Annotated in this window: 94 protein-coding genes, 1 tRNA gene, 2 pseudogenes and 1 riboswitch (1 of these 98 only partly in view); of the genes and pseudogenes, 32 read left to right on the top strand and 65 right to left on the bottom strand. The window is 50.9% G+C overall.

Translation table 11 applies throughout. The annotated features are described in order from the left end of the window. From clpP to METMA_RS0116630, 4 genes are all read right to left on the bottom strand, one after another. Positions 1 to 279 carry the beginning of an ATP-dependent Clp endopeptidase proteolytic subunit ClpP gene (gene clpP, locus METMA_RS0116650; RefSeq protein ID WP_020160246.1) on the bottom strand. It extends 360 nt beyond the left edge of the window, so only the first 279 of its 639 coding nucleotides appear in the window; the start codon lies at positions 277 to 279; its stop codon lies beyond the left edge, outside the window. Between the two features lie 8 nt (positions 280 to 287). Continuing rightward, entirely contained in the window at positions 288 to 1589 is a 1302-nt protein-coding gene (gene tig, locus METMA_RS0116645; RefSeq protein WP_020160245.1) for a trigger factor, read from the bottom strand. 118 nt (positions 1590 to 1707) lie between these two features. Further along, positions 1708 to 1791 (bottom strand) — tRNA-Leu (locus tag METMA_RS0116640). A gap of 370 nt (positions 1792 to 2161) precedes the next feature. Then, positions 2162 to 3013, bottom strand: coding sequence for a radical SAM protein (locus METMA_RS0116630; protein WP_027147402.1), 852 nt, complete (start codon positions 3011 to 3013; stop codon positions 2162 to 2164). Between the two features lie 79 nt (positions 3014 to 3092). Here METMA_RS0116630 and fae point away from each other — a divergent pair, with 79 nt between their 5' ends. Further along, on the top strand, positions 3093 to 3641 hold the full coding sequence (fae, locus tag METMA_RS0116625) for a formaldehyde-activating enzyme (protein WP_020160242.1): 549 nt from the start codon (positions 3093 to 3095) through the stop codon (positions 3639 to 3641). A 69-nt stretch (positions 3642 to 3710) separates the two neighbouring features. Here the strand turns inward: fae and METMA_RS0116620 are convergent, their stop codons facing one another. From METMA_RS0116620 to METMA_RS0116600, 5 genes are all read right to left on the bottom strand, one after another. Beyond that, a complete protein-coding gene (locus METMA_RS0116620; RefSeq protein WP_232216446.1) occupies positions 3711 to 5300 on the bottom strand; it encodes a GGDEF domain-containing protein in 1590 nt (529 codons plus the stop codon). Between the two features lie 177 nt (positions 5301 to 5477). Further along, entirely contained in the window at positions 5478 to 6293 is an 816-nt protein-coding gene (locus METMA_RS0116615) for a formylmethanofuran dehydrogenase subunit C (protein ID WP_020160240.1), read from the bottom strand. Continuing rightward, positions 6290 to 7186, bottom strand: coding sequence for a formylmethanofuran--tetrahydromethanopterin N-formyltransferase (gene fhcD, locus METMA_RS0116610; RefSeq protein WP_020160239.1), 897 nt, complete (start codon positions 7184 to 7186; stop codon positions 6290 to 6292). Before fhcD ends, METMA_RS0116615 begins: the two co-directional genes overlap by 4 nt. Continuing rightward, positions 7183 to 8850: a formylmethanofuran dehydrogenase subunit A gene (locus METMA_RS0116605; RefSeq protein WP_020160238.1), complete on the bottom strand. Its 1668-nt coding sequence runs from the start codon at positions 8848 to 8850 to the stop codon at positions 7183 to 7185. Before METMA_RS0116605 ends, fhcD begins: the two co-directional genes overlap by 4 nt. A gap of 8 nt (positions 8851 to 8858) precedes the next feature. Then, the gene (locus METMA_RS0116600) at positions 8859 to 10118 is read right to left on the bottom strand and encodes a formylmethanofuran dehydrogenase subunit B (RefSeq protein ID WP_027147400.1); all 1260 of its coding nucleotides are present in this window, start codon (positions 10116 to 10118) and stop codon (positions 8859 to 8861) included. Between the two features lie 511 nt (positions 10119 to 10629). Here METMA_RS0116600 and METMA_RS24880 point away from each other — a divergent pair. From METMA_RS24880 to dapE, 8 genes are all read left to right on the top strand, one after another. Further along, complete coding sequence (locus METMA_RS24880) at positions 10630 to 11688, top strand: sialidase family protein (protein ID WP_051114362.1); 1059 nt, start codon at positions 10630 to 10632, stop codon at positions 11686 to 11688. Between the two features lie 2 nt (positions 11689 to 11690). Next, positions 11691 to 12185, top strand: a complete 495-nt coding sequence (locus METMA_RS0116590; protein WP_040590627.1) for a TlpA family protein disulfide reductase — start codon at positions 11691 to 11693, stop codon at positions 12183 to 12185. 89 nt (positions 12186 to 12274) lie between these two features. After that, entirely contained in the window at positions 12275 to 13051 is a 777-nt protein-coding gene (locus METMA_RS0116585) for a M48 family metallopeptidase (protein ID WP_020160234.1), read from the top strand. 3 nt (positions 13052 to 13054) lie between these two features. Then, on the top strand, positions 13055 to 14293 hold the full coding sequence (gene dapC, locus METMA_RS0116580) for a succinyldiaminopimelate transaminase (RefSeq protein WP_020160233.1): 1239 nt from the start codon (positions 13055 to 13057) through the stop codon (positions 14291 to 14293). Then, on the top strand, positions 14284 to 15099 hold the full coding sequence (gene dapD / locus METMA_RS0116575) for a 2,3,4,5-tetrahydropyridine-2,6-dicarboxylate N-succinyltransferase (protein ID WP_198014698.1): 816 nt from the start codon (positions 14284 to 14286) through the stop codon (positions 15097 to 15099). Before dapC ends, dapD begins: the two co-directional genes overlap by 10 nt. A gap of 108 nt (positions 15100 to 15207) precedes the next feature. Then, entirely contained in the window at positions 15208 to 15450 is a 243-nt protein-coding gene (locus METMA_RS0116570; RefSeq protein ID WP_020160231.1) for a hypothetical protein, read from the top strand. A 7-nt stretch (positions 15451 to 15457) separates the two neighbouring features. Then, the gene (locus METMA_RS0116565) at positions 15458 to 15847 is read left to right on the top strand and encodes an ArsC family reductase (protein ID WP_020160230.1); all 390 of its coding nucleotides are present in this window, start codon (positions 15458 to 15460) and stop codon (positions 15845 to 15847) included. A 183-nt stretch (positions 15848 to 16030) separates the two neighbouring features. Beyond that, entirely contained in the window at positions 16031 to 17158 is a 1128-nt protein-coding gene (dapE, locus tag METMA_RS0116560) for a succinyl-diaminopimelate desuccinylase (RefSeq protein ID WP_020160229.1), read from the top strand. A gap of 26 nt (positions 17159 to 17184) precedes the next feature. Here dapE and METMA_RS25865 read toward each other — a convergent pair whose 3' ends face one another. Both METMA_RS25865 and METMA_RS0116545 read right to left on the bottom strand, forming a co-directional pair. Beyond that, the gene (locus tag METMA_RS25865; protein WP_020160228.1) at positions 17185 to 19260 is read right to left on the bottom strand and encodes a hybrid sensor histidine kinase/response regulator; all 2076 of its coding nucleotides are present in this window, start codon (positions 19258 to 19260) and stop codon (positions 17185 to 17187) included. Between the two features lie 506 nt (positions 19261 to 19766). Continuing rightward, positions 19767 to 21017, bottom strand: a complete 1251-nt coding sequence (locus METMA_RS0116545; protein WP_020160227.1) for a glutaredoxin family protein — start codon at positions 21015 to 21017, stop codon at positions 19767 to 19769. 130 nt (positions 21018 to 21147) lie between these two features. On the opposite strand from METMA_RS0116545, the gene METMA_RS0116540 reads away from it, so the two are divergent. Beyond that, positions 21148 to 21651 carry a YgjP-like metallopeptidase domain-containing protein gene (locus METMA_RS0116540; RefSeq protein WP_020160226.1) on the top strand — a complete coding sequence of 168 codons (504 nt, stop codon included), beginning with the start codon at positions 21148 to 21150 and terminating at the stop codon, positions 21649 to 21651. Positions 21652 to 21807: 156 nt separating this feature from the next. Here the strand turns inward: METMA_RS0116540 and METMA_RS0116535 are convergent, their stop codons facing one another. Then, positions 21808 to 22173 carry a thiol-disulfide oxidoreductase DCC family protein gene (locus METMA_RS0116535; protein WP_020160225.1) on the bottom strand — a complete coding sequence of 122 codons (366 nt, stop codon included), beginning with the start codon at positions 22171 to 22173 and terminating at the stop codon, positions 21808 to 21810. A 173-nt stretch (positions 22174 to 22346) separates the two neighbouring features. Between METMA_RS0116535 and METMA_RS27560 the strand changes: the two genes are divergently transcribed. The 3 genes from METMA_RS27560 (at position 22347) to METMA_RS0116520 (ending at position 25411) form a co-directional block, all read left to right on the top strand. Beyond that, positions 22347 to 22514 (top strand): hypothetical protein, encoded by a 168-nt coding sequence (locus tag METMA_RS27560; RefSeq protein WP_020160224.1) that lies wholly within the window; start codon positions 22347 to 22349, stop codon positions 22512 to 22514. Positions 22515 to 22601: 87 nt separating this feature from the next. Further along, entirely contained in the window at positions 22602 to 24296 is a 1695-nt protein-coding gene (locus METMA_RS0116525; RefSeq protein WP_020160223.1) for an ABC transporter ATP-binding protein/permease, read from the top strand. A gap of 14 nt (positions 24297 to 24310) precedes the next feature. Beyond that, a complete protein-coding gene (locus METMA_RS0116520; RefSeq protein ID WP_020160222.1) occupies positions 24311 to 25411 on the top strand; it encodes a glycoside hydrolase family 5 protein in 1101 nt (366 codons plus the stop codon). An 8-nt stretch (positions 25412 to 25419) separates the two neighbouring features. Here the strand turns inward: METMA_RS0116520 and METMA_RS0116515 are convergent, their stop codons facing one another. After that, positions 25420 to 26343 (bottom strand): glycerophosphodiester phosphodiesterase, encoded by a 924-nt coding sequence (locus METMA_RS0116515; RefSeq protein WP_020160221.1) that lies wholly within the window; start codon positions 26341 to 26343, stop codon positions 25420 to 25422. Positions 26344 to 26947: 604 nt separating this feature from the next. Next, positions 26948 to 29872 (bottom strand): UvrD-helicase domain-containing protein, encoded by a 2925-nt coding sequence (locus tag METMA_RS24870; protein WP_156830531.1) that lies wholly within the window; start codon positions 29870 to 29872, stop codon positions 26948 to 26950. 414 nt (positions 29873 to 30286) lie between these two features. Here METMA_RS24870 and METMA_RS0116505 point away from each other — a divergent pair, with 414 nt between their 5' ends. From METMA_RS0116505 to METMA_RS0116495, 3 genes are all read left to right on the top strand, one after another. After that, positions 30287 to 31501: an aminotransferase class I/II-fold pyridoxal phosphate-dependent enzyme gene (locus METMA_RS0116505; protein WP_020160219.1), complete on the top strand. Its 1215-nt coding sequence runs from the start codon at positions 30287 to 30289 to the stop codon at positions 31499 to 31501. 276 nt (positions 31502 to 31777) lie between these two features. Next, entirely contained in the window at positions 31778 to 33976 is a 2199-nt protein-coding gene (locus tag METMA_RS0116500; protein ID WP_232216370.1) for a TonB-dependent receptor family protein, read from the top strand. A 125-nt stretch (positions 33977 to 34101) separates the two neighbouring features. Continuing rightward, positions 34102 to 34590, top strand: coding sequence for a PepSY domain-containing protein (locus METMA_RS0116495; protein ID WP_020160217.1), 489 nt, complete (start codon positions 34102 to 34104; stop codon positions 34588 to 34590). Positions 34591 to 35017: 427 nt separating this feature from the next. On the opposite strand, the gene METMA_RS0116490 is transcribed toward METMA_RS0116495, so the two are convergent. The 29 genes from METMA_RS0116490 to METMA_RS0116355 form a co-directional block, all read right to left on the bottom strand. After that, complete coding sequence (locus METMA_RS0116490; protein ID WP_027147397.1) at positions 35018 to 35206, bottom strand: DUF6726 family protein; 189 nt, start codon at positions 35204 to 35206, stop codon at positions 35018 to 35020. Positions 35207 to 35301: 95 nt separating this feature from the next. Further along, positions 35302 to 36213: a DHHA1 domain-containing protein gene (locus tag METMA_RS0116485; RefSeq protein WP_020160215.1), complete on the bottom strand. Its 912-nt coding sequence runs from the start codon at positions 36211 to 36213 to the stop codon at positions 35302 to 35304. Positions 36214 to 36468: 255 nt separating this feature from the next. Continuing rightward, positions 36469 to 37932 (bottom strand): GTPase family protein, encoded by a 1464-nt coding sequence (locus tag METMA_RS0116480; RefSeq protein WP_020160214.1) that lies wholly within the window; start codon positions 37930 to 37932, stop codon positions 36469 to 36471. Between the two features lie 2 nt (positions 37933 to 37934). Continuing rightward, entirely contained in the window at positions 37935 to 39173 is a 1239-nt protein-coding gene (locus METMA_RS0116475) for a YcjF family protein (protein ID WP_020160213.1), read from the bottom strand. Positions 39174 to 39755: 582 nt separating this feature from the next. After that, positions 39756 to 42038, bottom strand: coding sequence for a tetratricopeptide repeat protein (locus METMA_RS0116470; protein ID WP_084254150.1), 2283 nt, complete (start codon positions 42036 to 42038; stop codon positions 39756 to 39758). A gap of 24 nt (positions 42039 to 42062) precedes the next feature. Continuing rightward, positions 42063 to 43613 carry a VPLPA-CTERM-specific exosortase XrtD gene (gene xrtD, locus METMA_RS0116465; protein ID WP_020160211.1) on the bottom strand — a complete coding sequence of 517 codons (1551 nt, stop codon included), beginning with the start codon at positions 43611 to 43613 and terminating at the stop codon, positions 42063 to 42065. Between the two features lie 31 nt (positions 43614 to 43644). Continuing rightward, positions 43645 to 44739 carry a WecB/TagA/CpsF family glycosyltransferase gene (locus METMA_RS24865; protein WP_051114361.1) on the bottom strand — a complete coding sequence of 365 codons (1095 nt, stop codon included), beginning with the start codon at positions 44737 to 44739 and terminating at the stop codon, positions 43645 to 43647. Positions 44740 to 44778: 39 nt separating this feature from the next. Further along, entirely contained in the window at positions 44779 to 46017 is a 1239-nt protein-coding gene (locus tag METMA_RS0116455; protein ID WP_020160209.1) for a glycosyltransferase family 4 protein, read from the bottom strand. 21 nt (positions 46018 to 46038) lie between these two features. Further along, positions 46039 to 46968, bottom strand: a complete 930-nt coding sequence (locus METMA_RS0116450) for a glycosyltransferase (protein WP_027147396.1) — start codon at positions 46966 to 46968, stop codon at positions 46039 to 46041. Positions 46969 to 47028: 60 nt separating this feature from the next. Continuing rightward, a complete protein-coding gene (locus METMA_RS0116445; protein ID WP_020160207.1) occupies positions 47029 to 48054 on the bottom strand; it encodes an acyltransferase family protein in 1026 nt (341 codons plus the stop codon). A 32-nt stretch (positions 48055 to 48086) separates the two neighbouring features. Beyond that, positions 48087 to 49358 carry a Vi polysaccharide biosynthesis UDP-N-acetylglucosamine C-6 dehydrogenase TviB gene (gene tviB / locus METMA_RS0116440; RefSeq protein ID WP_020160206.1) on the bottom strand — a complete coding sequence of 424 codons (1272 nt, stop codon included), beginning with the start codon at positions 49356 to 49358 and terminating at the stop codon, positions 48087 to 48089. A gap of 331 nt (positions 49359 to 49689) precedes the next feature. After that, the gene (locus tag METMA_RS26600) at positions 49690 to 50202 is read right to left on the bottom strand and encodes a serine O-acetyltransferase (RefSeq protein WP_084254149.1); all 513 of its coding nucleotides are present in this window, start codon (positions 50200 to 50202) and stop codon (positions 49690 to 49692) included. 140 nt (positions 50203 to 50342) lie between these two features. Next, on the bottom strand, positions 50343 to 51299 hold the full coding sequence (locus tag METMA_RS0116435; protein WP_020160205.1) for a hypothetical protein: 957 nt from the start codon (positions 51297 to 51299) through the stop codon (positions 50343 to 50345). A 21-nt stretch (positions 51300 to 51320) separates the two neighbouring features. Beyond that, complete coding sequence (gene cysC / locus METMA_RS0116430; protein WP_020160204.1) at positions 51321 to 51923, bottom strand: adenylyl-sulfate kinase; 603 nt, start codon at positions 51921 to 51923, stop codon at positions 51321 to 51323. Positions 51924 to 52254: 331 nt separating this feature from the next. Further along, positions 52255 to 53235 carry a glycosyltransferase gene (locus METMA_RS0116425; protein ID WP_027147395.1) on the bottom strand — a complete coding sequence of 327 codons (981 nt, stop codon included), beginning with the start codon at positions 53233 to 53235 and terminating at the stop codon, positions 52255 to 52257. Next, entirely contained in the window at positions 53232 to 54098 is an 867-nt protein-coding gene (locus METMA_RS0116420) for a sulfotransferase family protein (protein ID WP_020160202.1), read from the bottom strand. The genes METMA_RS0116425 and METMA_RS0116420 overlap by 4 nt, the downstream gene beginning before the upstream one ends. Then, a complete protein-coding gene (locus METMA_RS0116415) occupies positions 54085 to 55092 on the bottom strand; it encodes a glycosyltransferase family 2 protein (RefSeq protein WP_198014526.1) in 1008 nt (335 codons plus the stop codon). The genes METMA_RS0116420 and METMA_RS0116415 overlap by 14 nt, the downstream gene beginning before the upstream one ends. Beyond that, on the bottom strand, positions 55080 to 56258 hold the full coding sequence (locus tag METMA_RS24860) for a glycosyltransferase (protein WP_020160200.1): 1179 nt from the start codon (positions 56256 to 56258) through the stop codon (positions 55080 to 55082). The genes METMA_RS0116415 and METMA_RS24860 overlap by 13 nt, the downstream gene beginning before the upstream one ends. Positions 56259 to 56261: 3 nt before the next feature. Next, positions 56262 to 57296: a polysaccharide pyruvyl transferase family protein gene (locus METMA_RS0116405; protein ID WP_020160199.1), complete on the bottom strand. Its 1035-nt coding sequence runs from the start codon at positions 57294 to 57296 to the stop codon at positions 56262 to 56264. Next, positions 57293 to 58405, bottom strand: coding sequence for a glycosyltransferase family 4 protein (locus METMA_RS0116400; protein WP_020160198.1), 1113 nt, complete (start codon positions 58403 to 58405; stop codon positions 57293 to 57295). The genes METMA_RS0116405 and METMA_RS0116400 overlap by 4 nt, the downstream gene beginning before the upstream one ends. 411 nt (positions 58406 to 58816) lie before the next feature. Continuing rightward, on the bottom strand, positions 58817 to 60214 hold the full coding sequence (locus METMA_RS24855) for a hypothetical protein (protein WP_156830529.1): 1398 nt from the start codon (positions 60212 to 60214) through the stop codon (positions 58817 to 58819). A 414-nt stretch (positions 60215 to 60628) separates the two neighbouring features. After that, the gene (locus tag METMA_RS0116385) at positions 60629 to 61987 is read right to left on the bottom strand and encodes an oligosaccharide flippase family protein (protein WP_020160195.1); all 1359 of its coding nucleotides are present in this window, start codon (positions 61985 to 61987) and stop codon (positions 60629 to 60631) included. 540 nt (positions 61988 to 62527) lie between these two features. Continuing rightward, positions 62528 to 63781: a right-handed parallel beta-helix repeat-containing protein gene (locus tag METMA_RS24850; protein ID WP_232216369.1), complete on the bottom strand. Its 1254-nt coding sequence runs from the start codon at positions 63779 to 63781 to the stop codon at positions 62528 to 62530. Positions 63782 to 64771: 990 nt separating this feature from the next. After that, positions 64772 to 65647 carry a CpsD/CapB family tyrosine-protein kinase gene (locus METMA_RS0116375; RefSeq protein ID WP_156830528.1) on the bottom strand — a complete coding sequence of 292 codons (876 nt, stop codon included), beginning with the start codon at positions 65645 to 65647 and terminating at the stop codon, positions 64772 to 64774. 630 nt (positions 65648 to 66277) lie between these two features. After that, complete coding sequence (locus METMA_RS0116370) at positions 66278 to 67996, bottom strand: Wzz/FepE/Etk N-terminal domain-containing protein (protein ID WP_020160192.1); 1719 nt, start codon at positions 67994 to 67996, stop codon at positions 66278 to 66280. Between the two features lie 8 nt (positions 67997 to 68004). Next, entirely contained in the window at positions 68005 to 69273 is a 1269-nt protein-coding gene (locus METMA_RS0116365) for a porin family protein (protein ID WP_156830527.1), read from the bottom strand. A 40-nt stretch (positions 69274 to 69313) separates the two neighbouring features. Then, positions 69314 to 69865 carry a polysaccharide biosynthesis/export family protein gene (locus tag METMA_RS0116360; protein ID WP_020160190.1) on the bottom strand — a complete coding sequence of 184 codons (552 nt, stop codon included), beginning with the start codon at positions 69863 to 69865 and terminating at the stop codon, positions 69314 to 69316. A gap of 76 nt (positions 69866 to 69941) precedes the next feature. Next, positions 69942 to 70466, bottom strand: coding sequence for a hypothetical protein (locus tag METMA_RS27085; protein ID WP_156830526.1), 525 nt, complete (start codon positions 70464 to 70466; stop codon positions 69942 to 69944). Positions 70467 to 70500: 34 nt separating this feature from the next. Then, positions 70501 to 70588, bottom strand: a riboswitch (cyclic di-GMP riboswitch). A 360-nt stretch (positions 70589 to 70948) separates the two neighbouring features. Continuing rightward, positions 70949 to 72364: an undecaprenyl-phosphate glucose phosphotransferase gene (locus METMA_RS0116355; protein WP_027147393.1), complete on the bottom strand. Its 1416-nt coding sequence runs from the start codon at positions 72362 to 72364 to the stop codon at positions 70949 to 70951. A gap of 1178 nt (positions 72365 to 73542) precedes the next feature. On the opposite strand from METMA_RS0116355, the gene METMA_RS0116350 reads away from it, so the two are divergent. Next, positions 73543 to 73773, top strand: coding sequence for a hypothetical protein (locus METMA_RS0116350; protein ID WP_020160188.1), 231 nt, complete (start codon positions 73543 to 73545; stop codon positions 73771 to 73773). Positions 73774 to 73790: 17 nt separating this feature from the next. After that, positions 73791 to 75746 (top strand): acetoacetate--CoA ligase, encoded by a 1956-nt coding sequence (locus METMA_RS0116345; RefSeq protein WP_040591266.1) that lies wholly within the window; start codon positions 73791 to 73793, stop codon positions 75744 to 75746. A gap of 316 nt (positions 75747 to 76062) precedes the next feature. On the opposite strand, the gene METMA_RS0116340 is transcribed toward METMA_RS0116345, so the two are convergent. After that, positions 76063 to 76974 carry an adenine nucleotide alpha hydrolase family protein gene (locus METMA_RS0116340; protein ID WP_020160186.1) on the bottom strand — a complete coding sequence of 304 codons (912 nt, stop codon included), beginning with the start codon at positions 76972 to 76974 and terminating at the stop codon, positions 76063 to 76065. A gap of 224 nt (positions 76975 to 77198) precedes the next feature. Between METMA_RS0116340 and hppD the strand changes: the two genes are divergently transcribed. From hppD to METMA_RS24845, 7 genes are all read left to right on the top strand, one after another. Beyond that, complete coding sequence (gene hppD / locus METMA_RS0116335) at positions 77199 to 78251, top strand: 4-hydroxyphenylpyruvate dioxygenase (RefSeq protein WP_020160185.1); 1053 nt, start codon at positions 77199 to 77201, stop codon at positions 78249 to 78251. Beyond that, positions 78251 to 79366 (top strand): homogentisate 1,2-dioxygenase, encoded by a 1116-nt coding sequence (locus METMA_RS0116330; RefSeq protein ID WP_020160184.1) that lies wholly within the window; start codon positions 78251 to 78253, stop codon positions 79364 to 79366. The genes hppD and METMA_RS0116330 overlap by 1 nt, the downstream gene beginning before the upstream one ends. After that, positions 79363 to 80343: a fumarylacetoacetate hydrolase family protein gene (locus tag METMA_RS0116325; RefSeq protein WP_020160183.1), complete on the top strand. Its 981-nt coding sequence runs from the start codon at positions 79363 to 79365 to the stop codon at positions 80341 to 80343. The genes METMA_RS0116330 and METMA_RS0116325 overlap by 4 nt, the downstream gene beginning before the upstream one ends. Beyond that, the gene (gene maiA / locus METMA_RS0116320; RefSeq protein ID WP_020160182.1) at positions 80334 to 80984 is read left to right on the top strand and encodes a maleylacetoacetate isomerase; all 651 of its coding nucleotides are present in this window, start codon (positions 80334 to 80336) and stop codon (positions 80982 to 80984) included. The genes METMA_RS0116325 and maiA overlap by 10 nt, the downstream gene beginning before the upstream one ends. 582 nt (positions 80985 to 81566) lie before the next feature. Beyond that, positions 81567 to 83384 (top strand): di-heme-cytochrome C peroxidase, encoded by a 1818-nt coding sequence (locus METMA_RS0116315; RefSeq protein ID WP_156830524.1) that lies wholly within the window; start codon positions 81567 to 81569, stop codon positions 83382 to 83384. Between the two features lie 1070 nt (positions 83385 to 84454). Continuing rightward, on the top strand, positions 84455 to 86080 hold the full coding sequence (locus tag METMA_RS0116310; RefSeq protein WP_020160180.1) for a B12-binding domain-containing radical SAM protein: 1626 nt from the start codon (positions 84455 to 84457) through the stop codon (positions 86078 to 86080). Between the two features lie 7 nt (positions 86081 to 86087). After that, on the top strand, positions 86088 to 87323 hold the full coding sequence (locus tag METMA_RS24845; RefSeq protein WP_020160179.1) for a glycosyltransferase family 4 protein: 1236 nt from the start codon (positions 86088 to 86090) through the stop codon (positions 87321 to 87323). A gap of 62 nt (positions 87324 to 87385) precedes the next feature. On the opposite strand, the gene METMA_RS27080 is transcribed toward METMA_RS24845, so the two are convergent. The 4 genes from METMA_RS27080 to METMA_RS0116280 all read right to left on the bottom strand — a co-directional run bounded on the left by METMA_RS27080 (position 87386) and on the right by METMA_RS0116280 (position 90163). Beyond that, positions 87386 to 87535 (bottom strand): hypothetical protein, encoded by a 150-nt coding sequence (locus tag METMA_RS27080; protein WP_156830523.1) that lies wholly within the window; start codon positions 87533 to 87535, stop codon positions 87386 to 87388. A 14-nt stretch (positions 87536 to 87549) separates the two neighbouring features. Continuing rightward, entirely contained in the window at positions 87550 to 88185 is a 636-nt protein-coding gene (gene lexA, locus METMA_RS0116295) for a transcriptional repressor LexA (protein WP_020160177.1), read from the bottom strand. Positions 88186 to 88464: 279 nt separating this feature from the next. Then, positions 88465 to 88890 carry a hypothetical protein gene (locus tag METMA_RS0116285; protein ID WP_020160175.1) on the bottom strand — a complete coding sequence of 142 codons (426 nt, stop codon included), beginning with the start codon at positions 88888 to 88890 and terminating at the stop codon, positions 88465 to 88467. Positions 88891 to 89269: 379 nt separating this feature from the next. Continuing rightward, positions 89270 to 90163: a LysR substrate-binding domain-containing protein gene (locus tag METMA_RS0116280; RefSeq protein WP_020160174.1), complete on the bottom strand. Its 894-nt coding sequence runs from the start codon at positions 90161 to 90163 to the stop codon at positions 89270 to 89272. A gap of 123 nt (positions 90164 to 90286) precedes the next feature. Between METMA_RS0116280 and METMA_RS0116275 the strand changes: the two genes are divergently transcribed. Genes METMA_RS0116275 through METMA_RS0116265 form a run of 3 tightly spaced genes read left to right on the top strand, consistent with a single transcriptional unit; the run spans position 90287 to position 92234 of the window. After that, positions 90287 to 90742: a DoxX family protein gene (locus tag METMA_RS0116275; RefSeq protein WP_020160173.1), complete on the top strand. Its 456-nt coding sequence runs from the start codon at positions 90287 to 90289 to the stop codon at positions 90740 to 90742. After that, the gene (locus METMA_RS0116270) at positions 90735 to 91595 is read left to right on the top strand and encodes a pirin family protein (RefSeq protein ID WP_020160172.1); all 861 of its coding nucleotides are present in this window, start codon (positions 90735 to 90737) and stop codon (positions 91593 to 91595) included. The genes METMA_RS0116275 and METMA_RS0116270 overlap by 8 nt, the downstream gene beginning before the upstream one ends. 36 nt (positions 91596 to 91631) lie before the next feature. Beyond that, a complete protein-coding gene (locus METMA_RS0116265) occupies positions 91632 to 92234 on the top strand; it encodes a nitroreductase family protein (RefSeq protein WP_020160171.1) in 603 nt (200 codons plus the stop codon). A 44-nt stretch (positions 92235 to 92278) separates the two neighbouring features. Here METMA_RS0116265 and ureG read toward each other — a convergent pair whose 3' ends face one another. The 14 genes from ureG to METMA_RS0116195 all read right to left on the bottom strand — a co-directional run bounded on the left by ureG (position 92279) and on the right by METMA_RS0116195 (position 105410). Then, entirely contained in the window at positions 92279 to 92890 is a 612-nt protein-coding gene (ureG, locus tag METMA_RS0116260; protein ID WP_020160170.1) for an urease accessory protein UreG, read from the bottom strand. Between the two features lie 8 nt (positions 92891 to 92898). After that, positions 92899 to 93573 (bottom strand): urease accessory protein UreF, encoded by a 675-nt coding sequence (locus METMA_RS0116255; RefSeq protein ID WP_020160169.1) that lies wholly within the window; start codon positions 93571 to 93573, stop codon positions 92899 to 92901. Next, positions 93563 to 93994, bottom strand: coding sequence for an urease accessory protein UreE (gene ureE / locus METMA_RS0116250; protein WP_027147390.1), 432 nt, complete (start codon positions 93992 to 93994; stop codon positions 93563 to 93565). The genes METMA_RS0116255 and ureE overlap by 11 nt, the downstream gene beginning before the upstream one ends. 2 nt (positions 93995 to 93996) lie before the next feature. After that, positions 93997 to 95700, bottom strand: coding sequence for an urease subunit alpha (ureC, locus tag METMA_RS0116245; RefSeq protein ID WP_020160167.1), 1704 nt, complete (start codon positions 95698 to 95700; stop codon positions 93997 to 93999). Further along, the gene (locus METMA_RS0116240) at positions 95693 to 96004 is read right to left on the bottom strand and encodes an urease subunit beta (protein ID WP_020160166.1); all 312 of its coding nucleotides are present in this window, start codon (positions 96002 to 96004) and stop codon (positions 95693 to 95695) included. The genes ureC and METMA_RS0116240 overlap by 8 nt, the downstream gene beginning before the upstream one ends. A gap of 10 nt (positions 96005 to 96014) precedes the next feature. After that, complete coding sequence (gene ureA, locus METMA_RS0116235) at positions 96015 to 96317, bottom strand: urease subunit gamma (protein WP_020160165.1); 303 nt, start codon at positions 96315 to 96317, stop codon at positions 96015 to 96017. A gap of 257 nt (positions 96318 to 96574) precedes the next feature. Continuing rightward, positions 96575 to 97429 carry an urease accessory protein UreD gene (locus tag METMA_RS0116230; protein WP_020160164.1) on the bottom strand — a complete coding sequence of 285 codons (855 nt, stop codon included), beginning with the start codon at positions 97427 to 97429 and terminating at the stop codon, positions 96575 to 96577. 4 nt (positions 97430 to 97433) lie between these two features. Further along, positions 97434 to 98009, bottom strand: a complete 576-nt coding sequence (locus METMA_RS0116225) for a HupE/UreJ family protein (protein ID WP_020160163.1) — start codon at positions 98007 to 98009, stop codon at positions 97434 to 97436. Positions 98010 to 98389: 380 nt separating this feature from the next. Continuing rightward, positions 98390 to 99166, bottom strand: a complete 777-nt coding sequence (locus METMA_RS0116220) for an ABC transporter ATP-binding protein (protein ID WP_020160162.1) — start codon at positions 99164 to 99166, stop codon at positions 98390 to 98392. Then, the gene (urtD, locus tag METMA_RS0116215) at positions 99166 to 99945 is read right to left on the bottom strand and encodes an urea ABC transporter ATP-binding protein UrtD (protein WP_020160161.1); all 780 of its coding nucleotides are present in this window, start codon (positions 99943 to 99945) and stop codon (positions 99166 to 99168) included. The genes METMA_RS0116220 and urtD overlap by 1 nt, the downstream gene beginning before the upstream one ends. After that, entirely contained in the window at positions 99942 to 101033 is a 1092-nt protein-coding gene (gene urtC, locus METMA_RS0116210) for an urea ABC transporter permease subunit UrtC (protein ID WP_020160160.1), read from the bottom strand. The genes urtD and urtC overlap by 4 nt, the downstream gene beginning before the upstream one ends. Before the next feature lie 3 nt (positions 101034 to 101036). Beyond that, positions 101037 to 102683, bottom strand: a complete 1647-nt coding sequence (gene urtB / locus METMA_RS0116205; RefSeq protein WP_156830522.1) for an urea ABC transporter permease subunit UrtB — start codon at positions 102681 to 102683, stop codon at positions 101037 to 101039. Between the two features lie 166 nt (positions 102684 to 102849). Beyond that, positions 102850 to 104148 carry an urea ABC transporter substrate-binding protein gene (urtA, locus tag METMA_RS0116200; RefSeq protein ID WP_020160158.1) on the bottom strand — a complete coding sequence of 433 codons (1299 nt, stop codon included), beginning with the start codon at positions 104146 to 104148 and terminating at the stop codon, positions 102850 to 102852. A gap of 29 nt (positions 104149 to 104177) precedes the next feature. Continuing rightward, on the bottom strand, positions 104178 to 105410 hold the full coding sequence (locus METMA_RS0116195; RefSeq protein ID WP_027147388.1) for a porin family protein: 1233 nt from the start codon (positions 105408 to 105410) through the stop codon (positions 104178 to 104180). A 210-nt stretch (positions 105411 to 105620) separates the two neighbouring features. Here METMA_RS0116195 and METMA_RS24840 point away from each other — a divergent pair, with 210 nt between their 5' ends. The 3 genes from METMA_RS24840 to METMA_RS0116180 all read left to right on the top strand — a co-directional run bounded on the left by METMA_RS24840 (position 105621) and on the right by METMA_RS0116180 (position 111290). Continuing rightward, positions 105621 to 106397, top strand: a complete 777-nt coding sequence (locus METMA_RS24840; RefSeq protein WP_020160156.1) for a hypothetical protein — start codon at positions 105621 to 105623, stop codon at positions 106395 to 106397. A gap of 560 nt (positions 106398 to 106957) precedes the next feature. Next, on the top strand, positions 106958 to 110359 hold the full coding sequence (locus tag METMA_RS0116185) for a response regulator (RefSeq protein ID WP_020160155.1): 3402 nt from the start codon (positions 106958 to 106960) through the stop codon (positions 110357 to 110359). After that, positions 110349 to 111290: a response regulator transcription factor gene (locus tag METMA_RS0116180; protein WP_020160154.1), complete on the top strand. Its 942-nt coding sequence runs from the start codon at positions 110349 to 110351 to the stop codon at positions 111288 to 111290. Before METMA_RS0116185 ends, METMA_RS0116180 begins: the two co-directional genes overlap by 11 nt. A 1241-nt stretch (positions 111291 to 112531) precedes the next feature. Here METMA_RS0116180 and METMA_RS26590 read toward each other — a convergent pair. Further along, positions 112532 to 112872: pseudogene (locus tag METMA_RS26590) on the bottom strand (transposase). A gap of 214 nt (positions 112873 to 113086) precedes the next feature. On the opposite strand from METMA_RS26590, the gene METMA_RS24835 reads away from it, so the two are divergent. Beyond that, positions 113087 to 114118, top strand: a complete 1032-nt coding sequence (locus tag METMA_RS24835; protein ID WP_020160151.1) for a sigma-54 interaction domain-containing protein — start codon at positions 113087 to 113089, stop codon at positions 114116 to 114118. Between the two features lie 244 nt (positions 114119 to 114362). On the opposite strand, the gene METMA_RS0116160 is transcribed toward METMA_RS24835, so the two are convergent. Then, the gene (locus METMA_RS0116160) at positions 114363 to 114704 is read right to left on the bottom strand and encodes a zinc ribbon domain-containing protein YjdM (RefSeq protein ID WP_020160150.1); all 342 of its coding nucleotides are present in this window, start codon (positions 114702 to 114704) and stop codon (positions 114363 to 114365) included. A 121-nt stretch (positions 114705 to 114825) separates the two neighbouring features. Further along, positions 114826 to 114951 (bottom strand): annotated as a pseudogene (locus METMA_RS28245) (YpsA SLOG family protein); the annotation flags it as partial. Between the last annotated feature and the right edge of the window lie 392 nt (positions 114952 to 115343).

Genomic DNA, 115343 nt, shown 5'->3' with positions numbered 1-115343 from the left:
CGTGTCATAGATCGACATACCCGCAGTCACTGATCCGCCTGGAGAATTAATGTATAAATGAATATCCTTGTCCGGATTTTCCGATTCCAGAAAAAGCAACTGGGCTACAACCAGATTGGCCATATAATCTTCCACCTGACCAACCAAAAATATCACCCGCTCCTTTAATAGCCTTGAATAAATATCAAAAGAGCGCTCGCCTCTAGCGGTTTGCTCAATAACTATGGGAACTAATCCACCCGCGGCCTCAGGAGCCATTGCTTGATTCAATTTATACATTCCAAACCTTACCTTTGTTGTTTACTCATCACATCATCAAATTTCATAATCTCATCAGATACGTTTGCTTGGGCGACCAGCCATTCGACAGTCTGATCTTCCAGCACCATTTGCCTGACATCATCCAAACGACTTTCATCTGAATAATACCATTTAATCACATCCTCAGGATGTTCATAACTTTTTGCCATATCCTCAATGGCGGATCGTACTTTATTCGCGTCAATTTTAATATCGTTTTTCTGAATGATTTCGCCCAGGATCAACCCTAAAGCCACACGACGCCTGGCTTGATCTTCAAATGCATCCCTGGGCAGCTGCAGGTCATCCAACTTCATTTTCTGCCTTTTAGCGGTTTCTATATAAGGCTTCATCATATTTTCGACTTCCTGGTCGACCAGCGTATTCGGCACGGTAATCTGAATTTTTTCGTACAAAGCATCCATGACGGCATTTTTCAGCTTGCCACGCAAAGCCTGCTCGAGCTCCCTTTCCATGTTATTTTTAACATCTTCACGGAAAGCTTCCAAAGTACCTTCTTCAATACCATACGCCTTAATGAAAGCCTCATCGATTTCAGGCAATACAGGCTCTTCGACCGCAATGACCTCAATCTCAAACTCAGCCGCTTTACCCGCCAACTTCTCATTGCCATATTGCTCAGGAAAAGACACTTCAAAGGTCTTGCCAGCGCCCGCCTCAAGACCGATCAGATTGTCTTCAAAGCCGGGAATCATTTGTTTCGCGCCGATTTCGACCTGATAATTTTCCACTTTACCATCAGTAAAGTTTTCACCATCGGCAACGCCAGAGAAATTGATTGTTATGCGATCATTTTCCTGTGATGCGCGCTCTGCCTTGGTCCAGGTTTTCTTTTGCGCTCTCAATTTTTCGATCATGTCGTCAACATCGGCTTCCTCGACAGTGGCAACAGGGCGTTTCACCTCGATTTGATCCACGCCTTCCAGCGATATCTCAGGATAAACTTCAAACTCGGCGGTATATTTAAAGCCTTCCGTGTCGTTTGACGGATGTATATGCGGATGACCGGCAGGCTTTAAATTCTGATCCTGCAACGCTTCAAAATAAGTGGACTGAATCAGATCCCCGGCAACTTCCCCCCGGACTCTATCGCCAAACATCTTTTTAACAACATTCTGAGGCACCTTGCCTGGACGAAAGCCATCGACTTTAACTTCGCGCGCCAACGACTTTAAACGCGCCGCCATTTTCTCCTGGACAACCTCTTCAGGCACGCTAACAGTCATTTTTCTGCTTAATTCTGATGTCTTTTCGACAGAAACTTGCATTTCTTTACCTCAAATAATTTATAGATGAATTTTATATTAGGATACCGGAAACGGCTCAAAGATCTGAATAAGTTAACGACAGGCATCATTAACTTTATATGTAAATATTTGAATTTAGTGGTGCGAATGGAGAGACTCGAACTCTCACAGGAAACCTACTGGAACCTAAATCCAGCGCGTCTACCAGTTCCGCCACATTCGCACGTTGAATGAACGCGGCATTATAGCCTCAATTCCGCAAATACAACAAGCCATAAATTTAAAATATATTCCACATCAATCTTAATACACAGTTTCGCATCCCATTCGGCATAAAATTGCGACATTTAATGACTAACGCATGACGATGCCCGGACAAAATCAACCTAAAAACCGAAAAGCCAAGATTTAAGTATTCCTCAATCCATCAGCGCAATTAGCTTACTTAATAGTGTCGGCATAACGGAATTCAACCCCTGCCAGTAAAATTAAATCCATTCCGGACTAAAAAAACCGCGATACAGGAAGCATACTAGCGGTTGAACCACTTGAAACCGCCCCTTGGAAGCCTTGCCGAATACCTCTCTTAGGAATCAAGCACTGACTGACACATCAAACCCCAGGCATCTTATTTCGTCGGCAAAGGCATTTAACGTTTCCGCGGGCAATTTCTCCAGCATACCCGCTTCCTGCTGCAAGGAAGGCCGGGCTATCGTATATAACATAATGCCTTTCAGGCTTATATGCTCCTTGATTGTCTTCAGCATATCCAGATAGGCCTGCCTTTCTTTTGCCGATAAGCCGTGTTTTTTATAATCCAGCAAGCAGGTCTGTAATTTTGTGGGACATAGCCTTGCCGAAAGCATTAAATTTTCCAGACTGACCCTATAACTCTGCCCGGCATTATTAATCAGCCGCCTTCCTGATTCGGTTGCACTATCAAACTTAAACCAGACCTCCCCGCCATAAGCTTTTAATATCTTCAAGCCATTCTGGACTTTAAGCTGATGCACCAGGCTGCCGTTAGTGATCAATACAAAATTGCTCCGGGGCAAAACCCCTGCCTCAGTCGCAATCTTGCCGATCAGCGCCACCGCCCTGTCAAATTCTTTTAAACTGGTTGGTTCTCCATTGCCGGAAATGGCAATGTCCTTGATAACACGATTGTCGCCCGGTATCTGGAAACGCTCATAAAAATCCCCCTTGAGCACATCCTCAAGAAAAAACCTTAACTCGTCTTCCAGCAACTGAAAATCCATTTCAGGCGCCGCGCCGATCTTCAAGCCGGGAACCTGGCAATAAATACATCGCCAATTACAGGCATTATTGGTATTGAAATTAATTCCGATAGATAACCCTCCCGCACGCCTGGAGAGTACCGGATAGACATACTTTAAACCAGCCACATCTCTGTCGTGGCTGGTCGTTGTTAATACTGGTGCCATCATTCCATTCAAAAACAAAGCTAAATTGTGTTATTCTACGTCGAACTGAAATTTGTATTTTAAGTTTTTGGAGAGATACATGAGCGAAAGAATCGTATTCCGTACCGGTGAAGCCCTTGTTGCAGGCGGTCCTCCCGGCACAGCCGCGGAACCTGAGATCATCATCGGTGAATTAGACGGCCCTGTCGGCACTGCCTTAGCCACACTGACCGGCAACCAGGCTAAAGGCCACTCAAAGGTGTTCGCCATTTTGAATACCGACATTCAGGTTCGCCCCGTTACCTTGATGGTCAGCAAAGTTACAGTCAACAACAACCGTTACACCAATATTCTGATGGGCACGGTGCAGGCGGCGATTGCTAACGGTGTTCTTGACGCGGTTCGCGCCGGCGACATCCCAAAAGAAAAAGCCAATGATCTGGGCATCATCTGTTCAGTCTGGTTAAACCCAAGCGTGTCCACCGATGACAATCTGGACCATCAAATTTTGTTCGACATCCATCGCAAAGCCACGGCACAAGCCATCCATAAGGCAATGACCAATACGCCCGATATAGACTGGTTACTGGAAAATCAGGATAAAATCACCCATAAATATTTTCAGATGGGTCTGGACGGCAAAATCTAAAGCCACACTGTTTTGGCAAAAGCCTCGCGGCAATACCGGGGCTTTTGTCGTATAGTTGGTTTATTAATTCTAAAGTTCCATCGGTCTTTTGCAATCCAGCTTCACGCGATACATTTTCGAATCCGCAAGATCGATCAACGCATCAATATCAGTACCATCATCGGGATAAAAAGCCACGCCCATGCTTGCCGATACATGTAACTGTTTATCCTGATAGTCGACCGGACGACCGATAGCCTGCTGTATCTTCACCAATGTCATCGTGACATCTTCCCTATTTTTGACGTGGTTAAGCAATAAGATAAATTCATCACCGCCGAAGCGGACCGCCACATCCGATTGACGAATAAAATTTCGTAACGTCTGCCCCACATGCACCAACACTTTATCGCCCGCCTTGTGACCTAACGTATCGTTTATATCTTTGAATTGATTCAGATCAATAAAGCAAACGGCAACCTTGTAACAGTCTCTTTGAGCCATTTTTAAAAATTGATCCGCCAGCACAAACAGATGGTGGCGGTTATCGAGACCCGTCAACATATCACGATAGGCGATTTTCCTGATCTCCTCTTCAGCGGCCAGACGCAAGCGAATTTCTCTCCTTGCGGTTCTATAGGAAATGGACAAGGCTATAATAACGAAAACCACCACCGCTGCTATGGCTAAAAAAATTTCCGAATATAACCATAGTTGCTCCCGGTCAACTTTAAAATCAGGATCATACATAAAACCATTCAAGGCCTGGTCATTTTCGACCATACCGGCTTGCATAAAAGTATTCGCCATATGCTGCCAGCGCCAGGGATTCATATGGCCCATCTCAATCAAATCCGGCACGATCAAGGGCCGTATGACCTGGGCTTCAAATTCCAGATGCGCCCTGGATTTGTTCACCTTATATTTGTTCACTAATAAATCAATCACTTCCTGAGGATGATCCATAGCATAACGCCACCCCTCCAGGCTGGCATCGCGCAATGCCTTAACTCTGCCTGGATGTTTTTTTATTTCACTTTCGGTTGTAAAGAGAATATCACTGTAAAAATCCACCCCGTAGTTACGCGGATTAAGGACCGTATAATCGACACCATGCTGCTTCAAATAATAAGGCTCATTGCTCAGATACGAGTTAAAAGCGACAACTTTTCCGTCAACCAGATCCTGAATATTAAAACTGCTCGGAATGACATGGAGATCCGCCATGCTGATGCCTTCATTATGCATCATGGCAAAAAAATCGGCATCAACGACTTTGTCCATCAACATCACCTTCTTGCCGATTAAATCATGCGGGGAAAGAATGCCGGCGTCCTTTCGCGCCAGCAATACGGACGGAGAATGCTGATAAATAGCGGCCAATGCCACCAGCCGCGCACCGCGCAGCCGCTCCAGCAACAGTTCGCTATTGGCTACGCCATATTGGGCACGCCCCTGAAGCACTCGCTGAACCGGCTTTTTATCCGGCGAACCGGCGTCAAGTATTACTTCAAGTCCGGCTTTACGATAAAAACCCTTTTCCAGCGCCACGTAATAACCGGCAAACTGGAATTGATGGTGCCAACGCAATTGTATATGAACAGGTTCGGCGAATGCGTCGGAAAAAGCCCCCGCCAGTAAAACACACAAAACAAACCTCGTTCTGACGACAAAGATCATCAAGCTTGCCATTGCTTCAATAATATTGCCAATACAGCCATCAAGAGGATTTTTCAGCATAGCGCCCTGGGTATTTTGAATATAATCTTACCGTCTAAGAGCTAGGGTTCAGACCAACAAAAAGCCCCGAAAATCGGGGCTTTTTGCATTTATTGCTGAAACAGGATACCGACGGCTTTATCCTATTTTAATTAATACCTCGCCTCTGCCGATTTCCGACATATCGCCGGCATAACGCTGTACGCGATTAAATGCCACGGAAGCATCGGCAAATTTGGAATTGAGTTTCCTAAATGATGTAAACAGTATAGGCAAAAAAGCCAGCGTGTGCGCGCCGCAGTCATTAAAACTTGCCGGTAACACGGGTTGATTCCATAACAGCAAGGTGCCGCGGCGCATGGCGTAGCCCAGATTCCTGCCGGTTTTGCCCATGACGGCAATCGTCCCGGCCGTCATTCTGGACCCGCAATAATCACCGGCATTGCCTTCGATAAGAATATTGCCGCGGCGCATATGGTCTCCCGCCCGCTCGCCGACATTACCCTTAACCAGGACCGTACCGCCTTTCATGCCCATTTTGTTGCCCGGCAAGGCTGCTCCGAGAAAATCGCCGGCATCGCCAGCAATAGTCACGAAACCTTTTTTCATTTCACAAGCCGCATAGATGCCGGCATTACCCATTACGCTAATCTCGCCGGACTTCATGCCCAATCCCAGATAAGCACCGGCATCGCCTTCGACTTTAATGCTGCCGCCGTCGAGTTCCTTGCCGATAAAATCGAGCTTGCCGAAACTGTTTTCGATGACGATCTGCTGAGTGTCGGAACCGGAAACCTTGAACAATTCATCCACCCGGATTTTGCGTTTGCCGCTTTGCAGCTCAATGGCGGCAATTTGCGCAGGCTCCATGTCCTTGAGCAAATGACAGACCAGCGGCGACATATCCACACGCTGATCCGGCCGGTGTATCAGTGAAAATGTTAAAGCACTCACGCCATAATCTCCTGTAAGTGAAAGTGGAACGGTCCGAGCTTGCCGCCGTAGTTACCCGCACTGATGCGCGTGATGCCGTTTTCGGCACCTAAATCGCAGACCGCCTGTATGCCGACGCGCATGGCTTTATCAATATCTTCCTTGGTCAGACCGTCGATTACGATTTCCATAACCGACTCAACCTCGGGCGACAGATCAGTCCGGGTCATGCCTTTCAAGGTCGGGCAGAAGGCGTCATTGGTGGATGCGCCCAACGCCTTGTATTTCGATCCGACTTTGGATCCGGAACGCACGACGCCGCCCGGAAACGGCATGATGACATTGGGAATTTTGCGCATGGCTTCAATCGCGGCCTCACAGGCGGCCAGCGCCTGCGGCTGCGATTTGGCCAGCACCAGAAAGTTGCCGCCGCCTACCGCATCAACCTGCCCGGTTGTGGCTTCAGCCAGAAACTCGCCATCCATGACCGGTATGCGCCAGTAGCGCTTGCCGTCAATCAGTTTCGATACCTGGAAGCCGTCGCCGAAATAACGCAGGTTTTTGCCCAACGGAATCTTTTTATCGCTCTCGATGCCGGCAAACAGCGCCGAGGTAGGCGACGTCAATACGCACTGCCCGGCACGCGTTTCCAGCTGTTTGGCCAGGCCCTTGCCGCCCATGGCGAAGATCATGACCGAAACGCCCGGACGGCCGTCCGGCGTTTCGGAAGGGTCCAGCACCCGCTCGATACCGGCCTCACAGCCACAGGCAATCACCGAGGTGGCGAAGCCGGTCATGGCCTGGGCGGAAATCATGGCCCATTTTTCATTTTGCGCGGTGATGATAGCGCGTGTCGCTTTCATCGGGAACGCTTCGGCAAAGGTCGCATCAATTGCTACACCATTAATAATCATGCCACCTCCCCTTTAAGCGGATGCGCAGTCAAGCTGCCGCGGCCAATGTCCGTGAATTCATCATCGCTGATTTTAAAGTTACCGACTTTCATAGTAAGGAACCGGTCAAAATATTTCTGTAAATCTTTCTCTATCGATGGGTCCCAATCCGGTTTAACGATATGGGTTGTGCCCCACTTGGAATGAACTACCGTGCCGTCCCGGACGACCAATTCGCCGTCCTTGAAGACATAATCCGGCTTGGCGAACATTTTTTCGCGGTCGGCATTATCGGTATAGACGGTAATATCGGCCCAGTTGCCGGCGCTCAGACCGCCGCGATCCTGCAGACCGATCAGTCTGGCCGCGCCGGCGCGCGTCATGATCGCGATTTCCTGCAGGCTGTATTCGCGGTCTATCGACGCCAAGGTGGTCATTTTCTGCGCTTCCGGATGGATCGTCGCCAGCATGTCGTTACGGAAACTCTTATCCATCAGCAAACGGATCAGATGCGGATAGCTGGTAAACGGCGCACCATTAGGATGGTCGGTGGTCAGGAAAATACGCCACGGGTCATCGACCAGCAGGAAGGTTTCCAGACCGATCGCCCACTGCAGGGCATTGACGAAGTTCTGATCCTTGTATTTGAACGGCACAACGCCGCAGCCCGCATCGCATTCGATATCCATGCACACCCATTTGTTCGGGCTGGCATGTTTATGGTTGGCATGCTGACGCATATTGTCGCCCGATGCGGTAACGGTCTGCCCGAACAGAACCTGCCCGACATCGATGGTGATGTTCTTGTTTCTGTTGACCGCCTCGGCAATCTGCGCCGCGCCCGAGGAGAATTTGAAATCCCCTTCCGTGCCATAGCTGTGGAACTGAATGTGCGTCAAGTGCATGGGCAGGCCGCCGATACCCTGGATCGTGTCCAGCGTGGTATTCATGTTGCCGGGCACGCCCAAGTTGCAGCCGTGCACATGCAGCGGATGCGTGATGCCCAGCTGTTTGACCGCCGTGGCCAGCACCTGCAGGATTTCCCGCGGGCTGACGCCGTAGTGGCTGTTTTTCTCGTCCAGGTCCAGTTTGCGCTGATTGAACTTGAAGGCGCTGATGCCGCCTGGATTGACGACCTTGATGCCGATGCCCTTGGCCGCCTGCAGTGTCCAGGCCACATAGTCATTGATCGCTTTCTGGTCCTTCTTGGCGGTCAGCATGCGCAGCAGATAATCATCACTGCCCAGCATGACGTAGCCGCCTTTATCCAGGATAGGAATGTCTGCCATTTCCATGTGCGCCTGACGCGCATTGACCGCCAGCACGGCAGGTTCGAAGCCGGCGGTATAGCCCATCTCGGCATAACGGTAGCCGGTTACAAAGGTGCTGGGCATGGCATGGCCCGTGCCGGAACGCGTCGCATCGGTGCGATGCACGGGATCCATGCGATGGTCTTCAGGCAGCAGGGTTCTGGCGATATTGCCCTTGCCGCCGCCGATATGTGTATGCATATCGATCGCGCCGGACATGACTACCTTGCCGCTCAGGTCATATTCCTTATCAATCTGGACATCCGGGCCCGGCTGATTGACGATACGCCCGTCCTTGATGTAGATGTCCTGTTTCTTGCCATCGATACCGCTGGCAGGATCATAGACAGTTCCACCTGTTAATTTTATCAACATATTCTTACCTACAAAGCTTGTTCAATGGCGTTCAGCACGTCAGACGTACTGGGCAGCCCGGAATCGCGACATTTTTTCAATCGAATCGCGACCACGTTATCCATACGATACGCATGGCCGGCATGATCGATACCGGGAGTGCCGACCGGAATAAACACATCCGGCTCTTTGGCGAAGGTCATGCCGGAACGGCCGATGACTATGGTCGGCAAGTCCGTTGCCGGCGGCACGGCATTAACATTAAACGCCTGCACCCACACCAGCGCATCGGCTTCGCCATTGGCCGTCATCACTTCGATATCGTTCAAATAAGGATCATATTCAGGAAAGCCTTTGGAAAAACGCGTACGCGCCGGATAACCCGTGGTCCAGCCGCACACCTGATTGGCGGTTTGATCGCCCTCCTTGCCGCCCAGCGGCAAGCCGGAACAGCGGGTGTTCAGGTCATTGATGTCCTTGATCATTTCCGACAATGTCTGCACGGTCAGCTCAGCCTGATCGTAAGACAGCGCACTGGCCGCCCAGGTCACGACACTGTAGCCTGCCGCTTTCAGCTTGTCGGCGATGCCCTGTAAATCAGCGACAGCGATGCCGCCTACCGATTCAGCCCGGATAGGCTGACCTTTAACCAGGGCTCTCAATACCGCCACGAGTTCCGGCAAGTCTTCCATCCCGCATTCGAAGACCTGGGCTTTCTGCCCTTTGGGCGAGGTGGAGGCATTACCGGAAGGGGCTTTGCCTAAATAAATAACCTCGCGGTTGCCGGTATCCTCCAGAAACATGGATTCCTGATTCCAGAGGTAGCGCTCGAAAAAGCGTGGAGCGAAGCTTTCAGGATCGGCGCCGACAACCAAAAACAAATCGCAACGGTTTTTCACTTCCGCCAGCGTGGTCGTCATCCAGCCTGAATCCTGAAGGGCCAGCAAATTGCGCCGGGTTGCATTGAAATTCATGTTATCGACCACGGCGCCGCACCGGTCTGCCAATGCCAGCAAGGCCCGCATGCCGTTGACATCGGTCGCGCAGCCGCCGATAACCGGTTGATTCGTGCCTTTTAACAATGCCGCGGCCTTGGCCACGGCGGCATCGAGACTGACATCCTTGCCGTCAACCCGGGGACTGGTATCGGTAATAGCCTGTTCAAAAGCAGGCGTATTGACCGGGCAGCCATTTTCAACCACTTTCAACGATACGCCGTCAACCCTGATTGTCAGGTCATCCGTTCCAATACCGCAAAAAGGACTTGGTACTTCAGTTACTTCAATCACGCGCTATCCTCTTTTTCATACATGTAAATCGTTATTGCCCAGCATTGCTTGCGGCCATGCCCTTCACTATGGCTTTTATGCTCGACCGCGCATGCCGCCGGGAAAATGGCAATTATTCTACCTTATTACTGGGTTAATATACATGGCATTCCTTGTATATATATTGCCAGCCGGTTTAAATTCCGCATACGCCGGCTTTCACGCATTATACCGTGCGGGAGCCTCCGACATCACACCGCCATGGTTCCCGATTAAAGCCGCTGTAACGTTAATCGCTGGCTTTCAACCGCCATTCCCCACTATAATTCATTCCGATTGATTTGTTTTGGCGCGAAAAACGCTCAATTTCAGCCATACTGTTAAAAGCCACGCAAAACGCATGTTGAGACCCTGTTACAAAATAGCCCTGACATTTCTTTTCGGCCTGTTGCTTGCTAGTGGTTGCCATTCAAGCGCAAAGGATGTTAACGCTGACGATCCCGCCAAACGGGCCTTGAACGCGACAGTCTCAGTGAGCTTCGGACCCGACGGCCGTTTGTGGCGATTGATACCGACCGATAACGCCGTATTCGTCGATTCCTCGACCGACAACGGTAAAACTTACGGCAATCCCGTCAAAATCAATTCCAACATCCAAAAAATCAGCACCTGGCCGGAAAACCCTCCCGCCATCACCGTTAGCGCATCCGGCCGGATTCATGTCCTCTACTATGCGGATGAGCAGCAACAATCGACATCGTTTTTCAGCTACTCCGACGATAACGGCCAAACCTTCAGCAAACCGGTCCTCATCAGCGATCATGCCGATTCCGCCATGCATTACATGGACCAAATGCTGGTGGATAACAACAATAACATTTATACGTTCTGGCATGATGCACGCGATGACCGGCATAGCCACCACTCAGCCGCAGGCGCCCTATCGCTTTACTATGCGGTGACTGACGAACCGGCTACCGCCGAATTCAGCAACCGGTTTATCAGCGGCGGCGTATGCTCCTGTTGCCGGACGGCCATTACATTTTCGCCCGGCGGAAAACCGGTTATCCTTGTACGCATGGTGTTTCCGGACGGTACTCGCGACCATGCCTTAATAACCATGACACAGAACGGACAGTGGTCAAAACCGCAACGCACCACGCATGACGACTGGAAAATCGACGCCTGCCCCGAGCACGGCCCGGCCCTGTCCATCGACACCCAGAGCCGGGCTCATTTAGCCTGGTTCACCTTGGGCGATAAGCGCCAGGGCATTTATTACGCGCATACCGACGATCTTGGCAAAACCCTGTCGGAACCCATGTCCCTGGGCAATACCGGGCACCTGCCCGGCCACCCGGATGTAATCGCGCTGGGCTCGCGCGTCGTGCTTGCCTGGGTAGAATTTGACGGCAATGCCACGGATATTGTCATCAAAGAATCAACCGACCGCGGACTCACGTGGAGTAAGGACAGAAAGATCCTTAATTCCAGCGCCAAGTCCGGCCACCCCAAATTGGTCAGTAATGGCGAAAAAATATTCCTGTCATGGACATCGAATGATGTCGGCCACCACTTTATAGAGATTTGATCATGTTCCTAAAAAAACTTTTCCCCTCCCTACCGCTTATCCTGGCAATCGCATTCACCTCGTCCGCGCGCGCCGAACAGCCGCAACTGCAGCCCTTTGCGCCCGGCAGCTATCAACAGATACTGGCCAACAATGCCGATCATCCCTTCATGCTGGTCATCTGGTCGATTACCTGCTCTTCCTGCCTGAAAGACATGGAATTGTTAAGCAGCTTGCATAAAGAAAACCCGGACCTGAAAATGATCATGCTGGCGGCCGATACGGTGGACGACACCGATCAAATTCAGCAGATACTGGGGAAAAACCAATTGACCGGAATCGACAACTGGGTATTCGCGGACGAGAACGCCCAAAAGCTGCGTTTTGAAATTGATCCCAAATGGTACGGCGAATTGCCCAGAACCTATTTCTTCGACGCCTCCCATCAACGCACGGGCATCAGCGGCGTCATGTCCAGGGCGGATTATGAAACCATGTTTGCAAAAATCCTGAAATAGACTCCAGCCCCATCCTGACTGACATTTTTAAACCTCGGATAAAAATTAAGTTAGAATGGTCGACTTTTCAAACTACCGATCATTAGTTTATGAAGAAAAAATTATCTGTTCTGGTCATTGCTTCCTTGTTAGCGGCCTGCGCTGTCAGCCCCACCGGCAGAAAACAGCTTGTTTTCATGCCCGATGCGCAAATCAACCAAATGGGTCTGCAAGCGTTTGATTCGATAAAACAGGAAAAACCCGTCAGCAACAATGCCCGCCATGTACAGATCGCCAATTGCATCACTCAAGCCCTTACGCGTGAAACAGGCGGCGCTTGGGAAGTCGTGGTTTTTGATGATCCGTCTCCCAACGCTTTTGCCCTGCCGGGCAATAAAATCGGCGTGCATACCGGCATGATCCAATTGGTCGATAACCAGGATCAACTGGCCGCCGTGATCGGTCATGAAATCGGCCATGTACTGGCCAAGCACAGCAACGAACGCGTATCGCAGGAGATGGCGGTCAGCCAGGGCATGGCGCTCATCCAGGCCGTCACCGCGCCGCAAACCGCTTTAGGCCAGACCGCGATCGGCCTGTTAGGCGTTGGCGCGCAATACGGTGTATTGATGCCCTATAGTCGCACGCATGAAAGCGAGGCCGATATTATCGGTGTCGACCTGATGGCCAAAGCCGGCTTTGACCCGCGACAGAGCATCAGCCTCTGGCAGAAAATGGATCAGGCCTCGCAAGGCCAATCCATTGAATTTCTGTCGACCCACCCCTCGCACAGCACCCGTATTCAGGACTTGAACCAGCACATGCCTAACGCGATGGGCCTGTTCCAGCAAGCCCGGTCGATGGGCAAACAACCCCGTTGCAACTAATCGATGACTCCGCATTTAAAACACTTGCATCCCTATCCGTTTGAGAAGCTTGCGCAACTCAAACGAGGCATAACTCCGCCCGCTAACAAGGAGCATATCGCCCTGTCTATCGGCGAACCCGCGCATGCCACGCCGCATCTGATTCAGGAAGCCCTGCTGACGCATCTGCATGGTCTGTCCAAATACCCGACCACTAAAGGCCTGCCTGAATTACGGGCGGCCATCGCTGACTGGCTGGGCCGGCGTTTTAACATTCCCTCCGAATGGCTTGACCCTGAAACACAGGTTCTGCCCGTCAGTGGCACGCGCGAGGCGTTATTCTCATTTGCCCAATGTCTGATTGATGCGAGCATTTCCGACACAACAGCTTGTCCGGTCGTGATCATGCCGAATCCGTTCTATCAGATTTATGAAGGTGCGGCCCTGCTGGCCGGTGCCGAACCGTATTACCTGAATACCCTGGAAGATTCCGGCTATTTACCCGACTTTGATGCGGTCCCGGAGGCGATATGGCAACGCTGCCAGTTGATCTATATCTGCTCGCCCGGCAACCCGACCGGCTCGGTCATGGATCGGGCCAGCCATGAAAAACTGCTCCGGCTGGCGGAAAAATACGATTTCGTCATTGCTTCCGACGAGTGCTACAGCGAACTCTACGACGACGAGGCCAACCCGCCGCCAGGGCTGCTGGAAAGCGCTTATGCGATGGGCAATGCCGCTTTCAAGCGCTGTGTGGTTTTCCACAGCCTGTCCAAGCGCTCCAATGCGCCCGGCTTGAGATCGGGCTTTGTCGCGGGCGATGCCGGCATCCTGCAGCAGTATTTTCAGTACCGCACCTATCACGGCAGCGCCATGCCGTTGCCGTCGCAGCAAGCCAGCATTAAAGCCTGGCAGGATGAAAGCCACGTGCAGGAAAACCGGCGCCTGTATCGCGAAAAATTCGCTGCCGTTATCGACATCCTTGCCGACGTTTGCGAAGTCAGCCAGCCGCCGGCCGGTTTTTATATCTGGCTGAAAGTGCCGATTGCCGATACCGAGTTCACGCAACGGCTTTTTGCCCAGGAAAATGTTACCGTACTGCCTGGCAGTTTCCTGTCGCGTGAATTTAATGGCATCAATCCGGGGCAAAACCATGTTCGCATCGCTCTGGTCGCGCCGTTGAACGAATGCGTGGAAGCGGCCCAGCGTATTAAAAGTTTCATTAACACCATAGAAAGTAAAGTAAAAACATGTTGCAACTAGAAAAGATCATTAACGACGCCTTTGAACAACGCGCGGAAATCACACCGACCAATGTCTCTGCCGAGATTCGCGACGCGGTTGAACAAACCATCAACATGCTCGATGCCGGCACCGCCAGAGTCGCGGAAAAAGTTAATGGCGACTGGGTAGTCAACCAATGGTTGAAAAAAGCGGTATTGCTGTCCTTCCGCATCAACGAAAACCGCGTTATGGAAGGCGGCAACACGCGTTACTATGATAAAGTGGAAACCAAATTCGCCGCTTACACGCCCGATGATTTCGCCAAGGCAGGCGTGCGCGTCGTACCGAATGCCGTCGCCCGCCATGGTTCCTATATCGCCCCCGGCGCCGTGTTGATGCCGTCTTACGTCAACATCGGCGCGTATGTCGACAGCGGCACCATGGTTGATACCTGGGTGACAGTCGGTTCCTGCGCGCAAATCGGTAAAAACGTGCATCTGTCCGGCGGTGTCGGCATCGGCGGCGTTCTGGAACCGTTACAGGCCAACCCGACCATTATCGGCGACAACTGCTTTATCGGCGCGCGCTCGGAAATTGTCGAAGGCGTTATCGTCGAAGACGGCTGCGTGATCTCGATGGGCGTTTATATCGGCCAAAGCACGAAAATTTTCAACCGCATGACCGGTGAAATCACGTATGGCCGCATTCCAGCCGGTTCTGTTGTCGTTTCCGGCAACCTGCCCTCCGCGGACGGCAGCTACAGCCTGTACTGCGCGGTCATTATCAAGCAGGTTGACGAAAAAACCCGCAGCAAGACCGGCATCAACGAGTTGTTACGCGATTAAGCAATAATAACAACCAACCAAACAATAATAATAGACCTGGGGGCGATACTGTATCGCCCCTGTTTTTTTACCGACTCTACATTTCACTCCCTAAAGCAGGACATCGCCATGAGCCAGAATCTATCCAGCAACGCCATCATTTATGCCACGCTTGCGCTTAACAGTGAAATAGCACTGCAGAAAGAGTATTTGGATTCTTCCGATGTGCCCGCCGATGAGCGCGCCAACGAGGAAGACATTCTGTCGGATCTTGAGCAGGCGTTCATGGAATTCGTTGACCTGTACAAATCCCGCTGCAAGGCCGACAAAGAACTGCCCACCATCGATGAATTACTGAATAGCCAATTGTAAGCCCCTCATGTACACACTCTACGGCATCAAAAACTGCGATACCGTCAAAAAAGCCCGCAAATGGCTGGATGAAAACGGCATCGCCTACCGGTTCCATGATTTCAGGTCCGACGGACTCACACCCGAGCAGCTCGCGCATTTTGCCGCCCATGCCGACTGGAACAAACTGCTGAACCGCGGCAGCACCAGCTGGCGCCAGCTCAGCGCCGAGCAACAAGCCGATCTGACGCAGGACAAAGCCCTGCAATTGATGCTTGAGACACCGACGCTGATCAAGCGCCCGGTCCTCGATACCGGTGATCAAATTATTATCGGCTATACCGCCAGGGATGGCGGGTATGCCGCAAACCTGTCGGGGACAAAAGCGGCGAAAGAAACCAGTAGTCAGTCAACTTGATTATGACGGTAAATTGTAGGTGCGAATTCATTCGCACTTCGCTAAGCGATTTAACCACGAAGGATACGGAGCGCACGAAGTTTTAATGTACTGATCGATGCAATGATTTTCTTCGTAATCTTCGTGGCTAATAATGCTTATGCAGCCATCCCCGACGCTAAATCCTAACAATCCACAATCAACATGAGCGACACACTAGAACTGCTTAAAGACCTTATCAAACGCGACTCGGTAACGCCCAGGGACGCCGGCTGCCAGGATTTCCTGGCCGCCCGCTTGCAAAAACTCGATTTCACGGAGGAGCGCCTGGACTTTGAAGACACGCAAAACATCTGGCTCAAGCGCGGCGAGACCAAACCGTTGTTCGTGTTCCTCGGTCACACCGATGTCGTGCCGCCCGGACCATTGGCAGCCTGGCTTTCGCCCCCGTTTGAACCGACCATCCGCGACGGCAGGCTTTACGGCCGCGGCGCCGCCGACATGAAAGGCGGCATCGCCTGCTTCGTTACGGCCGTGGAACGCTTTATCGCCCGGCATCCCGATCATCGGGGCGCCATTGCCATCCTGCTGACCAGCGACGAGGAAGGCATCGCCACGAACGGCGTCGTCAAAGTGGTCGAGGTGCTGGAAAAACGCCGCGAGAAAATCGACTGGTGCCTGGTCGGCGAACCGTCCAGCGACAAACAAATCGGCGATGTCATCCGGGTCGGCCGACGCGGCTCTTTATGCGCCAGACTGACCGTGATCGGCGTACAAGGCCATGTCGCCTACCCTGAACTGGCTGAAAACCCCATTCATACCTTTGCGCCGGCGTTAAAAGAGCTGACCGAGGAAGTCTGGGATCGCGGCAACAAATTCTTCCCGCCGACCAGCCTGCAAGTCTCCAACATCAATGCCGGCACCGGCGCTGAGAATATCATTCCCGGCAGCGTGGAAATCCAGTTCAACCTGCGCTTCTGCACGGAACTGGACGAGGAAACCATCAAGCAACGCACCCGCGCCATACTGGACAGACACGGTTTTAAATACGACCTGCAATGGCGCTTGTCGGGCAACCCGTTCCTGACCGAAAAAGGCGCCTTGATCGATGCCGCCCATGCCGCCATCAAAACCGTTACCGGTCTTGAAACGCTTGACGACACGGGCGGCGGCACGTCGGACGGCCGTTTTATCGCGCCGACCGGCGCGCAGGTGATCGAACTCGGACCGCTCAATGAGAGCATTCATAAAATCAATGAAAATGTCGGCCTGGCAGACCTGGAAGTCCTGACCCGGATCTATGAAAACATGCTCGTTAACCTGCTGACATAAAAAAGCGCATACCCCAACGCTGCCGCCTATCGCCGGGTTTCGCCCGCTGATGCCAATAGATCAGCCAGAACATCGGGGTCCACCGGTTTCAGCAGATGATGATCGAAGCCCGCGCGCTTTGAGCGTGCGCGGTCTTCAGGCTGGCCATAACCGGTTAAGGCGACCAGGACAGCCTGCTGTGTTTCCGGCAGTTCACGCAGCCGTTGCGCCACTTCATAACCGTCCAGGTCGGGAAGACCGATATCCAGCAAGACTACTTGCGGACGGAAGGCTTGCGCCCGTTCGACGGCTTTGACGCCGCAGTTGGCCGTATCGACGTCATGCCCTTCCGCCTGGAGCAGCATGGACAGACTTTCCAGGGCGTCCGGATAGTCGTCCACGACCAGAATACGCAGTTTGGCACATAACGGCTGGGATTCTGCCCGGGCAGGCTCGACGGCCTTATATTGCACATCCGAAACCAGCGGCAGGTGCACCGTGAATTCACTGCCCTGGCCAATGCCCGCGCTCGCGGCGCTCGCCGTGCCCCCGTGCATCTCTACCAGTCTGCGCACCAGGGTAAGCCCGACTCCCAAACCGCCCCGGGAGTGCGATAACGAACCGTCGGCCTGGGTAAAAAGATCGAAAATATGCGGCAGCATTTCGGGCGCGATGCCGATACCCGTATCCCGCACCTTGATCACGGCCATGGCTTCCTCCTGGCTCACGCTCAGCGTGATCAGGCCGCCTTCATCGGTATATCTGGAAGCATTATTGAGCAGATTGGAAAGCACCTGCGCCAGGCGCAGGTGATCGCCTTTAACCCATAGAGGGGGTATCGGACGTAAAATCTCCAGCTTCTGTTGACGGTCTTTGATCAAGGGACCACAGGTTTCGACGGCACTATCCACAATCTCAGTCAGATTGAAAGGTTCGATCTTCAGCGAAATCTTGCCCTGCATCGTGCGCGCGACATCGAGCAGGTCATCCAGCAGGCGCGCCATATGACTGGCCTGACGGCCAATCACATTACAAATCCATTCCAGCATGGGATTGGCGCTAAAATCCTGTTCCTTCATCAACTGCACAGCATTACGGATGGGCGCGAGCGGGTTGCGCAACTCATGAGCAAGCATGGCAAGAAATTCATCCTTGCGGCGGTCGGCCTCGCGCAACGCTTCCTCGGGACGCTTGCGTTCGGTAACATCATGAATAAAGCCATACCACAAAATACTGCCATCGGCCTCGACCTCCGGAACCGAGCAACCCTCCAGCCAGATCTCGCCCTTGGACGGATGCCGCAAGCGCCATTGATGATGCCAGGCCGGCAGGGTGTGTACCGACTCAGCGGTCATATCGCGCTTGCCGACGAGCGTGTCGATGAAGGCGAATAAAGTGCCGTCACTATCAGGGCAAGCGTGATCCATCCATAACGTTTTATCCGTATACCATCGGGAGGGTTCGTAGCCTGAAATAGAGGTAATTGAATCGCCGATGAAAGAAACCTGACAAGGCGATTTGGGATTATCGGTCTGTTTGATCGTGAATAGCGCCGCCGGAATAATGTTCACCACCCGTTTGAAGCGCTGCTCGCTGTGTTTGAGAGCCTGATTGACCTCCAGCAGTTCTTTTGTCCTGAGTTCAACCTGATGATCCAGATCCTCGTTTAACTGCTTCAATGTTTTTCGGGTTTCCTTATGAACAAAAATTTCTTGTTCCAGCTCCCGATTCGCTTTCATTAACTGGCTTCGGCTCGGAATGAGAATAGCCTTTGGAATGAGCGGCCACAAGATGATCGCGGTCGCCAGGGACAGCATGGCAGTGATGGCCTTCATTGTCGCGTGCAAGCCATAGATCGGTTTCCAGATAGTGAAGGCCGATAATAAATGCGTCGCGCCGCAGGCAAAAATAAAAAGGCTGAATAATACAAAAACCCATCGATATTCGATGTCTTGCCGCTTGTATAAAAAATACCCCAAGGCCAGTGGAATGGAAAAATACGCCAGCGCAATGGCCACATCGGAAATAACAAAAAGCCAGAGCAACTGCGGTTTCCAGAGAAAGCAGAAACCATGCGGCATAAACTCTTCCACACCAAACAAAAATTGAATCAACGCCTGCATCTAATAACTCCATTTTTTAACGCCGCCACTATCTGATTTACCGAGGAAAAATCCATTACTCATTTTTCATGATATGACGACCTACAAAAGATTTTTGCTCATGGCAATAAGAATAAAATAATGACGGATTAATTTCAGATAATTTAATTTGCTTTCTGTTTTTTTCATGTTTTCCTCTCATTGCGCGAAATTACCCGGAAGGCAGAGCGTGAGCTGGATTGGCGCTTTGCGGAAACCCGGCATGGGCAACTCCGAGATGCCGGGTTTAACAACCCGGCCTACCGTGCTGGCAATTCCTACGGTTTGGTGCCCTGATACCATAAAATGAACAGACACGTGGGGACGAACCTGTGTGTTCGCCCTTGCCCAGCGGTTCCTCTTCGGTCAGCGGTTCTCCGATAGCCTGTTGTGCACCCGAAACAGGGCGGACACGCAGGTCCGCCCCTACAATGCATCCATACGATACAGACGCCCCGTTTGATCTGAACATTTGGAACTCAAGGCCATCAAAACGGCGAAACCAGCAAATACAAGCCCAGCCCCGCCATGACCAGTCCGCTGATCAGTTTCAGCCAGCGCCCTTCCTTTTCCTGCAGCCGTCGCTGGCTGAGCGTGATAATACCGATGCCCAGCACGATCGCGTCATCGAGCATATAAGCGAGATTGTAAAGCAACAGATAGCCGTAATAACTCAGACCTTCCAGTTGCCGCATGGTCAGAATGCGCGTGTAAAGCGCCGGAAACCCCGAGGTGCAGAGAAATTCGACGATCTGCACCAGAATGGCCAGCACCACGGCGCCGATCATGGCGCCGCGCAGATTCTCGGCTTGCAGGATCGCGCGGATTCTGGCGTAGATGCCGGGCCTGGCGGATTCAGGGATCGACAGCGATACGCCCCAGCCGTAAACCCAGAAATCCTTCAGGTTGATCGCGCCGGCCAGCATGGCAATTCCGGCGATGACGATTTCCGAGACGCGCGAGAGACCTATGATCAGAAACAGATTAAGCCAAGCCGCCATAAAAATAAAATAGGCGATACCTTCGACGGCGATGAACGCGCCGGCGACCGCAAACATGCGCATCCGGTCCTGCATGGGCGCCAGCAGCGAGATCATCAGGATCAGAACCCACATGGAGCAGGGATTGAAACCGTCCAGCAGTCCCATCGCGATCGTAAACAGCGGCAGCCCCACCTGTTCCAGGGTTATGCGCCGGCCCAGAAACGTCAAATCAAAAGTGTCCGGTCCGGCTGCGCCAGTCTCCGCCTCGCAGGGCTGCGGCGCTTCCGGTTCGCAGGTTTCGGCCGTTCCCGGCGGGGATTGACGCTTCGGCGGGGGCGACGCCAGGATGTTGCGGATCAGCCTCCCTGTGCTCTCCTGGCCGGCAAAGCCGACGATGGTTTGTCCGCGCACCTGAAATGTCGGCACGCTCAAGCTTGTGCCTGCCGCTTCGGCGATGTCCATCAGGCGTTCGAGCGCGCCCGGGTCGCGGTGGATGTCGCGCACGACAATAAGCAACCGGGGTTGCTCGAAGGCCAACAGTTTCAAGAATTCCTCGGCCTTCTCGCAGTGCGGGCAGCCCTCGCGCACGAAAACCTCAATATCGGCGGCCCGCCGGGGTGCCGCGTCCTGCGAAGATGGCGGAGGCGCCGCGGCCTGCCGGGCATTGACAGCGCCCATAAAGCCCAGAACCGACAACCACAGCAGCAGCGTCAAGGCCGCCTCCCATCGTTTCGTTTTTACCGATTTTTCCGTCATCGCACCCTCGTTGTCGTCTGAATATCCAAGATTACTCCCTGATGGGACTTGTTGACATTGCCGTCGCCGATATCATAACGTAAGCGGGCCGTCATGCGGATCGGCAATGTCTCGTAGCAAAGGTAAACCCATGCAAGAATTACACTATTTGGCCGGCTATCCCGAAAAAATAACCGATCAGATACAGCATCTGATCCATACCAAAAAACTGGGGGAGCTGCTGCTGAAAAAATACCCCACGGCCCATGACATCCGGACGGACAAGGCGCTTTACGCCTATGTCGTGGATATGAAAAACACCTGGCTGCGCAAGTCCCAGCCGCTCAGCAAAGTCATTTATGACGATAAAATCAATGTCCTGCATCATGCCCTGGGCCTCCATACGTTCATATCCAGGGTACAGGGCGGCAAGCTGAAAGCGAAAAACGAAATCCGCATAGGCTCCGTCTTTAAACAGGTGCCGATCGAATTCCTGCGCATGATCGTCGTGCACGAACTGGCGCATTTAAAGGAAAAAGAGCATAACAAGGCATTTTACAAACTGTGTGAATACATGGAACCGGCCTATCATCAATTTGAGTTTGATTTGAGGCTGTATCTGACGCATGTGGATTTGTTCGGCAGGATTTATTGATCGATTCCGCCCGCAGGCGCTTTTTATCCCGTTTGCCGCGCCGGGAACCGGAGCTTTTCACAGCGGGAGGGCGGACTGATAAACCCGGCGTTCGGGGCCGCCCATGCTGGGTTGGCGCTAAAGCGCCAACCCAGCTCGCACGCACTCAACAAGCCCTCAAAGCAATCCTCTTTTCCTCAACCGCCGGTTGACCTGCCGGTGATAAATCCTGGCCAGCAGCGGCCGGATCAAAGGCAAACCGATCAACCAGGCGACAGGTTTCAGCAACGGCACTTTGCTCATCAGCAGAATATAGGCATCCAGTTCCGACACCACCCGCCCCTGCTCATCGCTGACATGCAGTTCCGTCAAGGCTTTCCTGGGATCGATGCCCAACTCGCGCAACCGCTCCTCTTGCCCCGTGATATCGAACCAGCAGACCTGTTCGCCGCCCTTGCCCGCAAGCTTTTCATAATGCCGCCTGTCGCGTCTGCATATCGGGCAGGCACCGTCGTAATAAACCGTAATCTTGTTTTCGTTCATGGTGACCTCAGCAGGACCAGCGCCCTGTCAAAGCCGCTGTTCAGCCGAATGTCAACAACAGCGATCGGGCACGAAACGGCCGAAATCCCGGCCTCGTTTTATTATCTTGACCATCTCTATGAGGCTTGATTTAATGCGGAATTCCTTGAAATTTAACTTAAACGAAGATACTGATGAATAGTTACCAACAGTCCAAGAAGGCCCGCTATATCGCTTCGGTGGTTTATGTGTTGATCATGAGCTTTATTGTCGGCGGGACTTATTTTTCCCAACAGGAAAAAGCCGAACTTGAATCCGCCTCCGAAACATCCGCCGTGACCGCGGCAAAGCAGGCCGACTAACACACTCCGCGCCTTTCCTCAGTGTGATGTTTGATCAAGCAGTCCTGATGTTCATGTAATACCCTCACCTAACGCGGAGAATCACCCATGCAGGGATCCAGCGGATTTTTTATCCAATTCATGCGCTTGGCCGGTCCATACTGGCATTCCGAAGACAAGGCCGCCATTCGCAAGGCGACTTTAGCCCTGATTGTGCTGACTATCGTGCAGATCGCCATTGCCGTTATCATCACGGAATGGAGCGCCGCGCTATTTGATGCCCTGGAACAGCGTTCAATGTCCGGACTGCTCAAGCAGGTCGGGCTTCTGCTGCTGATCTTTGCAGCCAGCATGACGGCCACCGCCTTGCATCTGAACGTCAAGCGATACCTGCAGATCGGCTGGCGGGACTGGCTGACAAAGCGCGTGACCGGCCGGTGGATGATCAAAGGCCGCCATTATCAGGTAACCCACATACAGACCGCCGAGCACGATAACCCGGATGGCCGCATCGCCGAGGATGTCCGTATCGCCACCGAAAACGCCATCGGCTTGTTGCATTCGTTATTTTACAATTTGCTGCTGCTGATCAGTTTCACCAAAATCCTGTGGACGCTATCGGGTGTCGTTAAGCTTGATTTGGGCTTTATCGTAATTCCCATCTATGGCCATCTGGTCTGGATAGCGCTGATTTATGCGGCCGGGGCTTCGGTTTTAGGCTGGTGGATAGGCCAGCCGCTGATCAAGGCGACGGACATCAAGCAAACCACCGAGGCCAATTTTCGCTATGGCCTGGTAAAAGCGCGCGAGAATTCCCAGGCGATTGCCTTGATTCACGGCGAGGCCAGCGAGAAAAAGCATTTCTCGACGCTTTTCCAGGACATAGTCGGCGCCTATAACCGGCAAACCCATGCCTGGACCTATATTTTGATTTTTACCTCCGGCTATTCGGTCCTGTCCATGGCCTTCCCTGTTCTGGTCTCGGCGCCGCGCTATATCTGGGGCACCATTACCCTGGGCGCCTTGATGCAGTCGGTGCAGGCATTCCGGCATATGGCTTCAGCTTTGTCCTGGCCGGTCGACAACATGGCCGGCGTCGCGCAATGGCGCGCCTCGGCCGACCGCGTATTGAGCCTGGTCCAGGCACTGGATGATCTGGAGGACGAGATCGTGCGTCCCGATCCGCATCGCATCGTGTTGGAAAAAACGGACCAGCCGGTCCTGCATTTCGAAAATCTGTGCATCAGCCGACTTGACGGCATTGTCTGCGCGGCGAACGTCAATGACGAGATCAAGGCCGGAGAACGGGTGCTTATCGCCGGCAACGCCTTCACCGGTTCCAAGCTGTTCAAGGCCATAGCGGGGCTATGGCCCTGGGGCACCGGCCGGATCGAACTGCCTGACGACGAATACCTGTTCTTCATGCCGCCGCGCCCGTACTTGCCGACCGGCACCTTGCGCGAGGCCATCTGTTATCCGTCCGCCTGTGAGGACTTCAGCCCTTCCCTGCTCGAGGATACGCTTGAACTCGCAGGCCTGAAGGAATTGGTGGAGCAACTTGATCAGGTCGATAATTGGGAGAAAGCGCTGCCGCGCGAGCAACAGCAGCGTTTGGGCGTGGTCCGGCTGCTGCTGCAGCAGCCCAAGTGGATCTTTATGGAAATGGCGTTCGACTCGCTAGGTTCCGAGGGCGAAGTCGAGATGATGAAACTGATCAGCCAGAAGCTGCCCGACGCCGCCCTGCTGACCATCAGCCATGAACCCAAGGCCGAGATGTTTCATCAGCGCCGGATCGTGTTGTAAACGGAGCGTAGCCTGTGTCTAGCAATAAACTGCGCGGCGTCAACCTCGGCGGCTGGCTGCTGCTGGAAAAATGGATGACGCCCAGCCTCTTCGAGGGCCTGAAAGCCCTTGACGAGACATCTTATTGCGTGGAACTGGGGCCGCGCGCCGAGCGTTTGCTAAAAAGGCATTGGGATACGTTCATCACCTATGCCGATTTTGCCTGGCTGGCCGAAATCGGCATCAATGCGGTCCGGATCCCGGTCGGCCACTGGATAACCGGGCCGGACTATCCCTACCACCGCGCCTACGGCAAGGCGCTGTATCCATATGTCCAGGGCGGCCTGGACGTTCTCGACCGCGCCTTCGACTGGGCCGAAGCGCTCGGCCTGCTGATCGTGCTGGATCTGCATGCCGCGCCCGGCTGCCAGAACGGCTTCGACAACGGCGGCATTCAGAACGTCTGCGAGTGGCACACCGATCAGAACTATATCGACTATTCGCTGCGGGTGCTGGAGCGCCTGGCCGAGCGCTATCAAGGCCGACCCGCCCTGCATGCCATCGAGGTCCTGAACGAGCCGCGCTGGGACATCGACACGGCGCTGTTAAAACGCTACACGGCGGCGGGTTATCAGCGGATACGGCGGCACTGCCAGGCTCGCGATGTCGCCGTGGTCTTCCATGACGGCTTCCGGCCGTACACGGAATATACGGGATTCCTGCAACCGCCCGGATTTTGCAATGTCGTGTTCGACATTCACCGCTATCAGTGTTTTGTCCAGGACGACATCAATACGGACATTTACGGCCATATCCGGAAAGCGGTCGTCGACTGGAAAAACGAAGCCGACGACATTATCGGCAATTTCGGCCTGCCGACTTACGTCGGCGAATGGAGCCTGGGGCTGGATTTGAAACTGCTTTCGCTCTGGGCCGAAGGACCTTTTGACCATGACCGGCAGGCGATGGACGACTTCCAGTTATCGGTCGCCTATCGCGGCTATGCCGCGGCGCAACTGGCGACGTTCGAGAAATACCTGGGCTGGTTCTTCTGGAGCTACAAGACCGAAACCCGGCCGCCCTGGAGTTTTCGCGAATGCGTGAATCGGGGCTGGCTGCCTGACCGCTTTGCCTGATTGCCGAATTATGATTCCAACAACACAGCGCGGACCCGGTTGGGAAAATCCGATATCACGCCGGTCACGTCGGCCGCGATCAGCTGCCGCATCTGATCCTTGTCGTTACAGGTCCAGACATTGACCGCGCGATTTGCCGCCAGCACATCGGCAATTCCGCACGGATCGAGCTTTCGGGCCAGCGAGTTAAGTCCCACCGCATCGGTATTCGGATGATAGGCATCGGCATCGAGCAATTCCAGGTAGGCGGCCGGTTTCGCCAGCCGGTCGCCGGTCAGCACGCCTGTCGCTATGCTGTCCGAGCGGCGGCGCACGCTGACCAGCTGTTCGTGGTCGAATGACGAGATTAACACGTAGCTTTCCATGCCCAGCCATTCGACGAGTTCCACCACCGCCTCGGCCATGCCCGGATACATGCATGGCAACGATTTCAGCTCGATATTGACCATCAGCTCTTCACGCCGGGCGAGTTCCAGCGCCTGCTGCAAGGTGGGCAGGCCGATCTCGCCGGACGCATAGCGTGCCAGATCCCGCGCACTGACAAACTGTTCCCGTTCTTCATCGGTCAAGCCCTGTAAAAACCCCTGCCGTCGACCGGCTGGCAAAGCCAATTGATCAACGTACCAGCTGCCGGCATCCAGCCGGCGCAATTCGTCACCGGTAAAATCGGCAACCGCATAGCGGCCGCGGCCCGGAAATTTCACTCGGACATCGGTGCAGCGCGTGAGCTGATCGTCATGATGCACGATCAGCTCGCCGTCTTTCGACAGATGGACATCGAGCTCAAACATCCGGCAACCGAAGTGCCTGGCCTTTTCGAATGCGGCCAATGTATTCTCGGGCGCAAACGCGCGCGCGCCGCGATGGGCGATATTCAGGACGCCGGCCGGGCGCTTGCCGCCCGCGCGCAGCGGATTCAGTTCCAAAGCCATGTTTATCCTTCTTGTTGTTAGCACGTAGGCCGGTTTGGAGCCTTGCGGAAACCCAGCATACGAGAGTGTGAATGTATTATCCCTGACAAGTTATAGCAATCAGCCGTTACTTGAAAGCAACGGCTGTTGTGAAATTCCCTGGTTCCCACGGTCCTCCGTGGGAACCCATACCGGGCTTTGAGAGCGGCACGTCGTGGCCCGGTATGCGTTCGTGAAAGTATTCAGCATTTTTCTCTTCAATATCTATATGCTGTTATATACAAATATCAAATGCACAACATATTGTGGTGAAAATTTCAAAAAACGAATACTTTCACAGTCTCGTACCTTTTCAATCGGTTCCGGTGAATGTCATCCCAAAAGGTACGCACTGCGTACCCTACTGGATTTATGGACACTTCTGGCGCCCTGTCGGTCAGTGAATGGCTTGTTTTCATGGCGACGCATGCCTAAAGGCAATATTTACGGCTAATAAATAAACGCTCTAATTAATTCAATACATTAAAAACTCTGCGCGCTCTGTGTCCTCTGTGGTTAGTTATGGATTGGGGCTAAAAAATGAATTCTTTCACACTCTCGCACCCTGATTCCGGCCGAAGCGGCATCAGGTGATATAGTCCCGGTCCGACAATCCGCGCCCATCCCCGGACTTTGTAACCTGCTCGGTATGAGCGCAGGAAAATCCGGTATTCGACCGGTAATTGGCGCAGCCCCAAAACTGGCCGTATTTACCCTTGCGCAGGATCATGCTGCCGCCGCATTTCGGACAGACCGGTTCGGCAACCTCACAGTCCCTGTTTTGACAGACCCTGAATTTTCCCTCCGTGATCAAGGCGCTGCCGCACTTCGGGCAGCCTTTTTGCTTATGGTTGCAGAGCGGATATCGATTACAGCCGTAGAATAGGCCGTGTCGGCTTTTCCTGGCGACCATATAGCCGGTTTTGCAGCGCTCGTAGGGCGTATCGGCCAGCTGTTTCTGGAAGCCGCTGCCTTGAAACTCATCGGTCAGGATCGCGTACTTGTCATTGACCAATTCGCGGACAAAGCTTGATGCCTTGTTGCCGTCGGCGATCAGATAGACATGATGTCTGGCCCGCGTCAGCGCGACATAAAACAGCCGCCTTTCCTCGGCGTATCGATAGTCTTCCGCTTGCGGCAACAACATTTCCAGCAGCGCATGCGTGGCTTTTTCCGAAGGAAAACCCTGCTTGCCGTGTTCCAGCCCCAGGACAATCACATAGTCGGCTTCTCGGCCCTTCGAGGCATGAACGGTCATGAACTGCAGCTTCAATTGCGGATACTGGCGTTTCAGGCCGGAAAGCTCGGGTTGCCTGAAATTAAATCGCGCCAGGATCAGCACGCTGGCGCCGGCAGGCTGCTTTTGCGCAATTCTGGCCAGCGCCGCGTTGAGGCCGATTGACTCGGTTGCGGTCCTGATCAGCGACACAGCCGCTTGGTCGACCTGCCGGTGGCTTTGGATGCGCTTTTTGATCTGGGCCGGATTGCGGCTGACAAACCGGGACGCGACCTCGCCTATTTTATTATTGAAGCGAAAAGTCTTGTCGAGCACGCTCGTGGCCGTAAAACCGAAGTGTCGTTCAAAGTCTTTGGTGATCGAGACATCGCTGCCGGTAAAGCGGTAAATCGCCTGCCAGTCGTCGCCAACGCAAAACAGGCTGTTGTCGGGGTGCTGCGCCAGCAGCGCTTTCACCAGCCGGGCGCGGCTCGCCGAGATGTCCTGAAACTCATCGACCAGCACATACCGGTAGGCCGAACGGTACCGGCCGGATTCGACATAACTGATGGCCTTGCCGATCATGTCGTCAAAATCGATCGTTCCGGCATCATGCAGGTGCCGCTGGTACGCCTGATAGACCGGTTCGAACAGCTGAACCGCCGCCAGCATGCGCTCCTTGTCCTCATGCTGGTGCGCCAGGCTGCTCAGGTCTTTTACCGACAGGAAAGCGGCCTTGAACAAGGCCAGGACTTTCGCGATCAGTTCGCTGAATCTGGAAACCTCACCGAATTCGCGCAACCGGCTTAGCAGTTGATCATCCGGCACCGGGCGAAATTGAACGCCGGCCGCCAGCAATTGCTCCCGGAGCGCATCGATCAGCACGCCCTGGTGCTTTTGATGGCTGAAAGTCTCGATCAGCCGCGTTTTATGCGTTTCATGCAGCGCGCGCTTCCAGGCCATGCCCTCAAGGTATTTCCGACTATCGATGAACGGCGGCGTTTCACCGTTTTCATTGACGACGAAATGCTCGATATAAAGCCCGTGCTCGGGCAGATAAAAATCGGGCTGATAGGCCTTGAAATCGGGCCCGGCCGTATTGACCTGATAACGCGCCTCATATTCGTAAACAATGCCCTGCCGATACAGGTAATTGGCGATTTCGCCTTCTTCATAGCTCTTGACCAGTTCGCCCTGCAGCGTGCGGATTTCATTTTCCAGAATATAGGCATGATAGGCGCCTTCGGTTTTAAAGGCGAAGCGGCTTTTATACGGATACAGGAAGCGCGTGAAGTAGGTGACCAGGCGGGATTTATAGCGGTCGTCGAGCAACAAGCGTTTGATCCGGTCGTCGACGAACCGGGCTCTCAATGTCTCGTCTTCGGCCATTTTATCAATGGTCGGCACCGCGCCTTCGACCTCGGTGATGATCTGTTTGCCGAGACTATGGAACGTCTTGACCGTCAGCGTGCTGATGCCCAGCCTGGACTGAATGCGTTCCTGCATTTCCCCGGCGGCCTTGTTGGCATAGGCCAGCATCAGGATTTGCCCGGGGGCCGCGAGCCCTGATTTCAGAAGATAGCCGGCCCGGCCTATCATGGTGCTGGTCTTGCCGGTGCCGGCGCCCGCCAGCACCAGGTTGTACTGCTCATCTATCACGCAGGCTTTGCGTTGCCTGTCGGTCAGGGGATTGCTTTCAACCCGGTCGAAATAGTCCCGGTATTTCTTGAGCTGAAATTGAACGTAGGCGTCATTGACCGCCGCGAAATGTTCGATGCCTTTTTCCAGGAAGGGCCGGACCAGCTCAAGCAGCTGATTTTCTTCCCTAGACAGATAATGTGCGATATCCCGGCGCGAGACGCCGTGGCGCAAATGCCCGTGGTTATTCAGCCACTGCCTGGCAGCGGCATGGCGGATATAGCGCTGCTGACTGAATAATGCCTGCGCTTGCTGATAGGCCTGCCTCAGATCGGGAATAAGAGTCTGATAAAAACCTTTAATGTGATTCCGGGCTTGCCGGTTTAATTCGGCCTGAAGACTATCCGCCTTTTTCTTAGACACGCCGCCGAAGCGAATCACCCGGCCGTCTTCCAGATGAATCGCCAGCGCATCCCAGACATATCCCGGCTCAATGGCGATGCTGGTGGCAATCCGCAGGAATGGGACGGTATGGGCTTCATGGCCCGATAACACGATGCCTTGTCTGCCAACCGTCAATAAACGGTAAGTCGAGGCGTGCGATGCGAACGTCCTGGCTAAAAAGCTGATTTGATAAGGTATGAGGTGATTATCCAAGCTTAATTTAGATAGTAGTCAGATTACTTAAATCGCTATTATTTCATTGAGTAACCCTTATGTAATAGCAATAGATTATTTTTTATATGATAATTCGCATTGCTTCTAAACAGAGTTATTTCTGACCAATATCTTATTGTTAAGCTTGAGTTAAGTTTCATGACTTAACCTCTCCGCTGTCGCAGTCCCTTCCCGGCTGGCTATCACACTCCTAATATTTAATAGTCCGGCCGAAGGTGACTGTGGCGTACTTTTAATGATTTCACCGTTTTCAGAAAGATCTGATGCTACGGACCGGCAGAATATCTTCATGGCCCAGCAAATACTTGACCTTGGTCACAAAAAACACATTTACCGATACACATCGGACCGCAGGATCAGTAAAAATAACGCCAATTCAGTCAGGATTAGTTAATGAATATTAAATCAAGCTGGGTCACCGCTTTTGATGAAATAATAAGCGCCGGGGTCAATCATGGCCTGGCGCAGCACACGACTGAGGACGCGTTTTACAATGGCCGGACTATCTGCCTGAACGACAGGCATCTAATCAATTTCGCGCTCTGCAGTTACTTGGGGCTGGAACTGGACAAGCGGCTCAGGCAAGGCACTATTGATGCCGTGACGCGATTCGGTACGCAATTCGCGATTTCCAGAACCTATCTTTCCGCCACGCCATATGGCGACCTGGAATCCATGCTGGAGGAACTGTTTGGCGGCCATGTACTGGTCACGCCTACGACAACACTGGGCCATATCGCGGCCCTGCCTGTCCTTATTCAAAAAGGAGATGTGATTCTTCTCGACCAGATGGTGCACAACAGCGTGCAAACGGCCGCCAAGCTCGCGCAGGCGCAAGGCGTTCCGGTCGAAGTCCTGCCCCATGGCAATCTGGAGATCCTGGAAGAACGCATCAATGAGCTGAGTTCCGAATATCACCATATCTGGTACCTGACCGACGGTGTCTATAGCATGTTTGGCGACCTGGCCCCCGTCAACGCGTTAGGCAAGCTGCTGCAACGCTACGAACAATTGTATCTGTATTTTGACGACGCGCACGGCATGAGCTGGACCGGCAAGCATGGCCGGGGCTATGTCCTCGACCAGATGCCTGTTCGGGAACGCATGGTGGTTGCCACCTCGCTGTGCAAGGCTTTCTCGGCCGCGGGCGGCGTGCTGATTTTCTCCTCGGCTCAAATGCATCGCCAGGTTAAAAACTGCGGCGGCCCGATGATTTTCTCGGGCCCTATCCAGCCCCCCATGCTGGGCGCCGCGCTCGCCTCGGCCCGCATTCATCTGTCGCCCGAGATCGAACGCCTGCAGAAGGAAATCAAGGATCGCATTACGCTGTGCAATCTTCTGTTCAAGGAATATAACCTGCCTTTGGCGATTTCCTCGCTGTCGCCCATTTTTTACATCAAGTTCGGACACCCTCACATTGCAGCGCACATGGTCAAACGCCTGCAGGACGAAGGTTTTTATACCAATCATGCTGTTTACCCCGCCGTCTCGCTACGTAAATCAGGCATCCGATTCACCTTGACCCGGCATCTCTCCGCCGAGGATATCCACCATTTCGTCAAGGCGGTCGCGCGCAATCTTCCGCAAGTGCTGGAAAAGAAATTATAAAAAATAGCCGTTAAAAATTTGCTTAGCTGAAAGTTTTATATATTTTCGATTACAAACCTAAAACCCAGGCTGACAGGATTTACGCAAGCATGTGAGGGTGATTTCGCCTACTTTTGTTGCCCTACTGCTTCCTTTCTTGTAGACATCCCGGCGGGAGAAAAACCAATGCGTAAGCCTTGACTGAATTAAATTCGGGATTTTTTCCTATAGGGATTAAGAAAAGCATTTACTAGAATGGCTCGCTTTATTGATAAAGCAGCTTATGAGTGCAGATTGATGCCCCAATTTTTTATACCTTCTCCCAACAACAAAAATAATTCTTTTAACAGCTCGAATAAACTATTTCGTCTGAGCGCGATAACAGCCGCTGTATTAACCGCGATCAATGTCAATGCGGTCAAAGCCGATACGGTCGACGACAAACCGCCTTCCATGGCACTGCCCAGCCTTGAAATTATCGGACAATCTCCTTCGCAATTGGAACACATTCCAGGCTCCGGCTTTGTCATCGACAAAACCACGCTTGACCGCCAAGGCCCATTATCGACCAAAGACGCGATGCGCACCGTGCCGGGCGTTCATATCGTCGACGAGGATGTGCTGGGGCGACGCTATAACCTTGGCATTCGCGGCCTGGACCCCAGACGTTCCGCGCGCACGCAGTTACTGGAAGACGGTGCGCCAATTCAATTGGCGCCTTACGGCGATCCCAGCAACCATTATATTCCGACCAATAAACGTATCGACCGCATCGAGGTTTTAAAGGGTTCCGGGCAAATCATGTACGGGCCGCAAACTGTCGGCGGCGCGGTCAACTTTGTCAGCCCGGCGATTCCCGAAGAGTTCGGCGGCTCGATTTCGGCCACCGGCGGCAACAACGGTTATTACGATACGCATCTGAGGCTGGGCGGCACGCTCGATAACGTCGGCTTGTCCCTGGATTATATCCGCCAGGAATCGGATGGCATCCGCAATGGCGAGCATCAGGAAGTGGACGATCTGGCACTGAAAGCCTTGATTAAAATCGATGATCGTCAACGCCTGATGCTGAAAGGGATATTGACCCATGAAGACGCGCAAATGGGCGAGGCCGGCATGACCAGCGAGATGTATCGCCTCAACCGACGCACGAATTATTTGCGCAACGATAGCTTCGAAGTTCGCCGCTACGCAGGCCAGGCGCTCTATGAATTCGATATATCCGATACGATGCATTTCAGCACGAACATTTACGGCAATCACATGTTCCGCGAGTCGATACGTCAGGCTAACGATTCCTCGGAAATGAACAACTGCGCGACCCGGGGCGAGCCGATTTCAGCCGAGGTAGCCCCTACCTGCGGTAATGAACAGCGACCCAGAACCTACAGTGTGTTCGGCATCGAACCGAAACTGGTCTTTACGCATGACGCATTCGGCGTGCAAAGTGAAACCACGTTGGGGATTCGCGGACATTTCGAATGGGCCGACCGGGAGCGCTATGTGGGCAATGCCGGACCAAGAGACACAACGCAAGGCACCGGTTTAAATAATCACGGACGCAATCGTTACCAAAACAATTCCCTTAATACGCAGGCATTGTCATTTTTCGGGCAAAATCGCTTCTTCATCGGCGATTTCACCGTGACGCCGGGAATTCGTATCGAGCATTACGTGCAAGACAATATTAATCATATCGATAACAGATCTGAAGAAATCACGCGTACCGAAGCGTTGCCCGGCATCGGCGCAACCTATAACGGCATCGACAACGTCACCTTGTTTGCCGGCGTGCATCGCGGATTCGCTCCGGCGCGGATTGACGACGTCATGGACCCGGAGTCTGGCGTGCTCAGACAAGTAAATCCTGAAATGAGCTTGAACTATGAAGCGGGCGTTCGTACTTCACCGATCCCCGGCATCAACGCCGAATTGACTTATTTCAGAATCGATTTCGAGGATCAAATCGTCAATGAAATTCTGGTCGACGACGATATGTGGATCAATGCAGGCGAGAGTGTGCATCAAGGCGTGGAAACCGGTTTCCGTTTGGATTCCGACCAACTGTTCGGCACCGAGTACAACTATTATCTCACCACTTCTTATACGTATACCGATACTTATTTCGACAGCGATGTACCGAGCGCGGAAATTGTTGCAGGCAACCGTTTGCCTTACGCGCCCGAGCATTTGATCAACGCCAATATCGGTGTCGAGACGCCTTGGGGACTGGATATCCGCTTTGGCGTACAAAGCGTCAGCCAGCAGTTTAGCGACAAGGAAAACACGGTTGCCGAAACCGCGGATGGTCAGCATGGCATCATAGCCGGCTATACGACTTACAATGTCTCGGCCAATTACAAAGCCACCAAGGACATCAATATCTATATGAACGGCTACAATCTGAGCGATAAAAAATACGTCGCCAGCCGTATCGACGGCATTCATCCGGGCATGGGATTCCAAATGATGGGAGGAGTTAAGTGGAGTTTCTGATTTGCACGACGCGAGTATGATTTATGTAATATCAGTTTTTCCCAAATCTGTGTAACATGGCTACGGGCTAAGAAAGCCTGGCTAATAATTGTAATTCAGGTTTATTTTTCAGCGAGGTATATACAATGAATATCAAATACTATGCATTCTACCTGGGCGGATTAATGGCGATCATGAGTGCGACGGCAATAGCCGGAGAAAATGCGGCAATGGACGCCTGCCGAAAAGCCGCCAGCGAGCAGGCAAAAGGCGAAATCGTTGAAATCGAGTTGGAAAAGGAAGAAGGCGTCGAGATGTATGAGATCGACCTGCAGGCAGCCGACGGGAGCAAGTGGGAGTTTAAATGCGATAAAACTGGCAAAATAGTTGAGAAGGAACAGGAGTTTCCGAATGCCGATCATCCCGCTTTCGCTGCCGTGAAAAAAATCGATGAAGATGAAGCCCGTAAAACCGCCTTGGCAACTTATCCCGGCATTGTTGAAAAGGTTGAGTATGAGATTGAATCCGACGGCACCGCGGTTTACGAGATTGACATCAAAACAGGGGACGGGCGCGAAATGGAAGTCGAAATCGATGCGGCAACTGGCAAAATCATAAAATCCGAGGAAGACTGAACTCAACGGCCCGGCCGGGCAGGCAATAGCCATAACCCGGCTCAGGGGGGCGTCTATATCATATGGATGCATTGTAGGGGCGGACCTACGTGTCCGCCCTGCTGTTTCGGGTGCACAACAGGCTATCGGAGAACCGCTAGCCAAAGGCGAACCGCTGGGCAAGGGCGAACACACAGGTTCGCCCCTACGCGTCTGTTCATTTTACGGTATGGCATCAATCCGTGGGAATTGCCAGCCAGATAGGGTACGCATCGCGTACCATTTTTTAAAATATTCAGATGAATTAAATCCAAAAGGTACGCAGTGCGTACCCTACCAGATTATAAGCACGGTAGGCTGGATTGATAAACCCGGCAATTCGAAGCCGCCCATGCCCGGTTTCCGCTAAAGCTCCAACCCAGCCTATCCGCTATTTTCCGGTAATCGACTATATCGGAATATCGTCGACACTTTCGGCCGCGCCATCAATCGCATCATGCGCGGTGTTGCCAACGCCCGGTACTATCGAAACCACGGCCCCGCCCAATCGCATTGGAACCGAAACCACCTTGGTCAGGACACAGCCTTGCAACATGCTGGAAATAACCAGCAACAGTACGATGTTCTTGATACTCATTTTAATCTCCATCGATTATATCGGAGGCAGCCTGTTAAAGCTGCCCGCTCTTGTTTTCAAAAAATATCCGCTGCCGATACCCGGATTTGGTCCGGTTAGAATGATTTGCGCGTGATAAACGGATTATCGTCCAATACAAACCCGGCGGCATTTTTATGTCCGCCTCCACCGAAAGCCTGGGCCAAATGGCCGACATCGTAATCGCCGATAGAGCGAAGCGAAAACTGCCATTTCTGCTTTCTGCCATCATACTGGTAGGTCAGGCCGAATGTCCCCGATTTCTCGGCCAATACGTGCCCAAGTTCGCTTGAGAAAGAGGATGGCGCATTGACGGCCAGGCCTTTTTTTCCCTTCAACGTGACCCGGTGCGCGGTTTTCGCCAGCCTGTTGACTATTTTATGATGGATATCGAGGTATATCCGGCCTATCTCCCGCAACTCATCCGGATCGATCGCGCTCATTTCCGGCAGCGTTATCGGCATTTTTTCATAAAGCGCGCTGGTTATTTCGCGTGTGCCGTCCAGCTTGAACCGCCAGAGATCGCGGTCTTCGATGTACAGCAGAATTTTAGGAGGCTGGCGCTCGGGAAAAAAATATTGCCAGGCCAATACGCAACCGCTTCGGTTCATATCGAAATGGAGAAACAGATTGTCCGGCATCGGCTCTGTCCCTATTTTAACGGCTGGAGACGGTGCCTGATCGGGCGTCGGTTCGGAAGGCGCCAGGCGTTGAAAAAAAGCCTCGCATTGCTCCATGGCGGTAATATGGTGATCGATCAAAATGATTTGGCCGGCTTGCTTCGAGGCGGCGAGCAAGTGTTCCGGCGGATAGGAAAAGTCCAGGATGTAAATTGTCGCTCCCGGTTCGAACGCCGGAAACTCATCGCCATGACGGGCGGAGATATAGCGCGCTCGCTCGCCCAGCTTGCAAAAGGCGCTCCAGGCGGCGCCCAGCCCATCCAGGCAATCGGCGTGATAAATGACCAGCGTTTCGTGTTTTTCCATCATTATTATTTATACCGCGTAAAAAACTTATGAAGCCCGTTCAGCGGCCTCATTCTGCTGTTGCGCAACATCCCGCCCGCGCGGCTTACCATGCCGGCAATTCAATTTCGGCAACCGTGTGCCTGCTGCTCAAGGAAGTGCGTGAAATAACCTGAATTGGTTGACAACCGCCATGAGCGGGGAAATCGCTCCTGCATAAAGCTTGGCCCCACCTGCAAATCGAAAAGTTATTTTTAACCCAATCCTGAAACCTGCTGATTATACCCTGATCAGGTTTACCATTTGCGCCCATATCATGCGCAGTTTCTCTTTGCCCCGGCCCTCGGGCAGACAGCGCAGATACCGGGCACGTTTGCTTTCAGGCCATTTGCCCGCCAATGCCGTCCAGATGGCGTCAATATTATAGTCGGCGCCCGTTTGCAAGCTGACCGGAATGCAATCGGCCGCAGGAATGTGCAGGGTTTCGGCGACTGTCTCCACAACCTCCCGAATGTTGCGCGCTTTTTCGCTTTGCGGCTCCTGTATGTCATAAGGCGGCTGCCATTCCCGCAAAGGGCGCAATTGGTCGATATGGGTGACAATAACCAGAACCGGCGGCAGGCTTCGGTGCAGCCGCTGGTCAAACCAGTTGCGCAAATCGGTCAAAAACAAAGCATCAGCCTCGCGTCCCGCCTGTGTCGCCGAGCAGACCAGCAAGACCAGGTCAAAGCCGCCCAGGGCGCGCTCGGGCTCTTTCTCGAACCACTGGCTGTCCTCGCCATAGCCGGGGCTGTCGAAAATCAGCACTTCGCCGCTGTCATCCTGCGCCAGTTTATAGATCGTCAAGTCGTCGGTAAGCGGCAGGACATGCGTCGCGGCGCGCATTTCACCCAGCAGTGCATTGATCAGGCTGGATTTTCCCGCTTTCAATTGTCCGGCCACCAGGATGCGCAGAGGCTGCTTCAGTTCGGGCGCCGGTTCCGGTTGCCCGGGTTCGAATAACTTCGGCGGCGCCAGTTGGCCGCTATACAGGGCAATGGCGTAATAACCGATTTTCTTGACCAGCGTCCGCAGCAACCACTGCTCCAGGAGTCCCTTGGGATATTGCTTGACCTTGCCCTGAAAAAACACCGAGAGTTCAGCCGGTATGGCGGTGGCAGGACTGAACACCATTCTGCCTATGCGATAGATGAAATGCCCTCTTTCCAGCTTTTGTTTCCATTTCCAGAGCTTCAGGCCTTCATCAATGGTCAGCAAATGGCTGAACGGGATTCTTTCATCCAATAACTGGCGCATATCGCGACTGACCTGCTCGCTGATGAACAGAATATTGCGCAGCGGGATATCGAGTTCGGCCTGGCCCGCTTTCGGGCGAAAATGCCTGGCCACCCTGCGGATAACCTGCTGAGCCAGCTGCAGCAAACGCGTGCTGTCGGTCAGCGGGTAATCGGCCGGGTTGAGTTCTTCCGCCAGTTTGTCCAGCTCAGCCCAGATCGCTTCCGCCGCCGGCGACCAACGCTCATCCGCCTGCACGGCCGGTAACTGAAACGGCTCTATCTGCCGATGCTTCAGCCAGAGGTTTAGCAAGGTGGCGGCGCCGTAAAATGAAGCCAGAGCCAAGAACCCCTCGATCAGATACTGGTTCTGCCACAGCCAGAAACCGCCCAACCCCGCCAGGGCAAGCCACGGCAAGATCACCAGCAGAAGTACAATAGTCCATGGCCAGTTTGCAGGAAGACGCATCGTTAAACCTGTTTTTTTATCGAATCGCGCAACAATTCGCTGCCGCGCGCGAATTCTTCCTTAAACACGCCGCGCAGCATATCGGCCTGTAACGCTTTCCCTTGTTGGGTTCTGTTGAAATAAAAACACAGCGTTTTACCTAACGCATAGGTGACAGCCGCCGTGTAAACGCCGGAGACGCCAAGCGCGACCGTCTGCCCGTACGCAGGAATCAGCTTGAGCAGTTCGCGACCGCCCATGCCCGCCAAAACGCCCATGCCGACAGCGCTGATGATTTCCCTGATGCTTTGCCGGGTCAGCGGCAGGCCATAGACATGGGCAATGCTGTGAAACAATTTACCCTGAATCGCAACCACAGTGCCCAGGCTCGCCGCCGGCACCGGGATCGCGGCTGCCAGTCCGGCTGAAATCGAATAGCCGATGACATGCGGGTGCGCGGCCTGCCAGTACACGTCATTGATATCGCCGATATGGTTTTCCAGCATGCCCCGAAGACCTAGCGGCAAGGCCTGCTCGATAGCATCCCACAAGGCATCCAATCCATAATCCGCCGGCGCATATCCGTCCTCCGGCAAGGTAAAATCAAGCGGAACAAAGGCAGCATTCATGCCGGCAAAGTCTTCGCGCTGCTTTAACAATGAACAGCGCAAGTCGGCGGGCACCGATTCGGCGATGCGACCGCCAGCATACGGATAAGGCTGGATATGGCCCATGGTCCGGTTGGGATAACCTTCATGCAACGCGGTCTGGGCAATGATGATGGGCCATTTCGGATGGGCTTTGCGAACCTGCTTTAGCGCGGAAATAACCGCTTCCTGCTGGTGATCCATGGCCTTGATCACGACGATCACGAGATGCGACTTCTGCTCGCACCATTTCATATCCTCGCTGGCATCATAGCCTTGCTCGGACAGTCCTCGGGTATCGAGAAAACGCAGAAATGCCGTTTCGGCGTCGGGAAAGTCGAACAGCATGGCCGTGCGTGTACACGGTTTGAAACCATTGCCGACCTCGGCGGCGGATGAACCGGTCAATGCCTTGATGATTGAACTTTTGCCGCTCTGCGTCTTGCCCAATAACCAGAATACCGGCACCGGCAAGCGTTCCCTGATGGCTTGTATTTTGTCTTCCTGGGCTTGATCGATCTGCGGCTTGGTGATCTTGTCGATATAATCGGAAGCATTCGAAAGCGGGTTGTTGATTTTCCCTGACCAGGCTTTCCAGTTGCTGAATTTGGACATAAACCTCTAAATTAACTTGAGTTTGTATGGGAAGACGAATGTGAGCGCCCATCTTTCGCACCCTTTTTATTATTCTTCCGGCAAACTCAATGGGAATCGTTCATAAACAGTCTAACTGATTACTCTCTGATCGATGATCAGACCTGCAGGTTCCATAGATCCATTAAAAGCATGTTACGGCTGGATCGTAGCGCATACGGGTTAGCGCAGCGTAACCCGACCTGCATTTTTGCAAAATAAACCATCTTTTACGCGAAGCTAGCACATAGTCATTTAATCATGACGGTTGAACTGTAGGTGCGAATTCATTCGCACTATTCGTACTATTCGCACGCTATGAATACTCTGCAAATTTTACTCGTCATAACAAGGCTGACTGATTAACAGCAGTCGGGTTACGCTACGCTAACCCGACCTACGATTTGTATTCATGCAACACGGTGTGTGGTGCCTATAATTAGCTGAATTACGCAGCTGTAGGGGCGAATTCATTCGACCCGTGACATCCGCAATATACAGGCAGTGCGAATAAATTCGCACCTACAACAACATCAGCTAATAAGCTGCAATAGCAATTTTCAGCTACGCCGGCTGTTCGGCTTTGATCTCCTTCAGCAGGTTCTCCACGGCCTCTTTCTCAATAAAATTCCCTTGTTTCTCGCCTATCGCCAGCGCCTGCTCCAGTTCGGCGATAGCGGCGGCGCTGTTATTTTTCTTATGATAAGCAAGGCCTAAATGATATTTAAAAACAGCAACTTCAGGCATTTTTGCAACCACATCCTTAAACACCTTCAAGGCTTCGTCGTTGCGCTCGCTGTTTAAAAGCGCCCATCCGTAGGTATCGTGAAAATAAGGCTGTTCGGATTTTTCAAAACGTGCGGCCAGTTTTACGGCGCGTTCAATATTCTCCTTGGTTTTATAATGATCGAGCAGCACTCTCAGGCTGACATTGTCCGGGTCGTTTTCCAGACCTTTTTTACATATTGCGATGGCTTTGTCGCGATCCTGATTGGCGGTGTGAATGCCCGCCATAACCTGATAAAACTCGGCCACTTTAGGCCATTTATCAATCGCTCCCGACAGCACGCCAAGCGCTTCGTCCCGGCGTTTATCGAGCACAAGCAACTGGCTTTTCAAGATCAGAGGGTAGGTATTGTCGGGATTGGCTTTGATGAACTTATCCAGATACGCAAACATTTCTTTACGCTGTTTGAGCGCCTCATGACTGCGCATCAATCCCATCAAGGCATCGGACAATCCCGGAGAAACAGCCAGGGCATCTTTGTACTTGGCAATTGCGTCTTCATACAGGCCCTGCCCTTCCGAGACCTTGCCGCCCAGATATTTTGAGAAGCCCTCGCCTTGGGGTTTTGTGGAAATCAAGTCGGCGACTTTCTGGGTGCCCAGCCAGTCCTTCTTTAACAGCCTGACTTGCGCCAGGGCTTGTAAAGCCCCTGCATGATCAGGCTGTACCGCCAATGCTTTCTGCAAAATCTCATCAGCTCTCATGATGTCCTTGCTTTTGATCATTTGAGCGACCACAGGCATAACCGCGGCAAAATTTGCGGGATTAATTTCCAGCGCCTTACGAAAGTTTTCATTGGCGAGCGCATGCGCATCTTGTTTCGCATAAGCGTTAGCCAATAAAACCAGCGCTTCATCGGATTTCGGATAATCGCGCAACACGCCGCGCAGATCGGAAACAGCCTGATCGTTCGAGCCGTTAAGCAACTTGATTCTGGCCCGCAGCAATAATGCCTCATAATCGCCCGCATTAACCGCAAGCACCTCGTCAACCATCTTCAGCGCCGCATCGTTGTCCTTATCATTAACGGCTATTTTTGCCAGCAAAACCTTGGCCGCCTGGCTTTCCTTGTCTTCCGGCCTGTTATCGATCAGCCAGTTAAGCGATTCTTTTGCTTCCGACCATTTATTCTGACTGATTAACAATTTCGCAAACGGCAAATAATATCCGGCATTATCGGGTTGTTGCGCGATATAACCCTGCAATAATGTTACCGCTTCATCGGGCGATTTTTTGTTTAAAAAATCCACCATAACCAGCTTTGGTTTCACATCGTCAGAATGTTCATCAATCACTCGTTGTAAAATCGATCTGGCATCGGCCTCGTTTCCCGTTTCATCATAGTACTTCGCCAATGCATACTGGAAATCCAGATTATCGGGATAGCTCTTGATCAGAGTCTGATAATCCGCCACCACCGCTTCCGGTTTATTGAGTCTCGTGTCAATCTGCAGTTTCAGCAGATTAAGCGCCAAGTCATCAGCCTTGTTTTTAAGCGCATCCTCGACCATGGCCAGTGCCTTGGCAAAATCCTCGCTTTCCATGTAGGTGACCGCTTTTAAGCTGATGGCATCGGTATTGCCCGGAGCCAGAGCCAGTGCCTTGTCAGCCGCTTCCAAAGCCGCCTTCCGGTCGCCTTGTCTTAATAAAACAGTGGCTTTCAATACAAAAGCATCGGCATTGTCGGGGGCTAATTTCAGCAGGGTTTCCGCTTCGGCCGCTGCCTTATCGGTTTGACCGGACAACAATAGTAACTGTCCAAGCTTTCTGTGGCCTTCGGCATGATCGGGCGACAATTTGACTACTTGCGACAAATTATCGAACATGCCTTTCCAATTCTGTTTTTTTTCATCCATTAACGCCAGATGAAAATAGGCATCTGAGAGTTTATTATTAATTTGCAATGCATTTTTAAACTCAACTTTGGCCTTATCGTAATTTCCCTTACTATAAAACTCCTTGCCACTGTCCAAATAATGCTGCGCTTTTTCGGTAGCATCGCCACAAGCCTGAAAACTCAAGGCCACTCCTGTCAATAACAGAGTTCTAACTATTTGCATCACTTATCCTTTATTTAAAAAAATTTACTCAGGAATATATTGCGGCAGAACCGGCAAAACTTCTTTGGCAAAAACCTGCAGGCGCTGATCGGCAAGATCGAGATTTTCACCGGGATTAACCATCGTAGTCAGGCGTACCAGCGCCCCGTCGGTTCTATTTAACAATAGCGCATCTTTAAACAAGTACCATTTCATTAGATACTCATTCGCCAATGACCGCCCTCTTTGTTGAAACCAGTAATAAACCAGTTGTGTCATTTCGCCTTTCTTGATCACAATCCGGTTCACCGCCAGATGGCCCAGATCTTTCCGCTCAATATCAGCAATCTGCCAGCCGCCGCCCGGAATACAAACGCGCGGCGAATGCGGAGAAATGCCTTTTCTCTGGGAAGCGTAATAAGCCGCGTATAAATTCACCGGCGCGCCCTGATCCTGCTTGAAATCGGCCAGAATATAGTCCGACAGGCCCAGCTTGTTGATCACCCTGTCTTCCATGCTGGCATGCCGGCCCTGCCAGGACGACAACTGCATCGGAAACAATGGGAAATTTTTGCGCTCGGGGAAGACCTCATCGCGTTTATCGATAGAAAACACCGTCACGGTAGCCACCGCCAGAACGGCAACGATGGCGGAAAAAGGAAGCGATAGCGGTCTGATTTTTACCTCGGCCGCAGCGCTGGCAGGCTGATCGGCAGTCAACCCGAAGATTTCGGCAAAAGGCCGCCTGTCTTCGCCAATCCTGGCCAACACAAGCATTTCCACTATTAAAATCCCCAGACAAGCCATGAAAACGACCCAGCCTTCAAAATCATGCAGAAAGCCTTCCGCCATGGCATTACCCCAGTTATCCACCAGCACGCCAATCATGGCTATACGGAAACTGTTCATGAACAAGGTGATCGGAATCGTCGATAAAACGACCAGCGCACGTTTCCAGAATGTCGTGTCGTACAGATAGGCGCAAATAAACCCCAGGCTCATCAGCGGAAAAAGATAACGCAAGCCGCTGCATGCTTCCACCACCTGCAATTTGTAACTGCCCAGGTCAATAATATTGCCTTCCAGATAAACAGGAATTTGGCACCAGCGAATAAAGTACACGCCCATTTTGGACGATAACAGCTGCAAATTGGCGGAAAGGCTGGCTTCAAGAAAATAGGGCAACGGAATAGTAAAAATCAGCAGCAGAATCGGCACGATAACCGGCTTGACCGCGGGCCATCCCATAATCGCCAAGGCAATGCCCATCAATACCGCAATAAAGGCGTAATGAATCAATATATAAAGCGCGCTGATCTCGCCCACCAGAAATACAATCAGCGCCAAAAAAACAATGCCGAACCCCATCCAGGAAGGTGAAAAGCCAGACCGTTGAATAAGGTTCTTCCGCTGCCAGATAAAGTACAGCGTGATAAACGGAAGAATATAGCCATGACTGTATTCTTCCTGCTTGTCCCACCGGACAACCAATTCCTGCAACCCGCCGGCAAACGCAAATAACAACAGCAACAAACCAAAGCTGATTAACGCCAGATATCGATAATCGAATTTCCAGAGGACTGGATTCTTATTCATTATTATTCCCTTGCTAGAACAGCGCTAAAAGTTATGGAATTAGAAAATGGACCAGGTTCCATCTAAAAATTCTCTTATTTTGCTGATTGATATTTTGAAAGCTTAATTGACAGCCCTGCTCGTTCAAATGCTTATAAAGTAACAAGCAAAGTCCTAAAAATGCCCCATCAATTACCGGCACAGCCTGTAAATCAATCAGAATGTTTTTCTTTTTTGCCACACACTCTTTAAAAACCGGCCTTAGCTCAGCAATTGTCTTATCTATACACGCGCCGATCAAATAAATTTTAATATTATGATCATCTTCTTCAGTATTAATCACGACCGGCCTGGTTTCATTTAATTTTTTCTGATTAAACCTTATCCAAACGGCATAAGGAATTACATTAACCACTAACAATTTTACAAATCGTAGGCCATCGAAAAAATAGCGTTTCCACAATGAGGGCTCTTCCAGAATACGCCATAACCACTCCAGCCCGATACGCTGCATCCAGACCGGCGCACGCTTCACCGTTCCGGCAAAGAAGTTAATCACCGCGCCCAAATGGCTGATTACCGGCGCTTTTAACCGATGCCTGTTTTTCTCAATCCAGGCCTGCCCTTTCCGGGCGCCTAAGGCAACAATCAAAAAATCAATCTCATGCCGATTGATTTCATCAATGATGTCATCGATACTCATTGCTTCAATAGTGCCAAAGCCGGGACAAAAATGCCCCACGGCACGTATTCCCGCATTAGCCTGGTTGATGACCTGGCAAGCCCGCTCGCCGGCGCCCGGCTCGCCGCCAAAAAAATACACCCGTATGGGCGTACCATTTTTTTCCGCAAATAAGGCTTCCATCAGATTGGAACCCGCCACGCGTTCCGGCAAAGGGATTTTTAATAATCTGGCCATCCAGATCAACGGCATGCCATCGGCCACCGATAAGTCGCTGTTAATAACCGATTCCCGAAAAGCTTTATCCGTTTGCGCCGCAATCAGAAAATTAAGATTGGGGGTCGATATGAAAAACGGCCTTTCTTCCTTTATTGCCCGCTTAAGAGCTGAAATTGCAGAAGACGTGTCCACCACATCGAAAGGTAAACCGCAAAGACACCAGGATTGACTATAGAAGGCTTCCATTGAATGATTTTTATAATTAGTTAATGGAAAATCAAAAGCTTAAGCTGAAACCACGTATTTTTCAAAGAGTCTGGAAAGCTGGCCGGCATTGTCCTTTAAATTGAATTCCTTTTTAACTTTCGAAATCGCATTAAGGTTTAATTGTTTTGATAAGGTTTTATCCTCAATTAAAGTACGGATTGCATTTGCAAGCTGTATCTTATTCCCCGGTTCAACCAATAAACCCGTTTCACGGTCTATAACCAGTTCCGGGATGCCCGATAAGTGGGTGGAGATGACAGAAACCCCAGTCAACATGGCTTCCATCAGCACTACCGGAATGCCATCCATATCCCCAGCGGTGCCTTTCTTACAGGGCAAGACAAAAACATCCAGCTCACTAAGAAAATCGGGGATATCAGAGTGGGCGATCGCTCCGGTAAAAGAGACGCAGTCGTCAGACAGGCCTAACTCCCTGGTTAATTCCGTCAATTGGCCCTGCAAGGGGCCTGATCCGGCAATGACCAATTGAAATCTTACGCCCTGCTTTTTTAATTCACTGGCGGCAAGCAACAGATCATCGGCGCCTTTCTTTTCCACCAATCTGCCAATAAATCCGATTTTAGGTATGCCGGGCGAGTCCGCTTTTTTCCTGCCGAGAAACTGTTCGGCATCCACTCCGCAGCGGACAACCACGATCTGATCAGTATTACACCCTTGCTGGCGAAGAAACTCCCGATTGAATTCAGAAATGGTTGCAAAAAACTTTGCTCTTTTGACTTTTTCAGCCAATAACCACGCCCTTTCGAACAGGTCATTGGCATGAGCCGTCACACTGAAAGAGATATCCGACAAGGAAGCCGCATACATGGCAATATCGGCAGGCACATGAGCAAAATGCACATGGATATGCTGAACGCCATGTCCTAAAAGCTGTCTGGCAAGCACAACCGAATAAAAAAAGCGAAAAGCTAGGCCACTTGCCGTTCGGGATAAAATACCCACCTTGAACATATCCGATAACAGCATCTTCAGCGTAATCAAATACCGAAGCGGATGCTTCAACAAAAACAAAACATTCTCTTTTAGTACAACGTGTTTTTTTTGCGCATACAAATTGAAAACGCTCGCTTCCAAATCAGTCAGTTTTTTGTCGGACACAGGAACGCCAGGTCGATGAACTGAAAACGGCACGACGGAGTAACCTAACTGCTCCAACTGAAAAATTTCGTTATAAACAAAAGTTGCCGATAACGCAGGAATCTCAGGGGCAAGATAGGCTAGCTTGTTTTTCTTCATAGTTTTAATTAAATTATTAAATCAGCCTTTCCAAGCCGCAGCCTGCTGCTCATTTAACTCGGCAGTAGCTCGCTCCTTGCCTCTCAGCAAACAAGCCCATTGATATTTCCTTATAAACTTGGCTAACTCTTCATCCTCAAATTTCGGCACACCTTTTAACAAGCTGTTTAAATATCCCCAGAACATGGCCAGCCCGCCTATCACATAAGGAGGACGCGTCATGCGATATAAGGCAGAGGCCAGCATATAGATCATTCCGGTGCCCATGAAATACTGGCCAAACCCATGTCGCATCCTCCCCACAAAAATATTCTGCTGACTCGATCCCATCGGACGTAAATGAGTAAACCTTAAATCTGGCTCATCCCAGCTAATGGCAATCCATCCCAACTGCCGACAACGATGGCCATCGATCCCATCCCACATGACTTGCCGGACAAAGCCGCCAATCTGCTCGAAGCATTGTCGCCGATAAAATTTTGAAGCCCCGATTGAATTCTCATCGCCACAACCTTCACTAATTAAATTGCCGCTGTTTTTATCCACATAATAAGGCTTACCACTACAAGTACCTATCCTGGGGTTTTCATTCATTCGCTGAATTAAAATCTCAAAATACCGGGGCGGCATGATTAGATCCAAGTCCAGCTTACAAATAAAATCGAACTGGTTTGAATCAACTGAATCATAACCTTCGTAAAAAGCCTCGATCACGCCCGGCCCCACGCTACGATGGCCGCGATTTGTGCGCGTTACAATCTTGATGAATGGATAACGGCTCGCATAATCAGCCAAAATAGCCGGCGTTTCATCTGTAGATCCATCATCGACTATCACCCATAACTTTGGTTGAATTGATTGCGCAATAACACTGTCCAGTGTTTTTTTCATGAAGTCTGCTTCATTGCGACATGGCGATACTATTAGATAATTAGAAATGTTATTAGTCATATATACCCTAATCTGAATTTGTATTACAAAAAACTTTATTCAGCTATCTTATAGCCGATATCAATTTGCCATTATTTTGCGCTGAGATTTCTTTTGTATTTTTAAAGAAAGTGCCTTGCCGAATGAAATAAATTTTTTCTCGTAATAAAAAGTTGACATATGAGCGAGAGCAAAAAGAACAGCAAATAACAACGGACGCTTTATATATCTTTCAATTATTTCGCCTTCGCCAAGCCATGTATAGCGTAATCCTCCATGAATAACATAAAGCGCGTATGAAACTGAGGCTAGATAGAAAAGAATCTTACTATTCATTAATCGGGATATATGATTAGATGAACACCTGAATAATGTTGAACCGACTAACATAGCCGCTAAATAAGGCCTAAAGTAATTCATAAATCCACTTTCAGGATGGCAAGATAATAAAAGAAGAGCAATTAATATCCATTGATTTATCCATCCTAGGAACTTCTTTGGATATTCTCCCAATTTATCGTTAAAAGAAAGCGCTAAAACTCCTCCCGCAAGAATCTCATCAACCCTGTACCAAGTATTTATGGCCACATGCACACCATCGTGAGCCCGATATAATGTCACAATTAAACAAAGCACAGGAATAAGCAATAATCCGCGCCCTTTCAAAAGAAGCACAAGAAAAGCAATTCCTATATAAAATTGCATTTCAACGCATAAACTCCAGAGATGGCTCGTCACTGAAGTTAATTGCATAGGCGGCCAGTTGGCATAAAAGAAAAGATGCGCCAGATACTGGTTTATACCCGACTCAGCTAAAAACAATACGATAACGATATATAACCAGGCTAATGGAACAATACGAAATAGTCTTCTAATTAGAAAATCCAAAACATTTTGTTTTTTCAACAAAAAATTTGTTATCAGGAACCCGGACAAGGTAAAGAACAGACTCATTCCCAATGGGCCGGCTGTTTGATTTAATTGCCAGGTTTTTGGTCCTAGAGGCAACAAGTGGGCAAATAGTACAATTAATATACTCAGACCGCGCCATCCATCCAAAACCTGATAGCGATCCGCTCCTGCTTGCGCTATTGCCACTTTTGCCATGTAGTTTTTCTCTTGGCTTGAAACTCAATTGGTTACAATCGACCATCCACCTGATCAGATGGCAATAGGTATTTAATATCATAAATAACATGATTTTCCTTACCTAAAGCCCTTATTCCATGCGCTCCCATCTTTTTAAACTGATCATGTGAAACAGCAATAATAATGGCATCATAGGTTTCAGCTTCCGGCTTATCTATCACATCGATGCCGTACTCATGCTTAGCTTCTTCCTTACTCACCCAAGGATCATAAATATCGACATTGGCATGGTAAATATTCAATTCATTGACCATTTCCACAACTCGGGTATTTCTTAAATCAGGGCAATTTTCCTTAAATGTCAGGCCCAGCATTAATATTTTTGAATTAACAATACTAATACCTTTCATTGCCATGAGTTTTACGACTTCACCGACGACAAACAGTCCCATATCATTATTAATGCGCCGGGCGGCGGAAATTAATTGTGGATGATAGCCTAATGCCTCAGCCTTATGCGTTAAGTAATAAGGATCGACACCGATGCAATGCCCGCCGACCAAACCAGGGCGAAAAGGCAAAAAATTCCATTTGGTGCCCGCAGCCTCTAAAACCTCTTGAGTATCAATGCCGACACGATTGAATATAAGAGCCAACTCATTCACTAAGGCAATATTGATATCACGCTGGGTATTTTCAATGACCTTTGCCGCCTCGGCCACTTTAATACTGCTCGCCTTATGCGTTCCGGCGGTAATAATTGAATTATATAAATCATCAACAACGGTTGCGATTTCGGGCGTGGAACCTGAGGTAATTTTAAGGATATTAGTCAGCCGTCGTTCTTTATCGCCGGGATTAATTCTTTCAGGACTGTAGCCACAATAGAAATGCTGATTAAAAATCAACCCGGAAATCTTCTCAAGAATCGGCACGCATACTTCTTCCGTGGCTCCTGGATAAACCGTCGACTCATAAATGACAATATCGCCTTCCTTGAGATATTTGGCTATCAGACTTGTAGCAGATTTGACCGGCGAAAGATCCGGATTTTTACTTCCATCGATAGGTGTGGGAACGGTTACAATATAAACGTTGTATGAAGCCAATAAAGCGTCGTCCGATGTGCATGTGAGCATAGTTGCCTGCGCCAACTCTTCCCTGGATGTTTCTAACGTAGAATCTACCCCCGCTAATAATTCGTTCACACGGGCTTGATTAATATCAAATCCCAATGTGGGAATTTTTTTACCGAATTCAACCGCTAAAGGCAACCCTACATAGCCCAAGCCAATTATTGCAATTTTCAAATTTTTATTCATATCCGTTATTTAAATTTTTTATTAATTATTTGGCCAGGACTACCATAAATAGCTTTTCAAGTGAGAAAAATCTTAAAAATACCATTCATTGTACTGATCTGGATATTCTTGCTGCTTCACATTACCAGTATCCGAACATAAGATCCCAAATGAATACTATCAGATATTTATTGGACTGAATTATTACTCCGTATTAAGCATACCATTATGTATTAATTTAGCCCTTAGTGGAAAGTCAGATTGCATTAAAAAACAAACCATCCGGGGCGGCCAAAATAAAGATTTATAAACGTAAACTTATAAAATCAAATGCTATTTTTTAGCGTTGACGCTAAATAATTTTGGCTGGTATACCTACCGCCGTTTCACCCGCCGGAACATCTTGTAAAACCACAGCATTCGCACCGATACAGGCATGATCACCTATCGTAACTGCACCCAAAATTTTTGCACCTGCACCAATGTCAACGTGACCACCGATATTTGGCGGCCCTTCTCCATTTCGAGTACCGAGAGTTACCTGTTGGAAAATAAGACAATTTGGACCAATCCTCGAGTCTGGGTGAATCACGACCCCATTAGGATGAGGCAACAGTAATCCACCTCCAATTTGGCTATTAATAGGAATATCGGCTCCGGTTAGCACACTCCAGAAACGGTGACGTATTACTGCGACTTTTTTCAACAATACCCGCCAAGGATTTCGCGATTTAGAGTTCCGCTGGTAATCTCGTATACTTGCCAGAAGGGAGCGAGACGGGTTCCACGAAAAAGTTTTTTTATATTCGCGCGACCAATTTGGTACTTCGGCGGAAACCCCTACTGATTTTTGATTATTTGCCATCGTGCAGTTATTCTAAGTTTACAAATCTACTGATAAACCGTTTACTCAAGTCAATCCATTTTTATTTAAAGTCAAAGGTCGATAAATGCGCCAGAGAAAGCAGACTCTAAAATAGGATCGCCAACCTTAAAAACAAAATCCTACTTATACTTTTCCTTAAATGCTTCGATAAAAACAGATAATTGGTCTTCATCAAGATTATTAATACCGGCTGCGGCTTTTCGACCACCGCCACTAGGAAAATTTGAACAGAGTTCGTCGGCACCGGCTTTATTATTCAACGGCGCTCTAACGCTGACTTGATAACCGCCATGCACATTGTGCGTCAGAACAGCATGTGCTATATCAGGATTCTGGTTGGCAAGCTCATTCCCCCAAACACCGCTCACTCTTCTCGCCCATTTCTCATCGGGCAGAATATAAAGCCCGACAGCATTCGATTGGTATTCGGCTTTAACGCTTCGGGCACGGTTCATGTCATCCTCATATCCCGACAATAACTGATCATAAACAAGCCGACTGTCAGCAATAAAATCAAGCGGTGAAGCATAAAGCACAAGCTGTCGGTATAAGGAATCCGGTAAAAAATGCAAATCATCAAGACTTGCCCCATAGCCGTTGTAATTTAAGCAAATGCCTAACATTTCCAACTGCTTTAACTGCTTATCCAATAAATTAAGCCGACTGGCCGCCCGGATTGCGCTATCGCTCAAATTATCGCCGAAGGCGGCAACCACAGCCCAGGCGGTAAATTGCCCCTCAAGATACTGATCGACAAGCAGACTAGTACAAGTGTTCGCGTTCGTGTCAATCAAGCTTTTCAGCCGGCAATGCACAGGCACTTCCCCCGGATAATGATGATCGACATAAAAAACATCCACATCCTGTTCGAGCAACTTGTTTAAACGGTCTCGATTCTTATCCATGGAGATATCCAGCACCACCACCTGATCGCCCGCTTTGGCATCAACTCTTTGCAATAGCTGGATATCACGTTTAAGACCCGTGACTAAAGTGGATTCCAACGGTCTAGCGAGACGTAACTGAACAAGCGCGCAAATGCCATCCGCATCCCCATTAAACACATCAAAATTCATTTGTTTTCGCCTTCATAGCAATCAAATAACATTCCTGTTTTTCAGCAAAACCAAAACCTGTTCCACGCATTCATCCAGGGACATTGAACCAGTATCAATAGTTAACTCAGGGTTTTCAGGCCTTTCGTAGGGAGATGAAATCCCTGTGAAATTAGCGATTTCACCTTGACGGGCTTTTTTATACAACCCTTTCACATCCCTTTTTTCACAAACATCGAGGCTGCAGGCGCAATGAATTTCAATAAAATCGTCGGAAGTCAGCAGGTTTCTGGCTAGATCCCTTTCCGCTCTGAAAGGTGAGATAAAAGCCGTCAATGTAATAACGCCCGCTTCAAGCATCAACTTGGCAAGTTCGGCGACTCTGCGGATATTTTCGCGACGGTCTTGATCGCTAAAGCCTAAATCGCCACACAAACCATGCCTGACATTATCGCCATCCAATACGAAAGTACGGCAATTAAGTTGGTGCAACCTGTCTTCGACCGCATGGGCCAATGTGGACTTGCCTGCCCCGGATAAGCCGGTAAACCAAAGTACAATGGAACGGTGCTGGTTCAACTGTTCTCTTTTGGCGCGAGTGATCGTGGCATTATGCCATACTATGTTTTTATCTAATTTTTCCATGGAGTTTTTATTATGTGGGTTAAACTTCCAAGCTAACAGGTTATCTGAACCAATAACCTCATAGTAAATATCAAATAGCGAATCTGTTTTTTTTATTTCCCGAATGAATTTTTCATTAACATTAAATTTTCTCCCTATACGTTTTCCTAAGACGTAACCTTTAATTTCGAGCGTCGAGTTACGCTATAGCTAACCCGACCTACACTCATCCATACCGGTTGGCCTTAAGGCATCTTAAGCCGTCGGTTGAGCCCAAACCCTGTCTGACTCGGCTATTCCATTTCGGGAAATAATATCAGCCCCCCTAACGAAACCATTAAGCACCACCTTCTCATTTATACTCAATCAACCGACCTTTTCTACCCGCCAACCGATTCCATATAAACTGAAGTTGCCCCAACAACTCTGGAAATTTACCTAATACCAGAAAAAATGCCCGCAACCAGTTATTCCTGGGCACCTGCTCACCCCGCAAAGCCAGGCGCCCAACCTGTAACGGATAGACTAACAGAAGGCTCCATCCCGCCATCCCTTTAAAAAACGCTACGCTTATCGCCACAACCGGAATAAAACAGCCCCACAACCAAGGGCTACGCGATTCCTTGACCCTAAAGCGTTCCCGTGTTGCACCATGTAAAAAAAAACCTTCGGCAAAGGCATAACCACCGCGCTGCGCACGTTTCCACCACTGACTAAACCGAGTTATCGCCGCATCGTGCAGGGTCATTTCTTCTGCCAACCGCCTTATTCGCCAACCGGCGGCTCGCAAGCGCACACATAATTCAGGTTCTTCACCAGCAATCAAATCGTCCCGATAACCCTCTACAGCAGCCAGTGCGGCTACTCGCATCAATGCATCCCCGCCACAGGCTTTAGCATCTCCGACAGGCGTATTCCATTCCATGTCGCACAATAGATTATAAATCGATTTTTCCGGATAACGTTCCCGCCGCCGCCCAAAAGCAACAGCATAAGCACTCTGCTCGTCTAAAAATTTTTTTGCTGTTGTTAACCAGCTGGAATTAATTTCACAATCACCATCCACAAACTGTACATAATTGATATCAGGGTAATTATTCAATAACCATTGAAAGCCTGTATTTCTTGCGCGGGCAGCAGTAAACGGAATAGTCAAATCCAGTTCGACGACATTGATCCCCATCCCTTTCGCCATTTGTACGCTATTATCCTGAGACCCTGAATCGACATATACAATTTTGCTGGCAGCTTTTAGCAGCGATTGCAGACAGATTTTCAATCGCTCACCTTCATTTCTGCCTATGACAACAACACCAATATCGCTTGTACTCATAAACGCTTCCATTCCGGTGCTATTGAAGCTGTGACCTGTTTAAAATTACGGCAGTTTAAATCAATCCCCAATTGATCACCCAATAAACGCAAATCCTCATCAAAAATGCTTTCTAATTTCTGGCGGGCTGAATCGGAGAGGGTTGGGCGCTGCTTCAGCGTAAATAATGCTTTAACCTTATTACGCATGGATTGCGGTATAAAATTCCGCCTCAGCGTAGTCGCCAATTCTGAATCGACTAACAAATCATAAAAAGGAAACTTACGGATTCTCTCGTTAGAAATGTTTTCAGCAGGAATTTCCTTCCATACAGGCTTTTGACTGTAACCAATAAATTGACAAATTCGTTCTAAATCGGCTTGCGGATTAATTCTAAGGTTATCAAAAAAAACCGGCAAAACGGCATCAACACCAAATTCGTCGAAATAAGGTTTCAGTTGCCGATGATAACAACTGTATTCAATCAATTCGGGATAGAGCTCTATAGCCTCTTCTATGTCGCAGGAAATCACCTTTTGCGACCATTCGTGCATATAGTGCGATACTAAACGATCGATCGGATGGCGCATTACATAAATAAATTTCGTGTTCTCAAGAGCCTGTCCAATCCTGGGCACAGTATGCGGATACGTTGGCAACTTGGTGTAATGTGTGCTGGACTCGCCGCAGATATCATTCGGACCGGCGCTTTCAAAAAGTGACGCATACCACTCCAATCCACGAGCAAATTGATCATCATCACTGAAAAAATTGGGTTCCTTCGGTATTGACATAAATATACCCGGCTGCAGAGCCAATTGGGAGTGCAAGGTACTGGTAGCGCATTTCATGCCGCCGATAATAATAAAATCAGGCTTTATCATAATTATCCGGGTGAACGTATTGTTTTAGGGGATTTGTAAAATTCGTCCATATGTCTCGCCATTGGCGTTCCGAGATATCAGGCGTATAGGCCGATGACAATAAGCGGCGCAATGATGAAATTAGCCAGCCTGAAGTCCATAACAAATTGGCGGCTAACAAGCCTGATCTACCATAAGCCTGATAAAAATAGCGCGTTCTTGATTCATAAAAATAGCGCGGCAACCGTTTGCGCAATCTAGCTTGAGATTTAAGCGGCGAAGTACCGCCCCGAAGATGCACAACATGGGCAGCAGGCTGATGAAGTACTCGCCAGCCGGCTTTTGCAGCGCGCTGGCAAAACTCCACATCTTCAAAATACATGAAATAGCCTTCATCCATCAGGCTTATCTCTTCAAATACCTCCGCCCGTACCAAGACGCAGGCAAAGCTTGTCCAGTCATAAAAAGATGGTGTATCGGATACAGGTTGCGGAACGACAAATTTTTTGAAAGCTCTTGTAATTAAGCCTGTTTTCGCCGAAGAGATGAGTTGACTGACTGGCGAGTGATAGCGAAAACAGCTTTCTTGTGGTGTCGCATCTGGCCATTCAAGCCGTGGGCTCACCAAACCCGCCTGCTTATTTTTACAAGCTGTATCGAGCAATAAAGCAATCGCTCCTTTTCGTACTAACGTGTCACTGTTTAGTAATAAATAATAATCAGCTTCGACATAACAAATGCCACGATTATTTCCACCTGAAAACCCTGAATTCTCAATTGAAGCAACTAAGTCGACCTGTCGCAAAACATCTTTTTGATCTATCCAGCCTTGTATACGCTCACAAGAATCATCCTGTGAATTATTGTCGACAATAACTACTTTAACAGATAAATCACTTAATTCCGGGAGTAAAGATTCGAGACAGTCGATTGTTAATTGAGGAGTTTTGTAGTTAATGATAACAATAACCAATAAGAATTTATTTTTGGTATTCACATTGCTCATTGCCGACATAATACTTTCAAATGATTAATTCTTTTTTTGAAGTTGCTATCGAATAAGTTATTATTAGCAAAACTCACAGCATTATAGGAATAATTTACCAGTTTATCCCTATTTTTTGACAAGAAAATAATAATATTTGAAAGTGCAGAATAGTCATTCATCTTAACAGAATGACCAATATCTGTTAACTGTAAAATCCCATCAAATGCTTCATTACTATATCCAACAATGGGAACACCACAAGCTAAAGTTTCTATATAAGTGCACGACGGATCACCTTGCCGATGACAACATACGAATAAATCTACATTATTTTGAATTGTCGGTAAAAGCTCTGATTCAAAATCAAGTACACCACGCATAAATACAACATCATCTAGTCCGTACTTAATTATATTTTTTTTTATATCAGATTCTAAAACACCAGAGCCGAAGATAGAAAAATTAAACTGAAAATTATTTTCCTTCAACTCACGTGCTACTTTAATTAGATGGTCTGCACCTTTCATTTCAATGAGTCTGCCAGAAAAAGCCAATCTAATAGGCTTATTTTTTTCTAAATATTCTAAGCGATGTTCTAATGAATCATGGCTAATGACTTGTTCGGGCTTAACTCTGTTATCGAAATAGAGCAAGGCATTATTGTTGATTATTTTATATTTATTATAAGTGGGAGTGCCATTACATTGAACTCCAGATGCTATTTTTATTGATTTTTTTTGTTTATAGTTTTGCAGAATTGCCCAAGTTATCCTTCTAATTTTTAATAAAAAATTAACTCTGCTCGTTTCAATAATTTGTATTTGGGTATTCAATGAATACTCAGTAATATATACACAAGGAACTTTTAAAGATTGACATAAACTACTTATACTTACATTCTTATAAGACATTCCAGCCAAAACAATCGAAGCATCTTCAATATCTTCTTCACGAATATTAAAATCAATAATCCTTATCTCAAATGGGAGATCTAGCGTTTCAATTACTACTTCATCCATATTTGTGCTAGGTTTTTTTGTTACACGCAAAAGCGCTTTAACATCCCCATTCCAATACTTGCAATATTCTATGACGCCATCAATAAATTTTTTTGTTAAACATAGCTGCTGTTTTGAATTTAAAGTACATTCTAGTACTGGAATTATAATCAGGCTACCCATAATAGACTTCATTATTTATAGGTTAGAAATAATTTGCTTGGCTTTATATTCTTGAATATCTTTATAAAACACAAGTCGGCTCAAAATATCATTAGACAAACCCGTAGTATCAGTTAATAGATCATCAAAGGCTCGCTCTAATTTTTCAATAGTTAATTCACTAATAAAAATATTAAATTTTTCCATACCGATTGACTCCATAAAATCATATGATTTGCTAGCATAGCCAAGCATAATAGATGGAACACCGGCGCACGATGCCAAAATAACTGAGTGTAATCTGGTACCAATAAAACAATGTGTTTCACGTACTCTGTGAAGGTATTTTTCTGTATCATTATAAACAGAAATTATTACTGGATGATCAATACCACATTGATGTATGAAATTTTTTGTCAAAGCGTAGTCGGCAGGATTTATTACATAAAACTCAACCTGCCACCCGGCATCATATTTGCTGCCAATAAACTCAGCGTAAGTAGCAACTCCTTCCTTTGGAAGTAAATCTGTTCGAGCACCGACATTGACACCTATAACTTTTTTTTGCACAGGATTTCTATGTGGTAGTGCCAATGCACATGCAGAATCACCAATGACCTCAGATTCGATTCCTATTGTTTGTAATACCTTTTTAGACTGTTCACCTCTGACACCGATATATTCACAATCCGATAACAATGACTTCCAATCCAGCAGCCAACTTGGTGTATTACCATTTATATCAATTGCACCAACTCCCGTTCCGAACACTATCTTGTGGCCTGCCGTTTTACTCAGCCAAACAAATTGTTCTCTAAATGGATTTGTACCATCGCTTTTATTGTCACCAATTAAAGTCCCCCCTCCCAGTACAGTCAAATGTTTATCTTTATTTCCAAGTAAGGAATTTATAAGGTTAAATCTTGTCTGCTTAATTGCATGTAGATTTATCTCTTTAAACAGTATCCTTGTTGCATGCCATATTGCTTCATCACCTAAATTATTACGGCCTATAAACCCATAATAAACACATGGATTACGTTGCAGCAAACACATTAATTCAGATTTCATCTTTTAACCCTTCTGCTACCTACGGAAACCTGCCCGGATTTTGCTAAAAGTAATGCACTTTCGAACATCTCAACAGCTTCTGTCCATTTATATTTTATTGAAGTTAAATAAGCAGACTCAGAGTAAAGTTTCCATTCGTTATTGCTCATTTCTGAAATAGTAATCATTGATTTAGCTAGAGCAGATGCATCATTAATATCTACTAAAAAACCATTCATTTCATTTATTAGCATCGGTGCGGCACCGCTTTTTGTCCCTATTACTGGAGTGCGACATGCCATAGCTTCTAGAATTGGTAAACCAAAACCCTCTGATATGCTAGAAAACAACCACGCATCACACTTACTATAGATATTTTTTAATTCATTCTGTTTAGGTAAACGATAATACTCAGTACTCGTTGGTAATGAAAAAATCTGCTCCGGTTCTGTTGAACCAAAAGCAATTAACCTCATATCTGGATTACTTCTTTTTGCAATAGCAAATGCTTCAAAGGCAATATTACACCCTTTATAAGAACGAGGAGAGTACATTACCCCAAAAGTAGGATTAGATTGCTTATTGCGTACAGGGGAATAAAATTGCTTAGAATCAACACCATTAGGAACAATCTGTATATCAACAACATTATGCAACACCGATAAAGCGTCCGCAATCCATTGAGAAACCACAATTTTTTTATATGGGAGATTATAAGTTGCTTTTACTCTCTCTATAGGTAACCAAGGGTGCACTTCATAATGTTGAATAAAATATATCTTTTCACCTTTATTGCTGGGATAACCAGATATCCATTCCGCTGTATTCCAAAATGTTGCAATAATAACATCGGCATCAGGGACATCGTTGCTGGTTACTGGTCGATGTGTATCTAACAGCTTCAAATCATAGTCTGCATTATCAAAAAATGAACGATTAAACCCAGATTTAAACGTATATCCTTTCCACTTTATTGTTTCTTTTATTTTTTCTTTTAACGTTGGCAGCTTTTCACCTGGCGAGACAACGGTAACAATATGCCCCCGTTCAGCAAGAAGCTTTGCATAAATAGATACAACACGTATTCCACCGGTAAAGTTTAATGAGGGCACAACAAATGTAATTTTCATACTTTTTATTCGTTTATTTCATATAAAGATGTTAGATTTTAATATATTAACTTTGAGTGTTTAAAATATAAGAAATCACTATCTGAAACCACCCTGTCAGTATTGGATAATAATGAGATTACCATCTTTAACCGATAACACTAAAAACTCCTAGGAGACTGTCGGATTATGATTCATCTGGATTAGCAAGGCATTGAAATAATTTGAAAAATACTTTCCTAACAAAAAGCAGTTAAAAAATTTATTATTAAAAATCAATGTCTTATGTTTTTTGTTGATTTTCATCCGACAGCCTCCTAGTCAAACTATTATCATCTAAATTGAATTTACTTATGAATGTGCATGAAATAACTTGAACGTCTGTTGGGACAATTTCGCTTATTATCATATTTTTAAATCAATCCTTACTAGTTAGACCTGCGCTATAAGAACCTGCCGCCCTTCCCCTTGTGTCTTGCTTTCATCAAAAATAGCTTCAGTACGGCCGAGCAGCACACCAGCCACCAACCATAACCAAGGTGCCAACGAAGCATTAGGTAACTGGTCTAGCATAACTATCCCGATAAGAAGTGCGTGTGCCGATAGAAATGTCTTTTCTTGTTGCGTTTTAGCCCACTTAAAAACCGATACGGCACGAAACACCGGCAACGCCAAAAGTCCGAATTCAGCGATAAAACCCAGCCAGCCGAATACTCCGAAAGTGATAATCCATTTTCCATCCGTTACAGAGATATCATCGCCAGTCTCTTCATTATGAACACGATTACGTCCCCAACCACCCCAACCAAAAAATAAGCGTTGCCGCGCATGATTCAGCAACATATCTTCGTTTTTAAAACGGAAACCCAATGATTCCGCGCGTTCAGCACTCACTGATTCAGCCCATCCCATCAGGGTCTGGTGAGGAAAAACATTCATGATACTCATGCTCGGATAAAGCAGTGCTATTAATACCAACATTCTGGCTGCTCGAAGCTGAGTTTTAAATGAAGTCATTTTAATCAAAAGAAATGCAGCATAACCATACATAACGGAAGCTACACTTTTACACAACAATAGCACTAACAATAAATAATAAGAAACGCCTGCCGGTGAAAATCTAAGCACTTTGATTTTTAACTGCCAAAATACTGTTGCCGCTATAACTGTAATGGCTGCAAAAAAAGCTACCCAAAGCCCATGCCCCATAAAAACAACTGGGCGAAAACCGTCAAATCTTCTTTGCTGAGCGAAACTATGCGGGAAATAACCATACAACCAGCTATGTAACTGAGGACTCATGCGCACCTCGAATAACATCAACAATGAATAAAATAATCCTGCCAAAATAAGAATCCGAAACAGAAGGGCATGATCCTCCTCGGTCCGAAACAGCTGCCGTCCAAGAAAAAATGGCATAATAATAATTATCTGATTGATTACTGCGGATAGCGCGTCATAGTGTTCCATCGGAGGCAATCGGTAACCACCGACAAAAATAGCATCACCATTCAATTCCGCGGTAATAAAAGGTTCTAATATAAACAGTAGCAATAACCAGAACACCCAGTCACGGCGCTGACTAAAAAAAGAAATTCTCCGACCTGCTATAAATCTGCAACCTAAAAAAGCTGCGAGAGCAGGAATGGATTCCTTGCCAAGAGGAGGGATCATCGGTAAGTCAACCATTGTTCTGACCGGCAGAAACATATGCCCGCCAAGAATAGTCCATAAAGTCGCTTCCGTTACTGATTTAGATCGATATAGCCATACAGCAACCAATGGCCATAAGGCTAAAATGACGTAGGCAAACCAACTAGAATTGTACATCTTCCATTAGGATCATAAATACATAAGAAAATTAAATTTTATGAGAAATATTTTTTAATCTATTTAAAATACAGATAACTCAATTCTATCGAGCAATTATTACCTGTTGTTATTCGATAGCTAAACTTCTAGACTGAAGAACGGAACTCAGCCCATCCTGTTTAGCTATTATAAAAAGCATCAGGTACAATCAAGGCTTGTAATTAGTCGCTTTGGTTCCAGGTAAGTGACGCTAACGGCTAATAAATCGAAATGATTTTTTAATCGTCCGTATTAATTGTTATTTGAAAGTTAATAGTTTTGCCTTTGGCACAATGACATTGACATGATACCTCCGCTCAATCAATTTTTTACATAAATTGCACAGACTCTGTCACTCCAGGTATTGGAGAGTCTGCCATTATTAAGTTTACATCATACTACTAGTATTTTCCTTATTGTGCTTCCAACCAGCCAACCTATAGCAATAAATGGCAACCCATAAAACTCAGACTTAATACGGATAAATAAATATTTTTTCATCAGAACGAGAGAGCAAATTAATCGTATGAGCGAGGTCAAAGCTATCACCCAGACAGCCCCTCTCATACCATAAAAATAAAAACTTATCGGCAATAATAAATACAGACTTAATAATTGAACAGCTATTTGCACCATTTCGAGTTTTGGTTTACCAGTAGCTAAAAAACATTGGCTTGCAAGCATATAACCAACACTTATTAAAGTTATGGATAAAGTCTGTAACATCCAGCCAGCTTCGCTGTATCTGCTGTCATACAAGGTAGCGACAATATAACTACCCATTGAGTATAAAATGCCAGCTGCAAACATTGTTATCGCATCGATTTTGTACCTGACTTTGTAATAGATACTTTCCAGTTCTGATGGGTTATTTCTGTTTGTTTCACTCAATACAGGAAAAAATACTGAGCTAACTAATTTCATCAGTAAATCTTTGACTGCTGTTGCAAGAAAAAAAGCCACTGAATAAACACCCAACATTTCGGCACTTATTAGCCCACCGAGAAGCAATCTATCACCCTGATTTAACAAAAAGCCTAAAATAGAGGATGCAAATATCCATTTGCCAAAATGAATGATTTCACTAACTGTCTCACTATCCCAGCAAAATTGGCAACGTTCACCTATGTTTTCAGTATGGGATAAAATCATTTTTGTACTACTCGAAATAACAGTGCCGAATACCAGCGCCCATATATCATGAGTTTTCCATGCCCATAAAATCATAAAGACAAGGCCAACTAATTGGCTGATAATTTCTATCATCACTAGTTTCCCCATCATCAGTTTTCTATTTAACAGTGATAATTGGATAGAATTAAACCCAGCAATAGCTGCCGTTATCGACATAACAGCCAATATCAAGGGTAAGTCAGTGTTACCATAAGCAGTATCAGGTGATAAATAGCCAAATTGATTAAGATAATATAGGCTTGCACTTATAACTAAAGTGATGGAAAAAATCAAAAAACCTCTGATTATCTGAATTGTCCAGGCCGTATTTAGGTAATCGCGTTCTTCTCCACGCTTGCTCTGCACAATATTCTGAAGCAAGCCGACATCGGAAAACATCGCCAAGCCCGCTAAAATCACATTCACAATGGCCATTACCCCGAACATTTCTGGCACTAGCAAACGGGTCAAAATCAGATTACCACCAAAGCGCAAGAACTGCGAAAACAAGTGTCCGGTTAGTACCCAACTTCCTGCTTTGAATGTCCGTTTCTTCAAACTGATAGCTTGTGAATTCATTTTTTAATTACCTGCTGAGGAGCTAGTTATTTCTATTACCACCACTGGATATTTACCAAACTACGATTAGTTTAATTTTCATATTATCTACGTTGCCTGTTAATGCGTAACTTCTCATTGATCTCAAATTCCAGACGTTCATAATAACGTCAGAAATCTTTCCTATATAACGTTTAATGTTTCTAGCCTCGAGATAAATACGGACTTTGGTCTTATTAATGCCGCTGTTACCGATTACAGATTGTTGTCGTACCTTTTTGCCAATGCGGAAATAAATGTTGGCTAATCCAGATAATTATTTATAAACTGAAAAGGGCGGAGAAAACGGCGACTTTTGGATAAGAGACTGGTGATTATTGAAATGATTTCAAAATCTACTATATGCCCTAAATACTGTTTATAATGATTATCGAAACAAAAACAATTGCACATAAAGACGCTAATCCGATGTCATTAAGTTAACAGTATTATTGACGGCATAGCTACCGATAAAACCGATAATAAAGATTAAACCATCCATAAGCGCATATATTAATTTATTTACCTTGACACATAAACCTCATTTGCTTCTATATTGATATTTCCTGTATCGGGAATAACTATACCCTGTTTACCTCTGTTATTAGCATCCAGCAAATCAATATAATTGCCTGTAATTTCTATACGATCGGATTTAACGGTATCCTCAGGCCTATCGGGCACCTTAATTCCAACGAACCCAAAATCCTGGGAATGCGTTATGGTATTGTTCAAAATCTGTAAATCCGTGCAGGAAGCGCAGCCGATACCTAAATTGCCGACATTGATTATCTTGTTGTCAGCAATCACAACATTACTAAAGGATTCTTCTTTATGGTCATAACCGGGATCAACCGCAATACCCCAACACGATTGATGGGCGGCGCCAATATCTTCATAAATTGTATTATTTTTAATGGTCAAATCTTTTATAACCCCATGAACAACCAGGGAAACACCATAACATTTGCCATCCACTATAGCTGATTTGTACAGGGTATTATTAGAAACCGTAATGCCAATATTATAGTCACCAGCGATATAAATATTATGGTTAAATTTCTTTTTAGCAAACCCATTATTGATGAATTTATTATGATCTATTACACAGTCCTTACATCCCCCTAGCCAACCTTGGCCTTTATTATTAGTAATAACTGAATTTTTTAAAACTATATTTTCATTGATCTGATTTGCCCCCATATTAGGCGCATTAGCGCCCGCTGAGTACATGCCGATATCAAAACCATTTATAATAAGTCCATCAATTGTTACAAAATCCACATCGTTGTATAGGAAAACACCGTTACCGGTACCATTTCCCTTGAGCGACAGATTCCGGACCACATAGCCTTCATCATGATCGGCCGGACCGCCATCCTGGAAATTCAAAACCCCGTTAGTGCCGCTACTTTTAATAATTGGCAGTTTGGCATCTGTAGGCGCTATATTTGGAGGTATATAATCGGCTATGGTGCAAGGTACATCCTGAGTACAGTTTTGGTTAAATAGCCCGGGATAAGAGGAAGTAAATGTTCCGCCTCTACAAAATAAGATGGATTCGCCAGCGTTTAATTTACCAAATTTTGACATGGCATAATCAAATGTTGCCCAAGGTTCATAGGGTGACGTGCCGGAGTTGCCATCACTTCCATTGTTACAAACATAATAATCCTGTGCATAGGATGAGCTTGAAAACAGGCAAAACAATAAAAGAATCCGCTTAACATTAAATATATTTTTTTTCATCATCACATCCCAAAGCAGCTCAATCAAATTTTTAATTTAAACAATTTTAAAATACAAGGCGATTATTTTCTATTTACGCACATTAAGTCCCTAATAGAAAGTTAGCAGGTAAAAATAATCCCGTTAGAAATTTTTCCAACTGCAATAATCGGAGCCAAGTTTTCTCGCACAATATAATTTATTATAGTCAAACTTATTGCCAACCACATTATTGCCCATCAAAAATATGTCTATTGATAATCAGCGTAATGAGTTTAAAACTTCCGTCCTTCTAGAAGTTATCTTATCGTGAATAATCATAGACAATAACTATTACTTTCCAGAAATTTTGGCCGGTCTACTTTAATTTACCCTTAAGAAGGGACGTTAGAGTCGGGTGATTTTTATCCCGTTTGCCCTATCGGGTCATGCCCTATCAAACTTTAACGTGCTTTGCCGCATCGGTGCCACATAAGTCTCTAGCATTAGCTGCTCGAGCCCCCCTTTCTTCGGCAAGCCAGGGAGAACCTTGTCGAACCTGAGTTGCTAAGGATTCGGTTATGTCGATATCCCTTCAAGTTAAGAGCGTTCCTGTGGGAACGATGTCTTTATGCCTTTTGAATATTACGTCGCGATTTAAAATGGCCCAGTTAGTCCTTTAGTCGCGATGAGGGCATCGCTCCCACTTCTATATTCGCCTCCCTCATGTGCTGAATGTAGTGAAGCGCGTAAATTGCGATCGATGCTCCTTCTGTCACCGGTATATCCCTATTAACCAGGAAAATTGTTACGGCCGAATCCTAAGGAACGCGCATAAAATAACTTCCTCAAGTGCGCGGACGAATTTCAGATGTAGGTGCGGATTTATCCGCACAGTGCGAATACCCTGAAGGGCACAAGTGAATTCGCACCTACAATTCCCTGATTTATTCCATGCCCATTACTAAATAACTTGTTCACTCATCCTTCGACAGGCTCAGGGCGAACGGTAAAGCATAGGTTCACACAGTGCGAATGAATTCGCACCTACAATCTCGGTTAATAATATCCTTGATGATCGGGCAGGGTTTCCGATTTGTTTAGTACGGTGCCCAACAATTGAGTGCCCGACAGCATCTGCAAAGCCCTAGTTACTTCTTCCGGTTTATTGCCGCCCTCTTCAACCACCAGCAAGGCTGCATTGAAATAGTCCATACTGGCCAGAACATCATCCGTGGACAGAATGGGCGGCAAATCAAATATTATGATTCTTGATTCATAACGGCTTTTTATATCTTCAATCAAACTCTTCATTCTGGGGCTGGACAGCATTTCCGAAGCGTCTATCGTCTGGCTTCTACCAGGCAATAACACTAAACGCTGAAATCCGGGATTTATCAGGATATCAGATAACGCTATATCGTTTTTTACGGTCTCAGTGCCCGTTAGCCAATAGCCTCCGGGATTTATCAGAATATCGGACAAGGGTATATCGGACATAAGGTAATCTTTCAACCCCAGTTCGACCTCTAGATCGAAATACCAGTGTAATTTTGGATATCTTAAATCCAGATCAACAAGCAGTACTGTCTGATTGACCTCCATGGACATTGCGATAGCCAGATTGGCAGCAATCATCGATTTTCCCGCGCCTTGTGTCGGAGCGGTGATGGCAAAACTGTTCCAATTGTTTTCCCGCAACTGTTTGAGGACTTTGGTGCGTAACATCCGGAATACTTCGGCTCTCGGATCATGCTTCAGCATCGCGACCACTCTGCGCTCTTTCATCACATCCTGATTGACCGCCTGCACTTTGGTCTGCGCATAGACTATCGGTTGGTCCTCGGGATGCTTGTTTTTTTTTGGACCGGCAGGCTCAGGTTGTTCCAATTTATTGTTTTTATTTAAAGTTTGCTCTATCTGTTCCAATTTCATTGCCCCATGTTCACTGTTGTCCATCTATACCCGATTGTATACCTATTGCTGAGAGTATAGATATATTTACATGTGTACGGCCTTTTCTGTCGCGATATAAATAATAAAATCTGCATAAGAAGTTTAAACCAATAATATTGCTTTTCCCTTAATAGTTCTTCTGAATAAAGTTATTTCATGAAAAGCTCTAATTTCGTTTATTAACTGATGTTATGCGCGCCACGTTTTTTGTTCCGTTTATTGCGGTAGCGATTGGTTGTTAAATCGATCTTTAATTAACTCATGATGTTACTTTATCGTATTAATTTAGGCTCTTGCGGGTCAAATATCATAAAGAGCACAAGTAAAATTTGCAGAGCATTCATAATAGTGCTAATAAATTCGCACCTACAATTTACTGGTCAGTGCGTAGGCTGGCTTGATAAACCCAGCATTTCGAATGCCCCTTATGCTGGGTTTCCGCAAAGCTCCAACCCAGCCTACTACGCGCTTAGAAATAACCTTGTTCTTACGCGTAAAATTTGTAGAGTACTCATAGTGCGAATACCCTTGCAGGGCACAAGTACCCATAGGGCATAAATGAATTCGCACCTACAATTTATCGTCATTATTAGATTGAGTACTAGTGTTTTATATCAGCCCCAACCGGTTCCAGGCTTTGAACCATAAAATATCAAGCGGCATGTAAAGCATATGCACGGATACTATCATTCCCAAAAACAATATTCCCGCTATAATGCTGAAGCTGATAATATTTTTTCTGGTCCGATCCCGGTCTTCCTGATTTTCAATATATGGCACTACAACCAGAGGCTCCATCCCGGTAATATGCGCCAGTGAACGATGCCCTCTGATGCTGCCGTCCATCATTTCCCTCAAATAACCGGCACCCAAACCGGCACCCATGGAAACCATGAAACCCATGAACAGTATTTTAAACCGGTTAGGTTTGATTGGTTTGCTAGGCAGACGCGGTGGTTCCAGCAAACTGAATTTTTCAGCCTTTTGCTCTTCCTCCAATGTCTGTGCCAATTTGGCTTCAAGTTGCTTTGCCTTGAGTTCATTGTATTTAGCTTTGTTATTATCCAAATCCCTCATCAATTCATAGTAACCACGTTCAACTTGATGCGTTTGAGACACGCTCATTTCCAACGATTTTAATTTTTGCTGCAATTCGGCCTGGTGCCTTCTAATGCTGGCCAGCTCAATATCAGCCACATCCATTTCGCTTTTAATTTGCAACATTGCTGGATTATTAGTAATTTGATTCGCCAGCTTTTTGGCTGAGGACGGTTTTTTCGAATCCGTCAGTTCGGCTACTTTGCGTTGGGCAGCCTTAACATCGGGATGATTATCAGAATAGTGCTGCTGTAATTTTGCCAGTTCCTGTTTCGCTTCCTGCAATGTGGGACTTTCCCCAGACTGCTCAATGTTTTGTTCCGCTTCAAGTATTTCAACTTGTCGTTTAATTCGTATAACGTCGGGGTGTGCTGGTGAGTATTTGCTCAATAAACGTGCCTGTTCTTGTTTTAGTTCTGCGAGCGATGTCGGCGCATGTCCATCGGAAGCCGATGAAACAAGTAGACCTTGACTGGCAACGGCCATTTGCGACCTTAAACTGATTTTCCGTTCATCAAGCATTTTTTCCCGCAGGCCCAATTGCTGGATTTCACTTTCGATACGGCTGATCATTGATAAATTGACAGACAATAATTCCGGCAGGCTGTCCCTGTATTTTTCTTTATATTCAGCCAATTCATTTTCAATTTTCTGAATATCGAGCTTGAATTTCTGCGCCTCTTCTTCCAGAAACAGGGTTGTTTCCTCGGCCCGTTCCGTCCGGTTACGGACATTTTCGTTCAAAAACAAGGTTACCAGTTCATTGGTGACTTTTTGTGCCTGCTGCGGATCTTTATCATCAAATGACAATTTGAATGCAAGGGTTGCCTTGCTGTGCCTCCCATTACTGATCACATCGGCATTGACAAGCTCAAGGTGGGCACTCATCCGGAACTGTTCAGCCAGCTCCGCCGCCGTCAGTTTTCCCCTTTCCTTAGGGTACAGGCCAAATTTGTTAATGATTTTCGTTAAATTGTCGGTCGTCATAACCCGTTGCTGAATCAGGCTGATGCGCTCGTCCGCATAGCTGGTGACGGTTGACTTGACCAGATCGGTTGGAATTTGCTGCTGCTCAATCAAAATGGTGGCTTGCGATTGAAAAACCGGCGGTAAAATTAATGCCACCACAACACTGGCGATCAACAATAAAAGCGCGGGGATGGCAATGATGTATTTACGCCTGCGCGCCATTTGCAGGTAATCTTTCAGGGTTTTAACATTTTCTTCCATTGCAGTCTCTATCTTGAAATACTTAAACCGGGCCAATTGTAATTAATGGATAACATAAATATATTTGAATCTCCGTTTCCTGTGGCACCCCTTGAACCAGTTATTGCTGCGGAATTCCCGCTATCCTGCTTTCTGTAGGCATAGGATGCCGACATCAACCAATCCTGCGTTAATTTCCAGTCCACATGAGGTGAAATCCGCGTATTAGTGCGGCTTATTCCTAAGCTGTCATCATCGCCGCTGGCTGAATCCGTTTCCTGATAGCTGGCCGCCACCCCGCTCGAAAGCCGTTCGGTTATCTGATACGACAAGTCCAGACTGACCCGTGTTTGTTCAGTTAACTGTCCCTGACCGGAAGGCACTAGCGACCGGCTTACGCCGAAATTTGATGACAGCCTTTCTCCTTTATAGTGAACACCGACGTCCGCTAAAAACCCTTCTGTGGTATTTTGCTCGATTGCCGTCAACAGACCGGGGATAATCACTGTCTCTGTGCTTGTGTCAGTGATTCGCCCGCCAATAGTACCGCTGAATTGCCATTTTTCAGAAAATTGATATGACGATGAGAGATTTATCCCGTAACTGTCGCTGTTCGAGTTTACCTGCCCTGTCGATTCATAATTTGTATAAAATACGGAAATGGACTGCATAAACAATTCACTCCACTGCCGCTGCCAACCTATATTGACCGACTTATTTTCGTTATCATTAAAATTATTAAAGTCGGCTCCATTATTAGAACCGCCGTTGGAATAGGTTGATTTTGAATAGGAGGCTGAACCGATCAGACTATCCAACTCCGTAAATCTATAAGAATAGCTTGGCGTGACTGACAGGTTTTTACGATCCGCATTGGATGAAAAATTACCTGTGTCCTGTTCCGCGAAATTCTGGCTGGGTGCAATAGAGTAATTTGCACTTAATCCCAGATTACTACGCTCGGTCCTATAAGCGGTGATCAATCCGTAATGCTGCGGGTTGTTATTGAACTGTTCTATCTCAGTATAATGCTGGAGGCCATAACTGGCCATGCCCACTATATCCCACACTTCGGTTTTACGCGTAAAATTAATGGTAGGCGTTAAGTCGTAAATAACCGAGCCTTGCGGATTTTGAGACATTCTGACATTGTCGTTATAGGATAACGCCTGATTTATAGTGGCATTTACCCCCCATTCAGCGGCATCGATACCTGAACAAAAAGCGAATGCACCAATAATGAATGCTATCCTCGCGCGGCTTGCATAAGACTCTTGCTTACTGAAGATTGTTTTCATGTGCTCAATCTACGCTTATTGCTTAGTTTATAAAGCGCGATCAAGGCACTACAATGACATCTCCACTCTGCAGCAAGTGGTTATTTTCCAGTTTATCGCCGTCTTCCGCATCGCTGTACTCAAACTCGATGGATTCGGATTTGTCGCCGTTACGACGCAGAATGACAATATCATTGGCTTTTGCGAATGCTGTCAAACCGCCGGCAAGACTCAACATCTGCATAACATCCATCGGTTGATACATAACGAACTGGCCGGGTTTTTTCACTTGGCCGATCACATAAATAGCATTGCCTTCAACCGATTTGACCGAAATATTAACCACCGGATCGGCAATATACTCTGCGAGTCTTTCTTTCAGAATAGCCTCTATCTGATCTATCGATTTACCGGCAACCTGGAAATTTCCAGCTAGAGGGAAACTGATGCTGCCATCGGGTAATACACGCAATTCCTGTTGCAGGGCTTCCTCATTCCAAACCGAAATATCGAGAATATCACCAGGGTTAACCGTATATTGATAAGAGTCAGCGCGGGCAGTTTGAATAAAAAAAATCGTTGACAGCAAAACAATTCTGATAAGAAACGACATAATTTTTTATTTCTGTTTTATAAAAATTAAAAAAGGGGCAGAACGCCCCTTTAGTATAACGGAAAAATTAATTTCCTTATGCAACAGATTGTGCTGAATTGCCTTTACGACGTGAAAAGCCGACCAATCCCATCAAAGCTGAGCCGAATAACCAAACGGCAGCTGGAATTGGTGTTTGAACATTAAGAGTATAGCTACCAGTTCCATGAGCTAGTACATTTATGAAATACTGAGTATTTGCTGCCAACAAATAACTAAATTTCCACTCAGGACCAACCTGAGTCGCCGCTACTAGTAATGTAGTTAAAGAACTGTCCGCATAAAGATTAACCCCATCTATAAATGCAGTGCTTTGTGGCGTTGTAATTGAGAAAGACGAAACGTATGAAGCTCCTGGATTAGATTCAATACCCCAAATATGATCGACCGAGCCCGAAATTTGGCCAGAACCGGAAACCAATTGACCGGTGCCACCAAAATTAACCGCCATATTAGCCTGATCAGTCAAATCGGGATCTGCTTCTGTTAGTGTTAAAGTAGCCGCGTTTGCACCAAAAGAAAGTACGGACAATAATACAAAACTAAAAAAAATTTTTTTCATGACAAAAACCTGCAACAAATTATAAATTATCATAATTTGCAACCCGACTATCTTGATAAAACCATTTCTCAAGACTCGCGGTTTTCCGCCCCTGCTTCACAACAGGTTTGGCCTTAATCATCCGTGAAACATGCCAACCACCCGGTTGGTCACGCACCATACAACCCACCACTCCTAATATTTATTAATGGCATCCAGCCGTTAATTTCAAAACGCCGGAAACACTACTTTATGCCACATTAATATTTAGAACTTTCATATTATTTGGGAAAAACCAAATAGCCAAAATACCTAGGCTGAAGGAATTTTTGATAAGTTTGCACAAAAATCAGCAAACCCTTTACCCCCTACAATCCGCCCCTTATAAAATGGTATAACTTCATTAACTTTGTTCTTCCTGAACGTTAAAAATCCAGCACAGTTGCGATTATAATTGTTTTTTTCTATTTGAATATTGTACTAAAGTACAATATTCAAATTCGCTAGTAGGCCTTCGCTCCCAAAAAACCTTTAAATATGGTCAAAAATATGATCTTCATATCTAGCCATAGAGACCAGTTTCTTATATAGGCCAGATCATATTCTATTCTTCCTTCCATTTTATCCAAGGTATCCGTTTCGCCTCGATATCCATTGATTTGCGCATATCCGGTTATACCCGGCTTTACCTTATGCCTGAGCATGTAACCTTTTATTTGTCCACGATACCATTCGTTATGCGCTACCGCATGAGGCCTGGGGCCAACGATTGACATTCTTCCCTGTAATACGTTAATAAATTGAGGCAATTCATCCAATGATGTACGTCTTAAAAAAGCACCCAATTTCGTTACCCTGGGGTCATTCTTTTTTGCTTGTTTAACCTTATCGCCATCTTCACTAACAGTCATCGTTCTGAATTTCCAGACGACTATTTTTTCGCCGCCGATGCCGTATCGCCTTTGTTTAAAGATCACGGCGCCAGGCGAGCTCATTCTAACACTTATACTGATGATTACAAATGGTATTGCAATGATTATTAAAATAATCAGACTTAACAGTATATCGAAAACTCTTTTTATAATGCCGTCAACCCCATAGAACGGGGTATCAAGTATACTGATGACAGGTATGCCTTTTATATGATGCAGGCTGGATCTAAGCAGATCAAATACAAATAAATCAGGCACATAATAAACCGAAACAGTTGAATCCGATAACTGTTCAATCAAATCCTTAATTCGATGCTCGGCTCGTAAGGGAAGTGTAATATAAACAATATCAATAGCGCCCTCCTTGGCATTTTTGATCAGTTGCTGCAAGTTTCCTTCCAATTTATTTTCAGCCAGGACGCCCCTGCCGTCCTCTATTTTCTGCCGGTCATCGTAAAAGCCGACAAAATGCAGCCCCATTGATTCATCTTCGATAAATATCCTTTTTAATTCGCCCCCTAATCGCGTTGCCCCGACAATCGCAACGCGACGGGTATTTCTGCCATTTTTTCTTATGATAGCCGCAACGGTACTGATAATAATGTGCCAGGATACTATCTCTACAGGCACCATTCCTATCCACATCCAAAAATACTGCCTAAAAACAGGATCTACCAGGGGATAAGCTTGATCGGCACAAATTATTACAATTAATACCCAAAACCATGAAATAAGAATACGTTTTATTTCAGCCTGAATGGATAGGCCTCGACTGTGCCGGTATAGCTCATTGAACTCTGCAAAAATTCCGAAGGAGACAACTGAAATCAGAAGCCACCAGGTATACTTACGATCCCATTCAATAGCATGGAGCTCAAGAATCGCCCACAACGTCAATCCGATAACGATAACATCCAGCAACCTGATCAAGGTAATTAATTTATTAGTGTGAGGGCGAATTATGCCGAACTTTTGAGCTCTGTTCACTTTGAAAAATATTTCTAAACTTTATTGAAGATTATTGGGTGATTAAATCGAACCGTTAAGTATCAATGATTCTAAGGCATTTCAGATATCGCTACAAGATAGTAACCTAAGTGTCATGATCCTCCTAATAAATCTAAGCCACGAATTTAATTCCGGTTTTTCAATTGTTATTTCGCATTGAGTCGATTGACTCTTTATAAATCAAGTTATTCCGATAAATTTATCAGGCTATTAATTGTTATCTCATAATCTGATTTTCAATAACTTGTATTTTTAATACTACTTTCTAGAGCCCAAAATAAGCGGCAATAACATTCAATTGATGCCTAACCACAGCAACTTATAGAGCTAAACGATCAACCTGCTCAAGCAGATCAAAAGTTCCAAAATGAAGCGCACTTCACTCTCCTATTAAAAAATTAAGATAAATACCTTACTCATCATTACCTTACATTAATGCGATTCAACCAAGTATTGCCACTATAGATTTGGGAATTATCGCTTAATTAACTGCTCTATAAGAAAGCGAAAGATGTTGTTTCCACAGGGAGTGCGTTTCACTGGAAGCTTGCTTTGGTTATGGGGGAAATGGATGGCGTAACCTGTCATTGCATTCTCGGAAAACAGTGAAAACCAGTACTTAGCAATGAGCATGGAATAAATTGGAGAATTGTAGGTGCGAATTCACTTGTGCCCCCTGAGGGTATTCGCACACTTGAGGAAGTTATTTAATGCGTGTTCCTTAGTCAGTCTTGTTCTGACGAGTAAAATTTGCAGAGTATTCATGGCATGCGAATAGTGCGAATACCATGAAGGGCAAAAGTACCCATAGGGCATAAATGAATTCGCACCTGCAATTTAACCGCCATTTAAATTGACTGAGTGCTAGGCGACCGTTATGACCTGCAGCGCCTCCAGTCGCCTTCATTGGATGGCTGGAGGCTAAACATCGATCCCATTTGTCCCTATCGGTCACTGCCATGAAGTTAAGCCGGAGGGTTCAAACGGTTAAGGCCTAAATGTAATGACGAAATCCCTACGGGTACAAATGGCGCAATGTGATATCGAAATGCTGTACATTTTTCTTTATAAGGCAGGAGAAATGCTCTGCCCTATCGCTTCTGGAACCTATTAATCTTTCATGGATTAATATCGGCAGGAGATATTGGAGGTGTCAAATGAACAAAGGTAACGTTGTACCTGCGGAATCTGTTGTGGTTGTGGATTTTCAAAATTATAAAATTCGGAGTATAGCCCAAGAGTATGTCAGGCTTTTAGCCGAGTACGGCGTCGAAGCCGCCTCCTTATGGAGCATGGATAAAGTAACCGATAACATAGAAAAAAAGCAGTTTAACCAGTTTGTCATACAGGAAATGCGTAAGTACGGTTTTGTCGCTCGTGAACATTGAGTAATAAGGAGGGCAATTTGAATCCGGTCATTTGGCGGCCATCAGTCAAACGACAAGAAAAGGCCAATATTAGCCGTTTTATGGAGAAAGTACGCGAATGCCGCGATGTCAATGTCACGGATTATGAAGAGCTATACCGCTGGTCCATAACTGAACCGGCGGCATTTTGGGATCTGATGTGGCAGTTTGCTGGCATTATCGCTACCTGCAAAGGGACACAAATTGTAGCGGATGCCGACAAAATGCCCGGCACCAAGTGGTTTCCAGAGGCGCGGCTTAATTACGCGGAAAATCTGTTGCTTAAAGGCCATGAAAACCAGTGCGCCATTATTTTTCGCGGCGAAAACGGCGAAAGCCAACACATATCTTATGGCGAGTTGTACCGCCATGTTTCGCAACTTGCGCAAGCGCTGCGCAACGATGGCGTTATACTGGGCGATCGGGTTGCCGGCGTTTTGCCGAATCGGCCTGAAAGCATTATCGCGATGCTGGCGACAACCAGCCTGGGAGCGGTATGGAGCAGCTGTTCGCCTGATTTTGGTGTGGCCGGCATTGTGGATCGCTTCAGCCAGATTACCCCCAAGGTATTATTTGTCGGCGACGGTTATTTTTTCAACGGCAAAACTTTTGATCGCACCAGCCAGATAGCGCCGCTGCTACAAACCATGCCATCCGTTGAAAGACTCGTGCTGATTCCCGTAATCAACAGCTTTGACGGGGCAAATGAAAATCAGGTGACGCTTTGGCAGGATTATATCGACGGTTTCCCTGACAACCAGCCCATTGCATTTGCGCAGATGCCATTTGATGCGCCGCTGTTTATTCTTTATTCATCGGGCACGACAGGCCCTCCCAAATGCATTGTCCATGGCGTAGGCGGTACGCTAATCCAGCACCTGAAAGAGCACAGGCTGCATACCGATATTCATGCCGGCGACTGTTTATTTTATTACACCACCTGCGGCTGGATGATGTGGAACTGGCTGGTTTCCGGCCTGGCATCGGGTGCGACACTGGTGATTTATGACGGCTCGCCCCTTTATCCTTCGGCTGATTCCCTGTTTGATTTGATCGATGCCTACCGGATTAATTTCTTCGGCGTTTCCGCGAAGTATATCCATGCGCTGAAAAAAGCCGCTATTACGCCTAAGGATACGCATAGCCTGGCCTCGCTCAGTACGATTTTGTCCACCGGATCGCCGTTGGCGCCGGATAGCTTTGATTTCGTTTATGAGTCGATAAAATCCGATGTCTGTTTATCCTCTATTTCAGGCGGTACCGACATCATTTCCTGTTTTGTCCTGGGTTGCCCGATTCTGCCGGTCAGGCGCGGCGAAATTCAGTGCCGGGGACTGGGCATGAAAGTCGAAGTCTACGATGATAAAGCGCGGTCAGTAACAGGCGAAAAAGGCGAATTGGTTTGTACGGCGCCGTTTCCTTCCATGCCGGTTGGATTCTGGAATGATCCGCGCCAGCGCCAGTATCATGCCGCTTATTTCGAGAAATTCCCCGGCGCCTGGAGTCACGGCGATTATGTAGCCCTAACCGATCAGGGCGGCATGATCATGTACGGCCGATCCGATGCCGTTTTGAACCCGGGAGGTGTCAGAATAGGAACGGCGGAGATATACCGTCAGGTAGAGCAAATCGATGAAGTGTTGGAAAGCCTGATCGTCGGGCAGGATCACGACGGTGATTGCCGGCTTATTTTGTTTGTGGTGTTACGCCCTGGCCTACAATTAAGCGATCAGTTAATAGCCGCCATCAAGCAACACATCAGGCAGAATGCCTCGCCTCGCCATGTGCCGGCACTCATCCTGCAAGTGACCGATATCCCGCGTACCAAAAACGGCAAAATTGTCGAGCTTGCGGTGCGCGATATCATTCACAGCCGACCGGTCAGAAATCAGCAGACGCTGGCCAATCCCGAAGCTCTCGAACAGTTTAGGCAGTTTTTGCCATTGCTTGGGTGAGCCGTCTTAATCGCTAATGTGCAGACAATTGGCTCAGGCGCCTAAAGGTTCGGCGAAAAATATCAAGGCCATCCCCGTGGGAGCGATGCCTACATCGCGACTTGCCGGACGTCAGTGGATAAATCAGCAGGGCCGAATCATTTATGCCCTATGGGTACTTGTGCCTTTCAGGATATTCGACCCAAGACAAACGCCAGAGTGGTGCCGATACTAACAGGCAGCGCCCGCCCCCTCCGGGACACAAGCCAATTCAACCCTATGTATTCAAAATAACCGTCGCGCTGGCGGAGCTGCTATACCTCGAATTGTGTCCACTTCAGTGAACAGCCGCCAGTTCACGGCGCTGCTCATCCAGACCATCCCAAAAGGCCGCAACGCCATCCAGCATTTCACATCCATAATGAATGAACTGATCTTCATCCAGTTGCCGGGTAAAATAAAGCTCTTCAAGCTCTTCCTGCGTATGCGAAGCGTGCTGCGCCTCCAGCTTATCGTGCCAGATAAAAAACCCCAATGGCAGCTTAAGGCCGGTACGCTCATTGAAGCGCCTGAAGCCTTCGATCAACTGCCCCCAGAATCCGGCCGCGGCCCAGTTTTCCACCGCGTAACTGGCCGCCTGGGAAATCTGGTAATTTTCGCCACCGTACAATCGGATCAATTCATCACAAAAAAACAGCGTGGATTCGGTCCCATGTTTGGGTTGGCCTATGTCGGCAAAATCCAGGCCCAATTTTTTAGCGATGGTATACAGCCATTCAAAATGGCCGGCGGAGAAATGAAATATGCTGCCCTCCACGCTGCCTTCGGTGGAACCCAGGCCATGGGCATCGATTTTTTTTCCCGGAGGCTTGAAGCTGACGCCCAATTCATTAGCCAGGATTTCTTTTGATGCCCGCATGGTTTCCAGGGTGTCGGCATGGATCATTTTATTAAGCTGGGCGATCAGGAACTGGTTGGAAAATACGGAGAACTGAATGATAAAAGCTTTAATCTGGTTCAGGTTCTGGTTGCCTTGTTCAAACCATAGCGCATAAGGATTACAGGTTATCACTCGATGCTCGAGCAGTTCCCTGTCGATGCGACGCTGAAACTGCAGAAACTGCCGGGCCTTATCGATGGTATATCCGTCTTGATGTGCGTTAAGAGCCGTCAGGGAAGGTAGACTTAATCCTTCGATATGATGTTGTTGTGCAAGGCTTTTCAATGATTTATAGAGATCGTCTCTCATGATGCGCCTCTAAATTCAAAATAACTTTCAATTAAGACTGAAATTCGGCCAGATAGTGCCCAACTCACGAGCAGGCACCGCCATCAAGCCAAGGTCCAGTCGTTCGTCCTGGCCTTCGGCCAGGCGAGACCGGAGGCTTTGCCGAAAGACCCGCCGCGAGCGTTTTGAAACTAATGCCTTCCAAGTTGATCTTATGGGTTATAGCTTAAGAAGAAGGCAATACGATGAATAATCCATCAAATCCAGTCGGCACAGATGGCTTTGAATTTGTCGAATACACGGCGCCGGATACCCGGGAGTTGGAAAACCTGTTTATCCGCATGGGCTTTACGGCAGTCGCCCGGCATCGTTCCAAGGATGTCGTGCTATACCGCCAGGGTAATATCAATTTCATTATCAATCATGAACCCAGCAGTTTTGCCCAGGCCTTTGCCAAGGTGCACGGCCCCTCCATTTGTGCGTTTGGTATCCGCGTTAAAAATGCCGCCGAATGCTTCGATAGAGTGCTTAGCCTCGGCGCTGAACCCCAGCGTAACGATATCGGGCCCATGGAACTCAATATTCCGGCTATTCGGGGCATTGGCCGCAGCCTGATCTACCTGATCGACCGTTACGGCGACCATTCCATTTATGATGTCGATTTCGTGCCGATCGATAATGTGAATTTAAAGCCCGCAGGTCTCGGACTGACCGACATCGACCATCTGACCCATAATGTTTACCATGGCGGCATGGACAAGTGGGCCGAGTTTTACCGGCGCCTGTTCAATTTTCGCGAAATCCGTTATTTTGACATTCACGGCAAAGCCACTGGCTTAAAATCGCGGGCCATGGTCAGTCCTTGCGGCAAAATACGCATCCCGATCAATGAACCGACCGACCCCAAATCCCAGATTCAGGAATACCTCGACGCCTATCATGGCGAAGGCATTCAACATATCGCCCTGCATACCCATGACATCTATGCCACCGTGGAGCAATTGCGCGCCAACGGCATCGTCTTTATGGATGTGCCCGATACCTACTATGATGCCGTCAATCAGCGCGTGCCCGGTCATGCGGAAGATCTGGAGCGACTGCGCCGCGACCACATACTGATCGATGGCGCACCGGGGCGGGACGTCGGCCTGTTGCTGCAGATTTTCACCAACACCGTGATCGGACCGATTTTCTTTGAAATCATCCAGAGAAAAGGCAACGAAGGCTTTGGCGAAGGCAATTTTCAGGCACTCTTTGAAGCGATCGAATTCGATCAGATCAAACGTGGAGTCATCTGATGAGCTGGATACGCATACCCAAAGTGGAAGGACAAGCGTCACGTCAGGCACATGCCGACCTGCCGGCCGGCACTTTCGAGCGCGAACTGGGCAGGGAAGGCTTTTACGGGCCGGCGACGCAGATGCATCATCGTCACCCGCCCACAGGCTGGCAATCGGTCGATGGACCGTTAAGGCCGCGCGCCTTCGATGCGAAAAAACTGTCCGCGGCCAGCAATTGCCCCTGGCACGCGAGCTTGCTGTTCACCAACGCCAATGTGCAGATCCGTTTTATGACATTGCAAGAGCACATGGATCACTTGGTGCGCAATGCCGACGGCGATGAGCTGATTTTTATCCATCAGGGCTCCGGCGATTTGTTCTGCGATTACGGCCACTTAGGCTTCAATGAAGGCGATTACCTGATGCTGCCGCGCGGCACGCAGTGGCGCATGAATGTGACGGAACCGGTCCAGGCGCTGTTGATCGAGGCCAGCAATGACAGCTACCGGTTGCCGGACAAAGGCCTGGTCAGCCAGCAGGCGATTTTCGATCCGGCGGTGCTGGACACGCCGGCCATTGATGAGGCCTTTATCGCCCAGCAGGATGAGGCGGAATGGCGCGTCATGGTCAAGCGTCGCGATCAATTGAGCACCATCACCTATCCGTTCAATCCGCTGGATGCGGTCGGCTGGCACGGCACCTTGATGCCGGCGCGCCTGAACTGGCGCGATATCAGGCCGTTGATGAGCCATCGCTATCATGTGCCGCCGTCGGCGCACAGCACGTTTGTCGCCAGCCGTTTCGTCGTCTGCACGTTTGTGCCGCGGCCGTTTGAATCCGACCCCCATGTCCTGAATGTGCCGTTTTTCCACAGCAATGACGATTACGACGAGCTGATTTTTTACCACTACGGCCAGTTTTTTTCCCGCGATCATATCTATCCGGGCATGATGACGCTGCATCCGAGCGGCATTCCGCACGGCCCGCATCCGAAGGCGCTGAAAAATGCCGACAGCAAGCGCAGCGGCATGACCGATGAAGTGGCCGTCATGGTGGATACCCGCGATGCCCTGGCCGTCTGCGAACAGGCCACGGCTATCGAATGGCCGGACTATGTGGATTCCTGGAAATGAAACTCGGCACGCTTAAAACAAGGCACCGGGACGGCGAACTGGTCGTGGTCGACAGGCAACTGAGGCACTATGTCGCAGCGCCTGATATTGCGCCGACCCTGCAAGCGGCCCTGGACGACTGGCGGAACATCCGCCCCCGGCTGGAAGACATCTATCGGGCACTGAACAACGGTGCCTGCGAATCGAAGCCGTTCAGGCCGGAGCAGATGGCCGCGCCGCTGCCCAGGGCTTATCAATGGCTGGACGGCAGCGCTTACCTGAGCCATGTCGAGCGCGTGCGCAAGGCCAGGGGCGCTGAATTACCGCCCGCGTTGCTCGAGGACCCGCTGATGTATCAGGGCGGCTCCGATATCTTGCTCGGCGCCTGTGACGCCATCCTTGCCGCCAGTGAAGACTACGGCATCGATTTCGAAGCCGAAGTCGCTGTGATTACCGATGACGTTCCCCTGGGCGTTTCGGCGGCTGACGCCGCCGCCCATATCCAACTGGTCATGCTGGTCAATGACGTGTCCTTACGCCACCTGATTCCCGGTGAACTGGCCAAGGGCTTCGGCTTTCTGCATGGCAAGCCAGCCAGTGCCTTCTCGCCTGTCGCCGTGACGCTTGATGAACTGGCTGACGCCTGGCGGGACAATAAACTGCATCGGCCGCTGACCGTGCATTGGAATGATCAATTATTTGGCCAGGCCGATGCCGGCACCGACATGCAATTTGATTTTGCGCACCTGATCCAGCACGCCGCCAAAACGCGCAGCCTGGGTGCCGGCACGATTATCGGCTCGGGCACGGTCAGCAATTATGATCGGGCGGCCGGCTGTTCGTGCATTGTCGAGCAACGCGTCGTTGAAATCGTGGAATCCGGTGCGGCCGTGACACCCTTCATGTATTATGGGGACCGGGTCAGGATAGAAATGTTAACGTCGCAGGGACAGTCCATCTTCGGTGCCATCGAGCAGGTCGTCAAGCCATGTCCATAATCTTGTACAGTTATTACAGAAGCTCCGCCTCGTTCCGGGTGCGGATCGCGCTGAACATCAAACGAATCGATTACCAGATCCGCCCCATCCATCTGCTGAGAAGCGGCGGCGAACAACATCGGGAGGATTACCTGAGGCTTAATCCCCAGGGCCTGGTGCCGACCCTGATCGACGGCGGTACCGTGCTGACCCAATCCTCGGCGATTATCGAGTACCTGGAAGAGATGTATCCCAGCCCCGCATTGCTGCCGGAATCGGCCGTTGACCGGGCCTATATGCGTTCCCTGGCGCAACTGATTGCCTGCGACATTCATCCGCTTAACAACCTGCGCGTACTGCAATATCTCAAGGACACGCTGAATTATGACGACGCGCGGCACGCCTGGTACTGCCATTGGGTTCAGAACGGTTTGTCCGCGCTGGAGCTGTTGCTGGAACAGCATGACTGCAATGGCCTGTATTGCCTGGGCGACCGCCCCGGCATGGCTGATGTGTTTCTGATTCCGCAGGTTTATAACGCCTTGCGTTTTAACTGCGAGATGCACGAATTTCCTTTGATCAGCCGCATTTATGAAAACTGCATGCAGCAGTCCGCGTTCCAGAATGCCGCGCCTGAAAATCAGCCCGATGCGGAAGATTAGGATAGGGGCGGATACCGTCCCGTGGGAGCGATGCCTACATCGCGATTTAAACCGCCCGGCAAGTCGCGATGTGGGCATCGCTCCCACCACCGGGCGGCATGACTATCTGTCCGTAGTAACATCATTTATTCAACGGGCACTGATAAATATAATCCACTGACTTTAAACAATAGTGCTAAAAAGACAATTACCGAGCGATGTTGAGCGATTTTTATCCCCGTTTACCGTTCTCGGCGGCCCGCCGATAAATCATGCCTTCCGTAAGTGCTAATTCATTCGCACTATACTCATACCAGCAAAAGTAAATGCAAATACCTTATAAAATACCTGTTAATTATTCATAATCAAGAAAACCGGGATCGAATAATTATCTAAAAAAGAAATACAAAACAACTTAATGAATCTAGTTCTGTCGACTATACTTGACTCAGTTCCGATTTTTTTCGGAACTGTCTTAACTATACTCATCACGCTTCAAAATCCGGCGCTATTCTTCCCTCTCCTGATGGGGAAGGCTAGACGGGGGGAATCTAAATAATCCGGATTTTGATTAAAAATAATAAAAATATTCTGGAGTTCTATATGTCATTTAATAGTCGACTTATAACCCTGTTGATTCCAACCTTGCTGGCCACAACCACAGGTTGCGATGGCACCCATCCTTTTAAAAATGGCGGTATAAATCGACCTGATAATAAGGCGGACGTGGTTTTTCTCGACCAGGGCTGGACCGATGACGATCGGCAGGCTTTCTATTATTTATCTCAAGGTTCTGAATTATTACCCTATCACTGGTTTCTCGCTCTGGAGCAAAGTGATAATGACGGGCTGTTTCGCTCGGATGAAAACATGAAAAAACTGGGGTATATTCCTCAAAAGGCCGATAAAAACCTCAATCCTGACGGCTTGCCCATCGGTTTTGTCAAAAACGAGAATCCGGCCGCCATTTCGTTCAATATCAAAAAAGAATTCCTGGGCGCGTCTTATAACCAGGACAAATATCCCGTAACCGACACCTGGCTCGGACAGACCTGCTCCAACTGCCACACGTCACAGATTAATTATAACGGCCACCTCATTCGTATCGACGGCGGCTCCTCGCACGCCGATCATGAAGGTTTTCTGACCCAGCTGGTGGAATCCCTGAAGGCCACCACGTCAAATCCCGATAAAATGTCCCGTTTCGCCCGCAGGGTGCTTGATCCCAACTGGAATCAGGGCGAGCAGGATGCGCTTAAAGAGCGTGTGATAGCCTATACCCAGGTTTTAGACGACCTTGTCAAATTGAACAAAGGCAGCGTGCCTTATGGCCATGGCAGACTGGATGCGTTCGGCGCGATTTTAAACCGTATCTGCGCGACCAATTTAGACATTCCCGGCAATAAGCGCCCTTCCGACGCGCCGGTCAGTTACCCGTTTCTATGGACCACTCCGCAACTGGACTGGGTTCAATACAATAGCTCCGCGGGCAATCCATTGGCCAGGAATGTCGGCGAAGTCATGGGCGTCTATGCGCACCTCAAACTGACGGGTACTCCGGCCACCGGCCAATTTACCTCGACAGTCAATATTCAGAACCTCGACCGCCTGGAAGGCTATGTCGAAAAGCTGCAGGCACCGGCCTGGCCCGCTGAGCACCTGGGCAAAATTGATCCGGTTAAAGCGGAGATGGGCAAGCAGCTTTATGCCCAGGATTGCGTGCAGTGCCACCATATACGCGATGCGGCCGGCAATTTCCCGATGACGCCAAAAAATCAGTTCGGCAAGCAATTCGTTACCACGGTATCCGCCAAGACATTGCAGGAAATCGGTACCGACCCGCAGATGATACAGAATATTCTTGCCTACAAAGCCAATCCGGGAGCGCTTAGGAATTATCTGGAGCCTAAGGAAGTACAAGCCCAGGAAGAAGTTTCCAGGGTATTGATCCTGAAAGCGGCAGTCAAAGGAGCGATACAACGCAAACTGGCCGAAACCGGCCTGCCGGAAAAAGAGTTGCAGGAATTGGCATTCCGGTTGAGCGGAATGCGCACCCCTCCTCTGGTGGATGCGCCGTTATCACTTGTGTCAACTTATAAGGCCCGGCCGCTTAATGGCATCTGGGCGACAGCGCCGTTTTTGCATAATGGCTCAGTGCCTAATCTGTATCAGCTCCTGCTGCCTGAAGATCAACGCGTGAAAAAATTCTTTGTCGGGACGAATGAATTCGACCCCGTGCAGGTCGGTTACAAAACCGATGGCAAAAAAGGATTTGAATTCGATACAACGTTAACAGGTAACTGGAATACCGGACATAGCGGCCCTGGCTATACCCAGACCAAAAAAGAGGACGGCACTTATCGGGATTACACCGATGAAGAACGCTGGGCACTGGTGGAATATATGAAAACCTTGATATAAGGCGAAATCAGCCACAGCTAAACACCGTACAGATACTATTTCCCTGGTTCCCATGCTCCCGAGGCTGTGAAAGAATTAGTGAAAAACGTCATAAAAAGCCTTATTCACCACGAAGATCACGAACGACTGCAGGGATGCAGGAGGTAGAGCAACGCAGGAGCAGTTGCCGAGGACACGAAGAAAAAATTAAGTTAATCAAATACTTAAAACTTCGTGCTCTCGATTGCTGTTCCAGACGCAATTCTACCGCCTCCATCCTTGGAGGCGTTCGTGTCCTTCGTGGTTAAACCCTTTAAATTGAATACTTTCACAGTCTCTCCCGCGTGGGAACGAGGAAATGCCCTATCGGTCAGTGAATGGCTTGTTTTTCATGGCGACGCATGTCTGAAGGTAATGTTTCCGACTAATGAATAAACGCTCTAAACACCGTACAGATGCTATTGATCAGCAATGATTAATAGCATCTGGCGATAGACGGCTTCAACTCCACTTACGGTATTTGCTTCTCTTGCGAATTCCGCCTGTATTAAACATCACAGCCTTAATAAAACAACAAAACCCTTAACCGGCCCGAAGCGCAAGGCGCTGATGTAAGCTGCCCGCAACTATGGTAGCATTCCCGATACTGTCATTGGCCGCGGACGTGAATCCTCGGTGGTGACCGATCCGCCCGCGCAGCGAATTGCCGTTTAAGCGGATTCAGATACACAGATTGGGGATCAACAGAGTTCCAGTGTTGGAAGCAGTCCTGTACGTAAACCCGGAAAGGGCAATATATAAAAAATAATTAGCGTTGCCGTAACGCTTAGGCCGTGGAACGACACTATCATTAACCCGCAAAACCCAGAATCCATGTCTTCGCGAAGCTACTAATCGACGTACCCTCACTGGAGCAATACTTATTAACAATAGATCAAAAAACACATGCTACGCGGCTGCGGAGAATGACTCGTAACGTTTCGATATGCTGGCTTTGCCTGACTATGAAACATTGCCGGCATGCGGATTCATACTTGCGAGGGCCGGAAGCGGTTAGGTGGGCTGATTATGGTTATTTAAAGGAACACGCAATGGAAGAAGTCAAAAAGAAAACAAAGAAAAGCCTCTGGAAAAGCAACTTTGAAATGCGGCGTATAAATTATGAAAAAACATCCATCCTGCCGAATACCAGCCCACGTCTCAAGGCAGGATTGACAGACGATCAAATTACTGTGTTGCTCGTCGATCTGAACAATTTCTCCCGTTACCCGACTTTGCCCATTGGCTACCTTGCCTCGATCCTGCGCGCTTCGAACGTGCGCGTCAGTGTGTTCGCGCCGCTCATGATTGGCGTTCATGGTGTCACGCGAGAAGCACGGCCCCACAGATTCAGCTTGCTGGCTGCCAAATTGAACCACCGCGCCGCAACGTCCGGCAGCGCCAAAATCCGGCAATGGCGCAGTCGGCTCGCCTCTAGCCGGCTGTCCGAAGTCACCGCGCATGAGGAACACTTGATTAAAGAATTCCAGGCCGAACTGGAGCGCGCCCGTCCACAAGCCGTGATGATTTCGACATACCTGATGTACCGCAACGTCTGCGAACGGATCTGTGCCATCTGTCATGATCAGGGGATTCCGGTTGTGATCGGCGGTCCGTATTTCGCGCAGCCCGAGGTCATCAAGGACTGGAGCGCTATCCCCGGATTGTCCGCACTTGCCGCCGGCGAGGTCGAACTGCGGCTGCCCGCCATACTGAAAACGCTGCTGGCCGGCGGCGATGTGACTTTGCATCAAGGCATGATGACAATGGGTCCGCAAGGCGAGATCAGAGGCAGAATTGCCGCGCCGGAAAAGGCGCTTGATGCGGTGCCCTACCCCGATTTCAGCGACTTCCCCTGGTCAGCTTACCCGAACCGCATCATTCCGGTTATAACCGGCCGTGGCTGCGGTTGGGGAGCATGCACCTTCTGCAGCGACGTCTCCAGCACTGCGGGACGCACCTACCGCAGCCGCAGTCCCGAAAACGTATTGAACGAACTTGCCAGCCATTATCAGCGATATCGGGCGTCCCGATTCGTGTTCACTGACCTGAAACTTAACAGTAACGTCAACATGTGGCGCTCGCTCATCGCCGGCATGCAGGACGTCGTGCCGGGCGCGCAATGGATCGCCGCCGTGCATATGGGCAGCGAGGCAGATACCGGACTCACGGAATCCGACCTGCGGGCCGCCGCCGCGAGCGGCTGTGTCAGGCTGAGCACCGGTCTCGAATCCGGAAGCCAGCGCCTCATCGATCTGATGAAAAAAGGAACGCAGCTCGATGCAATCAGCGCCTTTCTGCATAATGCCTCGGCCGCCGGCATCTCCTGCCGCTGCACGATGATTCTCGGCTACCCGGGCGAGACGGCCGCCGATGTGCGCGCCAGCGCGGAATTTCTCGAGCGGCACGTCGATGTCATCGAAAGAGTATCGCTAAACCGGCTCCAGGTCATCATGGGCACGACGCTGCATCGCAACGCCATACAAAAACCCGGACAGCAACCTGCGAACTTCAGCATCGTCAGCACCAACCCGCGCACAGCGCAGGTTGAACATCACTACGGTGAGCTCGAAACCGCGTCGCATCGTAAAGCCGTCATGCACCTGCTGGCAGCTGTGCACCGCATCAACAGCCGAGAGCTTTCACCGCGCGCCCGCGAATTCGAAGGCGTGATGTGACTGCCTGATGGAAGGGTCAAAACCGCCAGAAAACAGAAGACGCGAAGTCGCCTACCTGGTCAATCAGTACCCGGCACCCAGCCACTCTTTCATCCGTCGTGAGATTCATGCTCTCGAAGCGGAGGGTTGGACGGTCCATCGGTTCACGCACCGGCGCAGCCAGGCACCGCTGATCGACCCGCTCGACCGCGACGAAGCGCAACGCACTTGCGTGCTGCTGGATTCCGGTCTGAATACATTCCTGGCGGCGGGCGCCTACTGGCTGATCAGGCATCCCCGGCGCACGCTGCTCACGCTCCGGCGCAGCCTGGCCGACGCCCGAACCAGCCAACGCCCGGCCATTGCCCACCTGGGCTACTTCGCCCTGGCCTGCGTACTTTCACGGCGGCTGCAGCAGCTTGGCTACCCTCACCTTCATGTGCACTTCGGCACCAACCCGGCCGATGTCGCGCGTTTGTGCCGCACCTTGTGCAACCTGACCTACAGTGTGACTTTTCATGGACCGCATGAATACGAAACGCCCGATCGGCTGAATCTCGCCGGCAAAATCGCAGACGCCTCGTTCATTGCCGTCATCTCCGATACCGGCCGCCGCGCAATGCGCGCTTGTCATTCCGAATCCGGGCACAAACTGGTCACTGTGCGCTGTGGTCTCGATCCGGCATGGTTCACGCGGCCTGCGTTTCCGGTGACGCAGGCACCCCGGCTCGTGTGTGTCGCCCGACTCGACGCGCAAAAGAATCCACTGCTGCTGGTCGAAGCGGCCGTACTGCTGGCTGCGCGCGGCGTTACCTTCGAGTTGACGTTGCTGGGTGATGGCGCGCTACGCGCGGAAGTCGAACGCCAAATCACCCGGCACGGGCTTGAATCGTCCGTGCTGCTGCGCGGTTGGAGCACTCAACAACAGGTCGCGCAGCACCTGCAGGCATGCCGCGCGCTGGTGCTGTCGAGCCACGATGAAGGCTTGCCTGTAGCGATCATGGAGTCATACGCGATCGGCCGGCCCGCCATCGCTCCGGATGTGGGCGCGGTGCGCGAACTGGTCGAAACCGGAATCACCGGCTGGCTCGTGCCGCCCCACGATCCGGTGGCTCTGGCCGACGCGATCCAGGAGTGCCTCGCAGCATCGGAAGCGCAATTACTGGCCTTGGGCCGGCGTGCCCGCGAGCGCGTGCAGGCAAGGCATCACATCCGCGCGTCGGCCCGTATGCTGGGAGCCTCCTTCGACAGAGCGGCGTCATGACAAACCACCCGGAAGCGGAAACAGTCACGACGCCTTCACCGGGGAAAACGCCTCGCTTTCCCTTACCAATACACCCCCAGCAGCATAAATGCGCCCACCACGGCAAACTTCGCCACCCACAATTCCAGAGAGCACTGCCCGTAGTCGTGGCGCATAATCTCCTCGATTTTGTTGGCTCCGACCTGGTCCTGCATGTGAATTCTTCTTGGCATGATGATTCCCCTTTTTATTTATTTAATAGCGAACGATAACTGCGCATCTGCCCCACCAGCACACCCTGGATCTCTACCTGCTCCGGAAGGTAGGCCATGGCGACCATGCTGGCATTGGCCGGGATCAGCAGCACCTTATCCGGCGTCTGCTCGATGTATTTCAGGGTCGCTTCCGATTTGTCGACCAGCGCCACGACGATCTCGCCGTTCTGCGCATAATTGCGTTGCTCGATGACCACCCAGTCGCCGTCGAAAATGCCGGCCTCGATCATCGATTCGCCCTTGACCTGCAACACATAGCAGGGCTTATCGCTTTTCAGGACTTCGGGCACGGCCATGTAATGGATATTCTCGATAGCCTCGATCGGCTTGCCGGCGGCGATCCTGCCGACAAACGGCAAGCCTTGCTCGCCAGCGTCCTCGCCGCGCCGCGCCTGATCGGTCAGACGGATACCGCCTTGCTTGTTGCCATCGAACGGCTGCACCAGTTCCGCGTCAATCAAGGCCGAGATGTGCTTGTGCAGTGAACCCCGCGAGGACATGCCCAGCGCCGCGCAGAGTTCATCCAGCGTGGGCGGGTATGGAAATTTCTCCTGATTGTCACGCAGAAAATCGAGGATTTCCCGCTGCCGCCGGGTTAATGCATTCATAGCCTTTCCTGAGAAGTTATTTTTTTGCAAGCTTAGCAAAATCGGTCTGAACTGACAGCAAAAAAGAGAGCAAAAAGAGAACAAAAATCCATCCCTTTTTGTTATTGCATTGTGAATCAATCAGTTAATTAGCTCGATATTGATGAGCGAACGAGGTTCCGTCCGCAGGCAGCGCCACGGGCGGCATAATTGACTTTACATCGCGCCTGGCCGGCGCCAGAAAAAAAAGGCCGGATAAACCGGCCTTTTTGCCCGAAATGGGTCTTGGTTCCAAGAATATCAGCGCAACAGTTCGAGCACTTTCTCGGCGGTTTTTTGCTTGGCCCGGGTCTTGGCCGCCTCGGCGGCCTGTTCGGTGGATTGCGGCATGTTTTCAACCTGGCCTTTCAGCCTTTTTACGGTTTCCGTGCCCTGCCTGACTTGTTCCGGCGTCGCCCGCTCGAGTTGTTGTCTCGCCGTTTCCTTTGCCGCGTTCAGCGTCCGCTCTTTAACGGCCTGAGGTGCGCTTTCCACGCGTCCTTTTAACTGTTGAGTCTGCTGCAGTATCCGCTCTGCCTCGGCCGCTCCCTGGGCAGCCTCGGGAGCCGTGGACGTGGCGACATCCCTGGCTACTTGTTTGGCGGCCGCTTCCAGTAAACTTTCTCCGGCCAGTGCCGTGCCGGATGCCATCAACAAGGAACTGAATAAAATCGCTTTGTTTCGCATGAATTTGTCTCTTAGTGAAAATAACGTGAAGCGCTAGCATAACCTTTGAATCTTAATCGTGGATGAATTCCAAAAACCAGGCTGTTTTGACGGGTAAAAAACCCGCATTGTCTATAGCTGGTGTGGAGGCGGACACGTTAGGGGCGAACCTGTGTGTTCGCCCTTGCCCAACGGTTCACCTTTGGCTAACGGTTCTCCGATAGCCCGTTGTGCACCCGAAACAGGGCGGACACGCAGGTCCGCCCCTACAATGCATCCGCACGATGCAGGCGACCCCTTTGATTTGTATAAGCCGCATCGCAAATTATTAGGTGATTTCCATGTTTCATATTATTCCGGTAGTGGCTGAATCGGCTGCGGGATGTCGGATAAAATATTCCTAAGCGAAATCATGCCGGGACAACTGCTCGATAAACCAGCCCAGGACCTTGCCATTATTTGTTGTTTTCCAGGCCATGCCGATAATTTCTACCGGTGCCGTGTTTTCTACCGGCAGAGCAATAAGCCGACCCTGTTCAAGCAAGTCCCGAATCCGGTGCGCCGGTATAAAACCGACACCTAAGCCCAGACATTGGGCCTGTATTTTCTCCGTTACCGACGGCACGCTCAGTACCGGTCGCTTGCTAAACACGCGCTGGCTTCGCGGCGCCTGATTCCTGGATGAATCCCTGACCACGATAAAACGGTGCTGCTCAATCTGTTGCCGGGACAGCGGCAGAGATGCTTTGGTCAGCTCATGCCCCGGCGCAACAGCGAAAATCCATTCGATGCGCTGAATCTGTTGATATTTAACCGCCTGGCCCGGCATCGGCTCAGCGCCCGTTCCTATTACCAGATCAGCGCGATTACTGGTGATCGCTTCCTGCGCGCCGCCTAATACCTCCTCATAAATATTGATTTCGATATCCGGCATCACCTCGTAAAACCTGGCTATCAACGGATAGATGAAATCAAAACTCAAAATTGAATCTATCGCGATATTGAAAACAGGTTCCCAGCCGCCATGGGCTTTTTTCGTGGCTATCGCCAAACGCTCCGTTGCCTCCAGAATGTCCCGGCCTTGCTCAAGCAATACTTTTCCGGCCTGTGTCAGCACGGCTTTTCTGCCTTCTTTGCGAAACAAGACCACATTCAGGTCCTGCTCCAATTTCTGCACGGTATAAGAGATAGCCGAAGGAACCCGGAATAATTCATTGGCCGCGGCGGCAAAACTGCCTTTCCGGTCAATGGCATCGAGCACTTCCAGCGCGTCGAGAGTAATAGGATATTTCATGTCTGCCTGTGTTTATTGTTCAAATATTTTGAACTTATTGAGCAGAATCTATCGCTTTTTATTATTTCAGCCAACTCTATAATCAATTCGAAGTTTCCAACTTGAACATTCTAAGGAGCGGTTATGAACAATTTAATCAAAAGAACGCTGATTTCCGATGCGGGCCTGGAAGCCATCATACTGCGGGTTCCCATCGGTTTAATCCTGGCCGCGCATGGCAGCCAGAAATTATTTGCGTGGTTTGGCGGCAATGGACTGGAAGGCACAGGACAATGGATGGCATCGGTGGGGTTAAATCCGGGGTTTGTTATGGCGTTATTGGCGGGCAGTGCCGAATTTTTTGGCGGTATTGCGTTGGTTCTGGGTTTACTGACGCGGCCCGCGGCGGTGATTAGCGCCGTTACCATGCTGGTCGCCTTGTTCTGGGTGCATTGGGGCAACGGCTTTTTTCTGTCTAGCCACGGCATTGAATACGCGCTGGCATTATTGTCGGCAACCCTCGCATTGACGGTTATCGGCGGCGGCCGGTATTCGCTGGACCGCTATTTGATCGACACACGGGAGACGAATTATGAATAAGCAAACTCGGCAACTCGCGGCCGTTATCACCGGGCAAAGCACCTCGGATGGCCACGGCGTCAAACTGAAACGGATCATCAGCCCACAGCAAAACAACGCTTTCGACCCTTTTATCCTGCTGGATGAATTTGGATCGGATCAGGCGGCGGATTACATCGGCGGCTTCCCGGATCATCCGCACCGCGGCTTTGAGACCGTGACTTATATGCTCGAGGGCGCCATGCTGCACCGCGACCATCTGGGCAATGAAGGGCATCTGCGCGCGGGCGGCGTGCAATGGATGACGGCCGCGCATGGCATTATTCATTCAGAGATGCCGGAGCAGGAAAACGGCTCGTTGCACGGCTTTCAATTATGGATTAACCTGCCCGCCAGGGAAAAAATGAAGCCGCCGCATTACCAGGATTTTGAGGCTGCGGACATCCCCCGGATTGCATTGGCGGATGGCGGTTACATCAAGATCATCGCCGGCGACTATGTGACCGAAACGCAAACGATATCCGGCGCGGTAACCGGCGTGACGACACGGCCGCTGTTTTTCGACGTCCGGCTGGCTCCTGGGCAACAACTGGACATACCGGTAAGCATGCGGCATACCGCCTTGATCCATGTTTACCAGGGCGAGCTGGCTGTCGGCGGCTCGGCCAGGATTTTAAAGGCCGGGCAACTGGGGCAGTTAATTGACGGCGACAACCTGCGGCTGGCAACACAGGATCAGCCGGCACGGTTTCTGGTGATGGCCGCGCTGCCGTTGAACGAACCGGTGGTGCAGGCCGGTCCGTTTGTCATGAACAGCACCGAGGAAATCGAACAGGCGTTTCGTGATTACCGGGATGGCGTGCTGACGCTGTGAATCCGTTTTAATCCAACCCGACATAAGGAGACGAACATGCCGCAAAAACCTGCGATAACCCGGGTAAAAATCCACGATCTTATCCAGTCGCGCTGGAGCCCCAGAGCCTTCGATCCTGACCGGCAGGTGGGCCGTGACGATTTGCTGGCGCTGCTGGAAGCCGCGCGCTGGGCGCCCTCTTCCTTTAACGATCAGCCCTGGCGTTTTATCGTGTGCGACAAAGCCGTTGATGAAGCCGCCTGGCAGCGCGCATTGGCAACGCTGTCGGAACGCAACCGGCAATGGGCCAAAAACGCCCCGGTACTGATCCTGTCCATAGCCATGGACAATTTCAATCATAACGGCCAGCCTAACCGCAGCGCGATGTACGATACCGGCGCCGCCAGCCTCAGCCTGAGTTTGCAGGCGACCGCATTGGGGCTGAGCGTGCATCAAATGGCCGGCTTTGATGGCGATAAGGCCCGCGAGGCTTTTAACCTGCCGGACGATTGCCGGCCGATGGCGATGCTGGCTGTCGGTTACCAGGCCGGTATTGACGTGCTCGATGACGGTTTCAAGGACGCCGAACGGGCCGCACGTACCCGGGCCGCGCTGAATGAACGCTTTTATGCCGGACAGTGGGGCCGCGGCATTGACTGATCCGCCGGGGGCGCGGGCGGTTTGCCCCGGTGGTGGTGCTGCCGTCAGTCCAGCATGCCCGCCTGGATAATGAAATCCTCGACCGCTTTAAGGCCTTCCCCGGTTTTCAGGTTGGTAAAGGCAAACGGCCGTGTGCCGCGCATCTTACGCGCATCCCGGTCCATGACGTCCAGCGATGCGCCCACGTAAGGCGCCAGATCGATCTTGTTGATGACCAGCAGATCCGAGCGGGTAATGCCGGGTCCGCCCTTGCGCGGTATCTTGTCGCCGGCCGATACGTCGATCACGTAGATCGTCAGATCGGCCAGTTCCGGACTGAACGTGGCGCTGAGATTGTCGCCGCCGCTCTCCACCATGATGAAGTCGAGATTATCAAAACGCTCGATCAGCTCATCGACCGCCGCCAGATTCATCGAGGCGTCCTCGCGAATGGCCGTGTGCGGGCAGCCGCCGGTCTCCACGCCCAAAATGCGCGCTTCCGGCAGCGCCTGGCTGCGAATCAGGAATTCCTGGTCCTCGCGGGTATAAATATCGTTGGTCACCACGCCGATTTCGAAGCGATCGCGCATTCGCTTGCACAGCGCATCCACCAGCGCCGTTTTGCCGGAGCCGACCGGCCCGCCGACGCCGACTCTCAATACCTGTTTGTCACTCATACATCCTCTCAAGAACGAAATAATCGGGAATACTGCATTTCATGGCGGCTGCTGGCCAGGGCCAGACCGAAAGCGCTGCCGCCGATGCCCTCATCGGCAAGGGTTAACGCCTCATCGACCAGGGCCGGTATGTTTCCGGCCAGATCGGCCAATAGCCGCTGCCCCGCCACCTGCCCCAACGGCACCAGCTTTACCGCGCACAGCACCTGGTTTTCCAGCCAGCTCCACAGATAGCCGATGGCGGTTTCGCGCAGGGGAATGCTCCAGTTGACGGCGGCAAACGCGAACACCGCGGCCAGCGTCGCTTCCGGCTTACGTATCCAGGGCTGCATTTCAGTTATCGCCAAACCGTCCAGCAGGCGCGCCAGGGCCTGGCCGGTTTGCCGGTCCTCGGCCCGCAGCTCGGCCGTTTCGCGGCAGGCGATCAGAACCCGGCTCCAGTGCTCCAGCTGTTCCATGGCCCCGCCTTGCCAGGCCTGATAAAACCTCGCCAGCACAGGCAGGTCGATGCACACCATGCCGCCATGCATCAGGCCGTCCAGCCATGCGCCGGCTTCGCCTGCATCGGTTATCCAGCCATCGTCGACCGCTCGCTCCAGGCCCTGGGAATAACTGTACATGCCGACCGGCAGGCCGGGGCTGACCAGCTGCAGCAAACGCAGCAAGGCCAGATCAGTGACCATCGCCGTGATACGCGCCCTGTTCCGGTTCGAACGGCAGTTCCTCATGCGTAACCGTCAGCCCCAGACCTTCCAGCATGCGATCCAGGACATGATCGGCCGGAAAACGCAGCTCGCCGGGCCGGATCTGCAAGGCCACATGCCGGTTGCCGAGATGATAGCAGGCGCGCGCGAATTGCAAGGCATCGTCCGCGCGCACCACCGACAGCGGTTCCGGCGCCGCATCGACGCGCACGCGGTAATGATCGGGGCCGGTTAAAATCAGCCCCTCGCGCAGCACCTGGCCGCGCGGCAAAAACAGTCCGATTTCGGTGCCGCTGTCGGTGTTGACCAACAGCCGGCTTTTCTGCCGGGCTTCGTACGGCAGCGTCACCACATCGTCCGGAGTCGTCTCCGGCGGAGCCAGTTCAGTAAGTTTCAGCATTTTCAAAACAAAAAATAACGTTGGGCAAAAGGCAGCACATCGGCCGGCTCGCAAGTCAGCAGCAGGCCGTCGGCGCGCACCGAATAGGTTTGCGGATCGACTTCGATATGCGGTTGGTAATGATTGTGAATCAAATCTTTCTTGCCGATCGTGCGCGTGTTCGCCACCACGCCGATCCGCTTGTTCAGCTTCAGCAGCGCGGCCATGTCGGCCTCGGCCGCGACCTTCGGCAAAAACACCATCGAGTTGGCCGCGGCGGCCCTGCCGAAGGCGCCGAACATGGGCCGGTAATGCACCGGCTGCGGCGTCGGAATCGAGGCATTGGGATCGCCCATGGGTGCCGCGGCAATGAATCCGCCTTTAATGATCAGGCTGGGCTTGGCCGCGAAAAAGGCCGGCTGCCACAGCACCAGATCGGCCAGCTTGCCGACTTCGACGGACCCGACTTCATGCGCGATGCCATGGCTGATGGCCGGATTGATCGTGTATTTGGCGATATAGCGCTTGATGCGGAAATTGTCGTTGCGGGACGAATCCTCCGCCAGGCTGCCGCGCTGCGCCTTCATTTTATGCGCGGTCTGCCAGGTGCGGATAATGACCTCGCCGACCCGGCCCATGGCCTGCGAATCGGACGCGATCATCGAGAAGGCCCCCAGGTCATGCAGAATATCCTCGGCGGCGATGGTCTCGCGGCGAATGCGCGATTCGGCGAAAGCCACGTCCTCGGCGATGCCCGGGTCCAGATGGTGGCACACCATCAGCATGTCCAGATGCTCGTCCACGGTGTTGACCGTGTAGGGCCGGGTCGGATTCGTCGACGACGGCAGCACGTTGGCCTCGCCGCAGGCCTTGATGATATCGGGGGCATGGCCGCCGCCGGCGCCCTCGGTGTGATAGGTATGGATGGCGCGGCCTTTGAAGGCGGCGAAGGTGTCCTCGACAAACCCGGACTCGTTCAAGGTGTCGGTGTGAATCGCGACCTGCACGTCAAAGCGCTCGGCCACGGACAGGCAGCAATCGATGGCCGCCGGCGTCGTGCCCCAGTCTTCGTGCAGCTTCAGGCCCATGGCTCCGGCGCGCACCTGTTCTTCCAACGCCGCAGGCAGACTGGCGTTGCCCTTGCCGAGCAGGCCGAAGTTCATGGGAAACGCATCCAGCGATTGCAGCATATTATGAATATTCCAGGCGCCGGGCGTGCAGGTCGTCGCGTTCGTGCCCGTGGCGGGGCCGGTGCCGCCGCCGATCATGGTGGTGATGCCCGACATCAGGGCTTCGTCGATTTGCTGCGGACAGATGAAATGGATATGCGCGTCGATGCCGCCGGCCGTCAGAATCTGGCCTTCCCCGGCGACGATTTCGGTGCCGGGGCCGATGACGATGTCGACGCCCTGTTGCGTATCGGGATTGCCGGCCTTGCCGACGCCAGCGATGCGGCCGTTCTTGATGCCGACATCAGCCTTGATGATGCCCCAGTAATCGACGATCAAGGCATTGGTGATGACCAGGTCCATAGCCTGAGTGCCATCAACCTGGCTTTGCCCCATGCCGTCGCGGATGACCTTGCCGCCGCCGAATTTGACTTCATCGCCGTAAACCGTGCGGTCTTCCTCCACTTCCAGAAACAGGCCGCTGTCGCCCAGGCGCACGCGGTCGCCGGTAGTCGGCCCGAACATATCGGCATAAGCCTGTCTGCTGATTCTACTCATCTAACTCTCCCATCACGGCCTGGCGAAAACCATAAACCCGGCGCAAGCCGGCAAAGGCCACCAGCTGCACTTCGCGCTGCTGGCCGGGTTCAAAGCGCATCGCCGTGCCGGCCGGAATATCCAGCCGGAAGCCGCGCGTCGCGGCGCGGTCAAAGTGCAAGGCGGGATTGGTCTCGAAAAAATGATAATGCGAGCCGACCTGAATCGGCCGGTCGCCGCTGTTGGCGACCACCACGCGGATCGTCTCGCGGCCCGCGTTCAGTTCCAACTCGCCGGCGGCGGCGATAATCTCTCCCGGAATCATGGCTTCACTCCTACTCGATGGGGTTGTGCACGGTCACCAGCTTGGTGCCGTCGGGAAAAGTCGCTTCCACCTGCACATCGGGCAGCATGTCGGCAACGCCTTCCATGACCTCGTCGCGGCTGAGCAGCGTGCGGCCAAACTCCATCAATTCGGCGACCGTGCGGCCATCGCGCGCGCCTTCCATGATCGCGGCGCTGATAAAAGCCACGGCTTCGGGATAATTCAGCTTGAGGCCGCGGGCCTTGCGCCGTTCGGCCAGCAGAGCGGCGGTAAATATCAGCAGTTTGTCTTTTTCGCGTGGTGTTAATTGCATTGTTTTATTTTCCCAAGTTGCCACTCGTTAAGTTAAGCCTTTTGTGGTGATCACTTTGGCTATGCTCGGGAGAGCCTTGTCGAACCATGAATGGATAAACTTAACGATCATAAAGTTAATTTTACCAAGCCGGTTGTGGGAGCGACGCCTACGTCGCGACTAGAGCGAGTATTGTTAAACGCTTGTCGCGACGTAGGCGTCGCTCCCACGTCGCTCCCACGGGCTTTAATTAACGACTTTCTGGTAATGGTAGTGAGTCAAGTCGCCCAAATCCGCGGCGCGCAGGCTTCGCGCCGCACGCAGCCCGGCCGTACAACCGCCCAAACCCGTTCGAAGAAAGCGCGCAGCCGGTCGCTTCGGCAATCAAGCGCCCGGCAGACCAGCAGATCGTCCATGCGCGTCACGCCCCGGCCTTTGGCATCGCCGATCAACTGCTGCACGGCGGCCAGCGTTTCAGCGCCGGCAGGGTAAGCGAACAGCGTTCCGCACGACGAACAACCCTGCAGGCCCCAGCGCGCTGCAAAAGCCCTGGCATCCAGCTTCAGGCGTTCCAGCAGCAGAGGCCGGTCCCGACAATAAACCTGCCAGTCCAGATCCGCCAGCCCCTCGTCGAAACGCTCACCGCAGGCGGGCCGGCCCAGGGACAGGATTTCCCAACCGATAAAGCGCGCCCCTGAAGCGAGTTCAACCTGAATCGTTGATCGCAGGCGGGCGCCTTCATAAATAATGGTTTCCTGAGGCAGCCATTCCAGCGCCGCGCCTTCCGCCACGGTTATCGAGACATCCTGCCTGGCCAGCCCGCCCGCGCTGCGATAAAACTTGCCCGCCGCCGGCGTGGTGATCAGGGCGTGGCTGCCTGCCTCGGCATCGATCTCAAGACTCAAGTGATCGCCCGCCACGATGCCGCCCGGCGGATGCAGCATGTAGACATGGCACACTCCGCCTTCCGGATAAAACGGCCGCTGTACCGTCAGCGGGCCGTAATGACGGCGGTGCGCCAGGACCGTTTTGCCGTGTCGCTGCGCGAACCCCAGCGCCAGTTTCGCTTCCCAGCCTTGAGCAGAGTTGCCCGCTACGCTGGCGCAGCCTGCCTCCTTCAGATCCGCCAGCACCCGATCAGGCTCCGGCCAGCAAGGTCGTGCCGACGACGGCGCACAGCAGGCCAAAGCCGGTGCCGATAGTTTTCAGCCTGGCCGACCCCGATAAGCCTGCCGCGATACCCAAGCCATGCAGCAACGCCGTGGTCAGCAAAAAACCCGCCGCGTACGAGACGGCATCGGCTCCCGCTTGCAGCTCGGCGGCATGGACATAACCGTGACCGAACGCGAACACGGCAGCCAGGACGACCGCCAGACCGGAGGACATGCGGCAGTTACTCCAGACCAGCCATCCGCAAGCCAGCACCGAAAACGCCACCCAGCTTTCCGCCGCGGTGATGGCGATACCGAGCAGAGAGACGCCCGCGCCCGCCGCCATCGTTAACAAAAAACTCATTGGCAGCAGCCACAATGCCCTGCCGCCGCGCATCGCCGCCCATAGCCCGATACCCAGCATGACCAGCAAATGATCGACACCCAGTAACGGATGCAGCAAGCCGTCGATAAAGCCATGCACCGCTCCGGCGCCGGTATGCGCCTGCGCCGGCAAGGACAACATCAAACCGATAAAAATTAGCAATTTGTTCGCTTTCATAAAGATTCCCCAGTGTTATTTTAAATTCCCGTAGGGTACTCAAGCGGGGCGGGGTTTGTAACCCCGCCCCTAACGTTTTCATGATGCCTGGGTCAAGTGGCTACCCTACCAGCCTGAAACATTTCGGACGGGGCAACATGCCCCGTCCCGCTCGGTTCCTGTAGGGTACCAGACTGTGAAAGTATTCAGCATTTTTCTCTTCAATGTCTATATGCTGTTATATACAAATATCAAATGCACAATATATTGTGGTTAAAATTTCAAAAAACGAATACTTTCACAGTCTCGTACGCATCGCGTACCTTTTAAAATGTCAGAATTTATCAACATCCCAAAAGGTACGCACTGCGTACCTTACATGATGTTTTATACATTACCCGTCAAACCGTCAAATAGCGTTTCACCATATCTTCGCTCAACTGGTCCATGGCGCCGGCGGCGACGCCTCGACCGCGGTCCATTATATAGAACCGATCCGCCACTTTGCGCGCAAAAGGCAGTTTTTGCTCCACCAGCAGGACGGTCACGCCCAGTTCGTTTTTGATTTTGATGATGCCTTCGCGCACGGCATCCCTTTCGCCCTCTTTCAGCAGCGGCGTCGGTATGTTTCTGGCCCGGTTCAGGCGGATGATCACATCGCCGATTTCGCTGACGATGTTAGGCTGTATGCCTTCGGTCGGCTCGTCCAGAATCAGCAATTTGGGATTCAGCACCAGGGCCCTGCCGATGGCCAGCTGTTGCTGCTGGCCGCCGGACAGATCGCCGCCGCGCCGCTTGAGCATTTGCTTCAGTACCGGAAAAATCTCAAAGACAGAGTCCGGGATTTTTTTGATGCCCTGCCCGCGCGCCGCGCGCAAACCGGTCTTCAGGTTTTCCTCCACGGTCAGCAGCGGAAAAATTTCCCGCCCCTGCGGCACGAAGCCGATACCCAGCCCGGCGCGCTGTTCGGGCCTGGCCAGGGTTAACGCCGCGCCCTGATAATCGATGGCGCCCTCGCGCACCGCGATCAGCCCCATGATGCACTTGAGCAGGGTGGTCTTGCCGACGCCGTTGCGTCCCATCAGGCACAGGCAGGAGCCGGCCGGCACGGCCAGATCGACATCCCACAAGGTATGGCTGCCGCCGTAATATTGATTCAGTCCGGTAATTTTCAGCATCAGTCCCCCAAATAAACCTGTATGACGCGCGGGTCGTTCTGTACTTCGTCCATGCTGCCTTCGGTCAGCACCGTCCCTTCATGCAGCACGGTCACGCGCTGGGCGATCGAGCGCACGAATTCCATATCATGCTCGACCACGATGATGGAACGCTCGCCCCGCAGCGACAGCAGCAGCTCCGCCGTGCGTTCGACTTCCTGATGAGTCATGCCCGCGACCGGTTCGTCGACCAGCATGACCTGAGGTTCCTGCATCAGCAGCATGCCGATCTCCAGCCATTGCTTCTGCCCGTGCGACAGAATGCCGGCCGGCCGCGAACGGTGTCCGGTCAGCCCTATCGTTTCCAGCACTTGCTCGATGCGCTCCCGCTGCGTTCCGTTGAGTCTGGCGAACAGGGTCGCCCAGACGCCCTTATCGGTCGCCAGGGCCAGTTCCAGGTTTTCGAACACGCTCAGCGTTTCGAAGACGCTGGGCTTTTGGAATTTGCGGCAGATGCCCGCCTGGGCAATAGCCGGCTCATCCATTTGCAGCAGATCGATGGTTTGCCCGAAAAACACCGAACCGCTGTCGGGACGGGTCTTGCCGGTAATCACATCCATCAGCGTGGTCTTGCCGGCGCCGTTCGGGCCGATCAGGCAGCGCAGTTCTCCCGCGCCGATATACAGCGACAGGTTATTGAGGGCTTTGAAGCCGTCGAAACTGACGCTGACATCTTCCAGATAAAGTATCGTGCCGTGCCGGGTATCGACCTGGCCTGCTTTCAAGGCGGGTACGCTCATTGCTTTTGCTCCTTCGGATGCCGCCGCCAGAACCCGAGCAAGCCGTCAGGCAATAGCACGGTAACGAGAATAAAGGCCGCCCCCAAAAAAAACAGCCAGATTTCCGGCGCCCATCCAGTCAGCAGCGTCTTGGCATAATTGACCAGCACCGCGCCGACGATGGCCCCGTACAGCGTGCCGCGCCCGCCGACCGCGACCCAGATGACGACTTCCAGCGAATTCAGGGGCGAAAACTCGCTGGGATTGATAATGCCGACCTGCGGCACATACAGGGCGCCGGCCATGCCGGCCAGCATGGCCGCAAACACGAAAACCCATAATTTGAAGTTCTCGACGCGATACCCCAGAAAACGCACGCGCATTTCCTGATCGCGGACCGCTGTCACCACCCGGCCCAATTTGCTGTTGATCACCCGGCGGCTGATCAGCAAGGCCAGAATCAGCGTGATGCCTGAAGCCATCAGCAGGCAGGCGCGCACGGCGTCGGACTGGATATTGAAGCCCAGGATGTCCTTGAAATCGGTCAGGCCGTTGTTGCCGCCGAAGCCCATTTCATTGCGGAAAAAAGCCAGCATCAGCGCATAGGTCAAAGCCTGCGTGATGATCGACAGATACACGCCGGTCACCCGCGAGCGGAACGCCAGCCAGCCGAACACGAAAGCCAGCAAGCCCGGCACCAGCACAATCATTAACGCCGCCAGCCAGAACTGGTCGAATCCGTGCCAGTACCAGGGCAGTTCCTTCCAGTCCAGGAACACCATGAAATCGGGCAGCACGGGATCGCCGTACACGCCGCGACTGCCGATCTGGCGCATCAGGTACATGCCCATGACGTAGCCGCCGAGCGCAAAAAACGCGCCCTGCCCCAGCGCCAGAATGCCGCAATAACCCCAGACCAGGTCCAGCGACATGCCCAGCAGGGCGAAGGTCAGGTACTTGCCTATCAGCGAAACCGTATAGGCGGAAAAATACAGCGGCGAATCCGGCGCGAAAAGCAAATTGCAGAGCGGCACGATCAGGCTGATCGCGGCCAGGGCCGCCAGCACCGAGGCCATGACCTTGTCGTTTTTTAATCCGTTTAACAGCATCACCTAGCCCTCCACTGCCCTGCCCCGTTGCGGAAACAAGCCGCGCGGGCGTTTTTGAATGAATAAAATGATGAACACCAGCACCAGTATTTTCGCCAACACGGCGCCGGCGTAGGGTTCAAGCAATTTGTTGGCGATGCCCAGGGAAAACCCCGCCACCAGCGTGCCCCACAAATTGCCGACGCCGCCGAACACCACGACCATGAACGAATCGACGATGTAGACCTGCCCCAGATTCGGGCCGACATTGGTGATCTGGCTCAAGGCCACGCCGGCCACTCCGGCAATGCCCGAGCCCAGCCCGAAAGTCAGGGCATCGACCCGGCCGGTCGGTATGCCCATGGCTTTGGCCATATTGCGGTTCTGGGCCACGGCCCGCACTTCCAGCCCCAAACGCGTGCGTCTGAGGATTTGCAGCAGCAACGCGAACACCAGCAGGCAGAACACCAGAATGTAGAAGCGGTTCCAGGTCAGCGACAGGAAATCATTGATCCGCCAGGCGCCGCTCATCCAGTCCGGCGTGGCGACGCTGCGGTTCAGCGGAGAAAAAATCGACCGCACCGTCTGTTGCAGAAACAGGCTGACGCCGAAGGTTGCCAGCAGCGTTTCCAGGGGGCGGCCGTACAGAAAGCGGATGATGCCGCGTTCGATGGCGATCCCGGTCAGGCCGGAAATAACGAACGCGGCCGGTATCGCGATCGCCAGCGACCAGCCCAGACTGTCCGGCATGAGCTGTTGCGTGACGTACGTGGTGTAAGCGCCGAGCATCATCAATTCGCCATGCGCCATGTTGATCACGCCCATGACGCCGAAGGTAATGGCCAGGCCGATCGCCGCCAGCACCAGCACCGCGCCCAGGCTCAGGCCGAAAAACAGGGTTTCGGCCGCGGCGTACAGCTGCAGCCTGGCATTGATGCTCGCCAGTGCCGCCTCGGCCTGGCGGCGCACCTCGCCGTCCGGCTCCCGGAAACGGCCTTCGGTGTCTTTCTCGACCAGCCCGTTCAAGCGGTTGACGACATCGCGGCTGGCCTGATCTTTCAACAAGGCGATCGCGGCCAGGCGCTGGGCCTTGTCGCCGCGCTTCAATTGCTCCAGCCCCAGGATCAGCTTAATGGCTTTCTGCACGCCCGCGTCCTGTTCCAGCACCAGATGATCGCGCAGCAGCGCCAGGCTGTCGGCATCCACGGCCTTACCGATGGCCTTGACCGCGGCCAGCCGGACATCGGCGTCATCGTTATTCAGCTGCAGCCGGCCGATGAGTTTCCGCAGCGAGGCGCGCAGATTGTTGGTGACGGCAATCTTTTGCATCGCGGAGCGCGCCGCCGTGCCCAGGCTTTCGGCGCTTTGGGCATCGATAAGCCGGTAGCCTTCCTCAACCGTCTCGCCGATCACGAGCCGGTCATCGGCCTTCAGGTTAAACAGCCGACCCTCCAGCAGCGCCTGCAGCACGACAACGACGCGCGGCTGGCGCACCGCGGCCAGTTGTTCGATAGCCTGGCCGCGTTCGGCCATGGACGCGCCCTTAAGCGTGCTCAACGCGGCCGAGAAAGCCGCCTCGGAAGCGTTCTCCTGACCCAGGCCCAACGTTGGCAGCATCAGGATGACGGCCAAGACCGCCCCGCTGCACCACCTGAAAGAATTCGCTTTCATGTCCTCTCCAATAATCATAATCAACGGCCGGCTGGTCAGCGGTTCTCCGATAGCCTGTTGTGCACCCGAAACAGGGCGGACACGCAGGTCCGCCCCTACAATGCATCCATGCGATACAGACGCCCCTCGAAACACCGGATTCACCAACCCGGCCAATGCCTTCAGATCAAAAATTCTGCCCGGAGCATTGCTTGGTTTCGGTGTTGTAATTGCCGCAGCTGATCGGCGCCGTCCAGTCGGCAATAATGGGTTTGCTTTCCGGCAGGAAATCGGACCAGGCATCGCCTTCGACCAGTGTGTTGGTCTGCCAGACCGTCAACAGCTGGCCGTCGTCCTGGATTTCGCCGATCAATACCGGTTTGCTGATGTGATGGTTGGGCAGCATTTTGGCGATGCCGCCGGTCAGGTTCGGAAACTCCATGCCGATGATCGCTTTCTGTACGGCATCCGGATCGGTGGTGCCGGCTTTTTCCACGGCCTTGACCCACATGTTGAAGCCGATGTAGTGCGCTTCCATGGGATCATTGGTCACGCGTTTCGGATTCTTGATAAAGTCATGCCATTTGGAGATGAAATCGGCGTTTTTAGTGGTATCGATGCTCATGAAATAGTTCCAGGCGGCCAGATGGCCCACCAGCGGCTTGGTGTCCATGCCCGACAGTTCCTCTTCGCCCACCGAAAACGCCACTACCGGAATCTGTTCCGAGGAAATGCCCTGATTGCCCAGTTCCTTGTAGAACGGAATGTTGGCGTCGCCGTTGATGGTCGACACCACGGCCGTCTTCTTGCCGGCCGAGCCGAATTTCTTGATTTCGGCGACGATGCTCTGCCAGTCGGAATGCCCGAACGGCGTGTAGTTGATCATGATATCCTTCTTGTCCACGCCCTTGGCGACCAGATACGCTTCAAGAATCTTGTTGGTCGTGCGCGGGTAAACGTAGTCGGTGCCGGCCAGTACCCAGCGCTCCGCCTTTAAATCGTTCATCAGATAATCGATTGCCGGAATGGCCTGCTGATTCGGCGCGGCGCCGGTGTAAAAGACGTTCTTGGACGACTCCTCGCCTTCGTACTGCACCGGGTAGAACAGCAGGCCGTTAAGCTCTTCCACCACCGGCAGGACGGATTTTCGCGACACCGACGTCCAGCAGCCGAAGATCGACGCCACCTTGTCCTTGGTCAGCAGTTCACGGGCTTTTTCGGCGAACAGCGGCCAGTTGGAGGCCGGATCGACGACCACGGCTTCGAGCTTTTTGCCGAGCAGGCCGCCTTTCTTGTTCTGTTCGTCAATCAGCATCAGCATCGTGTCCTTGAGCGTGGTTTCGCTGATCGCCATGGTGCCGGACAACGAATGCAGCACGCCGACCTTGATGGTGTCCTCGGCCTTGGCCGCGCCGGCCGTCGAAGTCAGTAACGCGAGGGTGCCGGCGATACCGAGGCTGCGCAGTTTTGAAGATAGTCTATTCATAGTAGTCATCCTGAAGTGTTAAAGAAGGTTTAAATTTGCCACTGGAAGCCCAGCTTAATGGCGTTGACGTCATCGCCCGAGGCGGTTGATGAGTAATCGAGCCCCTTGGTCAGCAGGTCGCCGTACTGCCAGCTCAAGGACACGCGGGCGTTATGGCCGTCGATGACGTAGTTCACGCCGCCTTCGACGACATCGCGGTCGGAACTGCCGTCCGGCAGGACATTCACATAGCGCACATACGGCTGAAACTGGCCGATGCCGATTTGTTGCGGGAACAGGTACATGCCGCTGATGTCGTAGGCGTTGCCCTCGAACATGGCGAAGCCGCCGCCGGCATCGCGCGAGGCCTGGCTGTAGCCGTCGGTAATGCCGTAGTTTTTGTACTCGCCGTTCAAGGTCACGACGCCGCCGTTGCCCAGCACTTTTTCCATCAGCACGTCGACCGAAGTGCCGCGGAAATTGCCGGCATCGTCGAACGTGCCGGCGCCGTCTTCCTGGTACTGGTTGGTGACCGCGACGGTCAGGATATCGCCGCCCTTGCCGTAGTACGTGCCGGAGGTGTAATAGCCGGGATTTTTCTCGACATCCCAGAAGTTGTACGCGATGCGCTGGGCATACAGGATATTGTCGTCGACATTGGCGCCGCCTCTCAGGCCGCGAAAAAAGCCGAAGGCATACTGCAAACGGCCGTCAAACGCCGCCCCCCAGAACGTGGCGCCGTCATCGCGGCCGAAAGAACCGGCGGACGTGCCGTCCGATTTAATGGTCAGGTTGAAGTCGGCCGGCTCGAACGGCGTGCCGGCGCTGAAAATATTGTAGATGCCGCTGTAAAACGGGCCGTTCATTTCCCGGCGTTCGGCCGGCACCAGCATGCGGCCCACCCAAAGGTTAACGTAGGGGTTGTACTCGAACTTGCCGATCGCATCCAGCACCCTTACTTCCCCGCCATTGCTGCAGGTCTGGCAATCGGTGTTGAACTCCACCTTCAAATATTCATGAATTTGCCCGTTGATGTACAAACGAATATTGTCCAGATTAAAGTCGTTGCTCCATTTATTGCCATTGGCGCCGGACGCGCCTTCGACGGATTGAAAACTGGTGCGCAAACCGGCACCGATGCTGACCCATTTGGTGTCGTCGATTTTGAATGTCGCGCCCGCCTGCGCGGTCGACGCATGGCCGGCCGCCAGCGCCAGCAGGCTGATGGCGGAAAGAAGCCGATTTTTTCGTGTTTCGGACGTTGTTTCTACAGAATCGCTCATGTCAGGTTCCCCCCAAACTTTAAAAAACATGATTTGATGTTGCATCCGGAAGGCCCGAACGCGGCCGAAAAAACCGGCTGGCGAGAATTATTTTGTCTGGGGGATATTTCGACAATGCGTCATCTGACTCATCAGTCAGATGACGTATAGCCGCGCACCGGCCGCTCGATTAGAGTTTCAATACCTTTGCACCCTGACCTACGGACACCTATGATCAAGCCACTACCCGCCGCCAGCCGCCTGTTTTTCAAATCCGCGGCAATCGCCTGCGCATTGACCGCCTGTGCCGCGGGACCGGAAAAACGGCAGGTGCGGCTCGATACCGCGCGGGTCGAACACATTGCCTTCAAGATCGGCGCGATCCGGCAACCGACGTTAGCGACAGCCCTGTCCCGACCCGGCATCGCGGCCCGGATCGCCGACAACCTGGCCGGCTGGAGCTATCCCGTCAGCGCCGATGACAGCCAGGCGGCCAGCCACACCCTGACCGCCGAAATCGGCGCGATCGAATACGGCGAAACGCCGACCGGTTTTTCATTTTCCGCCGGCGATTCCGATCCCCGGGCGCCCGGCTTTCAAAAAACCGACGTGCTGCCCATCAGCTGCGAACTGACGTTTATCGCCCGCCCCGAACAAACCCGTTATCTGCACATGGACTTCGCGGTCGGTAGCGCTTTCGGCAAACGCGCGGGGCAAGCCGTCGGCATCGACAAACTGGTCGATCACATCAGCACCGTCTGTTTCAATCTGCTGAATGAACTGGACTGGCCCGATAAAACGCCGGACCAGCCGGCTTCCGGCGTCAAGCCCGGCTGGATGCCGGAAGTGCGCATCGAAACCGTGACCGGGCCGATTGAGGGAGAGGAGGAAGCAGACGCGAAGGCGTCCGGCAAGGCGATCACCTCCACCAGCGAAGGCCGTAAACAAATCATCATTCACAACCAGGGGGCGCCGGTGATTTTACGTTTTGGGCATGAAAGACGGTGATTGACTCATGCGGGCACGCGGGGCGAAGTCGCCCTGCTGGTATATGAAGCTCCTGATTAACTGATATTACGCGGCCAGCTGATGTTAAATCGATTTAATAAGGTGTCGCTAGCGCGACGGTTTTATTTAATCGGGTTTATCGCACCCGAAGGCGAGTTACTTTCTTTTGCGCGGCCAAAAGAAAGTAACCAAAGAAAAGGCCGCCCGGTTGCCGCTTGCTTCCTGCGCTCCTCGCTTTCGCCGAGGGTTGCCAAAGGGACTCCTGTCCCTTTGGCAACGCGCTTCATCCATGAAGCGCCCCTTCGGGCTGTTCTCGGCGAAAGCTGCGATGCTCGGCGCGGCAAACGGGATGAAACCGCTCACGTACGTAATATCAGTGAATAAAAAACATTATCGGAACTGACCAAAAGCATTTCAGCGCAGCCTATTTTGGTGCAGAGCCAGAGCTAGCGCACCAATGTGGCTCAAGGTTCTTTATGGATGCCGCTTTTTTTCGCGCATTGGCCGTGCCCAATGCTGTCTGGTGCGCTTATTGCTATGTCGAGGAGGTAATTTAACCAATGCCGTGGGGTAAATTTTTTACCAAACCCACCAAGGAAGCCGGTATCCGACACAACATCTCAAAAATTCGCCATGACTATAACGCCTGGGTCGCCAACGAAATGCTGGAGGACTATGCGCTCCGGTTTGCGCCGCGCACGTTTCGCAAATGGTCCGAATTTCAGGTGGCGAATACCGCGTTCGGCTCCACCTCCTTCCTGGTCCTGGAAGCGATAGGCGGCTTTCTGTCCATCAACTACGGTTTTACCAATGCCTTCTGGGCCATTCTGGCCGTCGGCCTGATCATTTTTATCACCAGTTTCCCGATCAGCTATTACGCGGCCCGCTACAACATCGACATCGACCTGATGACCCGCAGCGCCGGGTTCGGCTACATCGGCTCGACGGTCACCTCATTGATTTACGCCTCGTTTACCTTCACGCTGTTTGCGCTCGAGGCCTCCATCATGTCCCTGGCGCTGGAACTGTATTTCCACATTCCGCTGGCCATGGCGCATATCATCAGCGCCGTTATCGTCATTCCGCTGGTGACTTTCGGCATCACCACCATCAGCCACCTGCAATTATGGACGCAGCCGCTGTGGCTGGTGCTGCTGATTGCGCCGTATATCGCCGTGTTCGTGCGCGAGCCGGAGTCGCTGATGACCCTGCAGGCCTATTTCGGGATCGCGGGCAGCGGCCGGGACTTCGACTGGCTGCTGTTCGGCAGCGCCGCCACCATCGCTTTTTCGATGGTGGCGCAGATCGGCGAGCAGGTGGATTTTTTACGGTTCATGCCGGAACTGACCGAAAAAAACCGGCTGCGCTGGTGGCTGGGCACGTTGAGCGCGGGACCCGGCTGGATTCTGTTCGGCATGGCCAGGCAGCTGGGCGGCGCCCTGCTCGCGCATCTTGCCGTGCGTCACGGCATAGATCCGGTTCATGCCCATGAACCGACGCAAATGTATCTGGTGGCCTACGGCGAACTGTTCGGCAATACCGAGCTGGCCCTGGCGGCCACGACCCTGTTTGTGGTGATTTCCCAGGTCAAGATCAATGTCACCAATGCCTATGCGGGCTCACTGGCCTGGTCGAACTTTTTCTCGCGCCTGACCCACAGCCATCCCGGGCGGGTGATCTGGCTGCTGTTCAATGTTTCCATCGCCCTGCTACTGATGGAGTTCGGCGTCTTCGGCGCGCTGGAAAAAGTGCTGGGGCTGTTTTCCAATATCTCGATCGCCTGGATCAGCGCCGTGGCCGCCGAACTGCTGATCAACAAGCCCTTGGGCCTGAGCCCCAAGGCGGTCGAGTTTAAACGCGCCTACCTGCCCGACCTCAATCCGGTCGGCATACTGGCGACCCTGTGCGCCTCGGTCGTTTCGATTCTGGCTTATCTGGGGCTGTTCGGCGCCCATGCCCAGGCCTTTTCCGCCTTCATCGCCCTGGGTCTGGCTTTTGTGCTGGTCCCCTGCATTGCCTGGGTCTACGGGCGCGAACGTTACCTGTCCCGCGACATCGGCCATCATCATCCGGACCAGCTCGGCCGGTGCAGCATTTGCGAAAACCATTTCGAACGCGAGGACATGGCCTATTGCCCCGTCTATAAGGGCGGCATCTGCTCGCTCTGCTGCACGCTGGACTCGCGCTGCATGGACGCCTGCAAGCCGGGCATGCGCCTGGACGATTATCTGCACAACCTGGCCGAATACTGTCTGCCCGGCCGGCTGAATCTGACCGTCAGGCTGCGCCTGATACGCTTCAGCCTGCTGTTTTTGTTTCTGACGGTGCTGACCAGCGTCTTCGTCGGCATTATTTATTACCAGGACCTGCTGACCGCCGAACCCTACCCGCCGTCCTTCAACCTGCTTCTGGAAAATTTTGTCAAGGTGTACGCCTCCTTGCTGGTGTTCATCGGCTTGTGCACCTGGTGGCTGATCCTGAACGACGAAAGCCGGCGCGTGGCGCATGAAGAAACCGACCGGCAAACCCAGCGCCTGCTGATGGAAATCGCCGAGCACAAGAAAACCGATGCCAAGCTGCAGCAGGCCATCAACATGGCGGACCGCGCCAACAGCGCGAAGAGCCGGTTCCTCAGCAGCATGAGCCACGAGATACGCACGCCGTTAAACAGCATTATCGGCTATGCCTACATTCTGCAGAAAGATCCGGCGATACCGGCGCACAGGCGCCAGGCCGTGGATATTCTGAAACGCAACAGCGAGCATTTATCGTCACTGATCGAAGATATTCTCGATATTGCCCGCATCGAGGCGCGCAAGTTCGAACTGCGCCGCGAGCCTATCGATTTCCCGAATTTTATCGAGCACCTGGTCAGCATTTTCAAGCCGCAGGCCGAGGACAAGGGCCTGTCGTTTCACTGCCAGATCGTCAACACCCTGCCCCAACGGGTGCGCGGCGATGAGAAGCGGGTCGGGCAAATCCTGATCAACCTGCTCGGCAATGCGATCAAGTTCACCTCGACGGGCGAGATCATACTGCGTATCGGGTACAGTTGCGGCGTCACCACGTTTCAGGTCATCGACACCGGCCCCGGCATCCGCCAGGACCAGTTGACGAACATTTTCCAGCCCTTTACCCAGCTGCCGAACGAGAGCCTGACCGGCGGCAGCGGCCTGGGACTGACCATCAGCAAAATCCTGTGCGAAATCATGGGCGGCGAACTGGCTGTCGCCAGCGACCAGGGCCAGGGTGCCACCTTTACCGTGCGGCTGTTGCTGCCCAACCTGGGCGGCAAGCAGCAATACATCCAGGAAGAAGACATCGTCGGCTACCGGGGAAAACACCGCAGCATCCTGGTGGTCGATGACCAACCGGAGCATCGTCAGCTGGTCGCGTCCATTCTGGAACCGCTAGGCTTTGGCCTGGCCGGGGCCGGCAGCGGCGAGGACTGCCTGGTTCAAGTTCAAAATGATCCGCCCGACCTTATCCTGCTGGACTTGTCCATGCCCGGCCTGGACGGCGCCGAAACCGCCCACCGGCTGCGCCTGAAAGACTATGCGGGTCCGATCATCGTACTCAGCGCCAACGCCTATCCGGCCGACCGGGTGAACGCCGTCAACGCCGGCTGCAGCGACTTCCTGTCCAAGCCCCTGCAGGTCAGCGAACTGCTGTACAAACTGAAACTGCATCTGGCGCTGGACTGGCGCTATCAGGAAGATGACGCCGAACCGCGCGGCGACTATCAGACGCCTTCGCCGGACATCCTTCAGGACCTGGCCGGCTATGTCCGGATCGGCGACTTGATGAGCGTTAACCAATACCTGGCCGAATTGATCGAGCGCCAGCCGCAATACGGTCATTTCGCCCGGCGGATCATGGCGCTGGCCGGCGAATTCCGGCTGGCTGAAATCAAACAACTTTTACCTGTGGCGAACGAGGAACAAACCGGCGATGACCAGTAAACTTTCCCCTGCCGGCGGCACCGTCATGATCGTCGATGACACGCCCGGCAATCTGGCCCTGCTCTCCGATACGCTTTCCGAAGCCGGCTACCGCGTACTGGTGGCCACCGACGGGCTGTCGGCGCTGGAGCAGATCACTTACCTGAAACCGGACATTATCTTGCTGGACGTGATGATGCCGGGCATCGACGGCTTTGAAACCTGCAACCGGCTCAAAGCCAGCCCCGAAACGGCCAACATTCCGGTCTTGTTCATGACCGCGCTAAGCGAACTCGACAACCTGTTGCGCGGTTTCGACGAAGGCGCCGTCGATTACATCGTCAAGCCGATACGCCCGCCCGAAGTCCTGGCCCGGGTGGACGTGCAGCTGACTCAGGCCCGAAACCTGCGGCGCGCCGAAAACGCCCTGAACCATAGCCCTTTCTCCGCCCTGGCAACCGACCCATCCGGCCGCATCACCTGGCTGACGCCGGGCGGCAGCCGCTGGCTGGACGAATTCCGGCAAACCCACATGCTGACGGGGGAAAACGAGGTGGGCGCGCCGCTGCCCAAACCGCTGCTCGAATGGTTTGGCGCGCGCCTGGCCGCGGCCGGAAAATCCGACCGAGACACCTTTGAAAGCCGGCGGGCCGGCGTCGATTTTTCCGCCAGAATAGCGCCGTGCCAGCACGCCGACGAGTACCTGCTGGTGCTGGAAAGGCATTCCGGCAGCTGGGACCTGGATTCGGTCAGGCAGTCCCTGGGGCTGACTTTTCGCGAAGCGGAAATCCTGATGTGGATATCCCGGGGCAAGACCAACAAGGAGGTCGGCATGATCCTGGGCAGCAGCCCGCGCACCATCAATAAACACCTCGAGCATATTTTTGAAAAGCTGGGCGTCGTCACCCGCGCGGCGGCCGTTTCAATGGTCCTACGGCGCACGCCGGTTTGAGCGGGCGCTGATCGTTAAATCCGGCCCGCAAGGAATGGCCGGCAGGAAAGCCCTGACAGCCGTTAAGGATCCGGTTGTTTCCTCGTTCCCACGCTTCTGCGCTCATCGTTATACATAAGTCAAAAATTACTGTTTTGCAATCTTAGCCAGTGAGGCTTCGATACCCTTTTTTGTCGCCCAACATTCCCGACTTCGAAATCGCGATCTGGGGATCGCTCCCACAGAGCATCCCCCTCCTTGTGGGAGCGACGCCTTCGTCGCGATTTCGAAGCCACTGATGTTCAATATCCGCGGATTTATCAAACAGCACCGTTTCCAGATATACGACGAACTCTGTTTAGCAAGTTTACCGATACTTGTGTATAACGGCGAGCGCTCCCGCGTGGGAATGCAGACCGCAGCTGAACTGAGCACCGGTATGGGTTCCCACGCAGGAGCATGGGAACCAGGGAACGCGCGCGTGGTTATTTATCTAAATGCGCCGCAAGACACCTTCCTTTAGGTGGATGATGTAGCGGCGTTGTGTTACTGACAGTGAATTGTTTTTTAAAGTGAATCATGTTAAATTTTCCCGCTAGTACCGAAGGTCATTCGGGAAGGGTTGCAATAACCAGTCAACCCAACGCCTTGGAAACTGAAGCCGCATAAAGTGAAAGCTCCCTTAACAGGTTGCGGACGATTAAAGGAACCCGTGAGAAACGGCAACGTAAGCTCACTCCTGAGAAATCAGGAATCACCGCCTCTTTAGGGCGGTGAGGATGTCAATCATTTGTGCTAAAAAATGAATTCTTTCACAGTTTCGTACGCATCGCGTACCTTTTGGGATGGCTTTCACCGGAACCACTGGAAAAGGTACGCGATGCGTACCCTACTGTATTTTCAGGCAGGCCTGTCAATAACAAAACCAACAATCGTTGCTTTCAGGTAAGGGCTGATTGCTCTAGCCATATATTCTGATGAATGATCCGCAGCGGGATTTGTCTCGGGCGATATCGCGCCTACGCGCCTCTGATCGATGGCATCGGCCGCAACGGCGTCGATAAGGACAGCCGGCTTCCCAATGAGAAGCTTGATTTCATAATTGATATCTCATTGATTTGCTGGAATAAACTCTGTTAAAGTCAGTTCCGCCGATAAATATAAGTATCTGTTTATAAAGTGACTAAACAACCACCCGCTCAAGCGGGTGGGTTCGAATAATGGACTGAAAGTCCGGATACGCGTCGACTAAACGACGCGTCTTAATCAGGCGCCATTTTAAAATTATCGTTTGGACTAGGTTCAAAGTGATGCTCCAATACTGTTTGATCATCTCATCGGTCATCTGGCCAACGGTGGCGCAAAAATAACCGCGCGCCCAAAAATGTCTTCTCCAGTACCGCTTTCTTCAAGTGCGGAAACTCCTCCTCACTACGCCTTTTATAATTCGTATCTCAAACGCTTCGCAGGTTTGGCGCACCAAGTCTCTTGCTCGCTCTGCTATTTCACCACTCGGCACTTTGTAACGATACTTGGTTACCCAAACAAAATGGTACTCAATTTGATAAACCGTATGGCTGCCATATCTATAGTCCATTGCCACCGCCTTGGCCAGATTATCGCAGCTAAAGCTGACCGGCTAAAGCCGGTGGTTTAAACCTTATGATGGAAAATTAAAAAAGCGGATTGCCGCCGGCGATACGAATTGTGAAGTCAGTATTCATCTGGACCGGGATTCGAGCCAGGAGCAAGCGGGCGACGCGTATTACAGCCAGGACGGCGCGATCATTTCCAAATCGAATCATTCCGAAACCATAGTGCAGGTAGAGGAAAAAACAGCGCGGAACTGGTGTCATTGCGGGCCGGCTGAAACGGGCGCCCGGCAAAACCCGCGCAATATTGTCATCGGGCAATCCCCATCCATGGGCGAGGTTTTGAATTCCATGGAAATAGTTGCGCCAACCCTGGCTAATGTCTTGATAGGCGGAGAAACCGGGGTCGGCAAGGAAATTATCGCGCGCGCGATCCATGCCGCGAGCGGACGTAACCAGGAAAAATTCGTTGCCGTCAATTGCGGCGCCATTGCTGAAAGCTTGATCGAAAGCGCCTTGTTCGGCCATGAAAAAGGCGCGTTCACCGGCGCTTATAATGTCCACAAGGGTTTTTTCGAAAGAGCCTGCACCGGCACGCTGTTTTTGGATGAAATCGACAGCCTGAGCCTGTCCGGGCAGGCGAAATTGCTGCGTATCCTTCAGGAGGGCGAGTTTGAGAGAGTGGGCGGCAGACAGGTGATCAAGGCGGACGTCCGGATCATCGCCGCTTCCAACAGACCGCTCAAAGACCTGGTAACGGCCGGCGATTTTCGAAAGGATCTTTTTTACCGGTTAAATATCGTGCCGATCCATATACCGCCTTTGCGGGACAGGCGCGAGGACATTGGCGCATTGGCCGACTATTTTCTCAAGCAATTATCGGATAAATATCAAAAGCCGAAAAAAAGTCTTGGCGAACAGGCTTGGCGCAAAGTGATGCTTTATGACTGGCCCGGCAACGTCCGGGAATTGGAAAACGTCTTCGAACGCGCGTTCCTGTTCACGCGCGGCCCCATCATCGAGGATATCCCTGTCGAGCTTAATGATTCGGACTCAGGCTCTGTCAGCGACGGAAATCTTAATATGATCAAGAAGAAGGTCGCTCGCGAAATTGAAATTAAAATGCTCCAGGATGCGTTAACGAGATTTTCCGGAAACGTGAGCGCGGTTGCACGAGAAATGGAAATCACTCCGCGCGCAGTCCATCAAAAACTGAAAAAACACCATATCGAAGCCGCCGCGTATAGAAACAAATAGACAACCCAGCCTACCGTGCTGCCGTGGTGGCCAGCCCTACGGATTGATGCCCTGATACCGTAAAATGAACAGACACGCAGGGGCGAACCTGTGTGTTCGCCCCTGCCCAACGGTTCGCCTTTGGCCAGGGGTTCTCCGATAACCCGTTGTGCACCGGAAACAGGGCGGACACGTAGGTCCGCCCCTACAATGCATCCATAATGAGGCGCGTCATTCGCGCTCCATCACGACTGGCCAAGCCACATCAGACCTTTTTGACAAACTCCGATTTCAGTTTCATGGCGCCAATGCCGTCGATTTTGCAGTCGATATTATGATCCCCCTCGACCAGGCGGATGTTCTTGACCTTGGTGCCGACCTTGACAACCGATGATGAGCCCTTGACTTTCAGATCCTTGATGACGGTGATGGTATCGCCGTCTTGCAGCACATTGCCGTTGGCATCCTTAACGTCCAGCTCATCGGCGCCGGCTTCGGCTGTCTCATCTTTCGACCATTCATGCGCGCATTCAGGGCAAATATACAGATCGCCGTCTTCGTAAGTGAATTCCGAGCCGCATGCCGGGCATTTGGGGAGGTTACTCATTGCTTTACCTTATTTAAATTGTCTCAACCTTGTGGAATACAAGGCGCAGTGAGGCGGCATGATGCCAGATTCGGGCGTTTATTGTCCACTAAAGCGGGGAAATACGCCCCCCCGCAACTTGTCAAGTCGATTTTTTAATCACCGTTTTGATGACTTCCCTGACATAGGCGTAAATGGCCGGGCAACTGCTCATCCTGGGTCCCGCCACATTCAGGACGTTAATATCATGGCGATTGATGAATTCATGAACGGCCTCCGACGCCCGCTCTCAGGAAAGCTTGGCGGGCGTTTCGGGTCGAATCAATTCGACCCTATAGGTACCTGAATCAATTGTCCGCGCAACATCAGTTCCTTATCTATTTTCAGATGGATAATCATAATTTTTTGCACTGATAACGCCGGGCGTTTAATATCTTTGCCGCCCTCCAGGGCTGACCGGAACAGTCATAAAAAACCCGACGCCCCCAGTTGAACGGGAAAACTAAAAATAATAAATAGACTGCTATACTTTAATATTTCAATACATTATCTACATATAAGAATATATATTAAAAAAAACAGGGTTATTTAAAATCTAAAACGGCATTTAATATTTGTTTGTCGGTAATTATGATGCCGGGCAGATATACCCGAACAAAC

The organism is Methylobacter marinus A45 (genome assembly GCF_000383855.1).
Taxonomy (GTDB): Bacteria; Pseudomonadota; Gammaproteobacteria; order Methylococcales; family Methylomonadaceae; genus Methylobacter; species Methylobacter marinus.
This window is presented reverse-complemented; position numbering and strand designations above follow the sequence as displayed.

Bases quoted from the DNA above. Each gene is read 5' to 3' on its own strand.
- METMA_RS0116220 (WP_020160162.1), bottom strand. From the start codon at position 99,166: ATGCTGAAAATTACCGGACTGAATCAATATTACGGCGGCAGCCATACC.
- METMA_RS24865 (WP_051114361.1), bottom strand. From the start codon at position 44,739: ATGGAAGCCTTCTATAGTCAATCCTGGTGTCTTTGCGGTTTACCTTTC.
- fhcD (WP_020160239.1), bottom strand. From the start codon at position 7,186: ATGATTATTAATGGTGTAGCAATTGATGCGACCTTTGCCGAAGCGTTC.
- METMA_RS0116385 (WP_020160195.1), bottom strand. From the start codon at position 61,987: ATGAATTCACAAGCTATCAGTTTGAAGAAACGGACATTCAAAGCAGGA.
- maiA (WP_020160182.1), top strand. From the start codon at position 80,334: ATGTCCATAATCTTGTACAGTTATTACAGAAGCTCCGCCTCGTTCCGG.
- METMA_RS0116255 (WP_020160169.1), bottom strand. From the start codon at position 93,573: ATGGTCACTGATCTGGCCTTGCTGCGTTTGCTGCAGCTGGTCAGCCCC.
- METMA_RS0116505 (WP_020160219.1), top strand. From the start codon at position 30,287: ATGAATATTAAATCAAGCTGGGTCACCGCTTTTGATGAAATAATAAGC.
- METMA_RS0116225 (WP_020160163.1), bottom strand. From the start codon at position 98,009: ATGAAAGCGAACAAATTGCTAATTTTTATCGGTTTGATGTTGTCCTTG.
- METMA_RS27085 (WP_156830526.1), bottom strand. From the start codon at position 70,466: ATGAAAAAAATTTTTTTTAGTTTTGTATTATTGTCCGTACTTTCTTTT.
- METMA_RS24840 (WP_020160156.1), top strand. From the start codon at position 105,621: ATGATCAAGCCACTACCCGCCGCCAGCCGCCTGTTTTTCAAATCCGCG.
- METMA_RS0116445 (WP_020160207.1), bottom strand. From the start codon at position 48,054: ATGGCAAAAGTGGCAATAGCGCAAGCAGGAGCGGATCGCTATCAGGTT.
- METMA_RS27080 (WP_156830523.1), bottom strand. From the start codon at position 87,535: ATGCCAAGAAGAATTCACATGCAGGACCAGGTCGGAGCCAACAAAATC.
- urtB (WP_156830522.1), bottom strand. From the start codon at position 102,683: ATGAAAGCGAATTCTTTCAGGTGGTGCAGCGGGGCGGTCTTGGCCGTC.
- METMA_RS0116570 (WP_020160231.1), top strand. From the start codon at position 15,208: ATGAGCCAGAATCTATCCAGCAACGCCATCATTTATGCCACGCTTGCG.
- METMA_RS0116535 (WP_020160225.1), bottom strand. From the start codon at position 22,173: ATGAACGAAAACAAGATTACGGTTTATTACGACGGTGCCTGCCCGATA.
- METMA_RS24860 (WP_020160200.1), bottom strand. From the start codon at position 56,258: ATGAAGTCTATTATGGGTAGCCTGATTATAATTCCAGTACTAGAATGT.
- ureG (WP_020160170.1), bottom strand. From the start codon at position 92,890: ATGAGTGACAAACAGGTATTGAGAGTCGGCGTCGGCGGGCCGGTCGGC.
- METMA_RS0116270 (WP_020160172.1), top strand. From the start codon at position 90,735: ATGAATAAGCAAACTCGGCAACTCGCGGCCGTTATCACCGGGCAAAGC.
- METMA_RS27560 (WP_020160224.1), top strand. From the start codon at position 22,347: ATGAATAGTTACCAACAGTCCAAGAAGGCCCGCTATATCGCTTCGGTG.
- urtA (WP_020160158.1), bottom strand. From the start codon at position 104,148: ATGAATAGACTATCTTCAAAACTGCGCAGCCTCGGTATCGCCGGCACC.
- METMA_RS0116340 (WP_020160186.1), bottom strand. From the start codon at position 76,974: ATGAGAGACGATCTCTATAAATCATTGAAAAGCCTTGCACAACAACAT.
- METMA_RS0116620 (WP_232216446.1), bottom strand. From the start codon at position 5,300: ATGATCTTTGTCGTCAGAACGAGGTTTGTTTTGTGTGTTTTACTGGCG.
- METMA_RS0116330 (WP_020160184.1), top strand. From the start codon at position 78,251: ATGAGCTGGATACGCATACCCAAAGTGGAAGGACAAGCGTCACGTCAG.
- METMA_RS0116400 (WP_020160198.1), bottom strand. From the start codon at position 58,405: ATGAAAATTACATTTGTTGTGCCCTCATTAAACTTTACCGGTGGAATA.
- METMA_RS0116590 (WP_040590627.1), top strand. From the start codon at position 11,691: ATGTTCCTAAAAAAACTTTTCCCCTCCCTACCGCTTATCCTGGCAATC.
- hppD (WP_020160185.1), top strand. From the start codon at position 77,199: ATGAATAATCCATCAAATCCAGTCGGCACAGATGGCTTTGAATTTGTC.
- METMA_RS0116360 (WP_020160190.1), bottom strand. From the start codon at position 69,865: ATGTCGTTTCTTATCAGAATTGTTTTGCTGTCAACGATTTTTTTTATT.
- tviB (WP_020160206.1), bottom strand. From the start codon at position 49,358: ATGAATAAAAATTTGAAAATTGCAATAATTGGCTTGGGCTATGTAGGG.
- METMA_RS0116365 (WP_156830527.1), bottom strand. From the start codon at position 69,273: ATGAAAACAATCTTCAGTAAGCAAGAGTCTTATGCAAGCCGCGCGAGG.
- METMA_RS0116280 (WP_020160174.1), bottom strand. From the start codon at position 90,163: ATGAAATATCCTATTACTCTCGACGCGCTGGAAGTGCTCGATGCCATT.
- urtD (WP_020160161.1), bottom strand. From the start codon at position 99,945: ATGAGCGTACCCGCCTTGAAAGCAGGCCAGGTCGATACCCGGCACGGC.
- METMA_RS0116285 (WP_020160175.1), bottom strand. From the start codon at position 88,890: ATGCGAAACAAAGCGATTTTATTCAGTTCCTTGTTGATGGCATCCGGC.
- fae (WP_020160242.1), top strand. From the start codon at position 3,093: ATGAGCGAAAGAATCGTATTCCGTACCGGTGAAGCCCTTGTTGCAGGC.
- METMA_RS0116195 (WP_027147388.1), bottom strand. From the start codon at position 105,410: ATGAGCGATTCTGTAGAAACAACGTCCGAAACACGAAAAAATCGGCTT.
- METMA_RS0116425 (WP_027147395.1), bottom strand. From the start codon at position 53,235: ATGAGTACAAGCGATATTGGTGTTGTTGTCATAGGCAGAAATGAAGGT.
- METMA_RS0116265 (WP_020160171.1), top strand. From the start codon at position 91,632: ATGCCGCAAAAACCTGCGATAACCCGGGTAAAAATCCACGATCTTATC.
- METMA_RS0116310 (WP_020160180.1), top strand. From the start codon at position 84,455: ATGGAAGAAGTCAAAAAGAAAACAAAGAAAAGCCTCTGGAAAAGCAAC.
- METMA_RS0116515 (WP_020160221.1), bottom strand. From the start codon at position 26,343: ATGGCTTTGGAACTGAATCCGCTGCGCGCGGGCGGCAAGCGCCCGGCC.
- METMA_RS0116405 (WP_020160199.1), bottom strand. From the start codon at position 57,296: ATGAAATCTGAATTAATGTGTTTGCTGCAACGTAATCCATGTGTTTAT.
- ureC (WP_020160167.1), bottom strand. From the start codon at position 95,700: ATGAGTAGAATCAGCAGACAGGCTTATGCCGATATGTTCGGGCCGACT.
- lexA (WP_020160177.1), bottom strand. From the start codon at position 88,185: ATGAATGCATTAACCCGGCGGCAGCGGGAAATCCTCGATTTTCTGCGT.
- METMA_RS0116565 (WP_020160230.1), top strand. From the start codon at position 15,458: ATGTACACACTCTACGGCATCAAAAACTGCGATACCGTCAAAAAAGCC.
- METMA_RS0116370 (WP_020160192.1), bottom strand. From the start codon at position 67,996: ATGGAAGAAAATGTTAAAACCCTGAAAGATTACCTGCAAATGGCGCGC.
- xrtD (WP_020160211.1), bottom strand. From the start codon at position 43,613: ATGAATAAGAATCCAGTCCTCTGGAAATTCGATTATCGATATCTGGCG.
- METMA_RS0116450 (WP_027147396.1), bottom strand. From the start codon at position 46,968: ATGACTAATAACATTTCTAATTATCTAATAGTATCGCCATGTCGCAAT.
- METMA_RS0116545 (WP_020160227.1), bottom strand. From the start codon at position 21,017: ATGACGGAAAAATCGGTAAAAACGAAACGATGGGAGGCGGCCTTGACG.
- METMA_RS0116495 (WP_020160217.1), top strand. From the start codon at position 34,102: ATGAATATCAAATACTATGCATTCTACCTGGGCGGATTAATGGCGATC.
- METMA_RS0116485 (WP_020160215.1), bottom strand. From the start codon at position 36,213: ATGATGGAAAAACACGAAACGCTGGTCATTTATCACGCCGATTGCCTG.
- METMA_RS0116240 (WP_020160166.1), bottom strand. From the start codon at position 96,004: ATGATTCCGGGAGAGATTATCGCCGCCGCCGGCGAGTTGGAACTGAAC.
- METMA_RS0116415 (WP_198014526.1), bottom strand. From the start codon at position 55,092: ATGTCGGCAATGAGCAATGTGAATACCAAAAATAAATTCTTATTGGTT.
- METMA_RS0116480 (WP_020160214.1), bottom strand. From the start codon at position 37,932: ATGCGTCTTCCTGCAAACTGGCCATGGACTATTGTACTTCTGCTGGTG.
- METMA_RS0116470 (WP_084254150.1), bottom strand. From the start codon at position 42,038: ATGCAAATAGTTAGAACTCTGTTATTGACAGGAGTGGCCTTGAGTTTT.
- METMA_RS0116605 (WP_020160238.1), bottom strand. From the start codon at position 8,850: ATGTTGATAAAATTAACAGGTGGAACTGTCTATGATCCTGCCAGCGGT.
- METMA_RS0116315 (WP_156830524.1), top strand. From the start codon at position 81,567: ATGTCATTTAATAGTCGACTTATAACCCTGTTGATTCCAACCTTGCTG.
- METMA_RS0116455 (WP_020160209.1), bottom strand. From the start codon at position 46,017: ATGAAGAAAAACAAGCTAGCCTATCTTGCCCCTGAGATTCCTGCGTTA.
- METMA_RS0116525 (WP_020160223.1), top strand. From the start codon at position 22,602: ATGCAGGGATCCAGCGGATTTTTTATCCAATTCATGCGCTTGGCCGGT.
- METMA_RS0116500 (WP_232216370.1), top strand. From the start codon at position 31,778: ATGCCCCAATTTTTTATACCTTCTCCCAACAACAAAAATAATTCTTTT.
- METMA_RS0116325 (WP_020160183.1), top strand. From the start codon at position 79,363: ATGAAACTCGGCACGCTTAAAACAAGGCACCGGGACGGCGAACTGGTC.
- METMA_RS0116420 (WP_020160202.1), bottom strand. From the start codon at position 54,098: ATGATAAAGCCTGATTTTATTATTATCGGCGGCATGAAATGCGCTACC.
- METMA_RS0116185 (WP_020160155.1), top strand. From the start codon at position 106,958: ATGCCGTGGGGTAAATTTTTTACCAAACCCACCAAGGAAGCCGGTATC.
- cysC (WP_020160204.1), bottom strand. From the start codon at position 51,923: ATGGAAAAATTAGATAAAAACATAGTATGGCATAATGCCACGATCACT.
- METMA_RS0116490 (WP_027147397.1), bottom strand. From the start codon at position 35,206: ATGAGTATCAAGAACATCGTACTGTTGCTGGTTATTTCCAGCATGTTG.
- METMA_RS24845 (WP_020160179.1), top strand. From the start codon at position 86,088: ATGGAAGGGTCAAAACCGCCAGAAAACAGAAGACGCGAAGTCGCCTAC.
- tig (WP_020160245.1), bottom strand. From the start codon at position 1,589: ATGCAAGTTTCTGTCGAAAAGACATCAGAATTAAGCAGAAAAATGACT.
- METMA_RS25865 (WP_020160228.1), bottom strand. From the start codon at position 19,260: ATGCAGGCGTTGATTCAATTTTTGTTTGGTGTGGAAGAGTTTATGCCG.
- METMA_RS0116630 (WP_027147402.1), bottom strand. From the start codon at position 3,013: ATGGCACCAGTATTAACAACGACCAGCCACGACAGAGATGTGGCTGGT.
- METMA_RS0116180 (WP_020160154.1), top strand. From the start codon at position 110,349: ATGACCAGTAAACTTTCCCCTGCCGGCGGCACCGTCATGATCGTCGAT.
- METMA_RS0116475 (WP_020160213.1), bottom strand. From the start codon at position 39,173: ATGTCCAAATTCAGCAACTGGAAAGCCTGGTCAGGGAAAATCAACAAC.
- METMA_RS0116375 (WP_156830528.1), bottom strand. From the start codon at position 65,647: ATGAAATTGGAACAGATAGAGCAAACTTTAAATAAAAACAATAAATTG.
- METMA_RS0116435 (WP_020160205.1), bottom strand. From the start codon at position 51,299: ATGAATTTTGATGTGTTTAATGGGGATGCGGATGGCATTTGCGCGCTT.
- METMA_RS26600 (WP_084254149.1), bottom strand. From the start codon at position 50,202: ATGGCAAATAATCAAAAATCAGTAGGGGTTTCCGCCGAAGTACCAAAT.
- urtC (WP_020160160.1), bottom strand. From the start codon at position 101,033: ATGCTGTTAAACGGATTAAAAAACGACAAGGTCATGGCCTCGGTGCTG.
- ureE (WP_027147390.1), bottom strand. From the start codon at position 93,994: ATGCTGAAACTTACTGAACTGGCTCCGCCGGAGACGACTCCGGACGAT.
- METMA_RS0116540 (WP_020160226.1), top strand. From the start codon at position 21,148: ATGCAAGAATTACACTATTTGGCCGGCTATCCCGAAAAAATAACCGAT.
- METMA_RS0116350 (WP_020160188.1), top strand. From the start codon at position 73,543: ATGAACAAAGGTAACGTTGTACCTGCGGAATCTGTTGTGGTTGTGGAT.
- METMA_RS0116275 (WP_020160173.1), top strand. From the start codon at position 90,287: ATGAACAATTTAATCAAAAGAACGCTGATTTCCGATGCGGGCCTGGAA.
- ureA (WP_020160165.1), bottom strand. From the start codon at position 96,317: ATGCAATTAACACCACGCGAAAAAGACAAACTGCTGATATTTACCGCC.
- METMA_RS0116160 (WP_020160150.1), bottom strand. From the start codon at position 114,704: ATGAGTAACCTCCCCAAATGCCCGGCATGCGGCTCGGAATTCACTTAC.
- METMA_RS0116585 (WP_020160234.1), top strand. From the start codon at position 12,275: ATGAAGAAAAAATTATCTGTTCTGGTCATTGCTTCCTTGTTAGCGGCC.
- dapC (WP_020160233.1), top strand. From the start codon at position 13,055: ATGACTCCGCATTTAAAACACTTGCATCCCTATCCGTTTGAGAAGCTT.
- dapE (WP_020160229.1), top strand. From the start codon at position 16,031: ATGAGCGACACACTAGAACTGCTTAAAGACCTTATCAAACGCGACTCG.
- METMA_RS24855 (WP_156830529.1), bottom strand. From the start codon at position 60,214: ATGTACAATTCTAGTTGGTTTGCCTACGTCATTTTAGCCTTATGGCCA.